We start from the raw sequence: 115343 nt of genomic DNA, 5'->3' as shown, positions 1-115343 counted from the left end.
CCGGCCAGCTCGGCGCGCGCCTCCCAGAGCAGCCCGTGCCAGTAGAGGGGGCGGTCACCGATCAGGGCCTGGGCCCGGTCGAGCCGATCGGAGGTCTTCCACTCAGGGTCGACGGACATCCGGCGCCGGGCGAGTTCGACCAGGAATGCGCCCCGGAGATCCGGGCCTCCGTTGATCTCCAGCGGCTCCTGTTCGTCGGAGGTCGCGGGGCCGAGCCGGTTCCGGGCGCGGATCCAGTCGAGCCACGCCACGCCTTCGGGGTTCGCGAGCCACGACACCGCGTCATCGAGCAGCCGCCCGGCCTCGTCGGCACGCCCGGCCAGCCGCGCCACCTCGGCCGCGATGACATCCAGGTGGGCCCGGTCCCCCGGCTTCATCTGGGCCCGGGCGGTCAGCCAGGATTCGAGGGCGATGTCGGACAGGTCGACGGGGATCGTGCACTTCCGCAGCCCGGCCAGTGATTCCAGGAGCAGCCCGAGCTCCTCGATATCCGTGACAAGGGAGATCAGGAGCCCTCGCTCGGGCAGATCGGCCTGGAGTCCGGCCACGGCCGCCTTCACCCGGGACACCGGGTCAGACGCCTCATATTTCAGGACATGTGCGATGGCATGCGCTGCTTCCAGCCGTCCCTGGGCGAGTGCCAGGTCCACCTGTAGCGGATCCGCCTCCGCATGTTCGCTGAGCGCTCGTTCGGCGGCGTTCAGGTCCCCGGCCACTTCAAGATGGATCCTCGCCGTCTCCCTGGCCAGGGTCGCCCTGACCGAGTCGAGGGTGGCGGTGCGGCGGGCGTGGGTGAGGGTATCGAGGGCGGCGTCGTACTCCATCAGGTCGCCGAGGGCTCGGGCCATCATGATCGCCGAAAGTGCGTGGTCGGTCGCGATGCGGCCGGTGAGCAGGCGGATGGCCGCCGCCGGGCGGCGCAGGGTGATCAGGGCCTCGGCCTCGACGAGCAGCCTGTCACGCTCGTCACCCTGGGCGATCTCCACAGGTCCCTGCGCCTGACCGGGCACGGACACCATGGTGAGGGCGCTTTCCGGCTGGCCGTACTGGAGCAGCAGGCGCCCCAGCCCGGCCACGTCTCCCGCCTCGGTCAGATAGCGGACCGCGTCGTCGAGGGGACCACCGTTGACGGTCAGGATCAGGCCGAGTCGCATGGCCACGAACTGGGCCACCTCGCGGTCGTCACGTTCGTCGGCGTTGCGGTAGGCCTCCTCCACGTACCGCAGGTCCCGCGATGCAGCGCGGACCATGTCGACGGCCACGGCGACGTCGCGGTCGGAGTCGTCGTCGATCGCGTCGAGTTCCTCTTGGGCCTCTTCGTCGAGGTCTCGTGCCTGGAGGACCGCGGCCGTCAGCGCGCGGTGCATGGCCGACGGCTCGCCCAGCAGCGCCGCAGCCGCGAGGGCGCTCTCCGCCCGGTTCCAGTGCGCACCCGCCGCGCCGGGCTCACGGTCGCGCCGGGCCGCCTCGATCGCGGCGCGGGACTGCTCGATGTAGGCCGCGTAGCGCACGTCGGAGTCGGTCGCGTAGATCAGCAGGTCGTCGGCCAACTCTCCGGCCCGGTCGACGTGGCCGGTGTTCCAGGCTTCGGTGATCAAGCTCCGCCACAGGCTCAGCGCCGCCCTCCCCCGGTGCTGGAACGCGTGGTAGACCGCCTCGGCCGACAGGCCCCGCCGCGTGTAGTGGGCCTCGGCCGCCTCGTGCAGCACGGTGAAGATCGGTTGGGCGCGCAGCAGGTCACGCACCGGATCGCGGAGGTTCTCGTGGAAGACCAGGCGCCCGTCCTCGGTCGCCTGGACCCAGGAGGTCGCCCCGGCGTAGGTGGTCAGCTCCTCCCAGAGGGCCGCCACGTCAGGTGGTGGCGGGCCGGGGAGGAAGATCTTGGTCTTGCGGTCGGGCCGGGCGTCTTCGGCCGGGTCGTCGTAGACCTTGTCGTCGCGTAACCCCGCCTCCAGGTGCGGCCACAGCACCTCGGCGACGAACTCCGCGTCCAGGTGGCGGGGCAGCACCGCGTAGCGCAGCAGCCAGCGGAGCCGGTCGTCCGGAATGCGTTCCAGGATGCGTTCGAGGCAGTAGAGGAGGGCCGGCTCGCGGGCCTCGTCGACCTCGGCGGCGGTCAGATCGGGGTTGGCCTCGGCGAGGTCGCCGTACATGGCGAGGGCGAAGGGCAGGCCGCCGGAGCGGCGGACCATGGCGGCGGTCAGGTCGGGGCGGGTGACGCCCCGGCGTTCCAGGTAACGGGCGGCGAGGTCGTCGTCGAACGGGGTGACCTCGGCGGTCGTCGCCTCGGGGAAGGTCTCGGCGAAGCCGGGGAGGCGGTCGCGGAGGTCGTACCGGCCCGCGAGGACGACCCGCCCGGACAGGCGCGCGAGCGTCTCGACGAACGGACGCGGGTCGGCGGCGGGTCTGAGCACGAGCTCTTCGAGGGTGTCGAAGACGATCACGTGGTCGGGCAGGGCGGTGGCGAAGAAGCGTTCGGTCACGTCGGCGCCGTCGGCGGTCGCGGCGGCGACCTCGGAGAGGAGCGCGGTGTCGGGCACGGCGGTCCGGCTGAGCACCCGCCGGTATCTGTCGTGGTCGCGCAGCAGGTCGGAGAAGGGTTCACCGCGGACCTGCGGCGAGAGCTGCGCGGCGATCTCCAGCAGCACCAGCCACGGGTGGCGGACCGCGTTGACCGGGTCGATCGCGTCGAGGTCGATGCGGGCGCACGGCAGGTGCGGCCACTGGGTCACGCCCCAGCGCGCGGTGAGCCACCGCAGGACCATCGTCTTGCCCATGCCGCCGGGTCCGTGCAGGTGGACGACCTTGGCGTCGCCGGTCAGCGCCCGCTCCAGGTCGTCGCGGCGCAGGTAGCGGCCGGTCTGGCGGTATTCGGTGGCGTGGGCGGTGCGGGCGGCGAGCCGGGCCTGGTAGGCGGCGCGCGTTCCCGCCACCTCGGGGCTGAGGCCGATGAGGTCGTCGGCGGTCAGGACGTCGAGCAGGTCCCGGCAGCCGACGAGATCGAACCGGGCGTCGGCGCGTTCGTACAGGATCCAGAAGGTGGCGACGGCCCGGCCGGGGTCGGCGAGCACGAGCAGGCGCAGCCGCTCCAGCTCGTCGTGGACCTCGGCACTGATCAGCCCGGCGGTCCGGCGCATGGCGTCGGGGACGCCGTAGACGGCGGTGTACGCCTCGTCGATCCACCATCGGGCCCACGCGGTCTCCCGCAGCGCGGGGTCGAGCCGGTAGCGCCGCGAACCGGGCAGCCGGGTGATGCGCCCGGTCGCGACCATCTCGGCCAGCGGGGGGCCGTCGCCGCGGAGGGCCGCGTCGTAGAGGTCCTCGTCGAAGCGGGTGGGGAGCGCGCAGCGCATCAGCACACCGCGCACGTCGAGCGGCAGCGCGCCGAACAGCAGGGTCGCGAGGTCGTTCTGGCGTTCGGCGATCGTGTTCCGCTGCTGGAGCAGCCGCACCGCGACGCCGGGCCGCGGAAGCGGCAGGGATCGCGCGGTCTGAACGAGGTAGCCGCGGCATTCGTCCCGGAGCGCGACGAAGAAAGGATCCGGCGGAGACCCGGCGTCCTGCGCCCGCAACGACTCCTCGACCCTCGCGATGACCGGTGAGTGGGCGAGGTCCTCGGGGAGGAAGGCCGCGATCCGCCGCGCCACCTGCTCCACCAGCCGCTCGGTGAAGGGGGCCGGGTCCTCGCCGCCGTCGTCCCGGACGAACGCCTCGAAGTCCCCACCGGCCCACAGCCGCAGGGCACCGTCGACGACGGCTTTCGCCAGATCCTCGATCATGGGCGGCCCGTCTCGATCATGCTGTGGAACGAGTGCAGCTGGGCGGGCAGGAACACGGGGGTGCTCTCCCGCACCCATTCGGAGGCGCCTCTCCAGGTGCCCTCGAACAGCCGGTTGGCGCGTGCGCCGAACTCGCGGAAGATCTCCTCGGTCCGATCCCGGTCCCACGGCTTCACGTCGAGCCGCTGCGCCCGCCCCGCGAACCCCCCGAGCACCTTCTCGTCGTCCGCCACCACGATCACCGAGACGTCGCTCAACCGCTGGTCGAGCACGGGAAGCAGCAGCCCAGGCACCAGAGTCTCGGTCAGTTCGGGTACGAGCCCCAGATGGTCGAGCGCGATCGTCACCCGCCCCGCCTCGGACAGCAACGCCCGTAACGCCTCGAACAGCGCCTCCCGCAACTGCGGCTCCGACTCGTTCGCGGCCTCCCACGGCCCGAGGTCATCGGGCTGGAACGACCCGGCAGGCGGCCGCACCCCCTGCCGGAGGTGGACCAGATGGTGCCGGAACCGCGCCGCCCCGGGTAACTCAGGCAGGGCGTCGGCCAGCGCCCGCACCACGTCCAGCCACGGCACATTGCGACCGTCGCGGAGGGCACCCGCGTCCACGTACACGGCGGTGCACCCCCGCAGCCGCCACGTGAACACGCACGACCGCACCAGCGACGACTTCCCCACCCCGGAACCGCCGCCGACCAGCATGGCCCGGTGCGGCGGCGCGTCGGAGTCGACGCCGCCCCACAGCCGCCACCGTTCGGCGGTCCGGTCGACCGCCATCGCCACGCCCGCATACAGTTCGGCCAGGTCGAGAGCGGTCGCGTCGTCCACCCCGAACCGCCAGGGCAGCACCTCTTCGGCCGCGTGCCGGACCACCAGCGACGGCGCCTCCCATTCGGGCAGGCCCTCCCGGTGCATCACCGAACGGGCGACCCGGACCGCCTCGCCGACCGTCGCCCCCGAGGCGAGCGCGTCGTAGAGGTGCTCGGCGAAGACGACCGCCGGGGCCGACGCGATCTCGTCGCGCATCGTGATCACCGCGCCGGCGCCGAAGGCGTCGCCCAGTTCCCCGATCGCCTCCGTCGCGCCGTAGCCGGTGCGGCAGGCGTTGAGGACGACCAGCCTCGGCGGTTCCTTGATCGAGTTGACGATCACGTCGGCGCTGACGCCCTTGGCCCCGGCGGGCCCGTTGAACTCCAGCATCGGCAGGCCCTCCAGCGGGTGGACCCCGCTGTGGCCGACGAAGTGCAGGACATGGGGCCTGACCGCGTCCATGCGGTCGAAGAACTCGCGGGGGGTGGGCTGGTCGAGCACCTCGACGTGCCAGGCGCCGTGGCGGCCGCGCAGCGATCTCCTGATCGCGTCGGCCTCCTCGCGGGCCAGCAGCGCCGGGTCGGCGGTGTTCCCGAGCACGACGAGCAGCCGGATCGGCACCATGATGTCGCCACGGGCGCAGGGCCGCGGCGCTCCGCGCACCCAGCCCTCCGCCAGGAAGGGCCGCTTCCCGTCGGGGCCGATCATCAGCTCCCAGGGCAGGGCCCGTAACTCGGGGTCCTGTACGTCCAGATAGACCGCCCCGCTCAGCGACGCGTCGTGGACGAGGTCGAACAGCGCCCGCCCCAGAGCGCGCCGCCCCTGCGGCGAGCCGTCGCCGGTGAGCGTGCGGAGGTGGGCCGGGTCGATGTGCCGCAGGAGCCGTTCGCCGTCAGCGTCGACGAGCACGACCGGGCAACCGGCCGCGCTCTTCGGGTCGACCCTGACGACGCTCATCACGCGTTAGGGAACAGCCTCCGCGCGAACGCCGCAAGGTCCGACTCGGAAGAGGCCGCCATCGACGGCTCCCGGCTCCCCCGCCGCACCGACCCCTCCTCCGAGGCCAGCACCGCCGAGGCGAGCGCCCGCCCGTTGGCCGCGTCGGTCTCGGCGGCGTTCGCGCGCTCGGTCGCCTGCGCCGCCTCCTGGACGGCCGCCGACGACCGCCCCACGGCGGTGCCGAACAGGACCCCGGCCGCCGCGAACACCAGCGCCTCCAGCCCCTGCAGCAGGAACACGAGCCGATCCCACTGCGGGTCGTCGCGCATGAGCACGAGCCCCACGAGCGCGGCGACGAACAGGACGATCAGGCCCACACCCAGCCATATCTGCAGCTTGGTCGGCCCCTGGTTCTCGGGCATGCCGTTTCGACGCCCACCACGTGAGGCGGGTTGTCACGAAGGGCGGCCCAATGTGATCTGATGCACCGACATCCGTCCCGACTCGAACGCCAGGCCGCCGCCGACCAGGTAGAGCCGCCACACCCGGGCGACCTCCTCGCCGACCAGGGCGACCGCCTCGTCCCAGTGGGACTCGAAGGTGTCGTACCAGGCCTGGACGGTCTTCGCGTAGTCCTCCCGCATGCCCTCCACATGCAGCACCTCGAACCCGGCCTCCTCGAACATCGCGACGGTCCGCCCGACCGGGCGCATGTGCATGTCGGGCGCGATGTACCGCTCGATGAACGGCCCCCCGCCGGGCGCGTTAGCCCCGCGCGACATCTGCTGGATGACCACGCGGCCACCGGGCCGGACCAGGTTGAACAGGGTCGAGGCGTAGACCGGGTAGTTCTCCTCGCCGACGTGCTCGCCCATCTCGATCGAGGAGATCGCGTCGTAGGGGCCGTCGGAGACGTCCCGGTAGTCCTGGAGCCGCACCTCGCCGCCGCGCTCGCGCACGAAGGCCTGCTGTTCGGCGGCGATCGTGACGCCGACCGACTTGGCGCCGAACTCGGCGGCGTGCAGCACCATCGATCCCCAGCCGCAGCCGACGTCGAGATGCCGGGTTCCGGGCCCGAGGTCGAGCTTGGTGCAGACCAGGTCGAGCTTGCGCCGCTGCGCCGCCGCGAGGTCGTCTCCGGGCGCCCACTTGGCGCACGAATAGGCCATCGAGGGGTCGAGGATCAGCGAGTAGAAGTCGTTCGAGAGGTCGTAGTGGTGCGCGATCGCGTCGCGGTCGCGCCCGCGCGTGTGCAGGCGCCCGCGCAGCCGCGCCTCGCTGTCCGGCACCGGCGGCCGGGGGCCGACCAGGCCGAGACCGAGGAGTGTACGTGCCCCGCGCGCCAGCTCGGCCATCCCCGGCCCGCCCGAGGTCGCGGCCCACACCCGCCGGAACCCGTCGGCCAGGTCGCCCTCGACGTCGAGATGCCCGCTGACATAGGCCCGCGCGAGCCCCAGTTCACCGGGCGCCCAGAGCAGATGCCGCAACGCGAGCGGCGATTTGAGAACGACCACGGGCGCGTCGGCGGGACCGGCGAATCCGCCGTCCCAGGTGCGCAGCCCGACGGGCAGTGAGCCCCCGAAAAGCCCGGCGACCGTATCGGCCAAGCGGGTGGCGACAACGGTCACGACCGGCCCCTCTCCAGAATGAACTGACGCACGTTCAGATATCCCGAGCGGAATCCCGCCTCGGAATAGGCGAGATAGAACACCCACATGCGATGGAAGACCTCGTCGAATCCGAGCCGCGAGACCTCGGCCCGCCGAGAGCAGTAACGTTCCCGCCACAGCCGGAGCGTCTCGGCGTAGTCGCCGCCCATCTCGTGGTGCCCGGCGATCCGCAGCGGACCGAGATTCTGCTCGATGGCCGTGACGCTCGGGAGCAGCCCGCCCGGGAAGATGTATTTCTGAATCCACGTGTACGTGTATCTCGACGCCACCATCCGATCGTGCGGCATCGTGATGGCCTGCAGGCCCACCCGCCCGCCGGGTGCCAGCAACCGATCGAGCGTCGCGAAGAAAACGGGCCAGTAACGCTCCCCGACCGCCTCGATCATCTCCACACTGAGCACCGCGTCATAGGAACCCTCGGCCTCCCGATAGTCACAGAGCTCCACGGACACCCGGTCGGACAGCCCCGCCGCCGCCACCCGTTCGAGGGCGAAGGCCCGCTGTTCTGCGGAAATGGTGATCGTCCGGACCGTGGCGCCCCGCATGGCGGCCCGAATGGCGAGCGCCCCCCAGCCGGTGCCGATCTCCATGACCTTCGACCCCGGCCCGACCCCGGTCTCGTCGAGCAGCCGGTCGATTTTGGCGTGCTGCGCCTCTTCCAGGTTCTCCCACGTGGCCTCGTGCCAGAAAAGCGCCGACGAATACGTCATCGACGGATCGAGGAACTCGGCGAACAGATCATTGGAGAGGTCGTAGTGGCGCTGGATGTTCCGCCGGGCGTTCTCGACCGTCCCTTCCTCGGTGCGCGGATGCCGCCGCACCCACACCCCGCGCAGGCGCTGCAAAGGCGCCGGAATGAGCGACGCCAATTGCGTCGCCATCACGGTGAGCACCCCGGCGAGGTCGTCGGCCTCCCAATCTCCCGCCATATAGGCCTCGCCGAATCCGATCAGTCCGTCGGCGCCCACCCGGGAGAAGAAATCCTCCGCGCGCACCACTCTCATCAGGGGGCCGGACGGATCTCCGAGCATCTCCCCGTCGGGCATCTGAACGCGCAATGGCAGTCGCGCCACCGCGTTACGGAAAAGCTGCCGCACGACCCGGACCTTGAGTGGAGAACGGGCGGGGGTGACGGCGACGGCGTGCGTCATGACGTTTCTCTCTTTCGGGGAATGACGGGCAGCCCACGCAGATAGAGCGCGATTCCCTGCCACCGGATGCGCGCCCCCACGAGCAGGGGCGCGATCCGCAGCCGGTTGCGCAGCGTCGGGGCCACCCGCAGGCCGCGCAGCGTCGCCACGAACGGCTTCCCCTCGGGACGGTGCAGCGTCACCGCGAGGTCGAGCCGGTCGGACGGCGGCGGCAGCCGGAGCGTGTAGTGGCCGTCGACGGGGTTGAAGGGCGACACGTAGAACTCCTTGCCCGTCTCGGCGCGGCCGTGCGCGTCGGGACGGAGCAGGTAGCGGTGGCGCCCTCCGTAGGTGTTGCGGACCTCGGCGACCACGACGCCGGTGTCGCACCAGTAGACGGTGAGGGGGTTGAAGACGTATCCGAGGGTGCGCTTCCCGGCCAGCATCGTCACCCTGCCCGCGCGCTCGCCGTGTTCGGCCAGGAAGGCGTCGAGCTCCGCGCGGGCGTCCGGATCGAAGCCGCGCGGCAGGTCGTCGAGGTCGACGAGCCACAGGTAGCCGTCGTAGGTGAAGCGGTGGCGCAGCGGGGTCGTGCGGACGTGCGTGATGGCGCAGCGGTAGAGGGCGGGTGTCACCATCGTGCCCCCAGCTTCTCGGCGGCCTGCAGCCCCGACCGGCAGCCGTCTTCGTGGAAGCCCCACCCGTGGTAGGCGCCGGCGTAGGCCACGCGGCCGTCGGACAGTCCCGGTAGCAGCGTCTGCAGGGCGACCGTCTCTGGGGTGTAGACGGGGTGCTCGTAGTCCATCCGGGCGATGACATGTTCCCGAGCCACGTCGTCGCCGAGGGTGACCAGATAGCGGGTCTCGGTGGGCAGCCGCTGGAGGCGGGTCATGTCGTACGAGACTCCTACAGAAGAAGGTTCTGCGCCACAGCCGGACATGCGGTAGTTCCACGACGCCCGCGCGCCCGCGGCGCGGGGCAGCGCGCCCGTGTCGGTGTGCAGGACCGCCGGGTTGGCGGAGTAGGCGAAGCCGCCCAGGACGCGCCTCTCGAGGTCTGTGGGGGCCGCCAGGAGGGCGAGGGCCTGCCGGGGGTGGGTGGCCACCACGGCGGCGTCGTAGGAGGCGGTCTCGTCGCCGTCGTCGCGGATCTCGACCGCGTCGGCGCGCCTCCTCAGCTCCCGTACGGGGGTCGCGGTGCGCACCGCCGTGAGCCCCTTGACGACCTTCTCCACATAGGTCCGGCTGCCCCCGGTGACGGTCCGCCACACGGGGCTGCCCTTGACGCTGAGCATCCCGTGGTTGGCCAGGAACGTGAACAGGTAGCGGGCGGGGTAGAGCAGGGCCGTCGAGGGCGAGCACGACCACACGGCCGCCACGAGCGGCGCCAGGAAGTGCCGCGTGAAATAGGGCGAGAAGTTCGCCGCGACCTCGCCGAGGGTCCGGTCGTCGTCGGTCTCCAGGAGCCGGTGGGCCATCCGGTGGAACCGGGGCACGTCGGCCAGCATCCTGACGTGTCTGTATGTGGGCCTCTGGGCGAAAAGACCGGTAAGGCCCTTGCCGCCGGCGTATTCGAGCCCGCAGCCGTCACACCGGACCGACATGCTCATGTCGGACTCCTGCGTGGCCACCCCCAGTTCACGGAACAGCCGGGTCAGATGGGGATAGGTGCGGTCGTTGTGGACGATGAACCCGGTGTCGACGGCCAGCCCGGCGACGTCGTGGGTGTGGGCGTGGCCACCGAGGCGGTCGTCGGCCTCGTAGAGCGTCACGTCGTGTGTGGAACGCAGCACATGCGCGGCGGTGAGCCCCGCCACGCCGCTGCCGATGACCGCCACCGTCGGGCGCACCTGACCTCCCATGACCTGTCTTTATGGGCTCCTTCGGAGCGGGAGGCCGTTCGGTTTGGCCGGGACGGAGGTTTTTCCCGGTCCCACGGCGGTCTTTCGATCGTGCCGATTCCCCTCCACCCCTGTGGCGGATGGGGCAGAGTTGGGGGCAGCGCACACGGTTGGAGCCCCCTTATGGACGTCAAGAAGTTACTCACCTACGTGGCGATCGCCTTCGTGATCTTCTATCTGTTCACGCAGCCTCAGGGGGCGGCCGGAGCGGTACGCGGGGTGTTCGAGGCCATCGGGAACGGCGCCGAGGCCCTGGCCCAGTTCTTCAACTCCGTCTTCGCCTGAGGGCGATCGCGCCGGAAGGTCCTCCTCTCTATCCGGCTAGTTATGATCATTGCTGTTGCCGGGTAGAAAAATCCGGGACACATACCGCAGGAGGCCCCCCAATGCAGGTCAAGAAGGTGCTTACGTACGCAGCGATTGCGTTCGTGGTCTTCTACCTCTGGACGCAGCCGCAAGCCGCTGCCGGCGCCGTCAGGGGAGTGTTTGACGGTGTCACCTCGGCCGGCAACTCCCTGGCCACCTTCTTCAACGGCGTGCTCGACCAGTAGCAGGCCCACCCGCGACGACGCGGGGCTTCTCTTTTCCGGCGCCCACGGATGATCATCAGAGGGCCTTCGGAGCGCGCTGACCGGGCGCCCGAACGCACTCATGCGAAACTGGTCTGATGAGTGACCTGATCGCGGTGACGGGGGCGACCGGCGGGCTCGGCGGCCGGATCGCGCGCCGCCTGGCCCAATCCGGAGCACGACAGCGACTGGTCGTCCGAGACTCCTCCCGGGCTCCCCGGATCGAGGGCGCGGAGACCGTCCAGGCGCCCTACGAAGATCCCGCCGCCTTCGCGGCGGCCCTCGACGGCGCCGGGGTCCTCATGTTGATCTCGGCGACCGAACACCCCGATCGGGTGGCGCTCCACACGGCGGCGGTCGACGCGGCCGTGGCGGCAGGGGTCCCCCGCATCGTCTACACCTCGTTCCTCGGAGCGGGGCCCGAGTGCACGTTCACCTTCGGCCGGGACCACTGGCACACCGAACGTCACATCGAAGAGACCGGAGTAGGTTTCACCTTCCTCCTAGACAGCCTCTACCTCGACTTCCTTTCGGGCATGGTCGGCGACGACGGCGTGATCCGAGGCCCGGCGGGCGACGGGCGTTTCGCTCCTGTGGCGCGAGACGACGTGGCGGCGGTGGCGGCGACGGTGTTGCAAGACCCGTCCGCCCACGACCGGGCGACCTACGACCTGACGGGCCCTGACCTTCTGACGATGACCGAGGTCGCCTCGGTCCTCTCCTCTGTACGAGGTTCAGAAGTCACCTTCGAGAACGAGACCCTCGATGAGGCTTATGCCTCGCGGGCGCGCTATGAGGCGCCTGAGTGGGCGGTGGCGGGGTGGGTGACGTCTTACGCCGCGATCGGCGCGGGCGAGCTCAATGTGATCACCGACGACGTGATGAAGGTGACCGGTCACCCACCACTGTCGCTGGCCCAGGTGCTCCGGGCCTAGCCTCGTGTGGCCGACGTATCGGTGGGTCGAGGGGATCGGATCGACGGCCTCCTGCGCCCGGTCTTCCTGTGGCGCGGTGACGGCTACCGCCTCGACCATCTCGCGATCTACGCCGACGGGGCGATCGACGCGGCGGGGCCGACCGACCTCGACGGCCTGCGGCGGCGCCTGGACTCTGGCCAGGTGGCGACGTCGCTGCGGCAAGGTGCGTGGGCGTCGATCCACAACTTCGCGGCCTGGCGGCTCGACGAGCCGGCGATGGCCATCACAGCGGAGGATCTTCTGGGTCAGGTAACCGCGTGATCGAGGTTCAAGGTCGTCCCGGATCCTCTGATCGATGCCGGTCGGCCTCGCTGGACTCATCCGAGCGGAACTCCACGCCGGGTACCTGAACCTCGGCCCCAACTTCGGCCCTGGACTGACTCGGGCGGCACGCCGCCCGACATTTCCGGCTATCAACCACCACGACGCCCAACCCAGGGGTCGCGCTGCCCGCGCCCAACCATCCGGCCCGGGCGGCACGCCACCCGAAATTTCACGACATTCACAGCCGCAACGGCAGCGGCGGGGAGAGCCAACGCGGCAAGCTCACCCCCGCTGCTCAACCACCCGCAGCCTGACACTGGGGCGCCCGAGATTTCGGCTATGAGACCACCACGACGAGCAGGCCCGACGGTCCTGCCGCCGCCGCCCCACCGCCAGAGACCGGCTGGCCAGCCGCCCGAAGCCAAGTGGCCAACCACCCGAGCCCGGGCGGCCAACCGCCGAAATTTCCGCCAATCAACCACCACAACGCCCAACCGGCGGTCACACAACTGCCGCCCAACCACGCGATCGCACCGCTGCCGCCCAACCACGCGGGCGGGCGGCAAGCCGCCCGAAATTTCGGGACATCGGCCGCGCCAGCACAAAGGGCCGAGGTCGCTCGTAGCGACGCCCGGCCCTTCGATAACGGTGCTATCTGACGGGGTGGCCCGCCTCGCGCAAGGTGTTCTTCACTTCGCCGATCTTCAGCTCGCCGAAGTGGAAGACACTCGCCGCCAGGACCGCGTCGGCCCCGGCGTCGATGGCCGGAGGAAAGTCCTCGAGCGTCCCTGCCCCGCCCGAGGCGATCACCGGTACCGTCACCGCAGCGCGCACGGCTTTGATCATCTCGATGTCGTAGCCGTCTTTGGTGCCGTCGCCGTCCATCGAATTCAGCAGGATCTCGCCCACGCCGAGTTCCTGGCCCCTGGCCGCCCACTCGACCGCGTCGATGCCGGTTCCGCGGCGGCCACCGTGGGTGGTCACCTCGAAGCCGGAAGGCGTCGGCGGGCCGTCGACCACGCGACGGGCGTCGACCGACAGGACGATGCACTGCGAGCCGAAGCGCCAGGCCGCCTCGCGGAGGAACTCCGGCCGGGCGATGGCGGCGGTGTTGATGCCGACCTTGTCGGCGCCGGCCCGCAGGAGGCGGTCGACGTCGTCGTTGGTGCGGACTCCCCCGCCGACGGTCAGCGGGATGAAGACCTGTTCCGCCGTGCGGCGGACCACGTCGTACATGGTCGAGCGGTCGGAGCTGGAGGCGGTGATGTCGAGGAAGGTCAGTTCGTCGGCGCCCTCGGCGTCGTAGCGTCTGGCCAGCTCGACCGGGTCTCCGGCGTCGCGCAGGTTCTCGAAGTTCACGCCCTTGACGACCCGGCCCGCGTCGACGTCGAGGCACGGGATCACGCGCACGGCCACGGTCATGACCGGTAGGCCTCCACTTCCACCTCGACCAGCATGCGCGGGTCGATCAAGCCGGCCACGCGCACGGACGTGCAGGCCGGGCGGACCTGGCCGAACAGGTGGCCGTGGGCCTCGCCGACGGCGTCGAAGTCATCCTGGCTGACGACGAACAGCCGGGTGCGGACCACATCGGTCACCGAGGCGCCGGCCTTGCCGAGGGCGTCGAGGGCGACGCCGAAGGCGGTCAGGGTCTGCTGGTAGGCGTCGCCGACGTGCTGGACCTCACCGCCGATGGTGGCGGTGCAGCCGGAGACCAAGACGTGGTTCCCGGCGACGACGGCACGCGAGTATCCGTAGCGTTCCTCCCACGGACCGCCCGAGGAGATGCGGGTAGGGGTCATGCCCTCACCGCCGCGAGCGCCTCTTCGAGGGTGAAGGCCTGGGCATAGAGGGCCTTGCCGACGATGGCGCCTTCCACGCCGATGCCGACCAGGCCGTTGAGGGCGCGCAGGTCGTCGAGGCTGGAGACGCCGCCGCTGGCGATGACCGGCTTGTCGGTACGGGCGCAGACCTCGCGCAGCAGGTCGAGGTTGGGGCCGCGGAGGGTTCCGTCCTTGGTCACGTCGGTGAGGACGTAACGGGGGCAGCCATCGGCCTCCAGGCGGTCGAGGACCTCCCAGAGGTCACCGCCCTCCTGGGTCCAGCCGCGGGCGGCCAGGGTGGTGCCCCGGACGTCGAGGCCGACGGCGATGCGGTCGCCGTACTCGGCGATGATCTTGGAGCACCATTCGGGGTTCTCCAGGGCGGCGGTGCCGATGTTGACGCGGCGGCAGCCGGTCGCGAGGGCGGCCTTCAGCGACTCGTCGTCGCGGATGCCGCCGGACAGCTCGACCTGGACGTCGAGTTTGGCGGTCACCTCGGCGAGCAGCGAGCGGTTGGAGCCACGGCCGAAGGCGGCGTCGAGGTCGACGAGGTGGATCCATTCGGCCCCGGCGTCCTGCCAGGCGAGGGCGGCGGCGAGCGGATCGCCGTACGAGGTCTCCGAGCCCGCCTCGCCTTGCACCAGGCGGACCGCCTGGCCGTCGGCCACGTCCACGGCGGGGAGCAACACGAGTGACATCTGTTCAGGACCTCCGGTCGAAGAGAACGGTGACGAGCACCGGGACGATCAGGATGGACACGCCCAGCACGGCGAGCCTGGCCATCACGGTGCCGAGCGTCAGCCAGGCGATGACCTGGACGAGCACGAACAGCATGGCCATGACCGCGTTCTGGGCGCGGCGGCGCCGGGCCAGCACTCCGCCCTGCCGGGCCACTCTGACCGGCTTGGGCAGCACGGCCAGAACCCGGCCGCGCAGTTCCCGCCGTCTGGCCGACTTGGCCTCGCGGCGGGCCCGTTCCTCCGCCAGGCGGGCCTTCTCGGCCTCCCTCTCGGCCCGGCGGATGGCCCGCTCCTTGCTCATGAGAGGGTGTTCAGCCAATTGGCGAGCAGGGTGGCCCCCGCGTCGCCCGACTTCTCGGGGTGGAACTGGGTGGCCATGAGCGGCCCGTTCTCGGCGGCGGCGACGAACGACGAGGTCCCGTGGGTGGCCCAGGTGACCAGCGGCGCCTTGAACCCCTCGTCGTGGGGCACGAGTTCCCACTCGCGCACGCCGTAGGAGTGGACGAAGTAGAACCGGGTCTCGGCGTCGAGCCCCGCGAACAGCACCGAGCCCTCGGGCGCGGACACCGTGTTCCACCCCATGTGGGGCAGCACGGGCGCCTCCAGCCGCTCGACCGTGCCGGGCCACTCGCCGCAGCCCTCGGTGTGGACGCCGTGCTCGACGCCCTTCTCGAACAGGATCTGCATCCCGACGCAGATGCCGAGCACCGGACGGCCTCCGGCCAGGCGGCGGGCCACGATCTGCTCGCCGCGCACCGCCCGCAGGCCGGTCATGCAGGCCGCGAAGGCGCCCACGCCGGGCACCACGAGGCCGTCACAGTTCAGCGCCTCGTCGAAGTCGGACGTCACCGTGACGTCGGCGCCCGTGCGCGCCAGAGCGCGCTCGGCCGACCGCAGGTTCCCCGAACCATAGTCGAGCACGACAACGTTGTTCACTGCCACCACATCACCCCCGCCGTCAGGGCCAGCGCGGACAGCGCGCCGGTCACCACCGCGGCCAGCTTCAGCTTCTGGCGGGCGAACGACCACACCCCGCCGATCAGGAAGAGGCCGATGAAGATCATGCCGCTGGCGGCGAAGTTCACAGCACGCCCTTGGTGCTGGGCACCCCGGTCGCCCGGGGGTCGAGCTCGGTGGCCGCGCGGAGCGCCCGTGCCAGGGCCTTGAACTGGGCCTCGACGATGTGGTGGGCGTTGCGGCCGTAGGGGACGCGGACGTGCAGGCAGATCGAGGCCGAGGCGACGATCGACTCCAGGATGTGGCGGGTCATCGTGGTGTCGTAGTCGGGCCCGATCATCGGGGCCATGTTCCCGGGCTCGCTGTGCACGAGGTAGGGACGGCCGGAGAGGTCGACGGTGACCTCGGCGAGCGCCTCGTCGAGCGGGCACGACGCGCTGCCGAACCGCCGGATGCCCGACTTGTCGCCCAGGGCCTGCTTGAGCGCGGCGCCCAGCGCGATCGCGGTGTCCTCGATCGTGTGGTGGGCGTCGATGTGCAGGTCGCCCTCGGTCTTGACGGTCAGGTCGAACAGGCCGTGCTTGCCGAGCTGGTTGAGCATGTGGTCGAAGAAGCCGACCCCGGTCGCGATCTCGACCTCGCCGGTGCCGTCGAGGTCGATCTCGACCAGGACGGACGTTTCCTTCGTCGTGCGTTCGATGCGTCCGACCCTCATGAGAGGACCCCTTCCAGGGCGGCGCGGAACGCCGCCATCTCTTCGCTGGTGCCGATCGAGACCCGCAGCCACTGGGCCGGACCGGTCTCCCGGATCAGGACGCCGCGGCTGAGGACGTCTTCCCACACTTGGTGGCGATCCGGAAACTTACCGAATAGCACGAAATTCGCGTCGGAGTCAGCCACGGACAGGCCACGTTGCCGTAGCCAGGTCACGGTCGCGTCGCGTTCGGCGCGCAGCGCGGCGACGGTGCCGAGCAGATCGTCGCGGTGCGCGAGGGCGACCCGGGCGGCCGCCTGCGTGAGCGTCGACAGGTGGTAGGGCAGCCGGACGAGCAGCAGCGCGTCGACCACCGCCGGGTCGGCGGCCAGGTAGCCCACCCGGGCCCCGGCCATCGCGAACGCCTTCGACATGGTCCGCGTGACGATCAGCCGGGGGTGGCTCGGCAGCAGCGACAGCGCCGAGGGGGTGCCGGTGCGAGCGAACTCGAAGTAGGCCTCGTCGACGACGACCATGCCCGGCGCGGCGGCGGCGATCCGCTCGATCACCGAGAGCGGCAGGGCGGTGCCGGTCGGGTTGTTGGGCGAGGTCAGGAAGACCACGTCGGGCCGGTGCTCCTCGATGAGGGCGATGGCCCGGTCGGGGTCGAGCGAGAAGTCCTCCTCCCGGCCGCCCTCGATCCAGCGGGTGCTGGTGCCGGAGGCGATGATCGGGTGCATCGAGTAGGACGGCTCGAAGCCGATCGCCGACCGGCCGGGGCCGCCGAACGCCTGGAGCACCTGCTGGAGGATCTCGTTGGACCCGTTGGCGGCCCAGAGCTGGCTCGCGGTCAGGCCGTGGCCGAGGTAGTCGGCGAGGTCCTTGCGCAGCTCGACCGCGTCGCGGTCGGGGTAGCGGTTCAGGGTGGCGGCGCCCTGGCGGACCGCCGCGGCCAGGTCGTCGAGGAGCGCCTCGGACGGCTGGTAGGGGTTCTCGTTGGTGTTGAGCTGCACCGCCACGTTGAGCTGGGGCGCACCGTAGGGGTGCTTGCCGCGCAGGTCGTCGCGGATGGGCAGGTCGTCGAGCGTGGTCATCAGCCGGGAATCTCCCAATCGAACCGGGCGCGGATCGCGGCGCCGTGGCCGGGCAGGTCTTCCGCGTCGGCCAGCGCGCACACCAGCGGCGCCGCCTCGGCGAGGGCCTCGCGGCTGTAGTCGACGACGTGGACGCCCTTGAGGAACGTCTGCACCGACAGGCCCGAGGAGTGACAGGCGCAGCCGCCCGTGGGCAGCACGTGGTTCGACCCGGCCATGTAGTCGCCGAGTGAGACGGGCGCGTGCGCCCCCACGAAGATCGCGCCGGCGTTCCTGATCTTAGATGCCACCACAGCGGCGTCGGCCGTCTGGATCTCCAGGTGCTCGGCCGCGTAGGCGTCGACGACCTTGACGCCGTCGTCGACCGAGGAGACCAGCACGATGGCCGACTGCTTCCCGGCCAGCGCCTCGGTGATCCGCTCGCTGTGCTTGGTGCGGGCGACCTGGACCTTGAGTTCGAGCTCGACCGCGTCGGCCAGCTCGACCGAGTCGGTGACCAGGACGGCGGCGGCCATCGTGTCGTGCTCGGCCTGCGAGATCAGGTCGGCGGCGACGTTGACCGGGTCGGCGCTCGCGTCGGCGAGCACCGCGATCTCGGTCGGGCCGGCCTCGGAGTCGATGCCGATGCGGCCCTTGAGCAGCCGTTTGGCCGCAGCGACCCAGATGTTGCCCGGCCCGGTGACCATCGAGGCCGGGGGGCAGTCTTCGGTGCCGTACGCGAACATGGCGACGGCCTGGGCCCCGCCCACGGCGTAGACCTCGTCGATCCCGAGCAGCGCGCAGGCCGCCAGGATCGTCGGGTGGGGCAGCCCGTCGGGCGCCTGGGGCGGTGAGGCCACCGCCATCGACGGCACCCCGGCCTCCTGGGCGGGCACCACGTTCATGATCACACTGGACGGGTAGACGGCCAGCCCGCCGGGCGCGTAGAGGCCGACCCGGTCGACCGGGATCCAGCGCTCGGTGACGGTGCCGCCCGGGACCACGGTCGTGGTGACGTCGGTGCGGCGCTGGTCGCGGTGGACCAGGCGGGTGCGGCGGATGGCCTCTTCGAGGGCCGCGCGCACCTTCGGGTCGAGGGTCTCGAGGGCCGCCGCGATGGCCGGGGCGGGGACGCGGGCGGTCGGGAGGTCGAAGCCGTCGAAACGATGGGTCAGCTCCCGTACGCCCGCCGCGCCTCTATGGCGCACCTCCTCGCAGATGGGCCGCACCTTCGTCAGGGCGGTCTCCACGTCGAGCTCGGCGCGGGGCAGCACGTCGCGCAGGTTCCCCGGAAGGGGCCCGCGCAGGTCGATACGGGAAATCACCCGAACAGTCTACGGACGCCCGGTCCGGAATCCCGCGATGTCCATCATGCGGACATTCGGGGCACCAACCACAAAAGCGATTCACTTCACAACGAGTGGAGCGATCCCGGCGTATGCCGTCAATAGTATGAGCCGCGTGACCGCCATCTCCCCACCCCTCCCGGCTCCGGCGCGCGATCGGCTCGTGCCGCCGCAGCCCGGCAGCGTGCTGTGGGGATGGCTCGCTCCGCTGATCGTGGCGCTGTTCGGCGGGGTGCTGCGGTTCTGGAACCTCGGCAAGCCCCACGAGGTGATGTTCGACGAGACCTACTACGCCAAGGAAGCGCTGTCGCTGCTGCGCTTCGGCGTGGAGACCAAGAGCATCGAGAAGCCCGACCCGGCCCTGCTCGCCGGGGGCGACGGCGTGTTCCGCACCTGCGCGAAGGCCGCCGAGTGCGCCGACTACGTGGTCCACCCGCCGCTCGGCAAGTGGATGATCGCGCTGGGCGAGTGGATGTGGGGCATCAACCCGTTCGGCTGGCGCTTCATGGCCGCCCTGGTCGGCACGCTGTCGATCCTGATCCTGGCCCGCACCGCCCGCCGGATGACCCGCTCGACGCTGCTGGGCTGCTTCGCCGGGCTGCTGCTGGCGGTCGACGGCATGCACATGGTCATGTCGCGGGCCGGGCTGCTCGACATCTTCCTGTCGTTCTGGCTGGTGGCGGCGTTCGCCTGCCTGGTCACCGACCGCGACCACACGCGGGCGAAGCTGGCCGAGTGGCACGCGCGGGTGATCCCCGAGGACATCGGGCCCTTCCTGGGGTGGCGGCCGTGGCGGCTGGCGGCCGGGCTCTGCCTGGGCGCGGCGACGGCGACCAAGTGGACGGGCGCGTTCTTCGTCGTCGCGTTCCTGGTGCTGACGCTCTTCTGGGACGCCGGGGCGCGGCGGTCGATCGGGCTGCACCGGCCCTACCAGGGGACGTTCAGGAAGGACCTGCCGCTCGGGGTCGCCTGGATGTGGGTGGTGCCGGTGGTGGTCTATGTGGTGTCGTACACGGGATGGTTCGTCAGTGACCGCGGCTGGTCGCGGAACTGGGCGCAGGCCACCGACCACGGCTGGGTGTTCTTCGTCTTCGACTCGATCAGGTCGCTGGTCGGCTACCAGGTGCAGGCGCTGTCGTTCCACACCGGGCTGGCCTCGGGGCACAGTTACGCCAGCGAGCCGTGGCAGTGGCCGCTGCAGTACCGGCCGGTGCTGCTGCACTACAGTTCGCCGACGGGGTGCGGAACCGGGTCGTGCTCGTCGGCGATCTACGCGGCGGGCACCCCGATCCTGTGGTTCGCCGGGCTGGCCGCGATGGTCGGGCTGCTGTCGTGGTACACCGCGACGCGCGACTGGCGGGCGGGCGCGGTGCTGCTGGGTTACGCCACCGGGTGGGTCCCCTGGTTCTACTACGCCATCGTCGACAACCGGACGATGTACCAGTTCTACGCGCTGCCGATGGTGCCGTTCATGATCCTGGCGCTGACCCTGGTCGCCGGGCTGGCCCTCGGGAAACGCGACGCGAGCCCCGTGCGCCGGTCGAGGGGCGCGGTCGCGGTCGGGGTGTTCACGCTGCTGGTGCTGGCCAACTTCGCCTGGCTCCAGCCGATCCTGACCGGCGACACGATCACCTACGACGGCTGGCGGGCGCGGCTGCTCTATTCGTCGTGGGTGCCCCCGGCGGCCGACTAGCCGATCGTGATCGGGCTGGTCACCACGTTGAGGTCGGCGCCCCGGAACTGGAGCCGGAACCGGCCGCGCGGGATCGGGCGGATGGTGAACCCGCCCACCTCGTCGACGGGAACGCCGGGACCGCGCCCGGCGCCGGTGACGACGTGGATCTCGCCTTCGACCGGCGGGTCGAACTGGCCCTGGAGCGCGTCGCCGGTCACGCCGAGCTCGATGAGCAGCCCCGAGCCGGTCTGGAACGCCAGATCGCGCAGCGCGGCCACCTCGTCGGCCCGCACCAGCGGTTCGGGCGCGGCGGCGGTGGCCGAGTCGTAGCTGAGCTCGGCCAGCTCGGCGTCGACCAGCCGCCAGGTGTAGATCGCCCTGCCCATCTCGGCCAGCCCGGGAGGCGCCTCGCCGGCGGCGCGCAGCACCGCTCCGAGCTCCTCCATGAGGGCGTCGTCACGCATGGCCGTCTCCTCCCTCGTGTGCCATGGCGGGCCGCAGGCGGACGGCCCGTCTGGACACTACAGGCTGAGTTCGGCGAGCACCTCGTCGGCGGCGTCGGCGACGATGAGGTCGGCCGCCGTCCGTGCCGGGAGGTTCTGCGCGGTGGCGCGGGCGGCGATCTCGCCGACCACGGCGGCGCAGGCGAAGGAGGTTCCGCTCCAGGTCGCGTACCCGGAGAAGGCCAGTTTGTCGTGGACGACCGACTGCCCGTTCAGGAGCCGCTCGATGAGCTCGACCTCGCCCGAAAGGTAGGTGCTGGTCACCGCGAGGCCGTCGGCCAGCACGTTGATCCACGGCACCTTCGGGCTGAACTCGGCCTCCCGGGCGCCCACCGCGATCACGTCGGCACAGGCGGCCGGCCAGACCGGGGTGACCTCGGTGATCCCGGCCTCCCTGCGCCGGCGTGACGGCCTGCCGTGGTTGCCCGCCGCCGCGACCAGCACGATCGTCGGTGAGAGCCGCTGCACGGCCCGCTCCAGCACGGTCGGCGGCCGGTTGTCGTGGGTGGTGCAGCCGAACGACATGTTGAGGACCTTCACGTCGGTCTTCAGGAAGCCCACCATCGCCTTGGCCACCGACCACGAGGAGACCTCGACGCCCCTGTCGTCGAGGATCGACCGCATGATCAGCACGGCGTCGGGCGCGTGCCGCAGGATGATCCCGGCCACGAAGGTGGCGTGCCCGACGGGCGAGGGGTGCGGCGCGGAGCCGGTGTAGATGTCCTGGGCCGAGGCGAGGAACCGCCCCTCCAGCTCGAGGTGCCGCACGACCTGGGAGTCGAGGATCCCGACGTGGACCCCGGTGCCCGGCGCGGTCGAGCGGGCCAGGTCGGCCTGCACGGCCGGAGACAGCTCGTCGGGCCGCCCGCCTCCCGTGTACGGCGACCCCTGCACCCCGTCGAGCAGCCGGTTCTTGGCCATCGGGGGCGCCCAGCCGTCGTATTTGTCCTCGAAGGAGGCGCGGAGGGCGTACAGGACCAGATCGAGAGCGGGAATCGGGTCATCGGGGTCGTAGCGCCCCTCCCGTGACTGGCGGACCGCCTCCAGATAGCCGGGGATCAGGACCGCCTCGATGGCGGCCAGGTCGGGGAGTTCGCACAGGACCAGGCCCAGTTCGGGGCTGGTGTCGAGTTCGCGCCAGGTGTGACCGGTGAGGTCGGTGAGGCTCTTCTGGACGAGTGTCCGATATCGCAGGTCGACCACGAGCTGGTCGACCTTCCAGGCCTCGGTGTCGCTGCGGAACACGCCGCCCGAGTCGGTGAAAGGCATGGGATCTCCCTCGCAGATGTGCGCTTCCGATTGATGAGCGGGCACTCACCGGTTTGATACATCCCTGACGGAAATCGAATGAGAAACTGCGACGGGTGACGACGACCCAGGATCCGGCGCGGGCGGCGCTCATGCTCGCGGAGGCCGATCCGGGCCGGGCGGTGATCGTCGCGGCGTCGGTGGCCGCCACCGCCCGCGACCACAACGACCTGGCGGCCCTGTCCCGGGCCGAACGCGCGCTGGGCATCGCCGCCGTCCACCTCGACGACCTGGCGACGGCGGCCCGCCACCTGCGCGCGGCCATCCGGACCGCCGGGCGCGCGGGCTCCCCCGAGCTGGCCGCCGAGGCGAAGATCCGCATGGCCTTCGTCACCAGCATGCGCGGCCGCCCCCGCCAGGCCCTCGCCGATCTGGAGGCGCTGCTCCCGAGCCTGCACGGCGAGCTCAGGGGCCGGGCCGAGGCCCAGCGCGCCGCCGTCTTCAACCACCTCGGCCGCCACGCCGACGCCCTGGCCTCCTACCGCCAGGCCATCCCGGTCCTGCGCCGCGCGCAGGACCATGTCTGGCTCCAGCGGGTGCTCTCCAACCGCGGGATCGTGTACGGCTACCGCCACGAGTTCGCCCTGGCCGAGGCCGACTTCCACGAGGCCGAAGACCTCTGCGCCGGCCTCGGGCTCGACCTGTCGCTCGCGGTGGTCCGGCTGAACCTGGGCTGGGTGCGCGGGGTCCGGGGCGACGTCCCGGGCGCCCTGCGCTACCTCGACCTGGCCGAGACCCGCTTCCGGGAACTCGGCACCCACCAGCTCGGCTGGCTGCTGAGCGACCGCTCGGAGCTGCTGCTGTCGGTCGGCCTCACCGCCGAGGCGCGGGCCGCCGCCGAGGAGGCGGTCGCCGAACTGCGCCGCCGCCGCCGGGCGATCGTCCTGCCGGAGGTACGCCTCCTCCTCGCCCGCACGGCCACCCTCGACGGCGACCACGAGCGGGCGGTCGAGGCGGCCCGCCGCGCGGCCAGGGAGTTCGGCGCTCAGCAACGCCCGGAGTGGCGGGCCCTGGCGTCGTTCGTGGTGCTGCGATCGAGACTGGAAGCCGGGCAGCCGGGGGTGACGACCGCCAGGCTCGCGGCGATCGCCGAGGAACTCTCGGAGGCGGGCTGGACGGCCGCGTCGGTGGAGGCCAGGCTGCTGGGAGCACGTGTCGCCCGGAAGTCGGGTGCGCTCGATCTGCTCGCCGTCGCCGCACGTTTCCGGCATCGGGGACCCGCCCTTTTACGGGTACGCGGCTGGCACGCCGAGGCTCTACGCCGCTTGGCCCTGGGCGACAGAGCGGGTGCGTCGGCGGCGGTGCGTCGGGGGCTGCGGCTGCTCGACGAGCACCGGGCCGCGCTCGGCGCGACCGACCTGCGGGCCCATTCGGCCGGATTCCGGGTCGAACTGGCCGAACTCGGGCTGCGGATGGCCCTGGAGGAGGGCGCCCCCGCGCGGGTGCTCGGCTGGGCCGAGCAGGGCCGGGCCAGCCACCTGCTGATGCGCCGGGTCCGGCCGCCCGACGACCCCCGGCTGGCCGAGCACCTGACCGAACTGCGCGCGGTCGCGACCGACGCGCGCACATCCCGGGACCCTTCGGTCACCGACCGCCAAGCGCTCCTGGAACGCAGGATCCGCGACTACATCCGGTCCCGGGCGGGCGCGCCACAGGGCCCCGAGGCGCGGCGCGCCCCCGGTGTGATCCGTTCGCTGGCACCGCTGCTGGAGGACCGGGCGCTGGTGGAGTTCGTCCTCCTCGATGGGCTGCTGTCGGCCGTCACAATCATCGGCGGCCGGGCCCGGCTGACCACTTTGGGCCCTGTGGGAGCGGTACGTGACCTGGTCGAGCGGGTCCCGTTCGCCCTGCGGCGCCTGGCCAGGTCGGGCGACACCCGGGGCGGCTCGTCGGCGGCGGCCCGCATGCTCCGCCACGCCGCCGCCCGGCTCGACGCGCTGCTGCTGGCCCCGCTGGGTCTCGGCGAGAGGCCGCTGGTGATCGTGCCGACCGGCCCGTTGCAGGGACTCCCCTGGCCGGTGCTGCCGTCGTGCTCGGGCCGCCCGGTGGCGGTGTCACCGTCGGCCGCGCTGTGGCGTCAGGCCGTGGTCCGCCCCGCCACCGGCACGGGTCCCGTCGTGGTGGCCGCCGGGCCGGGGCTCCCGGACGCGGCGGCGGAGGTGGCCGAGGTGGCCGCCATCTACGGAACCGTCCCCACCCGGGACTCGACGCTGGCCGCACTCGACGGCGCGAGGCTGGCCCACCTGGCCGCCCACGGCCGGGTGAACACGGCCAACCCCCTCTTCTCCTCCCTGCACCTGGCCGACGGCCCCCTGACGGTCTACGACCTGGAGCGCCTCCGCACCCCACCGGAACTGGTCGTCCTGGCCGCGTGCGAGAGCGGCCGGTCGGTGGTCAGGGCGGGCGACGAACTCCTCGGCCTCAGCACGACCTTCCTGTCCCTGGGCACCCGCTGCGTGGTCGCGTCGATGGTCCCGGTACCGGACGCCCGTACCCGGCCCCTGATGATCGCGCTCCACGAGAGGCTCGCGGCGGGAGTGTCCACGGCCACGGCGCTGGCCGAGACCCAGCGGGAGGCGGGCGACGACGTCACGGCGGCCGGGTTCGTCTGCATCGGCGCCGACATCGACGCCATGAGCGGAGGGCGCCGAGCGAACGCGTCCTCGAGTAGTCGTCCAGGTTGACCGCGTCAGCCGGGAGTGGACCATCGTCCCGTCGGACCGCAGGACTCGCGGTGAACGTTTCACCGGAAACGCCGCTCAAGCGATGGGATGGCGTGGTTGTGACCGGTACATCGCATCGCGTCACATGGCGCGTGACCGGCCCGTTGATTCGTCCGGCGAGGTCCGGGCCTTTTACGGGCCGCGCGAAAACCGCGAGTCACCCGGTTTGTTTCGGAGTGGGGGCGGACCGCACTCCGAAGGAGACTATTCGACCCGTGGCCATTATGTGATCCTCCCCGAGAAGGCGTTTCCCGCAGCATCTCGGGCGCGCCACCCACGCGCTCAGGAACACCATAGGCCGTAGGGAGAGATGGCTACTTGAAACCTCATCGTGGAATGCGCACCCTCGCATTATGCGCGGCGGCGACCCTGGCACTCGGCGCACCCTCCGCTCAGGCGGCGACCGCGGCCGGCACGAATGCCGCGGCTCTCAGCTGCGGCATCACCATCAGCAACCCGACCCAGCTCTACACGACCAACGTTTACGCTTACGTCGAGGTCAATTGCAACCAGAGCGTGGTGTATATCGGCGGATATCTCTCGTTGTATCGGGACGGGACCTTCCTAGGCTACGCCGAGACCTACCTGAACAACCGGGCCTACGCCTACAAGCTCAACATGGTGGCGTGCGTGCCCGGCGCCTACCACGTCATGGGTTACGGATTCGCCAACCTCGACGGCGGAGCGCCCGACTTCTCTCAGCGCGTCGCGACCACGCCGATCTCCATCACCTGCACCTGAGCTCCGTCCGACCCGGGCACCCGACCGGACCCGCCACCGCGGACGGGTCCTCGGTCCCGGACGACCGCCGCCGGGTCGGCTGGGGGCGCGCGGCCCCCCAGCCAGGCCGCGGACCCTGAAGGCCGGCAAGCGCCGGGCGTCCGAGCGCCGGGTTGCCGGGGTTCAACTTCTCTGATGTGGCCGCTCGGAACTTCTCGTTCCTCTGTTCGCGCTTGGCCACCCGGCGCCCAGGCTTACCACGCCGGTGGCGTCGATCGACGATCTGTTCGTACGCTCCTATTCACGTTCCGCAGTCTTCCAAAAGCGGAAGACATAGTGCTCCGGATGCATGCTTGACCGTGGCGAGTCCTCGTCGAAGTCATCGGTTCAGCAAGGCTCCACAGGTGGACGCGTATACACCATTGTGATTTTTCGGCCCCGAGGTCGAAAATTGGACGCGGAGATGGGGCCAAAAGCTCGGTCAGGTGAACGCGGCCCGAGCTGCAAAAAATTCTCCTTTTCTCCTACGCGGGGCGGGAGGTCGGGCTGAAGAACGGGACCCAACGGAACAACACGTTCGCCACGGCGACCAACCTCCGTGTGGGTGACGTGCTGATCCTTCAGAGAAGCAACAAGCCATTCACCAAGAAATGGGTGACGACGTCTGAGGTGAACGGCTCCTCGTACATCACATGCTCAGCGACCTTCACCCCACGCGGGGCGAATTACCTGCAGACTCCGAGCATCGACAACTGGCATGTTCCGGTCCGCGCGTGTATCTATCCCGTAGAGGGCGGTTACCGGTGTCACGACCGGTGGTACGTCGACATCAGCTGAGTGCTTCGAGCCTCCGCCAGTTGTCCGGCCACCCCGTTCGATCCTGGTGATCGGTTGGCCGAAGGTGGCTGGGCGGGCGAAGCGGGAACAAAGAAGATCGAGACGAGCGAAGCGAGATCCCCCCGAGCGGAGCGAGGCCCCTCCAGGGAGTGCGAGGGGCGGAGCCCTTCGCACGGAGCGCAGCGACCCCGGAGCGAAGGCGACGGCCGGGACCGCGAAAGCGGGCCGGGGGGAGCGTGAGGGGGCGCAGCCCCATCACAGCGGGGGGCTCGGGGGGTCGTCCCCCCGTAACCTAGACCGGTGAAGACGAAAGGCGGGCAGGGGACTCCCGCGACGGTGGCGCTGGCCAAGGCCGGGGCCGAGTTCACCCTCCACCCCTATGCGCACGACGCGAACGCGCAGGCCTACGGTGAAGAGGCGGCCGACGCGCTCGGTGTGCCCTATGAGCGGATCTTCAAGACGCTCGTGGCCGAGACCGAGGGCGGGCTCGCGGTCGCGGTGGTGCCGGTGGCCGGGAAACTCGACCTGAAGGCGTTCGCGGCGGCGCTGAAGGGCAAGAAGGCGGCGATGGCCGACGCGGCCAAGGTCGAGCGGGTGACGGGTTACGTGGTCGGCGGGATCAGCCCGCTGGGCCAGCGCAAACGGCTGCCGACCGTGGTCGACGCGTCGGCGCTGGCCTTCGAGACGATCTACTTCTCGGCAGGTCGGCGGGGTCTTCAGATCGAGACGGCCCCGGGCAACCTGGTGACGCTCACGGGCGCCATCACCGCGGAGATCGGGAAGGTCTAGCCGGTCTCCTCGACCATCGTGCCGCAGGAGAAGCCCTCTTCGCGTTCGGGGTCGAGCTGCACCTGGGTGAGGACGGCCGACTCCATCGGGCGCCGGATGGTCTCCATCTTGTCGCAGTCGTAGATCAGGTAGGTGCCCTCGCGCTCGCCGAGGATCATCATCCAGCGGCCGTCGTAGAGGGGCGTGTCCTTCTCCTTGTCGACCAGGATCGCCCATTGGTCCTGGAAGCCGACGGTGCTGAGCAGGAAGTTGGCCTGGCCGGTCTCGCGCATGGTGAGCGCGGCCGAGGCGAGGTTCAGGATGAGCAGGAAGCCCAGCCCGAGCCCGGTCAGGCCGCCGATGAGCACCTTCAGGCCGGCCCGGCCCACGGGACGGCGGCGCAGGAGCTGGAAGGGCACCAGGAAGGTCACCAGGCCCAGGCCGACCGCGATGACGATCATGACCGTCAGGTTGAGGTCGGCGAAGAAGTTGTAGAAGCCCCAGTACGTCGCCCCGCACCACAGCGCGGCGATCAGCCCGGCCACCCACGGCCGCGACCTGATCCAGGCCACCGCGCGCCCGGCGGCGCCGAAGGTGACCACGTTCACCAGCCAGGCGATCCCGACGAGCAGGCCGAGCAGCGGGATGCCGAGCAGCAGCACCAGCACCAGCGTGCTCATGAGGCGGCTGAACAGGATCGACTGGTCGATGCCGGCCTGCTGCGGGTTGATCCCGAAGGTGGCGTAGATCTCCTCGATGCCGAGGTAGAGGACGGCGTACAGGGCGACGCCGATCGGGAGGATGACCGAGGCGATCCGTTCGAGCAGGCTGATCACGCTGCCGCGGTCGTCGGGCTCCTCCGTTGGGGTAATTTCCTGATTTCTGACTTCATCTATGGGAAGTTCCTGATCTATCACGGCAAGGAGGGTAGTGATAACTGACTCTCCAGGTGACTAAATCTTCAATTATTTGTTTCCATGCGGATCTGTGGCGTTGAGCACACCCACGACGTGGTCGTAGTCGCCCCGGACCTCGGCCCCGCGCAGGAACTTCACCCGCTCGACCTGGATCTCCTTCGCGTCAGGTTGTGACTCCAGGAGCGCCATGGTCTCGGCGACGAACGCGTCGAGGGGCATGGCGTGCTCGTTGTCCTGCTGGCCGGGCATCAGCTCGGTCCGCACCGAGGGCGGCACCAGCTCGACGACCTTCACCGAGGTGCCGGCGTACTGCAGGCGGATCGACTCGCTGAGCATGTGGATCGCGGCCTTGGAGGCGTTGTAGGTCGGGGTGACGCGCAGCGGCACGAACGCCAGGCCCGAGGAGACGGTGACGATCGTGGCGTCGTCCTGGCCCAGAAGGTGGTCGACGAAGGCGGCGATCAACCGGATCGGCCCCAGGACGTTGGTCGTGACGACCGCCTCGGCCGTGGCGAGGAACCCCTCGGGGCGGGTCCAGTCTTCGGCCCGCATGATCCCGGCCATCGCGACCAGCACGTTGAGGCGCGGGTGGCTCTGGAGCACCTCCTTGGCGGCCTGCTCGATGCTCGCCGGGTCGGCGGTGTCGATCCGGACCGTGCCGAATCCTTCTGCGGCGAGCTCCTCGAAGCGCTCGGCCCGGCGCCCGCCGACGATCACGGTGTTGCCCCTGTCGCGCAGGGCCCTGGCCAGGGCGAGGCCGATGCCGCTCGTGGCGCCGGGGATGAAGACGGTGTTTCCGGTGATGTCCATGCCCCGACTCTTCCCCGCGGGCCGGGGATCGTGCAGAGAGCACTTGTCGGGGGATCGGCGGTCCCTGGTTACCGGTTTCGGGCGCGGCATAGGTTGGTGTACGTGGACCGCTCAGACCTGGCCGATTTCCTCCGCCGTCACCGGGAGGCCCTGCGTCCGGAAGACGTGGGCCTGCCCGAAGGCGCCCGCCGCCGCGCCCCCGGGCTGCGCCGCGAGGAGGTCGCCGCGCTGGCGCTGATGTCGACCGACTACTACACGAGGCTGGAGCAGCGCCGCGGCCCGCAGCCGAGCGAGCAGATGCTCTCGTCCCTGGCCAGGGCGCTGCGCCTGACCGGCGACGAGCGCCACTACCTGTTCCACCTGGCGGGGCGCACCGCCCCCGAGAGCGTCACCGGCGCCTCCCACGTGGCGCCCGCGCTGCTGCGGGTCCTCGACCGGCTCCACGACACCCCGGCCCTGATCCTGTCGAGCCTGGGCGAGACCCTGATCGCCAACCGGATGGCCCAGGCGCTGTTCGGCGACCGCTCGGCCTACACGGGCCTGGCCCGCAGCGACGTCTACCGCTGGTTCACCGACCCGGCCGAACGCCGCATCTACCCCGAAGACGACCACGACCGCCAGAGCCGGACCATGGTGGCGAACCTGCGGGCGGCGTACGGGACGATGGGCCCGAAGTCCCGCGCGGGCGAGCTGGTCAGGGCCCTGCAGAAGGCCAGCCCCGAGTTCGCCGCCCTGTGGGACCGCCACGAGGTGGCCCGCCGCTTCGAAGACCACAAGACGCTCGTGCATCCGCAGCTGGGCCCGATCGAACTCGACTGCCAGGTCCTCTTCACCGAAGACCAGTCACAAGCGCTCCTGGTCCTGACCGCTCCCCCGCGCAGCGAGGGCGACGAGAAGCTCAAATTGCTCGCCGTCGTGGGCCACGAACGATTTTCCGCGTAGCCCGGCCGACGAGCCTGGGCGCCGGATCACGGCGCGGAACTAAACCGGCGAGCCGCAGCATTTCTTGTACTTGCGCTCCGACCCGCACCAGCACGAGTCGTTGCGCCCCGGCGGCCAGGCGATGTCGTCTTCCGGGTCGGCCAGCGCGACCAGCCGCAAGCGCTCCTCCTCGGAGGCGGGCGCGTCATCCCCCAGACGGACGACGGCGACCCTGGTCTCCAGGTCGGCCTTCTTGAAACCGGCCTCCAAGGCCTGGAGGTCGTCGCCCGCCACATACGGCAGCCGGACGGTCGGCTTCTTCTCGATCACCGGCTGGGTCGTCTTGGGCGCCTTGGGTTCGGCCACGGCCAGCGCCTCGACCTGGTCGGACAGAGGGCCCGGCCCGCCGAAGCGACGGCGCAGCAGGTCGAGGTAGCGCAGGGCGGCGGGCGGGCGGCCGAGGGCCAGAGCCAGGCGCAGGCCCTCGTCGAGGAGGTCGGCGGCGAACTCGGCGTCGAACGGCCCGGCGATCATCGCGGCGGCCGGGTAGAACTCCTCGTCGCGCTCGTCGTCGGGCAGGCGGCCGAGCTCGGTGCGGCGGGTGCGCAGGAGGCGCAGGGCCGTGGCGGAGTCGCCGAGCTGGCCGTGGAGCTCGGCCATCGGGGCGCGCAGCGGGCCGCTCAGGGCGGGCTCGACGCCGATGAGGTCGTGGAGGAGGTCGAGGGTGTCCTGCTCCCAGCCGTCGAGGGTGTAGTCGTCGATGAGCTCGACGACGTAGGCGGGGATGCGGCGGTCACCCCGGGCCCTCGGGTCCATCAGGGCGTCGGCGAGCAGTTCCCACGCGGCGCGCTCCTCACCCCGGTCGTAGGCGCGTTCGAGCGCGGAGTCGAGGTCGAGAGGGTCGAAGAGATGGTCCGGAAGCACCAGGGAACCCTACCGAGGGTGGATGCCAAGTTCACCTTCACGGAGGACGAACCGGGCATACCTCCGGGCGTACTTTCAGAGCACGGCGCGGCGGCGCGGGGGCCCGCCGCCCGGATATCGTGACGCGGGTGACGGAACTGCACTATCTGACCGCGTCGGAGACCTCGGCCCTGCTGCGCGCACGGGAGATCAGCGCGGTCGAGGTCACCCAGGCACATCTCGACCGCATCGAGGCGGTCAATCCCCAGGTCAACGCCATCGTGACGGTCACCGCCGAGCAGGCCCTCGACCGGGCGGCGGAGCTCGACTCCGGGCCGTGGCAGGGGCCGCTGCACGGGCTGCCGGTCGCCCACAAGGACCTGGTGTCGACCAGGGGCGTCCGGACCACCTTCGGGTCGAAGATCTTCGCCGACCACGTGCCGACGACCGACGACCTGGTGGTGAAGCGGGTCCGGGCGGCCGGCGGGGTGATGATCGGCAAGACCAACACCCCCGAGTTCGGCACCGGCTCCCACACCGTGAACGAGGTGTTCGGCGCCACCCGCAACCCCTACGACCTGACGAAGTCGGCCGGGGGGTCGAGCGGCGGCGCGGCGGCGGCGCTGGCGTCCGGGATGACCCCGCTGGCCGACGGCAGCGACATGGGCGGCTCGCTGCGCAACCCGGCGTCGTTCTGCAACATCGTGGGCCTGCGCCCGACGCCCGGCCGGGTGCCGTCGAAGTCGACGACCGCCGCGTGGTTCACCCTCGGGGTGTCGGGGCCGATGGCGCGGACCGTCCACGACCTGGCTCTTTTCCTGACCGCCATCGCGGGCCCCGACCCGAGTTCGCCCCTGTCGATCCGGGAGGACCCCGCCGTGTTCGGCCAGGAACTCGACAGCGACGTGAGCGGGCTGCGGATCGCCTTCTCCCCCGAGCTCGGCGGGCTGCCCGTCGACCGCGAGACGGCCGGGGTGACCGCGACGGCGGCGACGGTCCTCGAAGGGCTGGGCGCGACCGTCGAGCACGCCGATCTGAATCTGGCGGGCGCCGACGAGGCGTTCCGTACCTATCGGGCCTGGTGGTATCTCGCCACCTACGGCGACCTGCAGGGGGTCGGCGAGAACGTGCGCTGGAACGTCGAGCGCGGGCGCGAGCTCACCGGCGCCGACCTGGCGACCGCAGAGAAGCGGCGCACCCGCCTCTGGCACCGCGTCGCCGCCTTCTTCGGCACCTGGGACTACCTGATCGCCCCGGTCAGCCAGGTCCCGCCGTTCCCGGTCGAAGATCCTTATGTACGGGAGATCGACGGCGTCCCCATGCCCGACTACCTGACCTGGATGCGCTCCTGCTACCTGATCAGCGTGCTGGGCGTCCCGGCCCTGTCGGTCCCCTGCGGCTTCACCTCTGACGGGCTGCCGGTCGGGGTGCAGATCATCGGCCGTCCCTGGGACGACCTCGGCGTGCTGAAGCTCGGATACGCCTTCGAGCAGGCTACGCGGGTGGGATGGACGCGTCCTCCGCTTTCCGCTCCCGGTAGGTGACCGCGAACTCGCGCGCCCAGTACATCCCGGCCGCGAGCGCGGCCCAGAACACCAGCACGCCCTTGGCCGTCACCCCGAGCAGATCCCGGGTCGCGAACTCGCCCGCCGACGTCGCGGCCTTGACGATCTCGCCCCCCATCGACGACCCGATCAGGTAGGCCACGAACGACCCGGCCAGCCCTCCGGCGGCGAGCCCGAGGACGATCGGCAGCCCGTCGTCGCCCGCCCGGCGGTAGGCGATCAGCCCCGCGACCACCCCGAGCGTCGCGGTGATCAGCGCGAAGTAGCCGTCGGCGGCGATGAGCGACTGGGTGTTGGGATCGGCCACCCGCCACGCGCCCTCGTAGAGGACGTAACGGGTGCGGGGCGCCAGCGCGGACCACAGGAATCCCGCCGGCACGCCCAGCACCGCCAGGATCAGGACCGTCCCACCGAAGTACTTCACAGGCCGCACCGTCACGATGGTACCTACCTAGACCAGGCGGGCCACGCCGTTAGCATTGGCGGGTGAACGAACAAGCCTGGCTCATCGAACCCTCCGGCCCGCTGCGGGGGGACGTCGAGGTCCGAGGGTCCAAGAACGCCGTGTCCAAGCACATGGTCGCGGCCATGCTCGGCGAGGGTCCGAGCACCCTCCACAACGCGCCCGAAGTCGGCGAGGTCCACCTGACCGCCGCCATGCTGGAGGCCCTGGGCATCCACGTCGAGATCGCCAACGGCGAGATCGTCCTCGAACGCGGCGCCGTGATCGAGCCGAGGGTCCCGGAGAAGTACACCGGCCTCAACCGCATCCCGATCCTGATGCTCGGCCCGCTGCTCCACCTGGCGGGCGAGGCGTTCGTGCCGATGGTCGGCGGCGACCCGATCGGCCGCCGCCCGGTCAACTTCCACCTCGAGGCGCTGCGCCAGATGGGCGCCGAGATCATCGAGGACGAAAGCGGCATCACCGCCAAGGCCTCCCGCCTCCACGGCACCCGCATCACGCTCCCCTACCCGAGCGTCGGCGCGACCGAGACCATCCTGATGACGGCCGTCCTGGCCGAGGGCAAGACGGTCATCAAGGGCGCCGCCATGGAGCCCGAGGTCGTCGAGCTGGCGCTGTTCCTCCAGCGCATGGGCGCGATGATCGAGCTGTCCCCCGACCGCCGCATCGTCATCGAGGGCGTCGAGAAGCTGCGCGGCGCGGCCACGTGGCTGGCCGGCGACCGCATCGAGGCGTTCTCCTACCTCGTGGCGGGCCTGGTCACCGGCGGCGAGGTCCGCGTCCACGGCTGCCCGCAGGACCGTCTGGTCACCGCGATCACGACGCTGGCCCGCATGGGCGCCCAGTTCGACATCACCGACGAGTGGCTGACCGCCTCGGCCCCCGACGGCCTGCGCGCGGCGGCCGTCCAGACCGACACCCACCCCGGGTTCATGACCGACTGGCAGACGCCGCTCATGGTCCTGTTCACCCGCGCCGAGGGCATGTCGGTGCTCCACGAGACGGTCTTCGAGAACCGTCTGGTGTACGTCCCCGCGCTCCAGAAGATGGGCTGCGAGATCGAGGTCTTCGCCCAGTGCCTGGGTGGCCCGGCCTGCCGCTACCACGACACCAACGCCAAGCACTCGGCGGTCGTCCGCGGCGTCTCCAAGCTCCGCGGCGCCGACGTGACCCTCCCCGACATCCGGGCGGGCTTCTCGGCGGTCCTGGCGGCGGCGGTGGCCGAGGGCACCTCGACCCTGCGCGGCGTCAATCACATCGAGCGGGGTTACCACCACCCGTTCGACCAGTTCACGTCCCTCGGCCTCAAGATCAGCCGAGTCGACGTCTGACCCGCGTGAACGGCCGTGGTCTCCGGTACGAGACCACGGCCGTTTCACGTCCCGCTCCCGAACCCGGACACGAGCCAGCGGTCCCTCACCCAGCGCACCTCGAAGACGGCCCAGAAGTCGCCGGTGGGATATCCGGTGTCGCCACAGAGGTCCATGGACACGCTCATACGCCGGCATTTCGCGCCCGGCGGGCAGTCCATCTCCGACGGGTACGAGTCGGCGATGTCGATGTTCGCGGCCGCGTCCCAGTGCCGGAACGGTGAGAACCGGCCGTTGAACTCCTCGCCGAAGTCCGTCTCGGGCACCATCACGGCCCTGATCGTCTCGCTGTCCTTCCCGAGCGCGGCGTCGATGTAGGCCGCGACGACCTCCTCGGGCGCGGCCCCGGCCGGGGGCACCTCGACCTCGTACCGGCCGGGCACACAGACCCAGCACCCGGTGAGCAGCGGAACGAGGAGCAGGATCGATAACGCGCCACGGCCGACGATCATGACCGAAGGCTAGCGGCGATCAGTCGCGGCGGCGGCGCCCCTCGCCCTCTCGGCGCGGGTCGCCCCGGTAGTAGTCGTCCTCCGGGTAGAGGTTGCCGTTCTCGTCCTCGTACCAGTACTCGTACTCGACGTCGCCACGGCGGCCGCGACGCTCCCCGGCCTCGCGGAGGCCCGGGGTCACACCGCCGCCGAAACGGCTCATGTCGGGCGGAGTGAAGTCGTCGGCCGGGGTGTCGCGCAGGGCGCTCTGCATCGAGTCGACCCAGATCGGGCCCGGGAGCGAGGCGCCCTGGACCGAGCCGTAGGTCTGATCGCCGATGCGAACACCGTTCAGGGGGTACTTGTACGACCCCCGGATGTCCCCCACGCTCACCGCCGCCGCCAGGTTCGGGGTGTATCCCGCGAACCACGCCGACGTGTAGTTGTTGTTGGTGCCCGTCTTCCCGGCGGCCGGGCGGCCGATCGACTGGCCCTTCATCGTCCCCTGCGTGAAGACGCCCGACAGGACCTCGTTGACCGCGTCGGCGACCTCGGGGTCGATCGTCGCCGAGCAGCTCGGCGGGATCTCCACCCTCCGGCCGTCACGTTCGACGATCTCGGTGATGGCCACCGGCTTGCAGTACTTGCCGCGCGCCCCGAAGGTCGCCACCGCCGACGCGACCGTCAGCGGGTCCATCTCGTTGACGCCCAGCGTGAAGGTCGGGACCTCCGACAGCTTCCCACCGTCGGCCCGCTTGATGCCGAGGGCCTTGGCGGTCCTGACGACCTCGCAGAGGCCCACCTCCTTCTCCAGCATCATGAAGAAGATGTTGACCGACTTCCACGTCCCCAATTCGAGGCTGTACGGCCCGCCCGACCCTTCCCCCGACGAGTTGTAGATCTTCGCGTTGGGGTCGTTGACGGCCTTCCCCGAGCAGTCGGTGAAGCCCGACGACGGGACGAACACGCCGGGCGTGTTGAACCCCTGCCCGAACCGCCAGCCCTTGGCCAGCGCGGTCGCCAACGTGAAGATCTTGAACGTCGATCCGGCCTGGAAGCCCATGCCGCCCCCGTGGGCGGTGTCGGCGGGGAGGTTGAAGGTCGTGTTGGGGCCGGTGACCTTGCCGCCGGGGTTGCTGCCGTAGCGCTTGCTGGCCGCCAGCGCCCTGATCCGGCCGGTGCCGGGTTCGACCATCGCCTCGGCGGCCACCTCGGTGTCCTCGGCCGCGACCCGCTGCTGGATGGCCTTGTCGGCCGCCTCCTGGGCGGTGGCGTCCAGCGTGGTCTTCAGGGTGAGGCCGCCCCGCTGGAGGCGCCGCTCGCGGTCGGCCCGCGAATGACCGAAGGCGGGGTTGGCGAGGATCTCGTGCTGGACGTACACGCAGAAGTAGGGATAGGCCGATTCGCCGCAGCCGCCGGGCTCCGAGCGCATGTTCAGGCCGAGACCCTGCGACTTGGCGGCGGCGGCCTCGGCAGGGGTGATCTTGCCCAGCTGGGCCATGCGGTCGAGCACCAGGTCGCGGCGCTGCTGGAGCTTCTCGCGCTGCTCCTCGCCGCGCGCGGGGTCGGTCGAATACGGGGTGCGGACGGCCCCGGCCAGCGCGGCGGCCTGGCCCAGCGTCAGGTCCTTGGCCGACACGCCGAAGAAGCGGCGGGCGGCGGCCTGGATGCCGAACGCGCCGCCGCCGAAGTAGGCGATGTTGAGGTAGCGCTCCAGGATCTGGTCTTTGGAGTACTTCTCCTCCAGGGCCAGCGCGTAGCGCATCTCGGTGAACTTGCGGCGCATGCTCCGCACCTGCGCCGAGTCGCGTTCCTTGTCCGACTCGGCCCGGTTGACCAGGATGTTCTTCACGAGCTGCTGGGTCAGCGACGAGCCGCCCTGCCGGATGCCGCCCGCCTGGGTGTTGGCGATCAGCGCCCGGATCGTGCCGCGCACGTCGAGGCCCGCGTGTTCGTAGAAACGGGCGTCCTCGATGGCGACGATCGCCTCGCGCATCGGCTGGGAGACCTCGTCGATGCGGACCGACTGCCGGTTCTGCGAGTAGAACTGGGCGAACTGGCGGCCGTCCTTGTCGACGAGCCGGGTCACCTCGGGGAGCGGGTCTTCGCGTGGCGGAGGCGGGAGTTTGGTGACCATCCCGGCCGCGGTGTTGCTCGCGACCCCGCCTCCGGCGACGATCGGCGCGACCAGTGCCGCCGCCAGGACTCCGCCGAGTGCCCCGCACACCGCCAGCCCGCCGGCAGTCGTGACCCGCGCCATGCCGTTCCCCCCAGCTCGTTGGACAGGGGGAATCCAGCGTCAACCTAACACAGCGTAACGCTACGCTCCCAGGCAGGCAGGCCCGAGGAGCTGTTTGAGGTCGCCCATCAGGGCCGGGCTCGGGGTCACGCGCAGGCGGTCGTCGAGGCGCATCACCGTCGTGCGCGGGCCGTTGTGGACCTGGAGGTGCACCTCGGTCGTGCCGGGGTGGGTGTTCAGGACCTCTTTGAGGCGGCCGACGACCGGCGGGGTGACCCGGGCCATCGGCAGGCTGACGACCAGCGGGCCGCCCGACTCGACCGTCAGGTCGGGCTGGGTGACCTCCATCGCGATGATCTTGGCGACGTCTTCCCGCTTGTCGATGCGGCCCTTGACGAAGACGATGGCGTCTTCGGCCAGGATCGTGGCGCAGAGCTGGTAGGCCGAGGGGAAGATCATCACCTCGATCGAGCCGCCGAGGTCTTCGAGCTGGGTGAGCACCCAGGTGTCGCCCTTCTTGGTGACCTTGCGCTGCACGCCGCTGAGGATGCCGCCCACTGTGACCATCTGGCCGTCGGGACGCGATTCGTCTTGCAGGGCGCTGATCGAGCAGTCGGCGCCGCTCGACAGGATGTGCTCGACGCCGAGGAGCGGGTGGTCGGAGACGTACAGGCCGAGCATCTCGCGCTCGAACTGCAGGACGGTGTTCTTGTCCCACTCGCCTTCGGGGATGTTCACGTCGAAGGTCTGGTCTTCGCCGCCGTCGACCGCCCCGAAGAGGGAGTCCTGGCCGATGGCCTCGTTCTTCTTGATGTCGATGATGGCGTCGACGGCCTGTTCGTGGACCATCACCAGGCCCTTGCGGACATGGCCCATCGAGTCGTACGCGCCCGCCTTGATCAGCGACTCGATGACCCGCTTGTTGCAGACCTGGGCCGGGACCTTCCGCAGGAAGTCCTTGAAGTCGGTGAAGCGGCCCTTCTCCTTGCGGGCGGCGATGATGCCGTCGACGACGTTGCCGCCCACGTTGCGAATTGCTGACAAACCAAATCGGATGTCGGCGCCGCGCGGGGTGAAGTCGAAGTCGGAGTCGCTGACGTCGGGCGGCAGGACCTTGATGCCCATGTGGCGGCACTCGTTGAGGTAGAGGGCCGACTTGTCCTTGTCGTCCTTCACGCTCGTCAGCAGGGCGGCCATGTATTCGGCGCGGTAGTTGGCCTTGAGGTAGGCCGTCCAGTAGGAGACCAGGCCGTATCCGGCGGTGTGGGCCTTGTTGAAGGCGTAGTCGGAGAACGGGAGCAGGATGTCCCACAGGGCCTTGATGGCCTCTTTGGAATATCCGTTGTCCTGCATGCCCTTCTCGAAGAACTCGTACTGCTTGTCGAGTTCCGACTTCTTCTTCTTGCCCATCGCGCGCCGCAGCAGGTCGGCGCCGCCGAGCGAGTAGCCGGCCACCTTCTGGGCGATGGCCATGACCTGCTCCTGGTAGACGATCAGGCCGTAGGTCGTGGAGAGGATCTCCGCCAGGGGCTCTTCGAGCTCCGGGTGGATCGGGATCATCTCCTGCTGCTTGTTCTTGCGCAGCGCGTAGTTGGTGTGGGAGTTGGCGCCCATCGGGCCGGGACGGTAGAGCGCGAGGGCGGCGGAGATGTCCTCGAAGTTGTCAGGGCGCATCAGCCGCAGGAGGGTGCGCATGCCGCCGCCGTCGAGCTGGAAGATGCCCAAGGTGTCGCCCCGGGCCAGCAGCTCGTAGGTCTTGGGGTCGTCGAGCGGCAGGTCGAGCAGCTCGATGTTGTTGCCGGTGTTGAGCTCGACCATCTTGAGGCAGTCGTCGATGATCGTCAGGTTGCGCAGGCCGAGGAAGTCCATCTTCAGCAGGCCGAGCGTCTCGCAGGTCGGATAGTCGAACTGCGTGATGATCGCGCCGTCGGAGTCGCGGCGCATGATCGGGATGTAGTCGGTGATCACCTCGGACGACATGATCACGCCCGCGGCGTGGACGCCCGTCTGCCGGATCAGGCCCTCGAGACCACGCCCCAGGTCGATGGTCGACTTGACGTCGACGTCTTCTTCGTAGAGTTTGCGCAGCTCACCGGCCTCGTTGTAGCGCGGGTGATCGTTGTCGAAGATGCCGGAGAGCGGGATGTCCTTGCCCATCACGGCGGGCGGGAACGCCTTGGAGACCTTGTCGCCGAGCGCGTAGGGGTAGCCCAGGACGCGACCGGCGTCCTTCACGGCCGCTTTCGCCTTGATCGTGCCGAAGGTGGCGATCATGGCGACCTTGTCGGAGCCCCACTTCTCCGTCACGTACCTGATCACGTCGGCGCGCCGACGCTCGTCGAAGTCGATGTCGACGTCGGGCATGGAGACGCGCTCGGGGTTGAGGAACCGCTCGAAGTAGAGGCCGAACGGGATCGGGTCGAGGTCAGTGATGCCCAGCGAGTAGGCGACCAGCGAGCCCGCCGCCGAACCACGGCCGGGGCCGACGCGGATGCCGTTGGTCTTGGCCCACATGATGAAGTCGGCGACCACGAGGAAGTAGCTCGGGAAGCCCATCTGGACGATGACCCGCAGCTCGTTTTCCACCCAGGCGCGGTGCTCTTCGTCGACGCCGTTGGGGAAGCGGCGGTGCATGCCCTTCCAGACCTCCTGGCGGAAGAACTCCTCCTCGGTCATCCCCTCGGGGATGGGGAAGGTCGGCATCAGGTTCTTGTGCTGGAAGAACCCGGTGGGGTCGACCTTCTCGGCGACCAGCAGGGTGTTCCTGCACCCTTCCTGCCACAGGTCGGAGGAGTCGACGGCGCGCATCTCGTCGGCGGTCTTGATGTAGTAGCCGCTGCCGTCGAACCGGAACCGGCCCGGGTCGGAGAGCTGCTTGCCGGTCTGGATGCACAGGAGCGCGTCGTGTGACTGGGCGTCGGACTCGTAGGTGTAGTGGGAGTCGTTGGTGACGACCGGCGGGATGTTCAGCTCTTTGGAGATGCGGGTCAGGCCGTCGCGGACGCGGCGCTCGATGTCGAGGCCGTGGTCCATGATCTCCAGGAAGTAGTTCTCCTTGCCGAAGAGATCCTGGAACTTCGCCGCCGCCTTGACCGCCTCGTCGTACTGCCCGAGCCGCAGGCGGGTCTGGACCTCGCCCGACGGGCAGCCGGTGGTGGCCATCAGGCCCTCGGAGTGTTCGGCGAGGATCTCGGCGTCCATGCGGGCCCACTTGCGGTGGAAACCCTCGGTGTAGGCGCGCGAGGAGAGCTTCATCAGGTTGTGCAGGCCGGTGCGGTTCTTCGCCCAGATCGTCATGTGAGTGTAGAAACCACCCGCCGAGACGTCGTCGCTCTTCTGGTGGGGCTCGCCCCACAGGACCGGCTTCTTGTTGAAGCGGGCGTCGGGCGCGATGTAGGCCTCGATGCCGATGATCGGCTTCACCCCGGCGCCGGTGGCCTGCCGGTAGAACTCGAAGGCGCCGTGCATGTTGCCGTGGTCGGTGATGGCGATGGCGGGCATCTCCTGCTCGCCCACCAGTTTGAACATCTGCTTCAACCGGGCCGCACCGTCGAGCATCGAATATTCGGTGTGGACGTGCAGATGCACAAACGAATCGCCCATGGGACCCCCATCTTCCGACCGACGGATGTAGAGCCTACGCCTGATCACCACCTCGCCGGACTACGGTCGCCGAAGAGATCTTTCCGGGGGGAAAAGGTGGAGAAGGCCAACCTTGACGAGGGGTATTCACACGCCCTCGGCAAACGCCAGGTCCAGATGATCGCGATCGGCGGCGCCATCGGCGTCGGGCTGTTCCTGGGCTCGGGGGGCCGCTTCGCCGCCGCCGGACCGGCCCTGGTGATCTCGTACGCGATCGCCGGAGTCGCCGCGTTCCTGGTGATGCGGGCGCTCGGTGAGCTGGTCAGCTACCGGCCGACGTCGGGGTCGTTCGTCTCGTACGCCAGCGAGTTCGTCGGCCCCTGGGCGGGGTTCGCCAGCGGGTGGATGTACTGGGTCAACTGGGCCGCCACGGGCGTCGCCGAGCTGACCGCCATCGCGATCTACGTGCACCTGTGGGCGCCCGACTTCCCGCGCTGGCTCACCGCACTGATCGCGCTGGGGGTCGTGCTGATCGTGAACCTGGCGTCGGTGAAGGCGTTCGGCGAGATGGAGTTCTGGTTCGCGCTGCTCAAGGTGCTCGCGATCGTGACGTTCCTGATCGTCGGGCTCTACCTGGTGATCTTCTCAGTCGAGGGCGCCTCGCCGGCGAACCTGGTGGACCACGGCGGGTTCTTCCCGACGGGGTTCGGGCCGGTGTTCATGAGCCTGCAGGCGGTGGTGTTCGCGTACGCCGCCATCGAGCTCGTCGGCATCGCGGCCGGGGAGACCAAGAACCCGCACGAGGTGCTGCCGAAGGCCGTCAACAGCGTCATCTGGCGCATCGCGATCTTCTACGTCGGGTCGGTGCTGCTGCTCGGGATGGTGCTGCCGTGGACGTCGTACAGCGCCGGGGAGTCGCCGTTCGTCACGGTGTTCACCCAGCTCGGGGCGCCGTGGGCGGGTGACGTGATGAACCTGATCGTGATCACGGCGGCGCTGTCGTCGTGCAACTCGGGGCTCTATTCGACCGGGCGGATCCTGCGGTCGATGGGCCAGCGCGGGGAGGCGCCCCGGTTCACCCGGAACCTGAGCTCACGGCACGTGCCGATCGGCGGGATCCTCATGACGGCCGCCGTGTACGTCGTGGGGGTGGCGGTCTATTCGTACATTCCCGAAAGGGCCTTTTCGATCGCCGTGGCGATCTCCTCGCTCGGGACGGTCACCACGTGGGGCACCCTGCTCTACTGCCAGATCAAGCTGCGCCAGGCCTGGATGCGCGGCGAGCTGCCGAAACCGGCGTTCCGGATGCCCGGCTCACCGTGGACGAACTGGATCGGCCTGGGCTTCCTGGCCCTCGTGGTGCTCCTGATGCCCTTCGCCGACGAAGACCAGCGGCTGGCGTTCTACCTGATCCCGATCCTGGCGGGCGGGATCTGGGGCGGCTGGCGGCTGGTCAGCGCGAAGCGCGTGCCGGCCGGTCACGTTCAGCAGCGTGTAGTCCCGCCTCAATGACGGCCGCCATGATCGGCCGCAGCCCCGGTTCGCCCAGGCGCGGCGCCCGCTGCGCCATCGCGGCGACCACCTTGCGCTCCCGCTCGGGGTCGCGCCCGGCGAACCCGCCGACCGGCTTGAGCCGCTGGATCGTCCCGGCCAGTTCGGCCCTGCGCTCCAGCAGCACGGCCAGGGCCGCGTCGGCCCTGTCGATGGCCGCACGGGCCTGAGGCAGGTCCTCCGGCGCCTCCGGGCGCACCACGGCCCCGATGAGCCGGGCGTCCTCCACGGCGGCGTCGACGACCTCGGGGGGCGCGTCGGCGTCGAGCAGCAGCCCGTCGGCGCCCGCCGCGACGGCGGGCCCGGCGAGCACGGACTCTTTCCCCAGGTGGACGATCACCGGCCGCCCCGACTCGGCCCGCGCGACCCTGATGAGCGCCAGGTCGGGCACCGCCTCGCAGAGCACCACGGCCCGGTTCCCCTCGGCCTCACAGCGGTCGGCGGCGGTCAGCCACTCCATCAGGGACGCCTCACGCGGCCTGCGCAGAATCACGGGCAGGGCCAGGCGGGCGGCGGCCCTCACGAGCGTCATGTCATCGACGACGACCGCGACGGCCGGGCCGGCGATGACGTCGAGTTCGACCGAGGGCGAAAGCTCTACAAGCAGCGGACCCCCGAGGACCGCGACCGGCCGCCCTTCTCCGATGGTCAGATCCGCGATCCGTACGGACATGTCGTGAGATTACCAGGGCAGTACTGCTCGCGTTTGATCCCTTTGCCATCCATGGGACGATTCATGGGTTCTGGAAGGGGTGGGGATGACGAACGCGGAAGGCCGACTCGTCGGGGGCCGGTACCACTTGATAGAACCCATCGGCCGGGGCGGCATGGGCATCGTGTGGCGGGCCCATGACGAGCTGCTCGACCGCGCCGTGGCGGTGAAGGAGGTCCGATACGACAGCGCGATGGGCGACGAGCTCCCCGAGCTGAACCGGCGGACCATGCGCGAGGCCCGTGCCGCCGGGCGGCTGACGCATCCCAATGTGGTGGTCGTCCACGACGTGATCGAAGAAGACGGGCGGCCATGGATCATCATGCAGCTCGTCGAATCGCGGTCGCTGGGCCAGGTGATCCGGCAGGACGGTCCGCTGACGCCCAAGCGGGCGACGGAGATCGGGCTGCAGATCCTCGACGCGCTGAGGGCCGCCCACGCGCAGGGAGTGTTACACCGGGACGTGAAGCCCGAGAACGTGCTGCTGGCCGACGACGGCCGGGTCGTGCTGACCGACTTCGGCATCGCGCGGGTCGAGACCGACTCGACGATGACCCGCACCGGCCTGGTGGGAACCCCCGCCTTCATCGCGCCCGAACGGCTGCGCGGCGGTCCGGCACAGCGGGAGTCCGACCTGTGGTCGCTGGGCGCGACGCTCTACGCCGCCGTCGAGGGCCGCCCGCCCCACGACAAGGGCATGGCGATGGCGACCATGCACGCCGTGCTGACCGAGCCGCCCGACCCGCCCAAGAACGCCGGGGCGATGCGCAACGTGCTCGAACGCCTCCTGGAGAAGGATCCGGCGACCCGTCCCGGCTACGACGAGACGGCCCGGCTGCTGCGCCGCGCGGCGGCCGACCAGGTCCCGCCCCGCCAGGTCGACGCCTCGGGCTGGCCGTCGCCGCCCTCCCCGCAGCGCTCGGGCCGGGTGGCCAACGGGGTGCCCAAGCCGCCGGTGGTCCCGCAGGAGGCCTTCGACGACACCGACCCGAACCTGCCGACCACGCCGACCAAGCACCCCAAGAAGTCCGGTGCGGCCGAGTCCTCCGAGGCTCCCGGACCGCAGACCGGCGACGCGATCCCGGCCCAGCGACCGGCGGAGCAGGCGAAACCCGAACCGAAGCCCGAGCCGAAGAAGCCCGAGCCGAAGCCCGAGCCGAAGGCCGCCGCCCAGAAGCCGGCCAAGCCCGCCGCGGCGGCGGCCGGTCTCGCCGCCGACGCGCCCGAAAGCGCGCCCGCACCGGAGGTCCCCCGCCAGGCCACCCCCGCCGAGCCCAAGCCCGAGAAGAAACCAGAGCCCGAGCCCAAGCCGGAACCGGTGCGCGAGTCGGCGAAGGAAGACGGCGCCGAGGCCCGCAAGGCGTCGGCGCCCGCGCCCAAGAGCCCGCCGAAGCCGCCCACCCGCCGCCCGCCGAGCGCCCCTTACGGCGGCGCCGGGGTGCGCCCGGGTGCGGGCCGTCCCACCGAGGCCCCCCGGCCGAGCGAGCCCGCTCCGGCCCGCCCGGCCGCGTTCCAGGCCGAGCCGGTCGGCTCTTCGCCGTTCTTCGACGACGAGCCCGGCCACACCCGCTACGGCGAGCAGGCGTCGGTGCCGCTCCCCGAGCCGAGCCGGCAGACCTGGCACACCGTCGACATCCCCGAACGCAGGAACGGCCTGCTCAAGGCCGCGCTCATCGCCATCCCGGCGATCCTGGTCGTGGGCGGCGTCGCGTTGTGGCTCGGCATGGAACAGGCCTCCGACACCTCCGGCACCGCCGCGACGGTCAAGCCCCCCGCGACCTCCGCCAACGCCGACCCGTCGGGCGACCCGTCCGACGAGGCCGCCGCCGACGAGTCGGACAAGCCGTCCGCGAGCCCGTCGGACGACGAGGAGAAGGACCCGTCGCCGAAGCCCTCCGAGTCGCCCTCCAAGGACGACGACGAGGAGGAGGACGAGGACGCGCTCCCCAAGGGCTGGAAGATGCACAAGAACGGGGCGGGCTTCGCGCTCGCCCTGCCGCCCGGCTGGAAGCAGGTCCGCTCCGACTCCGGCAACGTCTGGTTCGAGGGCCCGCTCGACGGCGCCTACCTGCAGATCGGGCACACCAGCACGCCGGGCAAGGACGCGCTCGCCGACTGGAAGTACCAGGAGGCCAATTCCGCCCGCTACAGCTTCTCGGCGTACAAGCGGATCAGCATGAAGAAGGTCGACTACTTCCGCAACGCGGCCGACTGGGAGTGGACGTTCGAGCCCGGAGGTTTCACCGGTCACATCCTGAACCGCGGATTCGTCGTCGACGACAAGCACGGCTACGCCATCCTGTGGAAGACCCGCGACAAGGACTGGGACAAGTACCGGCACTACTTCGACAACTTCGCGAAGTCCTTCGAACCCGACAAGTAGCCCCTGTTGTGGGACGATGCCAAACGGTTCGAAGGGGGAGGATGTGGAAGCGACGCGCCGCCTGGCGGGCAGGTACCAGCTCCTGGAGCGAATAGGCCGGGGCGGGATGGGCGTCGTCTGGCGTGCCCACGACGAGCTCCTCGACCGCCCCGTCGCGGTCAAGGAGATCCACTACACCGCCCTGAGCGATGAGGACCGCGCCGACTTCAACCGCCGCACGATCCGCGAGGCCCGTGCGGCGGGGCGGCTGTCCCACCCGAACGTGATCGTCGTCCACGACGTCATCGAGGAGGACGGCCGTCCGTGGATCGTGATGCAGCTCGTGCGGTCCACGAGCCTGGGTGACGCCCTGCGCGACCACGGCCCGATCGTGCCCGACAGGGTGGCGACCATCGGCGCCCAGGTCCTCGACGCCCTGATGACGGCCCATGCGGCCGGGGTGCTGCACCGCGACGTGAAGCCCGAGAACGTGCTGCTCAGCCCGGACAACCGGGTGGTCCTCACCGACTTCGGCATCGCCTCGATGACCGGCGACGCCTCGATGACGCTGACGGGCTCGGTCACCGGCACCCCCGCGTTCCTGCCCCCCGAACGCCTGGCCGGGCACCCCGCGACCCCCGAGTCCGACCTGTGGTCGCTGGGCGCGACACTGTGGGCCGCGGTCGAGGGGCGCTCCCCCTACGACCGGGGCACCCCGATCGCGAGCATGGCCGCGGTCCTCCACGAGGAGATCCCGGTCGCCCACCGGGCGGGTCCGCTGGCGCCGGTGCTCGAAGGCCTGATGTGCAAGGACCCGGTCTACCGCATGACGGCCGAACAGGCCATGGACCTGCTGCACCAGGCGGCCGCCAGCAAGTGGAACCCGCCGGTGAACCGGCCGACCCCGACCCCGGTGAACACACCGGTGAACCTGCCGGTGAGCACCCCGGTGAACACTCCGGTGTACACGAACGGCTCCTCCACCGAGCAGGCCGCCTTCACCCCGGCCGGCCCCTACGGCGCTCCCCCGGTCCAGGCCGGTTACGGGCAGCAGCCCGGGTGGCAGCTGCCGGGGCAGGCCACGGTCGTCCCGTCGGAGCGGAACCGCGACCGGGCGCTGATCATCACCCTGGTCACCCTGCTGGTCGCGCTGCTGGGCATCGGCGGCTTCTTCGCGTACACGAACCTCAGCGGCACCACCGACCCGGGCCCCATCGCCGCGGACCCGCCGCCGGTCACCGAGCCCGTCACCGACTACCCCACCCCCACGCCGACCCCCTCGGCGGCGCCGAGCCCGCGGCCCACCCCCGTGGTCACCGAGACCCCGGTCCTCCCCGAGGGCTGGACCGAATACCGCGACACCCGGCTCCGGTTCGCCGTCGCGCTGCCGCCCGGCTGGGAGCCCTACCAGCGGGAGGGCCAGCGGGTCTACTTCAAGGGCCCCGGCATGCCCGGCTACCTCCAGATCGACCTCACCCCGTGGGAGGTCGAAGATCCGCTCCGCGCGCTCGAGGTGGTCGAGCAGACCTCGACCTCGAAGGGCTTCCTGCCCGACTACCAGCGCATCGAGATGAAGCGCACCCGGCTCACGGTCGGCGGCTTCGACGCCCCCGGCGCCGACTGGGAGTTCACCTTCACCACGCTGGAGGGCGTCCAGCAGGTCTACGACCGGGCGTTCCGGATCGACAACCAGTGCTACGCGATCTACTGGCAGGTCCCCGCCAACATCTGGGACAAGGGCGCCCCCTGGTTCCGGACCTTCGCCCGAACCTTCCGACCGACCTGATGTCCGCCAGGCACGACGCGGTCCGCGCCGGTCTCGGCGTCGGGCTCGCGGTGGGGGTCTCCGGGCTCGCGTTCGGCGCGGCGGCGGTGACGGCCGGGCTGTCGGTGGCGCAGGCGTGCGCGCTGAGCCTGTTCGCGTTCACCGGCGCGTCGCAGTTCGCGCTCGCGGGGGTCGTCGCCGGTGGCGGGGCCCTCGTCCCCGGCGTCGCCGGCGCGCTCCTGCTGGGAGCCCGCAATGGCCTGTACGGACTGCGCCTCGCCGCCCTCCTCCCCACCCGCCTGCGCGCCTTCACCGCCCACGGCGTCATCGACGAGACCTCCGCCGTCGCCTTCGCCCACCCCGCCGAGGCCCGAGCGGGCTTCTACACCACCTTCGCGAGCCTCTACGTCACCTGGAACCTGACGACCCTCCTGGCCGCCGTCGGCGCCTCCCAGGTCGCCGACCCGGCGATGTTCGGCCTCGACGCCGTCGGCCCGGCCACCTTTCTGGCCCTGCTCTGGCCGCGCCTGAAGGAGTCGGCAGACGACCGGAAGGTGGCCGTGGCCGGGGCGGCGATCGCGCTGGCCGCCACCCCGTTCCTGCCCGCCGGGATCCCGGTCCTGCTCGCGGCGGCGGGCGCCCTGGTGGTGCTGGTCAGGTGAACCTGTGGTGGGCCGTCATCGCCACGTGCGTGGGCTGCTACCTGCTCAAATACGCGGGCCTGGCCGCGCCGCGCCGGGTGCTGGACCACCCGGCGGTGAAGCGGTTCGCCACGATCGTCCCGGTCGCGCTGCTGGCCGCGCTGATCGCCGTGCAGTCGTTCGGCCAGGGCTTCGACGTCCCCCGAACGGCGGGTCTGGCCGCCGCCGTCGTCGCGCTGCTGCTGCGCGCCCCGTTCCTCGTGGTTCTGGTCGTCGCGGCGATGGTTACCGGACTGCTGCGAATAACGGGCATGTGATTCGTTCGCCGGGGTAGCCGGGCGACATGCCCGAGTCTCAGACATCCGACCGCATCGTCGCCGGCCGTTATCGCCTGATCGAACCGCTCGGCCGGGGTGGGATGGGCACCGTGTGGCGTGCCCTGGACGAAACCCTGGAACGCGAAGTCGCCGTGAAGGAACTCAACGCCGACCTCTCGGGAGCCGAGCGTGAGATCTTCACGATCCGCACCCTCCGCGAGGCCCGCGCCGCCGGCCGGGTCAGCCACCCCGCGGTCGCCGCCGTGTACGACGTGTTCGAGGAACGCGGCCACCCGTGGATCGTCATGCAGTACGTCCCGTCCACCACCCTGGGCGCCCTCATCCGGGACGACGGCCCGATGCGCCCCCACAAGGTGGCGACCATCGGCCTCCAGATGCTGAGCGCCCTGAAGGCGGCCCACCAGGCGGGCGTCCTGCACCGTGACGTGAAACCCGACAACGTGCTGATCACCCCCGACGGCCGGGCGGTCCTGACCGACTTCGGCATCGCCGCCATGGAGGACGACTCCCCGGTCACCCGCACCGGCGCCCTGGTCGGCACCCCTGCCTTCATCAGCCCCGAGCGCGCGGCGGGGGGCCGTGCGGTCCGGGCCTCCGACATGTGGTCGCTGGGCGTGACCCTGTTCCTGGCCGCCGAGGGCCGCTCGCCCTTCCATCGGGGCCACGCGATGGCCTCGCTGGCGGCGGTCATGTACGAACCCTTCGGCCAGCTCTACCGCGCCGGCCCGCTGACCCCCGTCCTGCACGGCCTGCTGGAGAAGGACCCGGCCACCCGGATGACGGCCGTGGAGGCCGAACGCCACCTCCACAACATCGTCAACGGCACCGTCTCGGAGCCGACCGCCCCCTTCATCCCCGTTCCGCCGCCCACCGAGGAGCTGCCGAAACCGCGCAGGAGCTGGCCCTTCACCGCCGTGGTCTCGGCCGTCCTGGCCGTCGGCCTCAGCGCGGGCACCATCGCCTACGTGACGGCGAGCGACCCCCCGGTCACCCCCGCCGAGACGATCCCCGCCCAGGTCCCGGCGAAGAAGAAGGCCGCGACCCCGAAGCCCTCGTCCAAAGCGGTGGTCGACGACGAACCGGCGGTTCAGCAGAGCGAACCCCAGCAGGAACGGCCACAGGAGAGGTCACAGGCACCCTCCCCAAAAGCGAGCCCGTCCGGGCGGTCGAGCGAGGAGGCGAGCCCCCCAAGCGGGGAACCCGAGGAAGACCAGGCCACGCCCACGGAGGAGCCCACCATGGAGGAGAACACGGGCCAGGAGAACACCGAGGAGGAGGACCCGGCCGCGGCGGGCCAGGAAAGCTCAGGTCAGCTTGAAGGCGAGGTTTCTGGCCAATAATCCGGGCACGACTCGGACATGGACGACATCACCGGCGGAATCCTCAAGCTCACCGACGACCTCGCCCTCACCCGCATGGGCTACGGCGCGATGCGGCTGACCGGCCCCGGCATCTGGGGCCCGCCCACGGACCCCGAAGAGGCGATCCGCGTCCTGCGGACCGTCGTCGAGCTGGGCCTGCTCCACATCGACACCAGCGACTACTACGGCCCCTACGTGGTCAACGACCTGATCCGCGAGGCGCTCCACCCGTACCCCTCGGGCCTGCGCATCGTGACCAAGGTCGGCGCGAAACGCGGCGAGGACCGCTCCTGGTTCCCCGCGATGACCGAACCGGAACTGATCGAGGCCGTGTACGACAACCTCAAGCGCCTCGGCACCGAACAACTCGACGTGGTCAACCTCCGCATGCACGACGCGAGCGACCCCACGATCCCCTTCAGCGTCCTGACCGCCCTCCAGGACGAGGGCCTGATCACCCACCTGGGCGTCAGCAACGTGACCGAGGAACAGTTGCTCGTCTGCCGCGGCATCGCCCCGGTGGTCTGCGTCCAGAACGAGTACAACCTCGTCAATCGGAAAGATGACGCGCTGGTCGACGTCTGCGCCGAGAACGGCATCGCCTACGTGCCGTTCTTCCCGCTGGGCGGCTTCTCGCCCCTCCAGTCGTCGATCCTCGACGAGGTGGCCGGAGAGCTCGGCGCGAGCCGCCAGCAGACCGCCCTGGCCTGGCTCCTGCACCGCTCCCCGACGATCTGCGTCATCCCGGGCACCTCGTCGGTCGCCCACCTGCGCGAGAACGTCGAAGCGGCGGGCCTCCGCCTCTCGGAGGAAGCGCTCCGCCGCCTCGATTCACTCGCTACGAATCCGCGGAGATGACGTCCAGCGACCGGGCGAGGTCGGCCGGGTATTCGGCGTGGAACTCGATCCAGTCGCCCGTCGAGGGGTGTTCGAAAGCCAGCGACACCGCGTGCAGCCACTGCCGCCCCAGCCCCAGGCGGGCCGAGAGCGTCGGGTCGGCGCCGTATTGGAGGTCGCCGACGCAGGGGTGGCGCATCGTCGACATGTGCACGCGGATCTGGTGGGTGCGCCCGGTCTCCAGGCGGATGTCCAGCAGCGACGCCGCCCGGAACGCCTCAAGGGTGTCGTAGTGGGTCACCGAGTCCTTGCCGCCCGCCACGACGGCCCAGCGGCCGTCGCCCGAGGGGTGGCGGTCGATCGGGGCGTCGATCGTGCCGCGCAGCGGGTCCATGTGGCCCTGCACGAGCGCGTGGTAGCGCTTCTCGACGGTCCGTTCCTTGAAGGCGCGCTTCATCAGCGTGTAGGCGCGTTCGCTCTTGGCCACGACCATGCAGCCGGTCGTGTTGGCGTCGAGCCGGTGCACGATCCCCTGCCGCTCGGCCGCCCCGCTCGTGGAGACGCGGTGGCCGGTGCCGAGGAGGCCGCCGATGACGGTCGGGCCCGTCCAGCCGACGGACGGGTGGGCCGCCACGCCGATGGGCTTGTTGACCACGACGATGTCGTCGTCTTCGTACAGGATCGTCATCCCCGGAACGGGCTCGGCCACCGGCATGGGCGCCGACACCGGCGGGGGGATCGTCACATCGAGCCAGGAACCGGCCGCCACCCGGTCGGACTTCCCGGCCGGCGAGCCGTTGACGAGGACGTCGCCGCCGAGGATGAGCTCGGCGGCGCGGGTGCGCGAGAACCCGAAGAGACGGGCGAGGGCGGCGTCGAGCCGCTCCCCCTCCAGCCCGTCGGGGACGGGCAGCGATCGCTGGTCAGCCATCCTTGACCACGCCCTCGCGGGTGCCGTCGATCTGGTAGCCGCGCCAGGCGAGGAACACCGCGAGGATGCCGCCGCACACGATGGCCGAGTCGGCCACGTTGAAGATCGGGAACCCCGTCGCCGGGAACACCTGGACGAAGTCGACCACGTGTCCCTGGAACGGCGCCGGCGACCGGAAGATCCGGTCGGTCAGGTTGCCCAGGGCGCCACCGAGCAGCAGGCCCAGGTCGATCGCCCACGGCAGCGAACGCAGCTGCCGGGCGGTCCGGATGATCGCCCCGATCACGACCGCGGCGATGATCGTGAAGACGATCGTCATGCCGGTCCCGATGGAGAAGGCGGCACCCGGGTTGCGGATGACGTTGAACTCCAGCACCCCCGGGATCAGCACCGTCGGCAGCTGGTCTTCGAGGTGCTCGACCACCAGATATTTGGTGATCAGGTCGAAGATGTAGATGAGCACGGCCACGGCGGAGAGGAGCTTGATCCGCCGCGCCCGTGTCGCCTCATCCTGCGTCAGCGGCGTTCCTCCCGCTGCTTGCACGCCACGCACAGCGTCGCCCTCGGGAACGCCTGGAGACGTTCCTTCCCGATCGGCCGTTGGCACGATTCGCACACCCCATATGTTCCTGCGTCGATGCGGACGATCGCCCGCTCGTTCTGCGCGAGCAGGTCGCGCGCATTCAGGGTAAGGGCGATCTCACGTTCGCGCTCATAGGTCTTGGCGCCGGCGTCGGCCGGATCGTCGCCCGCGCCCTCGGATGAATTGCCGAGAGCGAGGGACGCCTCGGCCCGGCTGATGTCCTCCTGCAAGTCCCCGATCTCGGTCAGCAACCGGTCGCGGACGGCGGCGAGTTCGTCGGCGGACCAGACGTCCTCAGTGACGGCGGGCTTGGCCGCGCGCGTGGCCATAGGGCCTCCCAAGTGCAGTGTTCTTGCAAGTCCGGGCATCGTAGGTATGCGTTGACAAGATCGGCAATCGACGCGCCGACGCTTTTACGCCATCCGTACCGGACGGCTCGGTCCTCCCTGTTTGCCGCATACCTCCGCGCCGAGTTGTGGGTTCAACGCCACCGCCTCGCCGCGTGTTCCGCGCTCCCTACCCTTTATCGGGAAGCCCGCACCCCGCCGCTGCGTTATCTTGGGGAATCGCACGGCATTGATGGGGACGAGTACCCGCGCACCCCCTCACACGAGCGACCCGGGGACGGTGGAAGCCCGGGGTGAGGCGCGTGGAGAAGATCACCCCCGGAGCCGCGCGGCAACACAAGAGTGGGTTCCCCGCCACGGGGGCCAAGGAGGGTGGTACCGCGGGGCCGTCACGGTCTCGTCCCTCCACGCCATTGTCCGATGAGCGTGGAGGATCCGTGTCCAGCCACCAGTTCCAACCGCTGCCCGCGCAGGTCGACCTGCCGCGCCTCGAACACGAGGTGCTCGCGCGCTGGCGCGACGGCAAAGTTTTCGAACGCTCCCTCGAACAGAACGCCACGGGTCCGTCGTGGGTGTTCTACGAGGGTCCCCCGACGGCCAACGGCATGCCCGGCGTCCACCACGTCGAGGCGCGCGTGTTCAAGGACGTCTTCCCCCGCTACAAGTCGATGAACGGCTACCACGTGCCGCGCAAGGCGGGCTGGGACTGCCACGGCCTGCCCGTCGAGGTGGCGGTCGAGAAGGAGCTGGGCCTGTCGGGCAAGCCCCAGATCGAGGCCTACGGCATCGCCGAGTTCAACGCCCGCTGCCGCGAGTCGGTCCTGCGCCACGTCGACGCGTTCGAAGAGATGACCGAGCGCATGGGCTACTGGGTCGACATGTCGCAGGCCTACCGCACGATGGACCCGGCCTACGTCGAGGCCGTCTGGTGGTCGCTCAAGGTCGTCTTCGACAAGGGCCTGCTGTTCCGCGACTTCCGGATCACGCCCTACTGCCCGCGCTGCGGCACCGGCCTGTCCGACCACGAGCTCGGCCAGCCCGGCGGCTACGAGACGGTTTCCAGCCCTTCCGTGTACGTCCGGATGCCGGTCACCTCGGGCCGCTTCGAGGGCGTGGACCTCCTCATCTGGACGACCACCCCGTGGACCCTTGTGTCGAACACCGCGGTGGCGGTGCACCCCGAGGTCACCTACGTGGTCGCGGAGAAGGACGGCGAGAAGCCCGTCATCGTGGCCGAGCCGCTCGTCGGCCAGGCCCTCGGCGAGGGCTGGTCGGTCCGTGAGTCCTTCTCCGGCGCCGAACTGGAGCACACGGCGTACCAGCGCCCCTTCGACCTGGTCGACATCCCGGGCGCCCACTTCGTGGTGCTCGGCGACTACGTCACCGTCGAAGACGGCTCGGGCCTGGTCCACCAGGCGCCCGCGTTCGGCGCCGACGACATGCAGGTCTGCAAGAAGTACGGCCTGCCCGTGGTCAACCCGATCGGCCCCGACGGCCGGTTCCTGCCCGACGTCCCGCAGGTCGGCGGCCAGTTCTTCAAGGACGCCGACGAGGGCCTCACCCAGGACCTCCGCGAGCGCGGCCTGCTGTTCCGTGGTTCGCACTTCGAGCACAGCTACCCGCACTGCTGGCGCTGCCACACGCCGCTGCTCTACTACGCGCTCCCCTCCTGGTACATCCGGACCACCGAGATCAAGGAACGCCTGCTCGCCGAGAACGAGGGCACCAACTGGTTCCCCGAGACGATCAAGAACGGCCGCTACGGCGAGTGGCTCCGCAACAACGTCGACTGGGCGCTGTCCCGGTCGCGTTACTGGGGCACCCCGCTGCCGCTGTGGATCTGTGACGAAGACCACGTGACGTGTGTCGGCTCGCTGAAGGAACTGGGCGAGAAGGCCGGCCAGGAGCTGTCGGGTCTCGACCCGCACCGCCCCTACGTCGACGACGTGACCTTCCCGTGTGGCGACTGCGGCGGCGAGGCCCGGCGCGTGCCCGACGTCATCGACGTCTGGTACGACTCGGGCGCCATGCCCTTCGCGCAGTGGGGCGCCCCCCACGTCAACAAGGAGGTCTTCGAGGCGGCCTACCCGGGCCAGTTCATCTGCGAGGCCATCGACCAGACGCGCGGCTGGTTCTACTCGATGATGACCGTCGGGACCCTGGTCTTCGACAGGTCGTCCTACGAGAACGTGCTGTGCCTGGGCCTCATCCTGGCCGAAGACGGCCGCAAGATGAGCAAGCACCTCGGCAACGTCCTGCGCCCGATGCCCCTGATGGACCAGCACGGCGCCGACTCGCTGCGCTGGTACATGGCCACCAGCGGCTCCCCATGGTCGCCCCGCAGGATCGGTCACGCGGCGCTGGAGGAGATCGTCCGGAAGGTCCTGCTGACCTACTGGAACACCGCGAGCTTCTTCACCCTGTACGCCAACGCGTCGTCGTGGACCCCGGGCTCACCGGTTTCGGACCGCCCCCTGATCGACAGATGGGCCCTGGCGGAGCTCAACCGCACCGTGGCCGAGGTGACCGCCGCGCTCGACGTCTTCGACACCGCCCGCGCCGGACGCCGCATCACGGAGTTCCTCGACGACCTCTCCAACTGGTACGTCCGCCGCTCCCGCCGCCGCTTCTGGAAGGGCGAGGAGTCGGCGTTCGCGACCCTGTACGAATGCCTGGAGACCGTCACCCGCCTGATGGCCCCCCTGGTCCCGTTCACGACCGACTACGTCTGGGAGGCCCTGCGCACCCCCGACGCCCCGCCGTCGGTCCACCTGGCGACCTGGCCGAAGGTGAACGAGGCCCACGTCGACCCGGCGCTCTCGGAGCAGATGGGCCTGGTCCGCCGCCTGGTCGAGCTGGGCCGCTCGGCCCGCGCGTCGTCGTCGGTCAAGACCCGCCAGCCGCTGGGCCGCGCCTTGGTCGGCGCTCCCGGCTGGTCGGCGCTGTCGGGTGAGCTCCGCGACCTGATCGCCGACGAGCTCAACGTGCTGGCCCTGGAGGACATGTCGGGCTTCTCCGCCGACCTGGTCACCTTCACCGTCAAGCCCAACTTCCGGGCCCTCGGCAAGCGCTTCGGCTCCCAGACCAAACTGGTCGCCGCCGCGGTGGCCGCGGCCGACCCCGCGACCCTGGCCCGAGCGGTCAGGGAAGGCGGCTCGGCCACCCTGGAAGCGGGCGAACTGGGCGAGGTCACCGTCGGCGGCGACGACCTGATCATCACCGAACAGCCCAAGTCGGGCTGGGCGGTCGAGACGGGCGCCGTCGACACCGGCACGGGCGAGACCATCGCCCTCGACCTGGCCATGACCGACGAACTCCGCCGCGCGGGCCTGGTCCGCGAGGTCATCCGCCTGGTCCAGGACGCCCGCAAGTCCACCGGCCTGTCCATCACCGACCGCATCACCCTGCGCTGGTCGGCCGAAGGCGACCTCGCCACCGCCCTCCGAGAGGGCGGCTCGCTGGTAGCCGAGGAGGTCCTCGCGACCTCCTTCGAGGAGGGCACCTCCGACGGCCAGCACATCCACGAGGACACCGACCTGGGCCTGAAGTTCCAGCTCACCAAGGCCTGACCGGCCAAGAGAGGCCCGGCGGATCGCATCCGCCGGGCCTTTCCCCTGCCCAGGCCGACCCGCCCGTCCCGATGATCACCGCCTGACGACAACGTCCCGCCGACCAAACCCTCACCCACGAAGGCCGATCCCACCAAGCCTGCGCCTGCCGAACCCGCGCTTGCCGAGTCTGCGCCCGTGAGGGTCACCCCGCCGATCCCGCACAGTGCGAAAGCCGCGCCTGCCGGACCTACGCCCGCCCATTCGAGGCTGGCGAACCCGAGCCTCGTCGTACTCGATGCCGCTCGCCGTCGGCGGCTCAGGAGTCGATCGGGAAAACCTCAAGCCCGTTTTCCGTTACGGCTCCGCCCACCCTCACCCCGCCCGCCGCCCCCGGCGACCGCCGTATCCGAGCGCCAACCGGCCGCTCCCGCTTCGCACCGCCACGAGCGATCTCGGGCCATTTCCGCCCCCGAGGTATAACCCGGAAATCGCCGGGCAGACGCTTCAGCGGGGTGTTGCATGGGACAGAAGAAGGCCCGGTGGATGTGATCCACCGGGCCTCTTCGTTGCACGTTTCAGGATTTGTCGCAGACCGTGCAGGGCGTCAGGCCCGCCTCTTCGGCGGCCGGCTGGGACATGGTCTCGATGCCGTCTTCCTCACCCTTGATCAACGGGCACTCGGGCGAGTGGTAGCGCTTGGTGCCCTCCATGACCTTCACCATGGGCGGCGGCAGCTTCCGCTCGACGGTGTCGCCGTCACGGTCTTCGCCGTCCTCCGCGTCTTCCACGGCGGGTGGGTCTTCCACGACGACCGCAGGCTCCGCAGGAGCCTCCTCAGCGGCGGCTGAGCCCCGCGAGAAAGCGTTCCAGGAGGACGAGGCCTCGGGAATCGCGATGGGCGGCTTGGCCGAGGCGGGCTTCGCAGGTGCAGGCGTGGCGAGATCGGGCGCGGCCTCTTCGACGGGCTCGGCCTCGTCGGTCTCGGCCTTCTTGGGGGTCTCGGCCTTGAGGGTCTGGGCCTTGAGCGTCTGAGGAGCCTCGGGCTCGGGAGCGTCCTTCGCGGCGGGCTTCTCGTCCTTCGCGGGAGCGGGAGCGGGCTCCGGTGTGGCGTCTTCCGGATCGGTGGCCTTGGGCTTGGCCATCTCGGAAGCGGCTGCGAAGGAGGGCACCGCGCTCTTGGGCTCGGCCTTCGCGTAGGGGTTGGCCCTGGTCACGGGCTCGGCCTTGGCGGGCGGCGTGGGCTCGGGCCAGCCGCTCGACGGCGCGGGCCGCGCATCGGGGCGGGCGTCGGAGCGCGGGTCGGGCCGGTTCGAGGGCACCGGCTCCGGCCATCCGGTGGAGGCCGGTTCGGCGCGGAAGACCGCGGTGGACCCACCGGATTCCAGGGAGGGAGCGGGCGGGACCACGGGGGGAACGACAGGAGGGGTGGAGGCGGCCGGAGGCACCGGTCCGGCGCGCCCGGGGGTGTCGGCCGGCTCCACCCTCGCTTCCTGGACCGTGGTGGCCCAGGTGTCGTCGTTGGCTGCGTCGACGACGCAGGTCGTGCAGGGCGTGAAGCCCTCTTCCCTGGCTTCCTCGACCGTCAGTTCCTCGGTCTCGCGGCCGGCGAGCTGCCGGCAGCCGGAACGGTGGAACCTCTTACGGCCGGGGATGACCAGGACGAGCGAGTCGGGCCCCAGCCCGGGGACGGGCACCGGGGCGGACACGGTCGGGTTGGTCGGATAGGCGGGGGAAACGGTGGGCGGCGCCTGCGGCATGGGGGCCATGACCGGCGGGGCACCGTAGACCGGCATTCCGGCGTGGGCCATCTGCGGCATCAGCTGCGGAGCGACGGCGGCGTGATGGGCCTCGACAGCGGCCCGGCCTCCGGCGGGGAACAGCTCGTGACGCCTCAGCAGCGCCCCGATCAGCAGGCAGACCGCGCTCAGCACGCTGATCACGATCGACCACATCACGAGGAATGCCATCCCGAGCACGACACCGGCGATCAGGAGAACGATCGCGGCGAGGACAAGGGCGGCACTGACAAGGATCACGGGGGGCGGCCTTCCGAACTACCTGTACGCGTGCGAGAAGCGGAGAACCCTACCGGCGGTCGCCGTGAGAGCCGTCGGGGGCGGGGAAGCCTCCGGTGTGCTGCTCGGTGGCGAACGGGTTGGGAACGGCCTGGATCTGGGGGCCGGGGGCGACGGCGTGAGCCATCTGTGGCTGACCCTGCTGGCCCTGCTGCATGGCTGGGTTGCCGACGATCGGGAACCCGCCGCTGCCCTCGGCCTGGACGTTCAGCTCGGCGAGCTGGTTCTCCAGGTAGAGCTTCAGGCGGCTGCGGTATTCGCGCTCGAAGCTGCGGAGCTCGTCGACCTTGCGCTCGAGTTCGTCGCGCGTCTGCACGAGAGAGCCCATGGCCTGGCGGTGACGCTCCTGAGCGTCACGCTCCAAAGTCTCGGCGCGCGCACGCGCGTCACCGATGACCTGCTCGGCCTGGCGACGGGCCTTGCCCAGCACCTCGTCGGCCTCACGGCGGGCGCGGGTGACGGTCTCGTCGGCCTCGCGGCGGGCGTCGGCGATCGCCTGGTCGGCGGTCTGCTGGGCCAGCGCGAGCACGCGGGCCGCGGTGTCCATGTTGTCTTCGGCCGGGGGCAGCCCCATGCTGACGGGCACGGGCTCCTGGCGGACCGGCTCCTGGCGCATGGGCTCAGGCGCGATCATGTCAGGCTTCTGCTCGGCGATGGGGGCGGGAGCCATCTGCATGCCACCCATGGCCATGCCGCCGGGAACCTTGCCCCGGAGACACTCGGCCAGCTTGGCGCGCAGCTCCTCGTTCTCCTGAATGAGGCGGTCGAGCTCTGCCTCGACCTCGTCGAGGAAAGCGTCCACCTCCTCCTCGTCGTAGCCCGGTCGCAACCGGGTGGTACTGAACTGCTTGTTCCGCACGTCGGCGGGCGTCAGCGGCATTTGGGTCTCCTTGGCGCGCTTGGAGTCTGTCCGGAGGGACGGTACCCGATCAACGAAGCGCGGACACGACTTGGATCAAGACCAAGACCACAATGAACAGCACTGTGAAGCTTAGGTCAAAGGCCACCGTACCCAACCTGAGGGGAGGAATGAAACGGCGGAGAAACTTGAGAGGTGGGTCGGTGGCGGTGTATGTCGCCTCCGCCAGGACCAGCACCGGGCCCCTGGGCCGCCATTGCCTGGCGAACGCCTGGACCGTCTCGAAGATCATCCGTCCGATCAGCAGGACCAGGTAGAGGGCCAGGACAGCGACCAAGATCTCACTAACGATCCCCACGGTCGAGCCTCGCCTCCGTCCAGGTCCGCTTCCTCCGGGCGTTCAGGCCGCCGGGGAGCCGCTCACTGTTCATACACGGAACTCTAGCTCTGGTTGAAGAAACCGCGTTCCGCGATCCGTGCCTTGTCCTCAGCCGTCACCTCGACGTTGGCCGGGGACAACAGGAACACCTTGTTGGTAACACGTTCAATGCTGCCGTGTAGCCCAAAAATCAGACCTGCCGCAAAATCGACGAGTCGTTTCGCGTCACTGTCAACCATTTCGGTCAAATTCATGATCACCGGGGTGCCTTCACGGAAGTGCTCCCCGATCGTCCGCGCCTCGTTGTAAGTGCGGGGATGGAGCGTGGTAATTCGCGCCAGATCGGTCGTACGCCGCTCGATCACGGCCGCCGAGGGACGCGGCGCCGGGACGGGGGAGTCGTCGCTCCCGTCACGGCTCTGGGTGCCCTGCGGGTTGAAGTCGCCAGGGATGTCGTAGTCGTCGCCGAACTCGTCGGCGTACTCGCGGTATCGGTCGTAACGGTCGTCGTCCTCCACGAGACCGAGGTAGACCGCCATCTTGCGCATCGCGCCGGCCATCGCTCCGTCGTCCTCCGTCTACCGTGCCCAAGGCTGAAGGTCCGTGGCGGATCCCTTGCCCCCGCGCTGGCGAACCGCTGATCGTACCTACTTGTTACTCGGGGGACATTACCTGACGAAGGGCTTCCGGCGGCCGAGCAACGCCGTACCGACTCGCAGGTGTGTCGCGCCGTTCGCTATCGCCTGGGGCAGATCGCCACTCATGCCCGCCGAAATGATGTTCGCGTGGTGATGATCTTTTTGTACGGCTTGCGCCACCCCGTACAGCCGGGCGAATGCCGGAGACGGGTCCTCCCCCAAAGGCGCCACTCCCATGACGCCGCGCAGAGAAAGCCCGGGAAGGGCGGCCAGTGCGTCGGCGAGAGAGAGGACCTCGGAAGGAAGGGCGCCACCACGGCCCGCCAGGCCGTCGAGTGAGACCTGGATGAGGCAGCCGACCTCGCGACCGGCGCGGACGGCCTCGCGGGACAGCGCCTCGGCGAGGCGGAGCCGGTCGACGCCGTGGACCACATCGGCGTAGGCGACGACGGACCGGGCCTTGTTGGTCTGGACCTGGCCGATGAAGTGCCAGGTCAGCGCCAGATCGGCGCATTCGGCGGCCTTGACGGCGGCCTCTTGATCACGGTTCTCCCCCACGTCGGCGACGCCGAGCCCGGCCAGCAGGCGGACGTCGGAGGCGGGGTAGGTCTTGGTGACCGCGATGAGCGTGATCTCGGAGCGGGACCGGCCTGCGGCGGCGCACGCGTCGGTGATGCGGCGTTCGACCTCGGCCAGCCCCGCCGCGATCTCCTCACCCCGGGGGGAGGGTGCGGCGTGGGTCATGGATGAGCTGTTACTTCAGGAAGTCGGGCACGTCGAGTTCGTCTTCCTGCTCTTCGAAGACGACCGGGCGGCGCGGGACGGGCTGGGTGACCTTCGAGGTGATCGGGGTCGGCGGCTCGGTCGGGCGCGGGATCGCGAACGGGCCGGTGCCCGACGCGCTCTGCTGCTCGGGCCGGGACTCGGCCGTCTCACGGCCGAAGTGACCGGTCGACACGTTGGCCTCACGCTCCGGGTGTACCGGAGCGGGCGCCGGGGCGGCCTGCTGCGCGGGCTGGTGAGACGCGGCGGCCGGCGGCGCGACCGGGGCGGCGACCGGACGGATCGGCTGCGCCTGCTGGGCCGGGGCCGGACGCGGGGCCGGGGCCTCGACGCGCTGCTCGGGCTTCGGCTTGGGCGACGGCGCGACGAACGACGACAGCGCCGGACGCTCCCGCGTCGGCTGCGCGGCGGCCGAGGACGTGGCGGCCGGACGCGACGCGGCCGCCGGAGCGGCGGGCTGCGGGCGGGTCGACTGCTGCTGCGGCACCGGCTGGGCGCGCACCGGCTCGGGCTCGTCGAACCCGGCGGCGATGACCGTCACGCGGACCTCGTCGCCGAGGGCGTCGTCGATGACCGTACCGAAGATGATGTTGGCGTCGGGCGCGGCGGCGTTGGAGACGAGCTGCGCGGCCTCGTTGATCTCGAAGAGGCCCAGGTCGGAGCCGCCGGCGATCGACAGCAGCACACCGTGGGCGCCGTCGATGCTGGCCTCCAGCAGCGGGCTGGAGACGGCCATCTCGGCCGCGGCGACCGAGCGGTCGTCACCGCGGGCGTGGCCGATGCCCATGAGCGCCGAACCGGCCCCGGACATGACCGACTTCACGTCGGCGAAGTCGAGGTTGATCAGGCCCGGCGTGGTGATGAGGTCGGTGATGCCCTGGACACCCGACAGCAGGACCTGGTCGGCCGCCTTGAACGCGTCGAGCACGCTGACCTGGCGGTCGGAGATCGACAGCAGCCGGTCGTTCGGGATGACGATGAGGGTGTCGACCTCGGCGCGGAGATTCTCTATCCCGGCCTCTGCCTGCATCGCGCGCCGCTTTCCCTCAAAGGAGAACGGCCGCGTGACGACTCCTATGGTCAGAGCACCGAGCGATCGCGCGATGTTGGCCACGACGGGTGCGCCACCGGTTCCGGTGCCGCCGCCCTCACCCGCGGTCACGAACACCATGTCGGCGCCCTTGATGACCTCTTCGATCTCCTCGCGGTGGTCTTCGGCCGCCTTGCGGCCCACCTCGGGGTTCGCGCCGGCGCCAAGGCCGCGGGTGAGCTCCCGGCCGACGTCGAGCTTGACGTCGGCGTCACTCATGAGCAGCGCCTGGGCGTCGGTGTTGATGGCGATGAACTCGACGCCCTTGAGTCCCTCCTCGATCATCCGGTTGACGGCGTTGACTCCGCCGCCGCCGATGCCAACGACTTTGATGACCGCGAGGTAGTTCTGCGGTGCTGCCACGACGAGGGGCCTTTCCGCTCGCTTACATATGTCCGTCACGGGCGGGTGCCCGCACTAGCCAAGTCTCACCCTCAAGTTGAGATTTAGAGTTATGTCAACCTGAGGATTGATACGGACAGTAGGGTTGCGCCCCGCCAGGGTCAACTCACCGCGCCGCAACCGGCCCGGCGTGTCGTGAACGCGTCTCCTCAGCGTACGGTGACGACTTCCGGAGAGCTCACGTCGAAGGTGTCGGCCCGCTGGTTGAGCAGGCCGAGCAGGATACGGGTCTTGTCGGCCGCGCGCTCGGGACCGCCGAAGATCACCGTGCGGCCGTCGGACAGCAGCAGGGTCACCGAGTCGGCCGTCTTGGCCTGCACCTCGTGGACCTTCCGCAGCAGGTGGTCGGGCAGCACGCCGAGAACGGTCAGCGCGGCGCGCACAGCCGGATCCTGCGGGTTGAGCTGCGGCAACCGGACCACCGGCAGCCGGGGCGGGGCGACCGCGACGATGTCGAGCACCACCCCGAACCGGTCGACCACGGCCGACTTGCCGTTCATCGGCACCGAGGCCAGCGCGGTGCGCTCGCGGATCGTGATCGTGATCGTGCCGGGCCAGACGCGTTCGACCCTGGCCGACTCGACCTCGGTGACGGCGGCCACCCGGCGGCGGACCGCCTCGAGGTCGACCGTGGCCATCGGGGTGTCGAGGGACAGCGCGGCGGCCCGCTCGATCTGCTCGGACGGCAGCGCCAGCACGCCCTCGACCACGATCTCCTTCACGCCCAGCACCGGCGACAGGAACACCAGCCAGGACGACACCGCCAGCGTGCCGCCGGTGAGCAGGGCGGCGGAGGCGAACCGCCAGATGCCCGGCCGCTTGCGGGCCGCCCGCTCGGAGGCGGGCGACCTGTCGGCGATGGCGGGAACCTCGGCCGTGGTCACCGGGACCGCAGCTCCGCGACGATGCGGGGGCCGAGCTCGGTGACGTCGCCGGCGCCCATGGTCAGCACGATGTCGCCGGGACGGGCCCGCTCGGCCACCAGCGCGGGGACCGCCGCCCGGTCGGGCGCGTAGGCGACGTTCTCGACGGGGAGCGTGACCTTCCCCGCCACCAGGGCGCCGGAGACGCCGGGTTCGGGGTCTTCGCGGGCGCCGTACACATCGAGGACGATCGCCTCGTCGGCCAGGCCGAGCGCGGCGCCGAACTCGTCGGCGAAGAAGCGGGTGCGCGAGTAGAGGTGGGGCTGGAAGACCGCGATGACCCGGCCCGCCCCGGCCACCACGTCGCGGGCGGCGCGCAGGTCGGCGGCCAGCTCGGTCGGGTGGTGGGCGTAGCTGTCGAAGACGGTGACGCCGTCGGCCTCGCCCTTCGCCTCGAACCGGCGCTTGGCCCCGGTGAAGGCGGCCAGGCCGTCTCTGACCTCGTCGAACGCCAGGCCGAGGTCGAGGGCGACGGCGATGACGGCGGTGGCGTTGAGCGCGTTGTGGCGGCCGGGCACCGACAGGCGGACCGCACCGTGGCCCTTCAGGGTGAACTCGACCCCGAGGCCGCGCGGCACCACGTCGGAGATGCGCAGGTCGGCCTCTTCGCCCTCGCCGTAGGTGATGACCTTCAGGCCGCGGGCGCGCGCGATCGGGATCAGGACGGCGGCGCCGGGGTCGTCGGAGCAGAGCACGACCGTCTCGCCGATGCGGTCGACGAACCGGGCGAAGCTGTCGTAGACGGCCTGCGGCTCGCCGTAGTTGTCGAGGTGGTCGGCCTCGACGTTGGTGATCACGGCGATGCGCGGAGCGAGCATCAGGAACGAGCCGTCGCTCTCGTCGGCCTCGGCCACGAACGCGGCGCCGGTGCCCTCGTCGGCGCCCAGGCCCGTGGTGACGAGCTGGCCGCCCACGCAGTAGGACGGGTCGGCGCCGCACTTCTGCAGCGCCACGGTCAGCATCGAGGTCGTGGTCGTCTTGCCGTGGGTGCCCGCGACGGCCACCCCGGTCTTGCCCGTCATGACGGCCGCGAGCGCGGCGGCGCGCGGGATGATCCGCACGTTCTGCCGCAGCGCCTCCCCCAGCTCGGGGTTGGAGTCGCGGATCGCGGTGGAGACCACGACGGTGTTGACGTCGCGGATGTGCGAGGCGGCGTGGCCGACGTGGACGGTCGCGCCGAGCTGGCGCAGCTCGGTGAGCTGGTCGGAGCTGCGGGCGTCGCTGCCCGAGACGGCCACCCCGCGCTTGAGCAGGATGCGGGCGATGCCGGACATGCCGGACCCCCCGATGCCGATGAAGTGGACCCGGCCGAGTTCCTCGGCGGGGATGGGTTCAACCAGTTTGACCAGACTCATCGGGCTGCGATCTCCAGAACCTTGCGGGCGAGCGTCACGTCGGCGTCCTTGCGTCCCATCCGGGCGGCGGCCTCCGACATGGCCGCTATCCGGTTGGGGTCGTGCAGCAGGGGCGCGAGGGTACGCATGATCCATTCGGGGGAGAGCTCGGCGTCCTCCACCATCAGGCCACCGCCCGCGCGCACGATCGGCTCGGCGTTCAGGCGCTGCTCGCCGTTGCCGTGGGGCAGCGGCACATAGGCGGCCGGAAGGCCCACGGCCGACAGCTCGGCGCAGGTCATCGCGCCACTGCGGCACAGCACGAGGTCGGCGGCGGCGTAGGCCAGGTCCATGCGGTCGATGTAGGGGAGGATGACGTATTGCGGGTCGCCGGGCGGGGGCTCGACCTCGACGGTGTTCTTCGGGCCGATCACGTGGATCACCTGGATCCCGGCCCGGCGGAGATAGGGCTCGGCGTTGAGGGCCGAGTTGTTGATCGACCGGGCCCCCTGCGAACCGCCGAACACCAGCAGCGTCGGGCGGTCGCTCTCGAGCCCGAAGTAGGACCGCGCCTTGTCGCCCAGCGAGAACCGGTCGAGCGTGGAGACGTCCTTGCGCAGCGGGATGCCCACGTACTGCGCGCCGGGCAGCGGCGTGTCGGGGTGGCCGGTGAAGACGTGTTCGGTCAGCCGGGCGCCCAGGCGGTTGGCCAGGCCGGGCTTCGGGTTGGCCTCGTGGATCACGATCGGCACGCCCTTGCGGCGGGCGCCCAGGTAGCCGGGCGTGGCGACGTAGCCGCCGAAGCCGACCAGGATGTCGGCCCGCACCTGCTCCAGGATGTTCCCGGCGGCGCTGATCGCGCCCGCGAGCCGCCCCGGCACGGTGAGGAGCTGGGGGGTCAGCGCGCGGGGCAGGGGAACCGCGGGGACGAGCGCGAGCTCGTAGCCCCGGGCCGGGACCAGTCGCGTCTCCAGGCCGCGTTCGGTGCCGAGGCAGGTGATGCCGATCGACGGGTCGAACTGGCGGAGTGCGTCGGCCAGCGCCAGCGCCGGCTCGATGTGGCCGGCCGTCCCGCCGCCGGCGAGGACAACCCTCATGTCTCTCCCTTGTCGTGCTGTGGACCGTTTCGCCCCGGTTCACCCAAGGCGGTCAGGTCTTGAGGCCAAGCCAGCTTAGAGCCCGGGCGGCCGGGCCGGGGCCCCGTGCGGCCAAGGCCTCAGGGGCCCCCGGCTCGCGTTTGGCGAACGACAACAACATGCCAAGAGCGGCCAGCGTCGGCAACAGGGCGGACCCTCCGTAGGACACGAGAGGGAGCGGAATTCCGGTGATCGGCAGCGCCCCGATGACGGCGCCGATGTTCACGATCGCCTGCCCGCCGATCCAGGCCGTGCAGGCCGCCGAGGTGAGGCGCACGAACGGGTCCTTGGTCCGGACGGCCACCCGCAACCCGGCGTAACAGAGCAGGCCGAACAGGGAGATCACCGTCAGCGTGCCCATGAGGCCGAGCTCCTCGCCGACGATGGCGAAGATGAAGTCGCTCTCGGAGTGGGGCAGCCAGTCCCACTTCTGCCGCGACGACCCGAGCCCCAGCCCGAACCAGCCGCCCGACCCCATCGCGATCTGCCCCTGGACGGCCTGGAAGCCGGTCGTCTGGGCGTTGGCCCACGGGTCGAGCCAGCCGTCGATTCGGTCGGACCTATAACCCTCGGATGTGATCATGAACACGGTGGCCATGGCGAGCAGGCCCATGATCCCGGCGAAGAGGCGTACCGGAGCTCCGACCACCCACAGCAGCGCCAGGAAGATGATCATCAGCACGAGCGTGGTGCCGAGGTCGCGGCCGATCATGACCAGCAGGGCCAGGATCGCCACTCCGGGCATCAGCGGGAGCAGCAGGTGGCGCCACTCGATCTGGCCGTTGCGCGCCCGCCGGGCGAGCAGGTCGGCGCCCCAGATGACCAGCGCCAGCTTGGCGGGCTCGGACGGCTGGATGGTCAGGCTGCCGATGTAGATCCAGCGCTGCGCGCCGAGCTCGGACGAGCCGATGAAGATCGTCATGACCAGGCCGATGATCGCCAGCGCCATCAGCGGATATCCGGCCAGCCGGAAAAAACGCTGCGGCAGCTTCGAGCACACGTACATCAGCGGCAGGCCGAGCGCGACCGACAGCGACTGCTTGAGGAACCAGTAGAACGGGTCGCCCATCATCTGCAGCGCCTCGATCGACGAGGCCGACAGCACCATCATCAGGCCGAGCGCCAGCAGCAGGGCGCTGCACCCGAGGATCAGGTAGTAGGAGGTGAGGGGTCGGCTCAGCAGCTCGCGCACGGTGGCGAGCTGGTGGGCCGCCCACGACGGGCGGGCCTGGGCCTGCTGGGCCTGGGTCTGTTCCTCCGCCTCCGTGGCGGCGGTCACTGCGTTCCCAGGACGGCGCGCGCGAAGGCGTCTCCTCTCGCGCCGTAGTTGGCGAACATGTCAAGTGACGCCCCTGCGGGGGCCAGCAGCACGGTGTCACCCGGGGAGGCGAGCCGGGCGGCTTCGGTGACGACACGGTCCATGACCCCAGTGTCTTCCCCACCGACCTCCACAACGGGAACATCCGGCGCGTGTCGCGCGAGCGCCTCGGCGATCCTGGCCCGATCGGCGCCCAGCAGCACCGCGCCGCGCAGCCGCTTCGCGGACGTCGCGACCAGTTCGTCGATGTCGGCGCCCTTGAGCAGTCCGCCGGCGATCCAGACGATCGAGGTGTAGGCCGCCAGCGACGCCGCCGCGGCGTGCGGGTTGGTCGCCTTGGAGTCGTCGACGTAGTCGACCCCCCGCACCGTCGCCACGTGGGCGATGCGGTGGGGGTCGGGCGTGAACGCGGCCAGCCCCGCGCGCACCGCCTCGGCGGGCACGCCGTGGGCGCGGGCGAGCGCGGCGGCGGCCAGCGCGTTGGCGACGTTGTGCGGCGCGAACGGCTTCACGTCGCCCAGTTCGGCCAGCTCGACCGCCGAGGTGTGCGGGTCGTCGCAGAAGGCCCGGTCGACCAGCAGGTGCTCGACGACTCCGAGCTCCCCGGGACGGGGCACCTGGAGGGTGAAGCCGATGGCGTCGTAGGGCTCGGCGAGCCGGGTCGCCCACGGGTCGTCGGCGTTGTAGACGACCACGCCGGCGCCGGCGAAGATGCGGGACTTCGCGGCGGCGTACTCCTCGAAGGAGCCGTGCCAGTCGATGTGGTCGGGCGCGACGTTGAGGATCGCCGCCGCCTTCGGGGCGACGCTGGACGACCAGTGGAGCTGGAAGCTCGACAGCTCCACGGCCAGCACGGTCGTGTCGCCCGGGTCGAGGACGGCCTCGACGATCGGGATGCCGACGTTGCCGACCGCGAGAGGCCTCTCCCCCGCCGCTTCGAGGATGGACGCCAGCATCCGCACCGCCGTCGTCTTGCCGTTGGTGCCGGTGAGGGCCAGCCACGGCGCGGCGCCCTCGTGACGCAGCCGCCAGGCCAGCTCGACCTCGCCGATGACCTCGATGCCCTTGGAGGCGGCCTCGGTGAGCAGCGGATGATCGGGACGCCAGCCCGGCGAGGTGACGACCAGCTCCACCTTGTCGGGCAGTTCGGTGGCCTTCTCGACCCCGAGCCTGACGAGATCCTCCGGCAGCGGCCGGTCGGACTGCTCGATCACGACGACCCGCTCGCCGCCCAGGGCCAGGCCGCGCGCGGCGGCCGTGCCCGAGACGCCCAGCCCGGCGACGACGACACGACTCACGTCTTGGGCATCCATTCCACGTAGAAGAGACCGAGCCCGGCCGCCGCGCAGAGCATGGCGATCAGCCAGAACCGGACCACGATCGTGGTCTCGGCCCAGCCCTTGAGCTCGAAGTGGTGCTGGAGGGGAGCCATCCGGAAGATGCGTTTCCTGGTCATCTTGAAGAACCCGACCTGGATGATCACCGACGCGGTGATGACCACGGTCAGGCCCGCCAGGAGCAGGAGGAGGAGCTGGGTGCGGGTGGTGATGGCCAGGCCGGCGATCACGCCGCCGAGCGCCAGCGACCCGGTGTCACCCATGAAGATCTTGGCGGGCGGGGCGTTCCACCACAGGAAGCCGATCAGGCCGCCCAGCACCGCCGCCGCCACGACGGCCAGGTCGAGCGGGTCGCGCACGATGTAGCAGTTGGGCCCCAGGATCGCGGTCGTGCAGCTGTTGCGCAGCTGCCAGTTGCCGATGAGCACGTACGACGCCAGCACCACCCCCGTCGCTCCGGAGGCGAGGCCGTCGAGGCCGTCGGTCAGGTTCACCGCGTTGGAGAACCCGACGATCATGATGAGCACCCACACGATGAAGCCGATGAGCCCGATCGGGGGGCCGAAGTCGCGCAGGAACGACAGGCGGGTCTCGGCGGGGGTGACCGCGTAGGCGTTGGGGAAACGCACCACGAGGATCGCGAAGACGACGCCGACGATGAGCTGGCCGAGGGCCTTGGCGCCCGACCGCAGGCCCAGGCTGCGCTGCTTGTAGATCTTGATGAAGTCGTCGAGGAAGCCGACCACGCCCAGGCCCGTCATGAGGAACAGGACGAGCAGCGCGGAGGCGGTGGGGGGCGAGGGATTGGCCGACAGCATGGTGGCCAGGTGGGCGACGGCGTATCCGAGGAGGGCGGCGATCACGATGACCGTGCCGCCCATGGTGGGCGTGCCCTTCTTGTCGTAGTGGCCCTGGGGGCCCTCCTCGCGGATGTTCTGGCCGTAGCCACGCCGCCCGAACAGCCGGATCGCGAGGGGGGTGCCGAACATCGAGACGAGGAGCGCGACCGCTGCGGCGACGATGATGTCTCTCACCGGGCGTCACCCCCCAAGAGGGCTTCGGCGACCTTCTCCAGCCCGGCGGCCCGGGGTCCCTTGATCAGCACGACGTCTCCCGGTGCGAGGCGGCCATTCAGTTCGGTCACGGCCGCGGCGACGTCGGGGGCGTGGATCGCGCCCGGGGCGCCGGCGATGATCTGTTCGGCGTTCTCGCCCACGACCACCAGGGCCGCGAGGCCCGCTCCCTCGGCCAGGCGGCCGACCCCGGCGTTGAGCTCGGGCGCGTCGTCGCCGAGCTCGCGCAGCGCGGCCACGACCGCGAACTTCCGGCGGTGGACGGCCAGGGCGTGCATGGCCGCGAAGGCGGCGCGCATCGAGTCGGGGTTGGCGTTGTAGGCGTCGTTGATCACGGTCACGCCGTCGGCCCGGTCGGTGACCTCCATGCGCCAGCGGCTGCGCGGCTCGGCCAGCGACAGCTCCTCGGCGATGGCGGCCACCGGGAGCCCCAGCTCATGGGCCGCCGCGGCGGCGGCGAGGGCGTTCTCGACCGCGTGGGCGCCGTGCAGGCGCAGCGCGACGTCGGCCTCGCCCGCCGGGGTGACGAGCGTGAACCGGGCCCGCCCGCGGTCGTCGAGGGACTCGTCCACGGCGCGGACGTGGGCCCCGGCCTTGCGGCCGAAGTAGAGGACCCGCGCTTTCGTCCGCTCGCTCATCGCGGCGACCAGCGGGTCGTCGAGGTTCAGCACGGCCACGCCCGACGACGGCAGCGCCTCGGGCAGCTCGCCCTTGGCCCGCGCGATCGCCTCTTTCCCGCCGAACACACCGAGGTGGGCGGTGCCGACGTTGAGCACGACCCCGATGGACGGAGGGGCGATTCCCGCCAGATAAGCGATATGTCCGGCGTTACGCGCGGACAGCTCCAGCACCAGGAACCGGGTGTCCTCATCGGCCTTGAGCACCGTGAGGGGGTGTCCGATCTCGTTGTTGTACGACCCCACCGGCGCCACCGTTGGACCGATCCTGGCCGTCAGCCGGGCCAGCAGGTCTTTGGTCGACGTCTTCCCGGCCGAGCCGGTCACCCCGACGACGGTCGCCTTCGGCAGGTCGGTCACCACGGCGTGGGCCAGCTTCGCCAGCGCCGCCACGACGTCGTCGACCACGACGGCCGGACCGTCGACCGGGCGGGAGGCCAATATCGCGGCCGCGCCCGAGGCGAGGGCCTGGGCGGCGAAGTCGTGGCCGTCGGCCCGCTCCCCCTTGATCGCGACGAACAGCGACCCCGGCTCGGCGGCCCGCGAGTCGATCACGACCGGGCCTCTCACGACGGCGCCCGGGTCGGCCTGGCCCGTGAGGGCGCCCGATGTGATCTCTGCGACCCGGCCCAGCGGCAACGGGATCATGCGTTCCTCCTGCTGATGGCGGCGGCGACCACTTCGCGGTCATCGAACGGGATGACCTCGCCCGCGAAGTACTGCCCTTGCTCATGGCCCTTCCCGGCCACGACGACGACGTCGCCCCAGCCGGCCCTGGAGATCGCCAGGTCGATCGCGGCGGCCCGGTCGGGCTCGACGATCACTCGCGCGCGGTCTTCGCGCGGCACGGCCAGCGCGCCGTCGAGCATCGCGGCGATGATCGCGAGCGGGTCTTCGCTGCGGGGGTTGTCACTGGTGTAGACGGCCACGTCGGCCAGCCGCGCGGCGGCCTCGCCCATGAGGGGGCGCTTGCCGCTGTCGCGGTCGCCGCCACAGCCGATGACGATCGTCAGAGTACCGTCGGTCACCTCGCGCAGGGCGCGGAGCACCGACTCGACCGCGCCCGGTTTGTGGGCGTAGTCGACGATGGCCTGGAACCCGTCTCCGCCCGGCACCCGCTCCATGCGCCCCGGCACGCCCCGGAACCCGCTCACCCCGTGGACGGCGGTCTGCAGCGGCACCCCCGACTCCACGAGCGCCACGAGCGCGCCCAGCGTGTTGGCGACGTTGAACGGCCCCGGCAGCCCGACGGTCACCTCGGCCTCGACCCCGCCGGGGCCGACGATCCGGAAGGAGCTCCCGTCGGCGCCCAGCCGGACGTCGGCCGCCCGCCACTCGGCGTCGGCCGCACCCTCGGCGGAGAACGTGGTGACCGGGATCTTCACGAACCCGGCCAGCTCGCGCCCGTGGGCGTCGTCGATGTTGATCACGCCGAGCCGGGAGAACTCCGGGGTGAACAGCCGGGCCTTGGCGGCGAAGTAGTCGTCGAAGTCCTGGTGGAAGTCGAGGTGATCCTGCGACAGGTTCGTGAAGATCGCGACGTCGTAGAACAGGCCCTCGACCCGGCCCAATGCCAGCGCGTGGCTGGAGACCTCCATCGTCGCGGCGGTCACCTTCTGCTCGCGCATCAGCGCGAACAGGCCTTGCAGGTCGCTGGCCTCCGGGGTGGTCAGCTCGGGCGTCACGGTGACGTCGCCGGCGTGGATCTCGACGCCGCCGATCAGGCCGGTGCGGTGCCCGGCCGCGCGCAGCCCCGCCTCGAGCAGGAACGTGGAGGTCGACTTGCCGCTCGTGCCGGTGACCCCGATGACCGGGATGTCGGCGGCCGGCTGGCCGTAGATCCAGGCCGCGACCTGGCCGAGCATCGCGCGCGGGTCGGCCAGCACGAACACCGGCAGGCCGGTCTCGGCGGCCATCTCGGCGCCCTCGTGGTCGGTCAGGATCGCGCTCGCGCCCGCGCCCATGGCGGCCGAACTGAAGGTGGCGCCGTGGGCGGTCTTGCCCTGGATCGCCACGTAGAGGTCGCCCCGGCGGACCCGGCGGGAGTCGATCGTGACCCCGGTGACCACGCCACGACCGGCCCCGGCGACCGACTGCACGCCGAGCAGGGCCGTCAGCCCCGAGAGCGGGCGCGGCGAGGTGGAGGACGGGCGCATCTGCTGGTCCGGATGAGGACGGGCGGTGCGATCGGGCTCGTTCACGGCGAGAGCGTATCGTTCCCGGTCACCGAAGAAGGCTCGTCGACCCGGTCGGCGGGATTTTCTTGGTCTTCAACGCAAAAGTCATGACTTCCTGGAAAACGGGCGCGGCGATCGTACCGCCGTAATGGTCTTTCTTCGGATCTTGAATGACGGCCAGAGCCATCAGCTTCGGCGCGTCGGCGGGGGTGAACCCGACGAACGTCGCGGAATAACCGCAGTACCCCGCACATTTCGTGTCATAACGCATGGCGGTTCCGGTTTTACCCGCCACCCGATATCCGTCGATGGCGGCGGCGGCGCCGGTTCCGTCGGCTCCGGTGACGGCCTTCTCGAGCATCCCGGCGAGCTGGCGGGCGGTCAGCTCGCTGATCACCCGGGTCTGCTTCGGCGCGGCGGCCGGGACCAGGTGGCCCTTGTCGTCGGTGGTGCCCGCCACGATCGTGGGGGTCAGCCGCACGCCGCCGTTGGCGATGGTCTGGTAGACGCTGGCCATCTGGAGCGCGGTGACGGAGATGCCCTGGCCGTACATGATCGTGCAGCGCTGGGAGCCGCTCCACTTCTGCCAGTCGGGCAGCAGGCCCGCCTCTTCGGCCGGGATGGACCCGCCGCTCTTGGAGCCGAACCCGAACGCCGTGAACATGTTGTGCAGGCGCTGGTCGGTGATCTTGGTGCCCGCCATGATCGTGCCGACGTTGCTCGACTCTTCGAGGATCTGGGCGAAGGTCATCTGCTCGGTCTTGTGCGGATGGGCGTCGCGCAGGACCTTGTCGGCGCACTGGATGTTGTCGGGGACCGTGAACAGCGTCGACGGCGCGACCACGCCCGCCTCCAGCGCGGCGGCGGCGGTGATGACCTTGTTGGTGGACCCCGGCTCGAACACCTCTGCGGCGGCCTTGTTGCCCCGGTCTTCGGCCGAGGTGGCCTGCCAGTCGCGCAGGTCGACCTCGGGCGCGTTGGCCATGGCGAGGATCTGCCCGGTGGTGACGTCCATGACGATGACGCTGCCGCTGCGCGCGCCGACCGCCTTCACCTGCTTGGCGATCGCCTCGGAGGCGGCCCACTGGATGTAGCGGTCGATCGTCAGCCGCAGGTCACGCCCCGGCACCGGGGCGACGCGGGTGCTGCGGGTCATCGGGATGCGCTCGCCGGCCCGGCCCATCTCGATGCTCTGCTGGCCGTCCTTGCCTGCCAGCGTCTTGTTGTACGCCTGCTCCAGGCCCTCCAGCCCGAACCCGTCGTCGCCGACGAACCCGACCAGCCCGCCCGCCAGGGTCCCGCCGGGATAGAGCCGCCGGTACGTGGGCTTGGAGCCCACCCCCCGGAAGCCCATGGCCATGATCTTGCGGGCGACCAGCGGGTCGACGTCCTTGGCCACGACCAGGTAGCGCCGCTCGACCTGGGCGAGCTTGGCGGTGATGCCGTCTTTGGGCTTGCCCAGCTCGGCGGAGAGCTTGGTGGCGATCAGGTCGCGCTGCTCGGGCTTGACCACCCACGGGTCGAGGTAGATCTCGCGCGCGTCGGTGGTGATGGCGAGTTCGTCGCCGTTGACGTCGGTGATCGAGCCGCGCTTGGCCGGCAGCACCTCGGGCCTGACCCGCTGCTCGGCGGCCTTGGCCTGGAACGTCTTGGAGTTCAGCCCCTGGAGCTGCACCAGCCGCCCGGCGAACAGCGACAGCACCACGGCCATCGCCATGAGCGCGATGTTGATCCGCCGGCGCGGATTCCCCAGCCGCAGCACGGCCGGACGCGGCGGCGGAACCGGCCGCCGAGGCCCACCGGGACCTCCAGGACCGCCGGGAGCACGACGCGGCGGAGCGCCGTCGCGCGCCCCCGGCCCGCCGGGCCTCTCCCCCGGCCGCACGGGCTTCCCCACGGGACGGACGGATCGTTCACCGGGCCGGAACGGCCGCCCGGCGGCATCACGGCCACGGGCGCCGTCACGAAGCGGCCCTTCCCCGGGCCGGGCGCCGTCACGAGACGGCCCCTCGCCAGGCCGGGCACCATCACGAAGGGGGCCCACGCCGGACCGGGAGCCCTCGCGAAGCACCCCATCGCCCGGCCGGCCGCTGGAACGGGTGCGTCCTTCGGCCGGACGCGCGTCGTCGCGACCCCCTCCCGGGCGCGCGTCCTTCTGGCGCCCGCCATCGCGGGAACGACCATCGCCTTCGCGGCCACGGCCACCGTCGCGGAGGCCACCGTCGCGGGAGCCGCCGTCGCCGGGACGCGCGCCACCACGAGAACGCGGTGCGTCGTCATCCGACCGCCCGACCCCACGAGAACGCGGCGCCTCGTCACCCGAACGCCCGGCCCCGCGAGAACGCGGTGCGTCGTCACCGGACCGGCCTGCTCCACGGGAGCGCGGCGCGTCGTCGCGGGACTGGCCGGGGCGGCCGTCGTCGGGGCGGGGCTTTCTGGGCGTGCCGGGTTCGGTGTCGGCCTCGCGTGGGCGTCCGGGGTCGTCGGCGCCGGGGCGCCGGGGACGGCCCGGGCCGTCGGCGCGGCCGGGATGGGAACCGGAACCCGAGGCGCGGCGGCCGTCACGAGGGCCCCTTTCGCCGGGGCCGCCCGGCCGTCCGGGGGACGGTGGGCGGCCGCCGCCACTGCTCACTGCTCGGTGCTCCCCGTCTCAGCGCCGGAGCCGGTCTCCTCGTTGGGCTCGGTGCGGCCCGACGTGGTGGGCTCCGGGTCGGTGACCGCCGGAGTCTGGCCGCCGCCGACCCATTTGGGGGCCGTCTCGTCGGGCGAGACGCCGTGCTGGACGCCGTTCTTCGAGAGCGCGTCGGGCTGGTTCTTGGCCCGGATGTCGCCCTTCACGTTGTCGGCCTGCTGACGCAGCTGCTCGTTCACGCGACGCAGTTCGTTGTGCTTGAACGAGTCCTGTGCGAGCACCGTGTTGAGCAGGAGCAGGCTGACGAGGCCGCCACCGAGCAGACCGACGACGAGCATGACGAACGGCGCCCTCGGCGGACGCCGCCGTTCGGACGGCGGCAGGGGCGCGCGCCTGGCGACCGGCGTCTCGGGCCGGGCCACCGGGCGGGCGTGGGTGACCGGCCCACGGGAACGACGCCGGACGTCGGGCTTCGCGTCGGGCTTGACGTCGGTCTTCAGGTCTTTCAGAGGGCTCATCGTCGGCCTCATCCCTGGCGGATCCTCTCTGCCGCCCGCATGCGGGCCGAGGCGGCCCGCGGGTTGCGGGCCAGCTCGTCGTCGTCGGGGAGCTCTGCTCCCCTCGTCAGGAGGCGGAACCGAGGCTGGTGAGCCTCCATCGGGACCGGCAGCCCGGGGGGGCCGGTCTCCTTGGTTCGCGCCGCGAGGACCTGCTTGGTCAGCCGGTCCTCCAAGGAGTGGTAGGAGAGCACGACGACGCGCCCGCCCACCGTCAGCGCGTCGAGCGAGGCGGGCAGGGCCACGTCGAGGGCGGCCAGCTCGGCGTTCACTTCGATACGCAGCGCCTGGAAGGTTCGTTTGGCCGGATTGCCGCCGGTGCGGCGGGTCGCGGCGGGGATCGCCTCGCGGACGAGGTCGGCGAGACGCTTGGTCGAGGTGATCGGCTCGACGGCCCGCTCCTTGGCGACGCGGTCGGCGATGCGCATGGCGAAGCGTTCCTCGCCGAAGTCGCGCAGCACCCGGGCCAGGTCGCGGGGGTCGTAGGTGTTCACCACGTCGGCGGCGGTCAGCTCCTGCTCGCGGTCCATGCGCATGTCGAGCGGCGCGTCGTAGGAGTAGGCGAACCCGCGGTCGGCCTCGTCGAGCTGCGGCGAGGAGACGCCCAGGTCGAACAGGGCGCCGTCGATGACGGGTCTGCCCGCCGCACGCAGCACGCCGGACAGCTCACTGGAGACCGCGCGGACGATGGTGGTGCGGCCCGAGTAGGGCGCGAGGCGCTCGGTCGACATCGCGATGGCGTAGGGATCGCGGTCGATGCCGATGAGGTGGACGTTCGGATGGGCCGCGAGGATCGCCTCGGCGTGGCCCCCGAGTCCCAGGTTGGCGTCGACGACCACCGGGGACGGCCCGGTGAGTGCGGGAGCCAGCAGCTCCAGCACGCGACCCAGCAGCACCGGAACGTGCCCACCGGTGTTCTGGTCGATCATTCGTCGTACACCCCCATATGTAAATGCCGCTTCTGGGCTCGCGGTCGCGCGGCTTCCGTCGGTGAGACAGTCCCCACCCTCGACCGGCTGTGCCGCCGAGAACTATGGCGGAGAGCCGACCCGTCCGGCCAGGTCCCCATCCGCAAACCGCGTCTCGTGGTTCCTGACACCGGGGAAGGTGCATCAGGTACCCGGCGGGCGGGTGGAGACCTCGCCGAACGTCACCGACGGGTCATTTCGAAAGGTCACAGGATCCCTGGCAGCACCTCCTCGGAAAGGTCGGCGAATGCCTGTTCCTGGTCGGCGAGATAGGCCTCCCACGCCGGGGCGGCCCAGATCTCCAGCCGGGTGTTGGCCCCGATGACCACGCAGTCGCGATCGAGCCCGGCGTAGTGCCGCAGGCCGGACGGAATCGTGACGCGCCCCTGTTTGTCGGGGGTCTCATCGAAGGCACTGGCGAAGAAGACGCGGCTGTAATCGCGGACGGCCTTGGCGGTCACCGGCGCGGTGCGCAAAGCCTCAGTGATGCGCTGGAACTCCTCTACGGGGAAGACGTAGAGGCAGCGCTCCTGGCCTTTGGTGATCACAAGACCCTCCGCCAGCTCCTCGCGATACTTCGCCGGCAGGAACAGCCGTCCTTTGTCATCGAGGCGCGGGTGGTGAGTGCCGAGGAACACCGGCGCCACCTCCCGTGCCATAGAGAACACGAAGCCCTACAGCCACGGCCCTCCACTGGGCTCCACCATACTCCACTTCTCTCCACCGTCAACTGATTCAAACGGTATGACGATCTCGTTTATCGGACGTTTCCGCAGGTCAAACGTGGTGGTGCGAAGTGGGGCGGCGGAGCGGCGCGGGCGTGTCGCGTCTCCTGCGTATCAACAGGTGCGGGTCAAGGCGGATGCCCGGCGTGTCACGGAATCAGGACTGGCGTACCACACGACCAAGACCGCGTAGCACGACACTGTGGGCAGTTCACCCTTGTTTCTGCACAAAGTCGCCGGAGAACCACGTGCGGCATAGTCTCGGTACACACAATGGATAAGAAATGGCAAACCCCCAGCAATACGGCACGCCCTTGGAGGCCCGGTGGCAGTAACTCACGGCGTCGGTGATGAGGCCGGCTCGGAGAGCCTGAACGAGCTGGTCGAGACCGCGCACCGGATCCGGGACGCGATCGAATCCGTCATCGAAGGCAAAAGCGATGTGGTGCGGCTGACGCTGACCGTGTTGCTCGCCGAAGGTCACCTTCTCATCGAAGACGTACCGGGTGTGGGAAAGACGATGCTCGCCAAGGCGTTGGCGAAGTCGATCGACTGCCCGATGCGCCGGGTGCAGTTCACCCCCGACCTCCTGCCCTCCGACATCACCGGAGTGAGCGCCTACAACCAGCAGACCCGCGAGTTCGAGTTCAAGCCCGGCCCGGTGTTCGCCAACATCGTGGTCGGCGACGAGATCAACCGCGCCTCGCCGAAGACCCAGTCGGCCCTCCTCGAGTGCATGGAGGAGAAGCAGGTGACGGTCGACGGCATCACCCACCACCTCGACGCGCCGTTCATGGTCATCGCGACCCAGAACCCCATCGAGATGGAGGGCACCTATCCCCTCCCCGAGGCGCAGCGCGACCGGTTCACCGCGAAGATCGCGATGGGCTACCCCGAGCCGATCGCCGAGCTCGAGATGCTCGACGTCCACGGGGCCTCGCAGCCGCTCGACAAGCTGGAGCCGGTCGCCACCACCGCAGAGGTGAAGGCGCTGATCCAGGCGGTCCGCGCGGTCTACGTCTCGCAGCCCGTGAAGAAATACGCCATCGACCTGGTGCACGCCACCCGCCAGAGCCCCGACCTGCGGCTGGGCGCCTCCCCGCGCGCCACCCTGCAGCTCGTGCGGGCGGCCCGCGCGCACGCCGCGCTCTCCGGGCGCGACTACGTCATCCCCGACGACCTCCAGGACCTCGCGGTTCCGGTCCTGGCCCACCGCCTGCTGCCCAGCATGGAGGCGCAGGGCCAGCGGCGGCTGCCCGAGCAGGCCCTCGCCGAGCTGGTGCGCCGCGTCCCGGTGCCCGACACGAAGTAGGACTCCCTTACATGACCGGACTCAGGGCGCTCACCGCCCGGGGCAGGTCGTTCCTCGCGTCCGGGATCGCCGCCCTGGTGTGCGCGTTCCTGCTCGGGGAGCACGACCTCATCCGCGTGGCGATCCTGATCGTCGCGCTGCCGCTGCTGGCCGTCATGGTGGTGGCGCGGACCCGTTACCGGCTGAGCTGCGCGCGCCGCCTCGACCCCTCCCGGGTCGAGGCCGGCAACGACAGCACGGTCACGCTGCGGCTGGAGAACGTGACCCGGCTGCCGACCGGCCTGCTCCTCGTCGAGGACACGCTGCAGTACGCCCTCGGCACCCGCCCCCGGTTCGTGCTCGACCGGGTGGAGGCCAAGGGGATCCGCGAGATCGACTACAAGGTGCGGTCGGACCTGCGCGGGCGCTACTCCATCGGGCCTCTCTCCGTGCGCATCACCGACCCGTTCGGGCTGGTCGAGCTGGCCCGTACGTTCACCGCGACCGACACGCTCGTGGTGACCCCGCAGGTCATCCCGCTGCCCTACGTGCGCCTGTCCGGGGAGTTCGCGGGCGGGGGCGACTCTCGTACCCGATCGGTGGCGGCGGCGGGCGACGACGACGTCGCGCCGCGCGACTACCGGCAGGGCGACGACCTGCGCCGGGTGCACTGGCGCTCGACCGCCCGCTACGGCGAGCTGATGGTGCGGCGCGAGGAGCAGCAGTGGCAGAGCCGGGGCGCGCTCCTGCTCGACACGCGGCGGCCCGCCCACCGGGGCGAAGGGCCGCGTTCGTCGTTCGAGGTCGCGGTCTCGGCGGCGGCCTCCATCGGCGTGCACCTCGCCCATGAGGGGCTGGGGCTGCGGCTGGTCACCGACCAGGGCCCGCAGCAGCTCCTGGAGGGCGGCGTGCAGGCCTCGCTGCTCGACACGCTCGCGGTGGTGCGCAACAGCCAGTCGCGGTCGCTGTCCAACGGCATCGCCGGGCTGCGGCAGGGCGGTGGCGAAGGACTGATCGTGGCGGTGCTCGGGTCGCTCGACCTCGACGACGCGCAGTCGCTGGCGCGGGTGCGGCACGGCCACATGACCGGCGTCGCGGTGCTGCTCGACGTCGCGACCTGGGAGGGCGGGGCCGTCGACGAGGTCTCCACCGAACACGAGCAGGCGCAGGCGGTCCTCGCCGCGAGCGGCTGGCGGGTGCTGCGGCTGCCCGCCGGGGTGTCGCTGGCGACGGTGTGGCCGGACGCCGCGTACAAGAGGAGTGCCGCGTAATGCGACTGCCCATCGCGTCGGGAGCGGCCACCGGGGCCGTCGCGCTCACCCTTTATCCGTTGTTCTCCGAGGGCTCGTGGTTCTGGGCGACGCTGGGCGTGCTGCTCTGCACGACCGCGGCGGCGGCGCTGGTGACGCGGTTCACCCAGCCCGCGTTCGCGGCGCCCATCGCGATGGCGCTGGCCGCCATCCTCTTCATGACCGTGAGCTTCGCCCGCGACGAGGCGTGGTGGGGGTTCATCCCCAACTTCGACTCCATCGCCAAGATCGCCGAACTGATGACCGAGGGCTGGGACGAGATCCAGCGGTTCGCCGCGCCGGTCCCGTCGACCACGGGCATCACCCTGCTGACCGCCGGCGGGGTCGCGTTCATCGCGATCCTGGTCGACGCCTTCGCGGTGCGGGTGCGCCGGGCGGCCCTGGCGGGCCTGCCGCTGCTCGGGCTGTTCACCGTCCCGGCCGCGGTGCTCAACGAGCCGATCGCCTGGCCCGCGTTCATCATCGGCGCGCTCGGGTTCGTCGGCCTGCTGGTGTCCGACGGGCGCGAACGGGTGTCCCACTGGGGCCGGGCCGTTCTGGTACGGCGGTCCCGTACGACCACCACCGCGCCCGACGCGGGCAAGCTCGTCCTGTCGGGCAAGCGCATCGGGGTCACCGCCGTGGCGCTGGCCATCGGCATCCCGGCGCTGATCCCCACACTGACGCCCAACCCGCCGTTCGGGTTCGGGGTCGGCAACGGACTGGGGCCCGGGGGCCGCAACGTCGGCATCCCCGACGCCATCGCCAAGCTCAGCGGGCAGCTCTCGCATCCGGTGAACGCGCCGGTGCTGACGTACACCTCGAACGACGACGTGCCGCGCTACCTGCGCATCTACTCGCTCGACGAGTTCGACGGGCAGCAGTTCAAGTCGAGCTCGCTGCGCGGCCGTCCCGAAGACCGGGTGAGCGAGAGCGTCATGCCGCCGCCGCCCGGACTGTCGGCCTCGACGCCGGGGGTGTCCACCGACCAGACCATCACGGTCAGCGAGGACATCGAGGAGCTGCGGTTCCTGCCGCTGCCCTACCCGGCCACCCAGGTCATCGCCGACGGCGACTGGCGGGCCGACCGCAACACCCTCATGGTGTTCTCCACCGAGGACGACGCGGCCGGGCTGGAGTACAAGGTCATCGGCAAGGACGTGCGGCCCGAGCCGGAGATGCTCGACAACGCGCCGGAGGCGCCGATCGAGGTGCAGGGCCGGTTCCTGACGCTGCCCGCCGACATCGACCCCGCGGTGATCAACCTGGCCCACGACGTGACCCAGGGCGCCACCAGCAAATACCAGATGGCGGTGAAGCTCCAGGAGTGGTTCACCCGGACCGGCGGCTTCTCCTACAGCCTGGAGACCCGGGGGTCGGGGCTGAACGCGCTGACCGACTTCGTGCTGGTCGGCAAGACCGGCTACTGCGAGCAGTTCGCCAGCGCCTTCGCGGTGATGGCGCGGGCGCTGAACATCCCGTCGCGGGTGTCGATCGGCTACACCGGCGGCACCAAGTCGGAGGGCCGGTGGATCGTCCGGACCCACGACGCGCACGCCTGGCCGGAGCTCTACTTCGAGGGCGCCGGATGGCTGACCTTCGAGCCGACCCCGGCGGGCGGGTTCGGGCAGGCGACGGCGCGGGTGCCGTCGTACACGCTGCCGCAGACCGACGCCGCCACCCCCTCACCGGGGGCCTCGGCCGCGCCGTCGAGCGACCCGGCGTCCTCGCCGGGGGCCAACAGCCCGGCCGGGGGCATCAACGCCGCCGAGCGCGAGCTCGGGCCGACCGGCCTGCCGACCGTCGAGGAGACGCCCATCTGGGTGAACATCGGCATCGGGGTGGCCGTCGCGCTGCTGCTGTCGCTGATCCCCGCGTTCATGCGGATGATCCTGTGGCTGTGGCGGCGGCGGGTGCTCAACCGGGCGGCGGCCGTACCGGACGACGAGGTGCCCGTCGTGGCGCCGAAGAAGAAGGACGCCGACGACGGCTGGGGCGGCGGCGAGGTGATCGGCGGGGAGCCAGCCGCCAGACCCGCGTCGGTCTGGGCGGCCCCCGTGGAACCGGTGGCGCCCGAGCCGAAGGAGAACACCTTCGCGGCCCCGGCCGTGGAGGCCGCGTGGGCCGAGCTCTGCGACACGCTGATCGACCTGGGCATGCCCAAGGCCGGCAGCGAGACGCCCCGGGCGCTGGGCAGGCGGCTGACGGCGGCCTACCCGCTCGACACCGAGGCGGCCAAGGCGCTCAACAAGATCGCCACCAGCGAGGAGAAGCTGCGGTACGCCCGCACTCCCGGTGAGATCACGCCTCTGGTCGACGACCTGAAGGCGGTCAGGCGCGGCCTGTCGGCGTCGGTGTCACGGGGCCGCCGGATCGCGGCGGTGCTGGCACCGATGTCGGCGCTGCTGCGGGTGCGCGGCCTCGGGGAGCGGATCCTCGACGGGTTCGACCGGCTGGAGAACATCCGTTTCCGGCCGACGCGAAAGGAACGCGAGACCGCCGCTCCCGCCGAGGACGTGCTGGAGTCCCAGGTGGGGTCGCGGCGGTAACAACGGAACAAACGAGCGGGCTCGGGGTGTGTCAGCCCCGGGCCCGCCGTGTTTCCACGATTACTGTGGACGAGTAGTGCGGCGGCTAACGCTCGTCGTTACGACGGCGCCAGCGCTCCTCCATGCGCTCCATGAAGCCGGGACGGCGCGCCGCGCGGCGGCCGGCCGGCCCTTGCTGCTGCGTGGACGCCTGGGGGCGGTCGCCGTGGAAACCGTTCATACGTTTCCAGCTGGACAGACCCCATAGGCAGGTCGCGAGCATGACCACAAAGCCGGCGACCCCGAGCCAGATGACGGTGGACACGACGCCGACCATCAGCAGGACGACACCGAGTGCGAAGCCAATGGAGGCCTTCACCAGGCGGCGCTTGTAATGGCTGCGTGGATCACTGATCCGGACGGTATTGGCCCACTTCGGGTCCTCGGCATAGAGGGCCTGCTCGATCTGGTCGAGCAAGCGCTGCTCGTGCTCAGACAGCGGCACGGCGCCTCCCAAGGACGGCCCCAAGACGGGGAAGACGGCAACGAACGACACGGGATGTCCGAACCCTGCGGTCGGTTATCCCCAGAATACGAGTCTGTAGACGTCGGCGAAAGAAAACGGTCAGAACGTCCACAAGCGCGGTCCAATGTGGAGGTGACGTCATAGATCCATTGGACCAAACCGTTTTCGGACGAGCGAGGCGGGGCGGACCGCATCCGGGCCGAATCTCCGGATCGCCTTGTCCATCGCCTGTTCCGCCTCCCGCCAGCCGATCTCGCGGTCTCCCAGGCCGATTTGCCTGGTCGCCGTGCCCGCCGGGCGGAGGTTCTCCATCCGGACGCCTACGAGTCGCAGCCGCACTCTATCGAGACCGGCGGCCTTGTAGAGGTCGCAAGCGGTGGTATGTATCTCTTTCGCCACATCTGTGGCCTCTCGGAGCGTACGCGATCGCGTGATGGTCGTGAAATCCGACCGGCGCAGCTTCACGCTGACGGTCCGGCCGACGTAGCCGGCGGCGCGCAGCCGGGCGGCGACCCGCTCGGACAGCCGGAGCAGCTCCCGCATGATCGTCTCGGGGTCGTCGACGTCGTGGGCGAAGGTCTCCTCGTTGCCGATGCTCTTGTCGGGGACGTGAGTGGTCACCCGGCGTTCATCCCGCCCCCACGCCAGCGCCGCCAGATGGCTCCCCGCGGCCCCGAATTCGCGCTGGAGCGTGGCAACGGGCACCCGGGCCAGGTCTCCCACCGTTTTGATGCCGAGGCGCGTGAGGGCCTGCTCAGTGCGTTCGCCCACTCCCCACAGGGCGGCCACCGGGAGCGGATGGAGGAACTCGACGGCGCCGTCGGCCGGGACGACCAGGAGGCCGTCGGGTTTGCACTGGCGGGAGGCGAGCTTGGCGACGAACTTGGTGGAGGCCACCCCGACCGAGCAGGTGACCCCGAAGCGGTCTTCCACCTGGGCCCTGATCGCCTTCGCGATCTGAACCGGGGACCCCAGCCTGCGGCGGGCGCCGCCGACGTCGAGGAAGGCCTCGTCGACCGAGAGCGGCTCGACCAGAGGGGTGATCGCGTGGAAGATCTCGAAGACGCCCTTGGAGACCGCGCCGTATTTGCCGTGGGAGGGCGGGATGACCGTCGCCTGCGGGCACAGGCGCATCGCGCGGGTCATCGGCATCGCGGAGTGGACCCCGAACCTCCGCGCCTCGTAGGTGGCGCTCAGGACCACGCCACGGGCGCCCGCGGCGCCGACGATCACGGGGGTGCCCTTGAGCTCGGGGCGGTCGATCAGCTCGACCCCCGCGAAGAACGCGTCCATGTCGACGTGGAGGATCGGGCAGCCGCTGTCGTCGGCGCCTTGAGCCGGGCCGGTGACCTGCGGCAACACCTGTTTCCTCGACATGCCGCGAGTCTAACCGAACAGGGGTTCGACCGGAACGGCGGACCTGAGAGGTCGTTGGACGGCGCGCATCCACGCGGCCGAACATGCCCCTTGGCCGAACGCCGGGCCGGAACGGCGGACCTGGCCCTCCTGACCGGAACGGCGGACCCTGGCCTCCTGATTGGCCACAGCTACTCGTTGGGCGCGAAGCGGGAGCGGGTGGTCGCCGCCGGATGCGGCGAGATCCGGGAGCGGCGGGCGGTGCCGGGGTGGGCGGAGCCGTAACGGAAGAAGAGGCTTTTCTACCGGTGCGCGAGGAGGTGGATCCTGGTCGCGATGTCCTTCAGGACGGGGTGGGCCGTGGCGGCGCGTTCGAGCTCGATCAACCCATCCGGGTCGTCTTCGGCGAAGCGGCTGGGGACGAGGTCGGTGAAGACGCGGACGCCCTGGATCTCGCCGACGGTGAAGCCCGCCTTGCTCAGCAGGGCGGCGAGGGTGTCGCCGGTGAAGCGGCGGGGGGTCGGGTCCTTCTCGCCCCAGGTGCCGGTGGAGAGGACCTCGCGGGCCTCGGCGAAGTTGCCGGCCAGGGCGCGGTGGATGGCGGTGGCGACAGGGTTGGCGGCCAGGACGCTGACCACTCCCCCGGGGCGGACGACCGTGTGGACCGACGCGAGGGCGGCGGCCGGGTCGTCGACGTATTCGAGGACGCTGTGGCACAGGACCAGGTCGGCGCTGGCGGCCGGGAGGAGGTCGGCGAGATCGCTCGCGTCGCCCTGGAGGCCGGTGACGGTCACGCCCGCCTCGGCGGCGCGGCGGACCAGGGCGGCGAGCGAGTCGGGCGTGGGGTCGACCACGGTCACCGAGTGGCCCAGCCGGGCCAGCGGCACCGCGAACCCGCCGGTGCCGCCGCCGGCGTCGAGGATGTCGAGCGCGGATCTGCCGGCGATGGCCGCCTGAAGGGACTCCCAGACGAGGGCCTGCCGCGTGGCGTCACGCACGGTGATCCTCCGAAATAGACGACGGCGTAGGCACGTCAGCCTACGCCGCCGCCGGAGCTCAGAGCGTCAGCGACGGCTTGAGCTGCTTGAAACGGGCCAGCAGCCCGTTGACGAACTGGGGCGACTCGTCGGTCGACAGTTCGCCGGCCAGCGCCACCCACTCACTGATCACGACGCCCTCGGGCACCTCGTCGACCCAGAGCATCTCGTAGGTGCCCACGCGGAGGATGTTGCGGTCGACGGCGGGCATGCGCTCCATCGTCCACCCCTCCGAGTAGGTCGAGATGAGGTCGTCGATGCGGCCCAGCCGACCGGCCACGCCCTCGACCAGGGAGACCGTGTATTCGTTGACCGGAGGCTCGGCCCGCTCGACCCGCTCGGCGAGGACGTCGAGCGGGTTGAGGTCGCGGGCCTCGGACTCGAAGAGGATGTCGAGCGCGCGCCTGCGCGCCTTCCCTCTGGCAGACATCAAGCGCGACCGAGGTAGTCGCCGGTGCGGGTGTCGACCTTGACCTTCTCGCCGGTCGTGATGAACAGCGGCACCTTGATCTCGGCGCCGGTCTCCAGCTTCGCGGGCTTGGTGCCACCGGTCGAGCGGTCGCCCTGGAGGCCCGGCTCGGTCTCTTCGATGATCAGCTCGACGGCGGCGGGGAGCTCGACGTAGAGGACGTTGCCCTCGTTGATGGCCACCGTGGCGGTCATGTTCTCGAGCAGGTAGTTGGCGGCGTCGCCGACGGCCACGCGCGTGACGTTGATCATGTCGTAGGTCTCGGTGTCCATGAAGACGAACTCGTCGCCGTCCATGTAGGAGAACTGCATCTCGCGCCGGTCGACGGTCGCCACCTCGACCTTGACGCCGGCGTTGAAGGTCTTGTCGACGACCTTGCCGGACTTGATGCTCTTCAGCTTCGTGCGGACGAACGCGCCGCCCTTGCCGGGCTTGACGTGCTGGAACTCGACAACGGACCAGAGGTCGCCGCCGTCGAGCTTGAGCACGAGTCCGTTCTTCAGGTCGTTCGTGGTCGCCACGTTGAGATCTCTTCTCCTGCGTGCGGGCCGCTCACAGGACGAGCAGCTCCCGGGTGGTGAGTGTGAGTAGCTCCGGCAATGGGTCACGCGTCACGAGCGTGTCCTCGATGCGTACGCCGCCGAGCCCCGGCAGGTAGACCCCGGGCTCGACAGTGATCGGAACTCGATCCTCTAGTCTACCGGTCCTGCCGGGGCCGAGGAACGGCTCCTCATGGATCTCCAGGCCGACGCCGTGCCCCAGCCCGTGGCCGAACCGGTCGCCGTGGCCCGCCCCGGCGATCAGGTCGCGCGCGGCGGAGTCGATCTCGCCGACGTCGGCGCCCGGACGCACGGCGGCGCGTCCGGCGGCCTGGGCGTCGTGGACGAGCGCGTAGATCTCGCGCTGCCAGTCGGACGGCTCCCCCAGGGCCACGGTCCTGGTCATGTCGGCGTGGTAGCCCTCGTACAGGGCGCCGAAGTCCATCGTGATGAGGTCGCCCTTCTGGACCGGGCGGTTCCCGGGCGAGTGGTGCGGGACGGCGCCGTTCGGGCCACTCGCCACGATCGTGTCGAAGGCGGGGCGGTCGGCGCCGAGCTCCATCATCCGGAAGTCGAGCATCCGGGCGATCTCACGTTCCGTCATCCCGGCCGCGATCCGGCCGACGACCAGGGAGAACGCCTCGTCGGTGAGGGCGCAGGCGCGGGCCAGGGCGGCGAGTTCGGTGTCGTCCTTGACCCGGCGCAGGTCTTCGACCAGGCCCTCGGTGAGCGGGGCCGTGCCGCCGAGGCGGCGGTATTCGCTGACGGTCAGGTGGTGGGCCTCGACTGCGGCGCCGGGTTCGAGGAGGTCGCCCGTGACGTCGCGGGTCTGCCGCAGCTCGACGCCCTCGCAGGACCTCGCGGTCTCGATGTAGCGGGAGTCGGTGGCGAGGGTGGCGGTCGCGTCGGCCCGGACGATCACGGCGGCGTTGGAGCTGGCCAGGCCGGTCAGGTAGCGCACGTTGACGGGCAGGGTGACCAGGAGGCCGGCGTGGCCGCCCTCGGTGAGGAGGGCGGCCAGGCGGGCACGGCGTTCCGCGAAACTCATGGTCAGAATCTAGGACACATCGCCAGGTTGGAGTCGGGGTCGCGGGCGAGGCCGCGGAGCGGCGCCGCCGAGAAGGGCCCGGGTGAGCGATTCGCCGTCTCCGGCCATCTGGGCCAGCACCGCCGAGAAGTGGTCGTCGGTCAGGGCGTGCTCGTCTCTTCTCAGGGACGTCAGGACGACCCTCCGGAGCAGTTCCTTGATGTAGGAGGCGGTGACCCCCTCGGTGGCCGCGACGACGGCCGCCACGTCGGCCTCGATGGGGCGGTTCCTGGCGTAGAGGCGGACCAGGCGCTCGCGGGCGGGGCCGTCGGGGGGCGGGATCTCGACGGCCAGGTCGATCCGGCCCGGCCGCTGGACCAGGGCCTTCTCCAGCGCCTCCACCCGGTTGGTGGTGAGCAGGAAGGTCACGTCGGCGTCGCCGCCGACGCCGTCCATGGCGTCGAGGAGGGAGAACAGCAGGGGGCTGGTCTGGAAGTGGGAGCGGTCCTCGGCGATGAGGTCGACGTCCTCGACGACCACGATGGACGGCTGGAGCCGCCGGGCCAGCGCCACCGCGAAGTCGATCTTCGCCATGCCCTCGGCGGTCATCAGGATCGCGGTGCTCTCCTTCCGCCGTCCGAGCAGGTAGCGCACGGTGTGGGTCTTGCCGGTGCCGGGCGGGCCGTAGAGCAGCAGGCCCCTTCGCAGGTGCTGACCGGCCTCGCGGAGCAGGTCGCCCTGCTCGCCGATGCCGACGACGTGCTCCTCCAGGGCTTCGAGACGGCCGTCGGGCAGCACCACCTCTTCGGGGGAGAGCTCCGCCCGGGGCACGAAGGTGAGCAGTTCGTTGCGGCGGTGCTCGCCGAAGCCGAACTTGACCACCTGGCCGCGCAGCGGGTCGAGCACGTGCTTGAGGCGTTCGATCTCCTCGCGGACGGCCGTCGCGGTCTCCCGGTTCATCGCGAGGACCGTCAGGAGGGCGTATTCGCTGATGTCCTCCCGGGTGCCGATCGCCAGGATCACCGGGCTGCCGTCGGGTGCGTGGGCGCACACCAGGCCGAGCTGGATCACGTCGACGGTGTCGTCGGGGCCGACGGCGGCGGCCCGGTAGTCGGGGCGGCCGAGGAGCACGCTGCCCATCGTGATGGCCATGGTGATCATGTTGGTCACGCTCATGAAGCGCCGTTCGGAGCCGACGATGCCGAACCACTCGGCGTCCGGGCTGTGCTCGGCCAGGTAGCGGTCGGTGGCGAGCTGGAGGGCGGCGTGCTCGAAGAGGCGGTACTTCTCCTCGACCACGACCACCTCTCCGATGGTCCTGCCCAGGTGCCCGGTGACCTTGGCGGCCAGGGGCGAGGCGGCGTTCTCCTCGTTCACCTGTCGTGCGACTGCGTCGTAGACCCGGCGGAGGCTCTGGGCCAGGGCGCGGGCGTCGTGCGAGTCGATGGAATTCACCCGGACATCATGCTTCGCCGGGTCGCGCGGCGCGTCAGACGCGTTCGTGCCTGCCGCGCCTGCCGGACACCTCGGTGGCCGCCGGGGCCGCGCCCGTGCGGAGCGGCACCTCCTTGAGGAACAGGACCGCGACCACCCCGAGGACCGCCGCGGGCACTCCCACCAGGAAGACCGTCTGCATCGCTTCCGTGTACGACTCCAGCACCGCCCGCAGGACCTGCGGGGGCAGCGAGTGGATGGCGTCGGGTGTACCCAGCGACGGCGATCCGCCGACGCCGCCGAGTCGGGCGGCCAGTTCGTCCTTGACCCGGTTGGTGAGGATCGCCCCGAAGGCCGCGACGCCGACCGCGCCGCCGAGGCTGCGGAAGAAGGTGACGCCGGAGGTGCTCACGGCCATGTCCTGGCGGGTGGCCGCGTTCTGGGCGGCCAGCACCAGCATCTGCATGGTCATGCCGAGGCCGGCGCCCATGATCGTGATGTAGACGCCGATCTCCAGCGCGCTGGACTCGACGTGGAGCCGCGACAGCAGGAACAGCCCGACCGCGACCAGCACCAGCCCGACGGCCGGGAACGCCTTCCACCGCCCGGTCGTCGACGCGACCTTGCCGGAGATGATCGAGCTGAGGAACAGCCCGACGACCATCGGGAGGGTCATCAGCCCCGACTCGGTGGGCGACATGCCCTTGACGATCTGGAGGAACTGCGGCAGGTAGATCATCGCGCCGAACAGGGCAACGCCGACCAGGAGCGAGGCCACGCTCGTCAGCACGAACGTGCGGTCGCGGAACAGCCGGGGCGGCAGGATCGGCGACGACGCCGCCCGCTCGGCCACCACGGCCCCGGCGACCAGCACGACCGTGATCGCGCCCAGGGCGTACGTCCACACCGAGTTCCACTCGAACTCGTGGCCGCCGAACGAGAGCAGCAGCATGAGGGCGGTCGCGCCGCCGGTCAGCGTGGTGGCGCCCCACCAGTCGATGCGGGCGTCCCGGCTCTCGTGGTCGAACCGGAGCACCCGCTGGACCACCGCGAACGCCACGACCGCCAGCGGCACGCAGACGTAGAAGCACCAGCGCCAGCCGAGCCAGTCGGTGTCGACGATGAACCCGCCCAGCAGCGGCCCGGCCACGGTCGAGATGCCGAACACCGCGCCGACGTAGCCGGAGTAACGCCCCCGCTCCCTCGGCGGCACGATGTCGCCGAGGATCACCTGGGTGAGGGCGGACAGCCCGCCCGTGCCGAGCCCCTGGACCGCTCGGGCGGCGATGAGCATGCCGATGTTCTGCGACAGGCCCGCCACCACCGAGGCGGCCACGAACAGGCCGAGGGCGATCTGGAAGAGGCGCTTGCGGCCGAAGATGTCGGACAGCTTGCCCCAGAGCGGGGTGGAGACGGTCATGGTCAGGAGGGTCGCGCTGGCCACCCAGGAGAGCTGCTCCTGGCCGCCCAGGTCGCCGACGATGGTGGGCAGGGCGGTGCCGACGACCGATGTGGAGAGCATCGAGGTCATCAGGGCGAGGAGGAGTCCGGAGAGGATCTCCAGGACTTGCCGATGGGTGTAGGTCCGTTGTGGTGCGTCCAAGAGAGTCAAAGCCGGCGTCCCCCCGTGTAAAGAAAGCTCCACAACAGAGTTAGTAGACGCTTGTTTACTTGTCAAACGCAGCTAATATTCCCCCGTGACGAGAGACCGGAAGGCGACCAGCCGACGGATCCTGGAAGCCGCGCGCGACCTGTTCGCCGAACACGGCTACGACCAGGTGACCATGCGCATGATCGCCGCCTCGGCGGAGGCCAACGTGGCCCTCGTGAACCGCTATTTCGGCACGAAGGCGGCCCTCTTCGCCGAGGCCCTGGCGACGGGGTCGACCATCGAGGCGGTGATCGCCGGCGACCCCGCGGGGCTGGCGTCGCGGCTGGCCCACCGGCTGGCGGTGCGCCTCCAGAGCGGCGTGACCGAACCGGTCACCCGCATGGTCGACCGCGCGGGCACCAGCCCGGAGATCCGCGCCATCCTCCACGCCCACGTGGAGGCGACCGTGGTCAAGCGGATCGCGGCCCAGCTGGAGGGTCCCCGGCCCGAGCAGCGCGCCTTACTGGCCACCACGATGATCCTCGGAACGGGTTCTGTACGCCGCCTCTTCGGCCCCGGAGTGATCGAAGAGGTCGACGTGGAGGACGTCGAGGAACGCCTCCGGGCGATGCTGGCCATCTGCCTGCGCCCTTGAGCCGGGTGGGGCGATCACCTCTCGTTCACCAGTCGCTCACCAGGTCCCAGAAGGATCGGCAGCGAACGGCCCCCGGCAGCCACGGCGCCAGATACCAGGCCTCCCACTCGCCGTCGGCGGTGACCACCTCCGGGTTGAGCAGGTACACCCCGTCGTCCCGGCTGCCGACGAGGAGCGTGTGGGGCAGGTACTCCCCCCGCATGAAATGGGAGTGCTGCTCCGGCCCGTAGACGAAGTAGTCGGCGTCGGCCACGCTCGGGACCGGGTCGTCGCTCCGGGGCCCGAAGTGGGTGATCCAGTCTGGCTCCAGGTCTCTGAGCCAGCCGACCCGGGACGCCCGGAGCAGGCCGTCCTCCTCCTCCGGGTCGCCCATGCCGTCGGCGTACAGCAGGAAGTCGCGGTAGCTGGGCGGTAACGCGCGGCCCAGTCTCTCTTCGAGCAGGCGGATCTCCGACTCGTCGGCCGGGGCGTGCAGGCCTGACTCGGCCGTGAACGGATATTCGGGATGGAGCTCGGCCAGCGGCACCTCTTCCGGCGGGAAGAGAGTGGACCACGCGTACAGGGAACCCATGAACGGCGACCCTAGACGGCGCCGCCGACATTTCCGGCCGCCAGGTCCGGGGGATTCTCGACCAGGCGCCCGGCAGGTTCTCAGCCGGCCAGTTCCTTGACCTTCTCGATCAGGCGCAGGCGTTCCTCGTGGGTCGCGCCGACCGGGGTCACGTTGATGGTCGTGACGCCGCTCTCCCTCATCGCGGCCAGGCGGTCGCGGACGAAGCCCTCGCTGCCGATCAGGGACATCTTCTCCAGGAGGTCGTAGGGCACGAGGGCGGCGGCCTCCTCCTTCTTCCCGGCCAGGTAGAGGTCCTGGATGTCGGCGGCCTCCTTCTCGTAGCCGTAGCGGACCGCGAGGTCGTTGTAGAAGTTCTTGCCCTTGGCGCCCATGCCGCCGATGTAGAGCGCGGCCATCGGGCGGCCGAACTCCAGCAGGCCGCTCACGTCGTCGCCGATGGCGAGGGTGGCGGTGGCGATGACGTCCAGGGAACCGAGTTCTTCCGAGCGCTTGGCCGCGCCGGCCGCGAGGGAGGCGCCCCACACGTCGGCGGCCTTCTCGGGCATGTAGAAGATGGGCAGCCAGCCCTCGGCCAGTTCGGCCGCCAGTTCCACGTTCTTGGGGCCGATCGCCGCCACCACGATCGGGATGCGGTCGCGGACGGGTGCGTTGATCAGCTTCAGGGGCTTGCCGAGGCCGGTGCCGCCCTGGAGGGGCATCGTGTAGTGCTTGCCCTGGTATTCGAGGCGTTCGCGCTTCCACACCTTGCGGCAGATCTCGATGACCTCGCGGGTGCGGCCGAGCGGGGCCGAGTAGGGCACGCCGTGGAAGCCCTCGATCACCTGCGGGCCCGACGCGCCGAGGCCCAGCGTGAAGCGGCCGTCGGAGACGTAGTCGAGGCCCGCGGCCGTCATGGCCAGCAGGGCGGGGGTGCGGGAGTAGACCGGCAGGATGCCGGAGGCGATCTCCAGGCGCTCGGTCTTCGCGGCGATGTACCCCATCTGGCTGACGGCGTCGAAGCTGTAGGCCTCGGCCACGAACACGATGTCGAGGCCCGCCTTCTCGTAGTCGGCCAGTTCGGCGACGGTCTCCTTGAAACCGCCCGAATAGCTCAGGGCCATCCCGATCCGCATGGATCCTCCTCGACCGAATGTTGTTCGGGTAGTACGGATCTCCGAGGGTACAGGTCGGCTCACGTCCTCCGTATAAGGGGAGCCGTACACTTTCCCGGCAGGGGAGGGATCTTGCTGGCTCGTGTGGTGTCGGTGTTCGCGGTGCTGCTCGCGGCGATTCTCGCGGGGCACCGGCTGTTGCCCGAGCTGGGCGGGGTGACGCCGGTTCTGGAGAGCGGCCTGCCGTGGCTCGGGGTGGCGATCGTCCCGCTGGTCGCGCTGGCGGCGGTGGCCCGGTCGCGCGGGGCCGTCGTGGCGGCGCTGGCCCCGGCCCTCGTGTGGGGCGTGATGTTCGGGCCGAGCGTGCTGCGCCGCCCGCCCGGCGGGCCCAGCGACTTCACGGTGGCGACGCTCAACGTCGGGGTGGCCAACGAGCTGTCCGGCGAGGCCGTGCGGGCCGCCGCCGCGGGCCGCGACGTGGTCGCGGTGCAGGAGCTCACCCCCGGCGGTCCGGCCGCCGACGAGCTCAGCAGCATCTACCCCTACCGCTTCCAGGTCGGGACGGTCGGGCTGTGGAGTAAATACCGGCTCGACGGTGCGAAACGGGTCGATGTGGGGCTCGGCTGGGCCAGGGCGCTGCGCGCCGTCGTCGAGACCAAAAAGGGCGACGTGACCGTGTACGTCATGCACCTCGCCTCCGCCCGCCCCGGTGAGACCTCGTTCCGGGACAAGACCCTGAAGGAGGCCGGTGAGGTGATCGCCAAGGACAAGAGCCGCCGGCTCGTCCTGCTCGGCGACCTCAACACCGCCACGACCGACCGCAACCGGGGCAACCTGGTGCCGCCGCTGCGCGACGCCCAGGAGGAGGCGGGCGCGGGCTTCGGCTTCACCTGGCCCTCGGGCTTCCCGATCACGCGGCCCGACCACATCCTCTACCGGGGCATGGACGCGACCCTGGCCGAGGTCCGCGAGGCCACCGGCAGCGACCACCGCGCCGCCATCGCCGACCTCAAGTTCTAGCCGACCGGCAGGTCGCCGGGCTCGTCGATGTCCGCCGGGTCGCCGACGTCGTCGCACGGCACCTCGGTGACCAGTTCCTTGTTCTTCTTCAGGTAGGGCCTCGCCCCCACGTCGCCTTCCAGTGAGGCGGCCACCGCTTCGACGTGGCCCCGCCCGATCAACACCGGGTTGCGCTGCCTGCCGGAGTAGGTGGCGACGGCCAGTTCGGCCCCGCCGTGGAAGGCGGCGATGAGGCGTTCGATCGCCTCGGGGCGGATGAAGGGCTGGTCGACCAGGGCGACCACCACGGCGAGCGACTCGGCCGGGACCGCCGCCAGGCCCACGCGCAGCGAGGAGCCCATCCCGGTCGGCCATTCGGGGTTGAGGACGGTGACCGCACCTCGTACGGGAGTGCAGGCGGCGCCCAGCACGACGACGACCGGATGGCACCCGCCCCGCTCCAGCAACCGCACGCCCCGGTCGACCAGGCGTTCGCCCTCGAACTCGACCAGTGCCTTCGGGCGGCCGAAGCGGCGGCCCGCGCCTGCGGCCAGCAGGATGCCGGTGATCATGCGAGTTCCCCGTGGATGCGGCCCTCGGTGGTGGTCAGCGGGCGGCCCGAGCCGCCCCAGCGGAGCTGGATGAGCTCGGCGGCGATCGAGACGGCGGTCTCCTCGGGGGTGCGGGCGCCCAGGTCGAGGCCGATCGGGGAGCGCAGGCGGGACAGTTCGGCCTCGGTCAGGCCGATCTCGCGCAGCCGCGCCATGCGGTCGTCGTGGGTGCGCCGGGAGCCCATCGCACCCACGTAGGCGGCGGGGGTGCGCAGCGCCACCTCCAGCAGCGGCACGTCGAACTTCGGGTCGTGGGTCAGCACGCAGATCACGGTCCGTTCGTCGACCGCCGCGTGGGACAGGTAGTCGTGCGGCCACTTCACCACGACCTCGTCGGCGTCGGGGAAGCGCTTGGAGGTCGCGAACACCGGCCGGGCGTCGCAGACCACCACGTGGTAGCCGAGGAACTTGCCGACCCTGGCCACCGCCGCCGCGAAGTCGATCGCCCCGAACACCAGCATCTTCGGCGGTGGCGCGAACGACTGGACGAACACCTGGAGGTCGTCGAGGCGGCGCTCACCCGAACGGCCGTAGCGGCGGACGCCGGTCGCGCCCTGGGCCAGCATGCCCCGGGCGTCGTCGTCGACGGCGGCGTCGAGCCGGGCCGAGCCCAGCGAGCCGGAGACGTGGTCATTCCACACGACGCGGCGCGCGCCCGCCCTCCCGGGGCCGGACAGTATGGTCGCCACCGCCACCGGGACCCGCTTCTCGATCGAGGCGGCGATCTCGCCCAGCTCGGGATAGTCGTCTCTGGAGACCGGTTCGACGAAGATGTCGATGATCCCCCCGCAGGTCAGGCCCACGGCGAAGGCGTCGTCGTCGCTGACGCCGTAGCGCTGGAGGACGGGTCGGCCCGAGGCGACGACCTCTTGGGCGAGTTCGTACACGGCGCCTTCGACGCAGCCGCCCGAGACGCTACCGACCGCCTCGTCGCCCAGGACGGCCATCGCGGCGCCGGGCTGGCGGGGCGCGCTGCGGAAGGTCCCCACGACCGTGGCCAGGCCGAACGTGCCCTGGTCGGCCGCCCACCAGCGGTTGACCTGCGACAGGATGTCACGCATGTCCGGCTCTCCTTCCCGCGAGGAGCCCGGCCAGCTCCTCGTAGGCGGCCAGGCTGTGCCCGGCCACCAAGTCGTCGACGTACGGCAGAGCCGCTCGCATCCCCCCGGTCAGCGGCCGATAGGCAGGGTCCCCTTTATGGGGGTTAACCCAGATGACCCGGTGGGCCATCCGGCTCAGCCGCTCCATCTGGGCGCCGAGCAGGGATGGATCACCACGTTCCCACCCATCGGAGGCGATCACCACGATCGCGCCCCGCGCGTCGGGCCGTTTCAGGAACTCCCGCAGTTCCTCCCCCAGACGGGTGCCGCCACTCCAGTCGGGGATGGCCCGGGAGACCTGGTCCATGGCGAGCGCCGGGTCTCTGACCTTGAGTTCCGCGGTCAGCCGGGTGAGCCGGGTCCCGGCGGAGAAGACCTCGGTGGCCCGGGGCGCCGACCTGGTGAGGGCGTGGGCGAGCCGGAGCAGGGTGTCGGCGTAGGAGGCCATCGAGCCGGAGACGTCGACCAGCAGCACGACCCGGCGTGGCTTCCTCCTGCGGTCGCGGAACCTGAGCCTGGCCGGTTCGCCGCCGCGCTTCATGGCCTCCCTGACGATCCGCCGAGGGTCGAGGTGGCCGCGCTTGGCGGCGGTCAGGCGGCGGGAGGCGCGCTGCTCTCGGGCGGTCCGCATGAGGGCGAGCAGCCGGTTGATCTCGGCGCGCTCCTCGGGCGTGAGGGTCGCGACATCACGGCCCCGGAGGATTTCGAGGGTGCTGGCGGTGGCGGCGGTGGTCTTCTCCCCCGGCTCTTCGGGCGCGCCGTCGGGATAGGCGGTGTAGCGGGAGACCGTGACAGTCGGATCCGATGATCGAGGCGATGAGCGGCCATCGAAATAGGCGGCGAAACAGCGGTCATATCTCGGGAGATCATCGGGCCCGGAACAGAGGGTGAGACGCCCGGCCCAATAGACGTCTCCCCGTTTCCCGATATTCAGATTCTCCAGGGCGGTGAGAAGGCCGCGGGTCCGCTCGTGGTCGGCCGCCACTCCGGCGGCCCGGAGTGTCCGAACAAAACCCATCAGGTTCGGTACGACTTCAGACATCCAGAAGTCCGTTTCGCATGGCCGATTGCTGGTCTTCGCGGTATTTCAGCGCGGCCCCCAATGTGGCCGCCGCCATGGCCGGGTCGAGCCGGTCGGCGCCCAGGGTCAGCAGGGCCTCGGCCCAGTCGACGGTCTCGGCGATGCCGGGCGGTTTCAGCAGGTCGGCGGCGCGGAGCCGGGCCGCCGCGCGGGCCACCTGCTCGGCCAGGGCCGACGTGCACGACGGCAGGCGGCGCAGCAGGATCGCCACCTCGCGGTCGAAATCGGGGTGGTCGAGCCAGTGGTAGAGGCAGCGCCTTTTCAGCGCGTCGTGGACTTCGCGGGTGCGGTTCGAGGTGAGGATCACCAAAGGCGGAGAGGAGGCGCGAATGGTGCCGAGTTCGGGAATGGAGATGGTGAAATCCGAGAGCACCTCCAGAAGGAAAGCCTCGAATTCGTCGTCGGCGCGGTCGATCTCGTCGACGAGAAGGACCGCCGGTTGTGATTCGATCGCCTGGAGCAAGGGCCGCGCGATGAGGAATCGCCGGTCGTAGATCTCGCCTTCGAGGGCTTTCACGTCGGTGATCCCGGCCGCCTCGGCCGCTTTCAGGTGGAGGAGCTGGCGGGCGAAATCCCAGTCGTAGAGGGCCTGGGCGGCGTCGAGTCCCTCGTAGCACTGGAGGCGGATCAGCGGGGCGTCGAGGACCCCCGCGAGGGTCTTGGCGAGTTCGGTCTTGCCGACGCCGGCCTCCCCTTCGAGGAACAGCGGCCGGCCCATGCGCAGGGCCAGGAAGGCGGCCGTCGCCAGGCCCGTGTCGGCGAGGTAGTCGCGCTGTTCGAGGAGGCCACGCAGGGTCTCCGGGGAGTCGATATCCACCCGTCCAAGGCTACTTCGGAGAGTGATGGGGATCTCGGCATCGATGGACGAAACGCCACGCCCCGTCTTGGTAGGTTCCCTCGGATGACGCAGGATTTCCCCGACACCCCGGCGGGGCGCGCCCTGCACGCGGAGCTGTCCGCCCGCTGGGCCGAGCCCCACCGCCGCTACCACACGACCACCCACCTGACCGCGGTCCTGTCGGCGATCGACGAGTTGAAAGACCACGCCGACGATCTGCGGGCGGTCCGGCTGGCCGCCTGGTTCCACGACGCCGTCTACGACGGCCGACCTGGCATCGACGAGGAGCGCAGCGCCCAACTCGCGCAGTCACGCCTGACCGCCCTGACCCTGGCGCCCACCCCCGGAACGGCCGTGACGCACTCGCCGGTCACCCCCGCAACGGCGCCTCACCCAGCGGCCGGCAACGACGACGCGCCTTTTCCGCCGGCCGCCGAGACGCCACCGACGCGGGCGACGGTCCTGGAGGTGGCGCGGCTGGTGCGGGTGACGGCGAGGCACTCGTACACGGAAGGGGATGTGAACGCGGCGGTGCTCTGCGACGCCGATCTGGCCGTGCTCGGGCAGGACCCCGCGACCTACGACGTGTACGCGGCCGCGATCCGGCAGGAGTACCGCCACGTTCCCGAGCCGCTGTTCCGGATGGGGCGGGGTGAGGTGCTGAGCAGGCTTCTCACGGGGCCGCTCTACGGCACAGAAACGGGTCGTGAGCTGTGGGAACGGCAGGCGCGGGAGAACCTGGCCAGGGAGCTTCGCCACATTACCGATTGACTTGGTAGGAAATATGGGTAACTCTGATGGCGGTCCACTCCTCCCCGCCCTCTGCGAGGTTCCCGTATGTCCGTCGTCGAGCTGGCGCGGCCGGTCGAGAAACCGGCCGTCCCGCCGAAAGGGCCACGGCGCCGCGTCACCGCGTGGCATCGCTGGCTGAGCCCGCTCGCCCTGCTCGCGATCTGGCAGCTGGCCAGCGTGACGGGGCTGCTGCCCGAACGCCTGCTGGCCGCACCGGCCACCATCGCGGCCACCGCCGTCGACCTGACCCAAGCGGGCACCCTCCCCACCGCGATCGGGGTCTCGCTCCAGCGCGTGCTGATCGGGTTCGCGATCGGCGGGCTGGCGGGGATCCTGCTGGCCACGATCGCGGGGCTGAGCCGGGCGGGTGAGAACGCGGTCGACCCGATCATGCAGGCGCTGCGCGCGCTGCCGTTCTTCGGGCTGATCCCGCTGTTCATCCTCTGGTTCGGCATCGGCGAGGAGCCGAAGATCCTGCTGGTCGCCCTCGCGGTGTCGTTCCCCCTCTACCTCAACACCTTCTCCGGCATCCGGGGCGTCGACGGCAAGCTCGCCGAGGTCGCCAAGACGCTGCGGCTGTCGCGCGGCCAGCTGATCAGGCACATCGTGCTGCCGGGCGCGCTCCCCCAGACGCTCGTCGGGCTGCGGCAGGCGCTCGGGGTCGCGTGGCTGGCGCTGATCGTGGCCGAGCAGGTCAATGCGACCACCGGCCTCGGCTACATGATCAACGACGCCCGCGAGTTCCTGCGCACCGACGTGATCGTGGTGGGCCTGCTCGTCTACAGCGCCCTGGGGCTGCTGACCGACTCTCTCGTACGACTCCTGGAGCGGAGGGCGCTGGCATGGCGACGCGGCTTTCTGGCGTAGCGCGCGCGTTCGGCGACCGGGTCGTGCTCGACTCGGTCGACCTGGAACTGCGCGACGGCGAGTTCACCGCCCTGCTGGGCCGCAGCGGCTCCGGCAAGTCGACCCTGCTCCGGGCGCTGGCCGGGCTCGACGACGAGGTCACCGGCACGATCGACGTGACGAGTTCGGTCGCGGTCGCCTTTCAAGAACCCCGTCTGGTGCCGTGGAAGAAGCTGCTGGCCAACATCACCCTCGGCCTCGACGCCCCCGTCTCCAAGGCGAAGGAGGCGCTGGCCGAGGTCGGGCTCACCGAACGGTCCGACGCCTGGCCGCTGACCCTGTCGGGCGGTGAGGCCCAGCGCGCCAGCCTGGCCCGCGCCCTGGTCAGGGAGCCCGAGCTGCTGCTGCTCGACGAGCCGTTCTCCGCCCTCGACGCCCTCACCCGGATCACCATCCACCAGCTCGTGCTGGAGCTGTGGGCCCGGCACCGCCCCGCCGTCCTGCTCGTCACCCACGACGTCGACGAGGCGCTGCTGCTGGCCGACCGGGTGCTCGTCCTCGACGAGGGACGCATCGCCCACGACATCCCCATCACGACCGCCCGCCCCCGCCACCGCGAGGATCCCGACCTGGTCGCGCTGCGCACCACCCTGCTCGCCGCACTCGGCGTCTCTCCCGAAGGAAGATCATGAAACGCATACTGGTGGCCGCCGTCCTGCTCCTGGCCGCGTGTGGCGCGCCGTCGACCGACACCCCCGCCGCCACCGGCGGGCAGGTCGAACTGCGGGTGGGTGACCAGAAGGCGGGTTCCCAGGCACTGCTGAAGGCGGCCGGGCTGCTCGACGGGACCCCGTACAAGATCACGTTCGCGCAGTTCACCTCGGGGCCGCCGATGCTGGAGGCGATCAACGCCGGGGCCGTGGACATCGGCGGCGTGGGCAACTCGCCGCCCATCTTCGCTGCGGCGGCCAACTCGAAGATCAAGATCGTCGCGGCCTACAAGCAGAACGTGGCGGGGGCGGCGATCGTCGTACCCGAGGGATCCTCCATCGCGGGCCCGGCCGACCTGAAGGGCAAGAAGATCGCGGTGGCCAAGGGCAGCTCCGCCCACTACCACCTGCTGGCGGTGCTGAAGAAGGAGGGCCTGGGCTTCTCCGACATCCAGCCGCAGTACCTCCAGCCCGCCGACGCGCTGGCCGCCTTCTCCGGCGGCACCATCGACGCCTGGACGATCTGGGAGCCCTTCACCTCCCAGGCCAACCTCGACTACAAGGCCAAGGTCCTGGTCGACGGCACCGGCTACGTCAACGGCCTCAACTTCCAGGTCGCCGCGCCCGCGGCGGTCGACACCAAGACCGACGCGATCCGCGACTTCCTGACCCGCATGGCCAAGGCCCGCGCGTGGGCGCTCGACCACAAGGCCGAATGGGCCAAGGTCTGGTCGGCCGAGACCGGCCTGTCGCAGGCGGTGGCCGACGCGGCCGTCGACAACGCGGTCATGTCGCCGATCGTCATCGACGACGCCGTGATCACCTCGGAGCAGGAGATGGCCGACGCCTTCCAGTCGGAGGGCCTGATCCCCGGCGCGCTGAAGTTCGCCGACTTCGTCGACCAGCGGTTCAACGACATCGTGGGGGCGGCACAGTGAGGTTCCACTGGTTCCTGCCGACGACCGGCGACGGACGCTCCATCGTCGCCGGCGGCCACGGCCTCGGACGGACCTACGGCGACGCCGAATACCGCGCGCCAACGGTCGAATACCTGGGCCAGATCGCGAAGGCGGCCGAGCAGGTCGGCTTCGAGGCGGTGCTGACCCCGACCGGCACCTGGTGTGAGGACGCCTGGCTCATCACGGCGGCCCTGACCCAGCTGACGACCCGGCTGAAGTTCCTGGTCGCCTTCCGGCCGGGCCTGCTGTCGCCGACCCTGGCCGCGCAGATGGCCGCGACCTACCAGCGCGTCTCGAACGGCCGCCTGCTGCTCAACGTGGTCACCGGCGGCGAGGCCGCCGAACAGGCCCGCTTCGGCGACCACCTGAGCAAGGACGAACGGTACGCCCGCACCGACGAGTTCCTGAGCGTCGTGCGCGGCGCCTGGCAGGGCGGCTTCGACTTCGCCGGAAACTACTACGACGTGACCGACGCCCGCGTCGCCGCGCCGCCCGAGCCGACGCCGGAGATCTATTTCGGCGGATCCTCCGGCGCGGCCGGTCCGGTGGCGGCCCGGCACGCCGACGTCTACCTGACCTGGGGCGAACCCCCGGCCCAGGTCGGCGAGAAGCTCAAGTGGGTCCGCGACCTGGCCGCCCAGGAGGGCCGCACGCTGCGGTACGGCGTCCGCCTCCACGTCATCACCCGCGACACCAGCGCCGAGGCGTGGGCGGAGGCCGGTCGCCTGCTGGAGCGCATCCCGAGCGGGGACATCGAGAAGGCCCGCAAGCTGCTGTCGTCGAGCGAGTCGGTCGGCCAGAAGCGGATGCTCGCCCTGCACGAGGGCTTCAAGAGCGGCAAGGCCCGCGACCTGGAGATCCACCCGGGCCTGTGGGCGGGGGTGGGCCTGGTGCGCGGCGGCGCCGGAACCGCGCTGGTGGGCAGCCACTCGGAGGTGGCCGACCTGCTGGAGGAGTACGCCGCCCACGGGGCGTCGGAGTTCATCCTGTCGGGCTACCCGCACCTGGAGGAGGCCTACTGGTTCGGCGAGGGCGTGCTGCCGGAGCTGCGGCGCAGAGGGCTCGTCCAGAAGGCCGCGTAGTCCGTTCGAAGAAGGCGGGGCCGTCGGCCCCGCCTTTTCAGTGGTCGGGCGCCTCGCTCTTGATCTTTATCAACGCGTTCAGTTCGGCCACCGCTCGCGCCGCGCGCGCCTTCTCCGAGCCCTGGATGCCCATCGCGCCCACCACGTTGCCGTCGGCGAGGTCGAGGCGGGGCCAGGGCTCGGCGTCGGGCATCGAGACGCCGAGGATCTCGGCCCACTCGTAGTGGTGGACCCGCACCGCGTTGACCACCGTCACGCCGTCGTCGTCGGCCTCCACCCGCAGGCGGCCCAGCAGGTGGAGGATGAAGGCGACGGCGCCGCCGAAGACGAACACCCCGATGCGGTCGGGCAGGTGGAACTGCTCGGGCAGCACGACCGCCAGGATCAGCGCGCCCCCCACCATGATCGCCGCGAGCGTGTAGGCCACGACGCGGGCCCTTTTCGGGCGCCAGACGACGGGGAGGGAGGGCGCGGGGACACTCGGGAACATGAGACCGAACGTTAGCGTGATCCGGCGGTGAGCCCGCGCAGCAGGACCGCCACCTCCAGCGCCGCGATCGTCGACTCGTAGCCCTTGTCCTCCTTCGAGCCGGGCAGGCCCGACCGCTCGACGGCCTGGTGGACGCTGTCACACGTCAGCACGCCGTTGCCAACCGGGGTCGACTCGTCGAGGGCCACGCGGGTGAGGCCGCTGGTCACCGACTCGCAGACGTACTCGAAGTGGGCCGTCTTGCCGCGGATGACCGCGCCCAGCGCGACCACGGCGTCGTGGGTGCGGGCGAGCGCCTGCGCCACGACGGGGATCTCCAGCGATCCGGCGACCCGGACCACGGTCGCCGTGGCGCCGCACTCCTTGGCCGCCGCGAGCGCCCGCTCGACGAGCTGGTCGGTGATCTTCTCGTGCCACTTGGCCGCGACGATGCCCACCGTCAGGCCCTCCGCCTCGACCGGCCAGATCTCCGGACGTCCGGCACCGCTCATCTTCACTCCTCAGGGATCTCGTGACCGAGACGGTCACGCTTGGCGTACAGGTACTTCTCGTTGAACGGGTTGACTGCCACGGGCATCGGTTCCCGGCCGAGCACCTTGATGCCGTAACCGTCCATCCCCCGCATTTTGGCGGGATTGTTGGTGAGCAGGCGAACCGACTTCACGCCCAGGTCGCCGAGCATCTGCCCGGCGTTGGAGAACTCGCGGGCGTCGACCGGCAGGCCGAGCTCCAGATTGGCGTCGACGGTGTCGCTGCCGGCGTCCTGGAGGGCGTAGGCGCGCAGCTTGGCGAGCAGGCCGATGCCCCGGCCCTCGTGGCCGCGCAGGTAGACCACCACACCGCGTCCTTCCGCGGCGATGGCCTCCATGGCGTGGTCGAGCTGCACGCCGCAGTCGCAGCGCAGCGAGCCGAGCACGTCGCCGGTCATGCACTCGGAGTGGGCGCGGACCAGCACGTTCTCGCCGTCGTCGAGGTCGCCGTAGACGAGCGCGATGTGCTCGCCGCCGTCGAGGGAGCTGCTGTAGCCGAAGGCCTTCCACACGCCGTAGCGGTTGGGCACCACGGTCTCGGCGACCCGGGTCACGACGCGCTCGGTGCGGCGGCGGAACTCGATGAGCTGCTCGATGGAGACCAGCGCGAGGTCGTGCTCGTCGGCGAACACCCGCAGCTCGGGCAGGCGGGCCATGGTGCCGTCGTCGTTGACGACCTCGGCCAGCGCGCCCGCCGGGGTGAGCCCGGCCAGGCGGGCCAGGTCGACCGCCGCCTCGGTGTGCCCCGGCCGCACCAGCACGCCGCCGTCGCGGGCCCGCAGCGGGAAGATGTGGCCGGGCCTGACCAGCTCGAACGGCTCGGTGGCCGAGTCGGCGAGCGTGCGGATCGTGCGCGCCCGGTCGGCGGCGCTGATGCCGGTGGTGACCCCGTCGCGGGCGTCGACACTGATCGTGTACGCCGTCCGCATGCGCTCCCGGTTGTCGTGCACCATCAACGGCAGCCCCAGCCGGTCGAGATCCTCGCCGCGCATGCCGACGCAGATGACACCGGAAGTGTGCCGGATCGTGAAGGCCAGCGTCTGAAGCGTGGCTTTCGACGCGGCGAAGATGAGGTCACCCTCGTTCTCACGGTTCTCGTTGTCGACCACCACGACCGGCTTGCCGTCGCGGATGTCGGCGATGGCCCGTTCGATCGGATCGAGCCTGATGTCACTCATACCGCCACGACCTCCTGCTTGCGCCAATTCATGAATCCGGTGATGACCAGGACGAAGAACACCGCGTACACCGCACCGGAGACGACGAGCCCCGACCGGAAGGCCAGCGGCACCCCGACGAGGTCGACGGCGATCCAGACGAGCCAGAAGTCGGTCAGCGCCCTGCCCTGGGCCCAGGTCGCGACCGCGCTGCCGACGAAGATGTAGGCGTCGGCCGCCACCAGGAAGTAGCCCTCGGGCAGCGGCGCGTGCGCGCCCCACGAGAGCCCGGTGACGAAGAAGAACCAGCCGACCAGGGCCGTGCCGACGACGACCGTCCCGGCCAGGAACAGCCGCTCGGCCAAGGTGGCGGGCCGTACGTCGAGCTGCTCGCCCTGGCTCCTCCAGCGCACCCAGCCGTAGATCGCCAGGACGCCGAAGAGGACCTGCTTCAGCGCGTTGCCGGTCAGCCCGGCGTTGACCGAGGCGGCCAGCAGCAGGATCGACGCCGTGAGCTGGACCGGCCAGGTCCAGAGCGACCGTCGGATGGCGAACACGACCGTGGCCAGGGCCAGGATGTTGCCGATGAGGTCGGTCCACAGGACGGTCGTCCCGAGGACCTCGAAGCTCGCGTTCATCGCACGACCAGCTTCTCCACGTACTTGGCTATGACGTCGGCCTCCAGGTTCACCGGGTCACCGGCGACCTTCCGGCCGAGAGTGGTCAGCGCGAGCGTGGTGGGGATCAGGCTGACGGTGAACTCCTCGTCGGACACCGACGCGACGGTCAGCGACACCCCGTCGACGGTGATCGAGCCCTTGTGCACCACGTAGCGGGCCAGGTCGGCGGGCAGGGAGATCGTCACGACCTCCCAGTGCTCATCGGGCTCGCGCTTGACGATCAAGCCGGTGCCGTCGACGTGACCCTGCACGATGTGGCCGCCGAGCCGCTGGTCGGCGCGGACCGCGCGCTCCAGGTTCACCGGGGAGCCGGCGGTCAACGCGCCGAGGCTGCTGCGGTCGAGGGTCTCCTTCATGACGTCCACGGTGAAGACGTCGCCCGTGACCTCGACGACGGTCAGGCAGACCCCGTTCACGGCGATCGAGTCGCCGTGCTTGGCGTCCTCGGTCACGAGGGCGCCCCGGAAGGCCAGCCGGGCGGCCTGCGGGAGCGGGTCGACGGTGACGACCTCGCCGAGTTCCTCGACGATTCCGGTGAACATGATCAGTTCTCCTTCGGGGGTGCCGGCCGCGCGGTGATCCGCAGGTCCGGGCCAATGGGGACGACGTCTTCGAACTCCCACCGGTGGATGCCATCGATGGTCGCCACCCCGGCGTCGGCCAGGGCGGTGGACCCCGAGCCGAGGAACGCGGGCGCCAGGTAGGCGACGACCCGGTCAACCAGACCGGTGCGCAGGAAAGTCCCGGCGAGGGTGGGGCCGCCTTCGAGGAAGACGCTGACAATCCGGCGGGAGTGGAGCTCGGCCAGCAGCGCGGGCAGGTCGAGGCCGTGGGGACCGCGCGGGATGCGTACAGAATTCTGGAAAGGGACCTCGACCCCGACGGCGAGCAGCGTCGGCGCGGCACCGTCGAGCACCTTCGCATTCGGTGGTGTACGACCTTCGCTGTCGACCACCACCCGCAGAGGCCTGGCCGTCTGAGGCCGGACCGTGAGGTGGGGATCGTCGGCCAGCACGGTCCCGATGCCCGCCATGATCGCGTCGTGCTGCCCGCGCAGCCGGTGCACGTCGGCACGGGCCTCCGGCGAGGTGATCCACTGACTGGTGCCGTCTTGGGCGGCCGACCGGCCGTCGAGGGTCGCGGCGAACTTCCACGTGACGAACGGCCGCCTCTTCCGCGTGGACGTCAGCCAGTGGGCGTTCCCCCGCTCCGCCTCCGCCCGCAGGAGCCCGGTCTCGACCACGACCCCCGCACGGCGGAGCCGGTTCGCGCCACCGGCCGCGACGGGATTGGGGTCGGGCACCGCGACGACGACGCGCTCGACGCCCGCCTTGAGCAGCGCCTCGGAGCAGGGGCCGGTGCGGCCGTGGTGGTCGCAGGGTTCGAGCGTCACGTAGGCGGTCGCGCCCTCGGCCAGCTCACCGGCCTCCTGGAGCGCCCAGACCTCGGCGTGCGGCCCGCCGGCCGAGGCGTGGAAGCCCTCACCGACGACGGAGCCGTTCTTCACGATCACGCAGCCGACCACGGGATTCGGGCTCGTCGTGCCCAGGCCGCGCGCGGCCAGGTCGATCGCCCGGCGCATGAAGTGGTCGTCCACCCCGGTCCCTTCCCATGTCAGGGCTCCGGGGCATGGGCATGGAAGCGCCCAAAAACGGACGAACCCATGAAGGGTCGCCCGCGCGTGCTGCCTCCCATCCGGACTTTCACCGTCGGTCCTGGAATTCCACCAGGTCAACCGGCCGATGGATTCGGCCGGGTCGCGGACTGTCACCGCCGGTTCGGACTTTCACCGACCCCGGAGCACGCAATGCTTTCTTTGCTCAGCGTAAAGGCTGTTGCCTACGCAAGTTATTCCCAGTCTGCCACGAGGGTTCCGGGCGGCGTCAATGTGGCGCCGGTCGCAGTGCCCTCGGGACGGCGTTCAGCCCGGTGCGGACGGTGCGCAGCGTCATCGTCGCCCAGAGGTCCTCGACGGGGGTGGCGGGCAGGCCGTAGAGGCGGCGGGCCCATCGGGGCAGGCTGGCGAAGGCGACGGCGGTGATCCACGGGAAGATCGGCTTGATCAGGGTCAGCCGGGCCGGGAGCGGCGGGTTGAGCGACATCAGCAGCGGGTTGGGCGCCTCGGGGACGAACCGGAGTTTCGGCCGCTCCCCTTCGATGTAGTCGCGCATCTCGCCCACCGAGTGCGGCACGTCGTCGGGTGAGAGGCCGACGACCTCTGCGGCGCGGCGCCATTCGTACACGAAGAGATCGGCCTCCTCGTCGGTCAGGGGGATCCCGGACCGGCGGGCCGTGGACAGGTAGGAGTCGACCTCCCCGACGTGGACCCAGCGCAGGGCGTCGGGCTCGTCGAGGTGGTAGCGGTCGCCGACGTCGGGGTCGTAGGCGGTCAGGGTCGCGTGGATCTTGCGGACCCGGGCGGCGGCCTTGTCGACCTCCTCGGCGGTGCCGTAGGTGCGGACCCGGACGAACTCGGTCGTGCGCAGGAACCGCCCCCACGCCTCGGAGGGGTCGAGTAGCGCCGAGTTCTGGATCACCCCGCGCATCGCCCGGGGATGGAGGCCCTGCAGCAGCAGGGCCCGGAAGCCGCCCACGAAGAGGACCGGCTCCGCCATCACCCGCCAGGTGACCGAACCGGGCCCGAACAGGCCAGTTGGGTCCATGGGCTCACGCTACGCCCCCTCGGCCAGGGCACGAAGAGCCTGGACCGCCGCCGCGGGGTCGTCGCGGCCGTAGACGGCGTTCCCGGCCACGAAGACGTCGGCGCCCGCCTCGGCGCAGCGCTCGATGGTGTCGTCGGCCACACCGCCGTCGACCTGGATCCAGATCTCCATGCCGTGCTTGGAGATGAGCTGGCGGGCCCGGCGGATCTTGGGCAGCACGCCGTCGATGAACCGCTGACCACCGAAGCCGGGCTCCACGGTCATCAGCAGCAGCATGTCGATCTCGGGCAGCAGGTCGTCGTAGGAGTCGACGGCCGTCGCCGGGTTGAGCGCGAACCCGGCCCGCGCGCCCTTCTGGCGGATCGCGCGCAGAGTGCGCACCGGCGCCTTGGCCGCCTCGGCGTGGATGGTCACGCTCCCCGCGCCCGCCTCGGCGTAGCCGAGCGCCCAGCGGTCGGGGTCTTCGATCATGAGGTGGCAGTCGACGGGGGTCGTGACCGCCTTCAGCAGCGACTCCACCACGGGCAGCCCGAGGGTCAGGTTGGGCACGAAGTGGTTGTCCATCACGTCGACGTGGAGCCAGTCGGCGGTGCCGGCGACGCGGGCGGCCTCATCGGCCAGGCGGGAGAAGTCGGCGGACAAAATGCTGGGCGAGATCTGTACGGCCATGACGCCGCAGTCTACGCGGCAAGGTTTTGTCCCCTCATGAACCTGCGGATGATCTGCGCAAACTACCCTCGAACCATGATCAGCGCAGCCGGCCTGACCAAGGTCTACGGCGGGAAGACCGCCCTCGACCACGCCGACTTCACGGTCCGGCCGGGTGTGGTGACGGGCTTCCTCGGCCCCAACGGAGCCGGGAAGTCGACCGCGATGCGGCTGGTCCTCGGCCTCGACCGGGCCACCTCCGGCACGGTCACCGTCAACGGCCGCCCCTACCGCGCCCTGCCCGCGCCGCTGCGCGAGGTCGGCGCGCTGCTGGAGGCCAAGGCCTGGCACGGCGGGCGGTCGGCGTACCACCACCTGCGGTTCCTGGCCCGCACCAACGGCATCCCGAAACGGCGGGTCGGCGAGGTGCTGGACATCGTCGGCCTGACCGACGTCGCGGGCAAACGCGCGAAGGGCTACTCGCTCGGCATGGGCCAGCGGCTCGGCATCGCCGCCGCCCTGCTCGGCGACCCCGGCACGCTCATGTTCGACGAGCCGGTCAACGGGCTCGACCCCGAGGGCATCCTGTGGATCCGGCGGCTGATGCAGTCACTCGCCGCCGAGGGCCGGACCGTCTTCGTCTCCAGCCACCTCATGTCGGAGATGGCCGTCACGGCCGGGCACCTGATCGTCATCGGCCGCGGCCGGATCCTGGCCGACACCTCGATGGACGACTTCATCTCCGCCAACACCACCAGCCACGTGCGGGTCCGCTCCCCCGAACGGGCGGCCCTCGGCCGGCTCATCGCCGCACAGGAGTGGCGCGCCGCCGCCACCGACGACGGCACCGTCCTCGTGTACGGCGTGACCCTCGCCGACGTCGGCGACCTGCTCTACCAGGCCGGTCTCAGAGTGCACGAACTCGCCCAGGTCCAGCCGTCGCTGGAGGACGCGTTCCTGCGCCTGACGGCCGAGAGCACCGAGTTCCACGGAGGCGTCTGATGCGCTTCGCGCGGGCGGTGGGCGGAGAGTGGATCAAGTTCTGGACGGTCCGGTCGACCCTGTGGAGCGTGTTCGCGACCGTCGTGGTGACCGTGGGGCTGTCGTCGCTGCTGGCGCTGGCGTACACGCTCTCCTACGACCGGCTCGGCATCAGGGCGCGACTGGCCTTCGACCCGGTCGCCTACGGGCTGGCCGGGCTGAACTTCGGGGTGATCACCCTGGGCGTGCTCGGGGTGCTGGCCGTGTCGACGGAGTTCTCGTCGGGGCTGATGCGGACCTCGCTGTCGGCGGTCCCCCGGCGCTCCCGGCTGCTGGCGGCCAAGGCCGTCGTTCTCGCGGTGATCGCGCTGGTCGTGGGGCTGATCTCGTCGTTCCTGGCGTTCTTCGCCTCGCAGGCGATCTTCTCCATGCGGCGGCTCGGCGTCGGGATCGGCGACCCGGAGGTGCTGCGCGCGGTGACCGGCGGCGGGCTCTACCTGACGCTCATCGCGCTGATCTCGCTCGGCGCGGGGGCGATCGTGCGGCACACCGCCGGGGCGATCACGTCGGTGCTCGGGGTGCTGTTCGTGGCGCCGATCTTCGGGGTGTTCCTGCCGGAGGACTGGGGGCGGACCGTCCAGAAGTTCCTGCCCCCGGCCGCCGGGAGCGCGATCCTGACCACCCGCGAGACGCCGATCACCCTGCCTCCGTGGCAGGGCTTCGGCGTCTTCGCGGGCTACACGGTCCTGGTGCTGCTGGTGGCCTTCGCGCTGTTCAGGCGCCGCGACGTTTGAGCAGGGCCAGGAACATGGCGTCGGTGCCGTGGCGGTGCGGCCAGAACTGGGCATAGGGGCCGTCGCCCAGGCCCGGGACCTCGGGCAGGAACGAGCGGGCGTCGAGCGTCTCGGCCAGCTCGCCCATGTCGCCCACGACCGCCCGCGTCTCGGCGATGTGCGGCGAGCAGGTCACATAGGCGACCACGCCACCCGGCCGGACGGCCCGCAGCGCCGACCGCAGCAGCGTGCGCTGGAGCGCGGTCAGCTCGGGGATGCCCCGCTGGTCACGCCGCCAGCGGGCCTCGGGACGGCGCCGCAGCGCCCCCAGCCCGGTGCACGGGGCGTCGAGCAGGACCCGGTCGAACACGCCCTCCCGCCAGGGCGGGTTGGTGCCGTCGGCCACCACGACGGTGGCCTCCTTGGTCGCCTGCCAGGCCAGCCGGGCCCGGTGTTCCTGCGCGTCGCCCGCGAGCAGGCGGGCGCCGGTCTGGGTGGCGATGGCGTCGAGCAGGCCCGCCTTGCCGCCGGGGCCCGCGCACATGTCGAGCCAGGTGCCGTCGCGGTCGTCGAGCGGCACCCGGGTGAGCGCCAGGGCGACGAGCTGGCTCGCCTCGTCTTGCACCGCCGCGCGCTGCTCGCCGATGGCCTTGAGCTGGCCGGGGTCGCCCTCGGTCAGGTAGGCGCCGTAGGGCGAGTAGGGGGCGGGCTCGGCGCCGGCGTCGACGAGTTCGTCGATGGTCGCCCGGCCGGGACGCGCCACCAGGGCGACACGGGGCCGCTCGTTGTCGGCCTCCAGCACCTTGGCGGTCTCGTCGACCGACCCGCCGATGGCGTCGCGCAGCGCGGTGACGATCCACTTCGGGTGGCTGTAGGTGATGGCCAGATGGCCGATCGGGTCGTCTTCGACCGGCGGCGCGACGGCCTTCAGCCACTCGTCGAGCGACCGCTGGCTGACCTTGCGCAGGATCGCGTTGGCGAACCGCGAAGGACCCTGGCCGACGCGCAGCCGGACCAGGTCGATCGTGGCGCTGACGGCCGCGTGGGCCGGGATGCGGGTGCGCAGCAGCTGGTGGACGCCCAGGCGCATGGCGTCGAGGAGCGGCGGGTCGATCTCCTCCGGTGGGCGGTCGCTGCACGCGGCGATCACCTCGTCGTAGGTGCCGAGCCCGCGCAGCGTGCCGTAGGCCAGCTCGGTCGCGAGGGCGGCGTCGCGGCCGGAGATGTCACGCTGCCGCAACATCTGCGGCAGCAGGAGATTGGCGTAGGCGTCGCGCTCGTCGACGGCCCTCATCAGGTCGTAGGCCGCGTTTCTTGCCTCGTCACGGACGGGCTTGGGGGGCCTCGGGGGGCCACCGCGCCGACCGGTGGAGCGGGGCCGTCCTGAGGGGTTGTTGCCCCGGTTCGTCATCTGGCGGTTGCCTTTGGTTGGTGGTGGCGAGCGATCATTCAGCCTAGCTCAGCTGAGGTGGTCGCCTTCCCCGATTCGGGCACCGCGGGCCCAATCGCCCGCCGTCATCGGCTTCTTCCCCTCGGCTTTGACCTCGCCGAGAAGCACCGGATGGCTCGCCGTGCCGGCCCATACCCGATTCTTCTGGACGCGCAGCTCTCCCGGCGCCAGCTTCTCGGCGTCGGGGGCCGGGTTGACGGCACCCAGCTTGAGCCGGTGACCTCTGAACTCGGTCCAGGCGCCGGGATTGGGCGTACAGGCCCGGATGAGGCGGTCGACCCGCAGCGCGGGGGCGGTCCAGTCGACCCGGGCGTCGTCGACCGCGATCTTCGGCGCCAGGCTGACGCCCTGCGCGGGCTGCTGCCGGGCTTCGAGGGAGCCGTCGGCGATGCCGTCGATCGTGGCGGCCAGCAGCCCGGCGCCCGAGATGGACAGCCGCTCCAGCAGTTCGCCGCTGGTGTCGGTCGGCCGGATCTCCTCGGTGACCACGCCGAAGACGGGCCCGGCGTCGAGCTCCTTGACGATCCGGAAGGTGGCCGCGCCGGTGATCTCGTCGCCGTGCAGGACGGCGTGCTGGACCGGGGCCGCGCCGCGCCACGCGGGCAGCAGCGAGAAGTGCAGGTTGACCCAGCCGTGGGCCGGGATGTCGAGCGCCGCCTGCGGCAGCAGCGCCCCGTAGGCGACCACCGGGCAGCAGTCGGGGGCGATCTCCCGCAGCCGGTCGAGGAACGCGGGGTCACCGGCCTTCGCGGGCTTCAGCACCTCGACGCCCGCCTCTTCGGCGAGCTCGGCGACCGGGCTGGGGTGCAGCTTCCGGCCGCGCCCCGCCTGGGCGTCGGGCCGGGTCACCACGGCCACCACCTCGTGGCTCGAAGCCAGCAGTGCCCGCAACGACGGCAGCGCGGTCTCGGGGGTGCCCGCGAAGACGAGACGCACTAGATGGCCCTCCCGCCGGTGGCGTGCGGCGAGAACCGCACGACGGGCGCCAGCCCGCTCCACTCGGCCTCCCGGACGGCCTTCATGGCGAGCTTGCGCTGCGCGGCGTCCATGCGGTCGATGAACAGGATGCCGTCGAGGTGGTCGGTCTCGTGCTGGAGGCAGCGGGCCATCAGGTCGGTGCCCTCGATGGTGACCGGCTCGCCGTGCATGTCGAAGCCCTTGGCGACCGCGCGGATCGCGCGCGGCGTCGGGAACGCGAGACCGGGGAAGGACAGGCAGCCCTCGTCGCCGTCTTCGTCGCATTCCTCACCGAGATCGAGGACGGGGTTCACCAGGTGGCCGACGACGTCGTCGATGTTGTAGGTGAAGACCCGGAGCCCGACGCCGATCTGGGGGGCGGCGAGGCCGGCGCCCGGGGCGTCCATCATCGTGTCGGTGAGATCCTTGACCAGCTTGCGCAGTTCCTTGTCGAAGGTCGTGACCGGCTCCGCCGGAGTGCGCAACACGGGGTCGCCGAACAGGCGGATCGGCTGAACTGCCACCAAAGGCTCCTTGGACTAGGGATCGCTCCAGTTTAGGGGCGACCGCTATCCACGCGACCGCGTCTTCATCGCGGTCTTGCGGGCCGCCTTGGCGACCACCACGTCGGGGTGGTGCTGGCCCAGGAGCTCCAGCACGGCCAGGGCGTCGGGGTGGTCGGCGCCGCCCATGGCGGGCACCAGGTTGAGCAGGTCGTCGCCCAGCACGTCGAGGTCGCCGCCCTTGGCCGGGGCGCCCAGGTAGAGCAGGGCGGCGAGGGTGTCGACGGCCACCCAGGCGCCGTCGGTCTCGCCGAGGGCCGGGGCGTCGAAGTCGCGCACGCCCAGCCAGGCGGCGGCGTAACGCCACATCAGCGGTTCGTCGAGCGCCTCGCGCACGGCGGGAGAGGCCTCGGGGCCGAGCTCCTCCAGGATGGTCCCGGCGGTGCCGCGCTGGGCGGCGTTGCCGGTCGCGGCGATCTTGATGAGGTCGCGGGCCGCCTCCTCGGGCGCCCGCCGCTCCAGCCACAGACTGGCCGCGCTCGCCGACGCCTTCCCGGCGATCAGGGCGTCGATCAGCTCACCGGCGGTCAGCAGGGCCAGGCCCTCGATCTCGCTCAGCGACGGGGCGTCGTGCCCCTCACGCAGCAGGTCGCGGCGCACCGCCCACACCCCGATCGGGGTCAGCCGCACAGAGTCGGCCCCGGCGCGCTCGATCAGCCCGCAGTAGGCCAGCAGCTCCATCGCGGCGGCCAGTTCGGCCGGCAGCACCAGGCGCAGCCGCCGCAGCTCGTGGAGCCCGGCCTCGCAGCCGACCTCATGGGCCTGGAGGATCCCGGTGGTGAGCAGCGGCACCGACATGCCCTCACGCACGGAGTACATCGTGGCCAGGATCTCGGTCAGGTGCTCGTCGACCACCTTCGACCCGGTCAGGCCGTGTTCGTCGGTGCGGTCGAGGACGTCCATCACGACGCCGTCCCAGAACTCCATCGTGTCGCGGAACCCGGGCCCCGGCCGCGCCCCCTCGGAGGTGATCTCGATCAGCCGCCCGTTGACCGCCACGATCCACAGCAACCTCAGCCGGTCGGCCTTCAGGCCCAGTTCCCGGACGACCTGGGCGACATCCCCCGGGAGCAGGGTGTGGTCGTCGCCGACGGGCCGGGTGCCGGTCCAGGCGGCGAGGCGGGTGGCGTCGCGAACCAGGGGGACCGACCGGACCTGAGCGGCGAGCTCGTCGCCCGGCGCCAGCTCGACCGGCGGGAAGGTGAGCACGTCGCTGTCGAGGATCGCTGAACCTGGCATTCCTGCAACTTACTCCACAGGAGTTATCTGATGCCCCGCGAACGAGCCTTGAAGGCGGCCTTCCTGGCGGCCTTGGCGGCGTTGCGGTCGGGCAACGTGTGCCCGAGCAATTCAAGCACCTGCACGACGTCGGGATGCTCCACTTTCCACATGTCCTCGATCACTTCGGGCGAGGGACCCGAGGCCGCCATGTTCTCGGCGAACGACTCGGGATCGGCCTCGGCCGCCGGAATCGCCAGGGCGAGCATGTCGACGCTGACCCAGAGCATCTCGTCGTCGGTCATCGGCGGCGCCCCCAGGCGCCGGGCCGTCAGCCAGTGGATGACGTGGGGCCGCAGCTCCTGGTCGTCGAGGAAGCGCCGCACGGCGGGCTCGGCCTCGAACCCCAGCCGGTCGACGATGGTGACCGCCACCCCGCGCACCTCGGCGGGCGCCCCGACCACGGCCGCCAGCAGCTCTCCGGCCGCCTCTGCGGGCGAGCGCGCCCCGAGCCAGCCGACGATGTCGGGCTCGGCCCCCTCGGGGGTGAACCCGTCGGACAGCAGCCCCGCGATGAGCCCGCTCGCGTCGCCCTCGGCCAGATCGGGCGCGATGGGGGCGTCGAGCCCGAGCTCGGCGTACATCTCCCGGATTCCCCACATCCCGTGAGGGGTCAGCACCAGGCCTTCGAGCGTGATCGCCACGGTGCCCGCGGCGGCGAGCCCTTCGAGCGCCTCGGTCAGGTCGCCCACCGGCCCGTCGTCGGCCACCTCGCTGAGGTAGTCGCCGACCGCTTCGACCGGCACGGGAACCTGGAGCCGGTAGAGGAGGTCGTGGATGGCGTAGACCTCCTTGTCGACCACCGCCGACCCGGTGACCTCGCCGCGGTCTTCGCCGAGGAACTCGACGAGCCCCACCCAGAGGTCGAGCACGTCTTCGTCGGCCCGGTCTTCAAGCGCTTTGAACCCCGCCTCGGCGCTGACCTGAACCCCGTCGAGCTCGGCCAGCCCGAGCGCCAGCGCGAGCCCCCAGGCCACCGAGGGCCGCGCGACCCGGCGGGCCGCCAGCTCCTTGGCGTCCTTGACCCTGAGAGCCTTACGAGTGGTCGCCGTGGCCCTGGTGTCGACCATCCAGGCGACGACGGTGTGGGCGTCGCGCAGCAGCGGCACCTCGCGCACCATCTTGGCGACCTCGGCGGGCGCCGCCAGCCGCACCGAGGGCAGCGGCGCGCACCCCGGGCAGTCACAGTCTTCGTCGAGCGTGAGGCTCCGCCCCTGCCCCAGCCGGGGCGCGGCGTCGTCGACGCCGGGCTCGATGAGCTCGAACGTGTCGGCCCCTATGACACTGAAAATGCTCTTGGCCATGCCGAACTTCGACGAGTCGGCCAGCGCCGCCGGCATCAGCGGCCCGACCCGGTCGAGCGCGGCCCGCATCTCGGCGGCCGTCGTGTCGTCGATCTCCGCGGTGGCGACGAGGTAGTCGACGAGCGTGCGCGCCGCCGCGACGGTCCCCGGCGCGCTGTCGGGCGGGGTGATCACCTTGCGTGGATAGATCTCCAGCAGCAGTTCCTCGAAGGTGGCCGGACGGAAGTCCCCCGGCGCCCCGACCTCCAGATAGTCGCTGGCGTAGTCGCACAGCAGCCTGATCTCGTCGGCGTCGGGCGTGACACCGTTCTCGTGCCCCCACACACGCAGGCCGACGATGGCCCGGTTCACCCATTCGATCGACACAGGGAGACGCTAACGGGTTACTGACCGCATCGCGAATCGACGCCCTCGCCCCTAGATCAGGTCACAGCAGTTCAACCCCCCCGATGCCCTTCCACGAAGAGATCAACCAGCCCGAACACCGGCCACAGGCACCGCTTCAACGGGCCCGGGATTCCCAGCCACCGCGTCGAACGGTCCCCGGGATTCCGAACCACAGCAGACCATCTCCAGCCCCTTCCACCGAAAAGGCCGGTCCGAGATCTATCTGGTCGGGCGCTCAGCGAAATCGCCACGCTGGGCCCGGTCCGTGCACAGGGGTGCACCCTGCTCGGATCGCCTTCCTGGTTGCCTCCGACCCGACATCGCTTCGAAAGGGGCGAGAGTTCTCGGCTCACGGTGATGCGCCTCCCCACGAAGAGGTCGGCCGACCACCGAGATCGCTGGATCACAGAAGGTCGAGCGGTCGATGTCCGCCCTGACCATGCACGGTGACGCGCCTCCCATGAAGAGGCTGGCCGACCAGCCGGGTAGCCGGATCACAGAAGGTCGAGCGGATCGATGCCCACCCTGACCATGCACAGTGACGCGCATCCCACGAAAAGGCCCGCCGACCACCGGGGCCGCCAGGTCAC

The 115343-nt window shown here is 70.8% G+C and carries 106 protein-coding genes and 1 riboswitch (1 of these 107 cut by a window edge); of the genes, 31 read left to right on the top strand and 75 right to left on the bottom strand.

All coding sequences use genetic code 11. The features are described from left to right. The 7 genes in view from ACYQ78_RS03245 to ACYQ78_RS03215 are tightly spaced (at most 33 nt apart) and all read right to left on the bottom strand, a layout consistent with a single transcriptional unit that may run on beyond the window. Positions 1-3779: the 5' portion of a hypothetical protein gene (locus ACYQ78_RS03245; RefSeq protein WP_459799137.1), read on the bottom strand. 1009 nt of this gene lie to the left of the window's left edge; only the first 3779 of its 4788 coding nucleotides appear in the window; it begins with the start codon at positions 3777-3779; its stop codon lies off the left edge, out of view. After that, entirely contained in the window at positions 3776-5545 is a 1770-nt protein-coding gene (locus ACYQ78_RS03240) for a CHAT domain-containing protein (RefSeq protein WP_459799136.1), read from the bottom strand. The genes ACYQ78_RS03245 and ACYQ78_RS03240 overlap by 4 nt, the downstream gene beginning before the upstream one ends. Continuing rightward, entirely contained in the window at positions 5545-5949 is a 405-nt protein-coding gene (locus tag ACYQ78_RS03235) for a hypothetical protein (protein WP_459799135.1), read from the bottom strand. Before ACYQ78_RS03235 ends, ACYQ78_RS03240 begins: the two co-directional genes overlap by 1 nt. A gap of 33 nt (positions 5950-5982) precedes the next feature. Further along, positions 5983-7155, bottom strand: a complete 1173-nt coding sequence (locus ACYQ78_RS03230; RefSeq protein WP_459799134.1) for a class I SAM-dependent methyltransferase — start codon at positions 7153-7155, stop codon at positions 5983-5985. After that, the gene (locus ACYQ78_RS03225) at positions 7152-8348 is read right to left on the bottom strand and encodes a class I SAM-dependent methyltransferase (RefSeq protein WP_459799133.1); all 1197 of its coding nucleotides are present in this window, start codon (positions 8346-8348) and stop codon (positions 7152-7154) included. Before ACYQ78_RS03225 ends, ACYQ78_RS03230 begins: the two co-directional genes overlap by 4 nt. Then, complete coding sequence (locus ACYQ78_RS03220) at positions 8345-8965, bottom strand: DUF1365 domain-containing protein (protein ID WP_459799132.1); 621 nt, start codon at positions 8963-8965, stop codon at positions 8345-8347. The genes ACYQ78_RS03225 and ACYQ78_RS03220 overlap by 4 nt, the downstream gene beginning before the upstream one ends. Beyond that, positions 8959-10176 carry an NAD(P)/FAD-dependent oxidoreductase gene (locus ACYQ78_RS03215; protein WP_459799131.1) on the bottom strand — a complete coding sequence of 406 codons (1218 nt, stop codon included), beginning with the start codon at positions 10174-10176 and terminating at the stop codon, positions 8959-8961. Before ACYQ78_RS03215 ends, ACYQ78_RS03220 begins: the two co-directional genes overlap by 7 nt. A gap of 174 nt (positions 10177-10350) precedes the next feature. On the opposite strand from ACYQ78_RS03215, the gene ACYQ78_RS03210 reads away from it, so the two are divergent. The 4 genes from ACYQ78_RS03210 (at position 10351) to ACYQ78_RS03195 (ending at position 12034) form a co-directional block, all read left to right on the top strand. Further along, positions 10351-10512 (top strand): hypothetical protein, encoded by a 162-nt coding sequence (locus ACYQ78_RS03210; protein ID WP_459799130.1) that lies wholly within the window; start codon positions 10351-10353, stop codon positions 10510-10512. Between the two features lie 101 nt (positions 10513-10613). Further along, the gene (locus ACYQ78_RS03205; protein ID WP_459799129.1) at positions 10614-10778 is read left to right on the top strand and encodes a hypothetical protein; all 165 of its coding nucleotides are present in this window, start codon (positions 10614-10616) and stop codon (positions 10776-10778) included. Positions 10779-10894: 116 nt separating this feature from the next. Beyond that, on the top strand, positions 10895-11731 hold the full coding sequence (locus tag ACYQ78_RS03200) for an NmrA family NAD(P)-binding protein (protein ID WP_459799128.1): 837 nt from the start codon (positions 10895-10897) through the stop codon (positions 11729-11731). Between the two features lie 21 nt (positions 11732-11752). After that, a complete protein-coding gene (locus tag ACYQ78_RS03195) occupies positions 11753-12034 on the top strand; it encodes a DUF7638 domain-containing protein (RefSeq protein WP_459799127.1) in 282 nt (93 codons plus the stop codon). 654 nt (positions 12035-12688) lie between these two features. Here the strand turns inward: ACYQ78_RS03195 and hisF are convergent. Genes hisF through hisD form a run of 9 tightly spaced genes read right to left on the bottom strand, consistent with a single transcriptional unit; the run spans position 12689 to position 18649 of the window. Then, entirely contained in the window at positions 12689-13459 is a 771-nt protein-coding gene (hisF, locus tag ACYQ78_RS03190) for an imidazole glycerol phosphate synthase subunit HisF (protein WP_459799126.1), read from the bottom strand. Beyond that, positions 13456-13839, bottom strand: a complete 384-nt coding sequence (locus ACYQ78_RS03185; protein WP_459799125.1) for a RidA family protein — start codon at positions 13837-13839, stop codon at positions 13456-13458. Before ACYQ78_RS03185 ends, hisF begins: the two co-directional genes overlap by 4 nt. Next, a complete protein-coding gene (gene priA, locus ACYQ78_RS03180; protein WP_459799124.1) occupies positions 13836-14558 on the bottom strand; it encodes a bifunctional 1-(5-phosphoribosyl)-5-((5-phosphoribosylamino)methylideneamino)imidazole-4-carboxamide isomerase/phosphoribosylanthranilate isomerase PriA in 723 nt (240 codons plus the stop codon). The genes ACYQ78_RS03185 and priA overlap by 4 nt, the downstream gene beginning before the upstream one ends. 4 nt (positions 14559-14562) lie before the next feature. Next, complete coding sequence (locus tag ACYQ78_RS03175) at positions 14563-14901, bottom strand: hypothetical protein (protein WP_459799123.1); 339 nt, start codon at positions 14899-14901, stop codon at positions 14563-14565. Then, complete coding sequence (gene hisH, locus ACYQ78_RS03170) at positions 14898-15536, bottom strand: imidazole glycerol phosphate synthase subunit HisH (RefSeq protein ID WP_459799122.1); 639 nt, start codon at positions 15534-15536, stop codon at positions 14898-14900. The genes ACYQ78_RS03175 and hisH overlap by 4 nt, the downstream gene beginning before the upstream one ends. Continuing rightward, positions 15533-15685, bottom strand: a complete 153-nt coding sequence (locus ACYQ78_RS03165; RefSeq protein ID WP_459799121.1) for a hypothetical protein — start codon at positions 15683-15685, stop codon at positions 15533-15535. The genes hisH and ACYQ78_RS03165 overlap by 4 nt, the downstream gene beginning before the upstream one ends. Continuing rightward, positions 15682-16272, bottom strand: coding sequence for an imidazoleglycerol-phosphate dehydratase HisB (hisB, locus tag ACYQ78_RS03160; RefSeq protein WP_459799120.1), 591 nt, complete (start codon positions 16270-16272; stop codon positions 15682-15684). The genes ACYQ78_RS03165 and hisB overlap by 4 nt, the downstream gene beginning before the upstream one ends. After that, positions 16269-17348 carry a histidinol-phosphate transaminase gene (locus ACYQ78_RS03155; protein WP_459799739.1) on the bottom strand — a complete coding sequence of 360 codons (1080 nt, stop codon included), beginning with the start codon at positions 17346-17348 and terminating at the stop codon, positions 16269-16271. Before ACYQ78_RS03155 ends, hisB begins: the two co-directional genes overlap by 4 nt. Beyond that, on the bottom strand, positions 17345-18649 hold the full coding sequence (hisD, locus tag ACYQ78_RS03150; protein WP_459799119.1) for a histidinol dehydrogenase: 1305 nt from the start codon (positions 18647-18649) through the stop codon (positions 17345-17347). Before hisD ends, ACYQ78_RS03155 begins: the two co-directional genes overlap by 4 nt. A gap of 136 nt (positions 18650-18785) precedes the next feature. Here hisD and ACYQ78_RS03145 point away from each other — a divergent pair, with 136 nt between their 5' ends. Next, a complete protein-coding gene (locus ACYQ78_RS03145; protein WP_459799118.1) occupies positions 18786-20363 on the top strand; it encodes a dolichyl-phosphate-mannose--protein mannosyltransferase in 1578 nt (525 codons plus the stop codon). On the opposite strand, the gene ACYQ78_RS03140 is transcribed toward ACYQ78_RS03145, so the two are convergent. Together ACYQ78_RS03140 and ACYQ78_RS03135 are read right to left on the bottom strand one after the other, a co-directional pair. After that, positions 20360-20809: a hypothetical protein gene (locus ACYQ78_RS03140; protein WP_459799117.1), complete on the bottom strand. Its 450-nt coding sequence runs from the start codon at positions 20807-20809 to the stop codon at positions 20360-20362. The two genes, ACYQ78_RS03145 and ACYQ78_RS03140, sit on opposite strands and share 4 nt — an antisense overlap. A gap of 57 nt (positions 20810-20866) precedes the next feature. Further along, positions 20867-22117: a S8 family peptidase gene (locus ACYQ78_RS03135; protein WP_459799116.1), complete on the bottom strand. Its 1251-nt coding sequence runs from the start codon at positions 22115-22117 to the stop codon at positions 20867-20869. Between the two features lie 95 nt (positions 22118-22212). Between ACYQ78_RS03135 and ACYQ78_RS03130 the strand changes: the two genes are divergently transcribed. The 3 genes from ACYQ78_RS03130 (at position 22213) to ybaK (ending at position 27225) form a co-directional block, all read left to right on the top strand. Further along, entirely contained in the window at positions 22213-24840 is a 2628-nt protein-coding gene (locus tag ACYQ78_RS03130) for a CHAT domain-containing protein (protein ID WP_459799115.1), read from the top strand. Between the two features lie 375 nt (positions 24841-25215). After that, positions 25216-25620, top strand: coding sequence for a hypothetical protein (locus ACYQ78_RS03125; RefSeq protein WP_459799114.1), 405 nt, complete (start codon positions 25216-25218; stop codon positions 25618-25620). Between the two features lie 1116 nt (positions 25621-26736). Beyond that, complete coding sequence (gene ybaK, locus ACYQ78_RS03120; RefSeq protein WP_459799113.1) at positions 26737-27225, top strand: Cys-tRNA(Pro) deacylase; 489 nt, start codon at positions 26737-26739, stop codon at positions 27223-27225. On the opposite strand, the gene ACYQ78_RS03115 is transcribed toward ybaK, so the two are convergent. Beyond that, complete coding sequence (locus ACYQ78_RS03115; RefSeq protein ID WP_459799112.1) at positions 27222-28040, bottom strand: hypothetical protein; 819 nt, start codon at positions 28038-28040, stop codon at positions 27222-27224. The two genes, ybaK and ACYQ78_RS03115, sit on opposite strands and share 4 nt — an antisense overlap. A 129-nt stretch (positions 28041-28169) precedes the next feature. Continuing rightward, complete coding sequence (locus tag ACYQ78_RS03110) at positions 28170-28931, bottom strand: SDR family oxidoreductase (RefSeq protein WP_459799111.1); 762 nt, start codon at positions 28929-28931, stop codon at positions 28170-28172. 102 nt (positions 28932-29033) lie between these two features. Between ACYQ78_RS03110 and ACYQ78_RS03105 the strand changes: the two genes are divergently transcribed. Next, entirely contained in the window at positions 29034-29873 is an 840-nt protein-coding gene (locus ACYQ78_RS03105) for a helix-turn-helix transcriptional regulator (RefSeq protein WP_459799110.1), read from the top strand. A 39-nt stretch (positions 29874-29912) separates the two neighbouring features. Here ACYQ78_RS03105 and ACYQ78_RS03100 read toward each other — a convergent pair whose 3' ends face one another. Next, entirely contained in the window at positions 29913-30776 is an 864-nt protein-coding gene (locus ACYQ78_RS03100) for an SEC-C domain-containing protein (protein WP_459799109.1), read from the bottom strand. Positions 30777-30904: 128 nt separating this feature from the next. On the opposite strand from ACYQ78_RS03100, the gene ACYQ78_RS03095 reads away from it, so the two are divergent. Further along, positions 30905-32299 carry an amidase gene (locus tag ACYQ78_RS03095; protein WP_459799108.1) on the top strand — a complete coding sequence of 465 codons (1395 nt, stop codon included), beginning with the start codon at positions 30905-30907 and terminating at the stop codon, positions 32297-32299. Here the strand turns inward: ACYQ78_RS03095 and ACYQ78_RS03090 are convergent. Further along, a complete protein-coding gene (locus tag ACYQ78_RS03090) occupies positions 32250-32753 on the bottom strand; it encodes a hypothetical protein (RefSeq protein ID WP_459799107.1) in 504 nt (167 codons plus the stop codon). The two genes, ACYQ78_RS03095 and ACYQ78_RS03090, sit on opposite strands and share 50 nt — an antisense overlap. A 53-nt stretch (positions 32754-32806) precedes the next feature. On the opposite strand from ACYQ78_RS03090, the gene murA reads away from it, so the two are divergent. Beyond that, positions 32807-34114, top strand: coding sequence for a UDP-N-acetylglucosamine 1-carboxyvinyltransferase (murA, locus tag ACYQ78_RS03085; protein WP_459799106.1), 1308 nt, complete (start codon positions 32807-32809; stop codon positions 34112-34114). A 44-nt stretch (positions 34115-34158) separates the two neighbouring features. Here the strand turns inward: murA and ACYQ78_RS03080 are convergent, their stop codons facing one another. The 3 genes from ACYQ78_RS03080 to dnaE are packed head-to-tail and all read right to left on the bottom strand — an operon-like array spanning position 34159 to position 40426. Then, positions 34159-34605 carry a hypothetical protein gene (locus ACYQ78_RS03080; protein WP_459799105.1) on the bottom strand — a complete coding sequence of 149 codons (447 nt, stop codon included), beginning with the start codon at positions 34603-34605 and terminating at the stop codon, positions 34159-34161. Positions 34606-34624: 19 nt separating this feature from the next. Next, the gene (locus tag ACYQ78_RS03075; protein ID WP_459799104.1) at positions 34625-36844 is read right to left on the bottom strand and encodes a transglycosylase domain-containing protein; all 2220 of its coding nucleotides are present in this window, start codon (positions 36842-36844) and stop codon (positions 34625-34627) included. A gap of 60 nt (positions 36845-36904) precedes the next feature. Further along, complete coding sequence (gene dnaE / locus ACYQ78_RS03070; protein WP_459799103.1) at positions 36905-40426, bottom strand: DNA polymerase III subunit alpha; 3522 nt, start codon at positions 40424-40426, stop codon at positions 36905-36907. Between the two features lie 96 nt (positions 40427-40522). Here dnaE and ACYQ78_RS03065 point away from each other — a divergent pair, with 96 nt between their 5' ends. Continuing rightward, positions 40523-41917 (top strand): amino acid permease, encoded by a 1395-nt coding sequence (locus ACYQ78_RS03065; protein WP_459799102.1) that lies wholly within the window; start codon positions 40523-40525, stop codon positions 41915-41917. Here the strand turns inward: ACYQ78_RS03065 and ACYQ78_RS03060 are convergent. Further along, positions 41859-42629: a chorismate mutase gene (locus tag ACYQ78_RS03060; protein WP_459799101.1), complete on the bottom strand. Its 771-nt coding sequence runs from the start codon at positions 42627-42629 to the stop codon at positions 41859-41861. The genes ACYQ78_RS03065 and ACYQ78_RS03060 overlap by 59 nt on opposite strands. Before the next feature lie 85 nt (positions 42630-42714). Here ACYQ78_RS03060 and ACYQ78_RS03055 point away from each other — a divergent pair, with 85 nt between their 5' ends. The 6 genes from ACYQ78_RS03055 to ACYQ78_RS03030 are packed head-to-tail and all read left to right on the top strand — an operon-like array spanning position 42715 to position 49993. Then, a complete protein-coding gene (locus tag ACYQ78_RS03055) occupies positions 42715-45051 on the top strand; it encodes a serine/threonine-protein kinase (protein WP_459799100.1) in 2337 nt (778 codons plus the stop codon). Positions 45052-45094: 43 nt separating this feature from the next. Next, on the top strand, positions 45095-46816 hold the full coding sequence (locus tag ACYQ78_RS03050) for a serine/threonine-protein kinase (RefSeq protein ID WP_459799099.1): 1722 nt from the start codon (positions 45095-45097) through the stop codon (positions 46814-46816). Next, positions 46816-47457 carry an AzlC family ABC transporter permease gene (locus tag ACYQ78_RS03045; protein ID WP_459799098.1) on the top strand — a complete coding sequence of 214 codons (642 nt, stop codon included), beginning with the start codon at positions 46816-46818 and terminating at the stop codon, positions 47455-47457. Before ACYQ78_RS03050 ends, ACYQ78_RS03045 begins: the two co-directional genes overlap by 1 nt. Continuing rightward, the gene (locus ACYQ78_RS03040) at positions 47454-47753 is read left to right on the top strand and encodes an AzlD domain-containing protein (RefSeq protein ID WP_459799097.1); all 300 of its coding nucleotides are present in this window, start codon (positions 47454-47456) and stop codon (positions 47751-47753) included. Before ACYQ78_RS03045 ends, ACYQ78_RS03040 begins: the two co-directional genes overlap by 4 nt. A 26-nt stretch (positions 47754-47779) precedes the next feature. Further along, complete coding sequence (locus ACYQ78_RS03035) at positions 47780-49114, top strand: serine/threonine-protein kinase (RefSeq protein WP_459799096.1); 1335 nt, start codon at positions 47780-47782, stop codon at positions 49112-49114. 18 nt (positions 49115-49132) lie between these two features. After that, positions 49133-49993, top strand: a complete 861-nt coding sequence (locus ACYQ78_RS03030) for an oxidoreductase (protein WP_459799095.1) — start codon at positions 49133-49135, stop codon at positions 49991-49993. Here ACYQ78_RS03030 and ACYQ78_RS03025 read toward each other — a convergent pair. From ACYQ78_RS03025 to ACYQ78_RS03015, 3 genes are read right to left on the bottom strand one after another with little or no spacing between them, the layout of a single operon-like run. After that, positions 49974-50903, bottom strand: a complete 930-nt coding sequence (locus tag ACYQ78_RS03025) for an RluA family pseudouridine synthase (RefSeq protein ID WP_459799094.1) — start codon at positions 50901-50903, stop codon at positions 49974-49976. The two genes, ACYQ78_RS03030 and ACYQ78_RS03025, sit on opposite strands and share 20 nt — an antisense overlap. Further along, a complete protein-coding gene (gene lspA / locus ACYQ78_RS03020; RefSeq protein ID WP_459799093.1) occupies positions 50896-51447 on the bottom strand; it encodes a signal peptidase II in 552 nt (183 codons plus the stop codon). The genes ACYQ78_RS03025 and lspA overlap by 8 nt, the downstream gene beginning before the upstream one ends. Continuing rightward, positions 51420-51815, bottom strand: a complete 396-nt coding sequence (locus ACYQ78_RS03015) for a TraR/DksA family transcriptional regulator (RefSeq protein WP_459799092.1) — start codon at positions 51813-51815, stop codon at positions 51420-51422. The genes lspA and ACYQ78_RS03015 overlap by 28 nt, the downstream gene beginning before the upstream one ends. A 455-nt stretch (positions 51816-52270) precedes the next feature. Between ACYQ78_RS03015 and ileS the strand changes: the two genes are divergently transcribed. Next, positions 52271-55402: an isoleucine--tRNA ligase gene (gene ileS, locus ACYQ78_RS03010; protein ID WP_459799091.1), complete on the top strand. Its 3132-nt coding sequence runs from the start codon at positions 52271-52273 to the stop codon at positions 55400-55402. Between the two features lie 557 nt (positions 55403-55959). On the opposite strand, the gene ACYQ78_RS03005 is transcribed toward ileS, so the two are convergent. The 19 genes from ACYQ78_RS03005 to mraZ form a co-directional block, all read right to left on the bottom strand. Further along, positions 55960-57420: a hypothetical protein gene (locus ACYQ78_RS03005; RefSeq protein ID WP_459799090.1), complete on the bottom strand. Its 1461-nt coding sequence runs from the start codon at positions 57418-57420 to the stop codon at positions 55960-55962. Positions 57421-57469: 49 nt separating this feature from the next. Further along, positions 57470-58339, bottom strand: a complete 870-nt coding sequence (locus tag ACYQ78_RS03000) for a DivIVA domain-containing protein (RefSeq protein WP_459799089.1) — start codon at positions 58337-58339, stop codon at positions 57470-57472. 49 nt (positions 58340-58388) lie between these two features. Next, positions 58389-58676, bottom strand: a complete 288-nt coding sequence (locus ACYQ78_RS02995; protein ID WP_459799088.1) for a YggT family protein — start codon at positions 58674-58676, stop codon at positions 58389-58391. Positions 58677-58759: 83 nt separating this feature from the next. After that, complete coding sequence (locus ACYQ78_RS02990; RefSeq protein WP_459799087.1) at positions 58760-59257, bottom strand: cell division protein SepF; 498 nt, start codon at positions 59255-59257, stop codon at positions 58760-58762. Positions 59258-59365: 108 nt separating this feature from the next. After that, positions 59366-60079, bottom strand: a complete 714-nt coding sequence (locus tag ACYQ78_RS02985; protein ID WP_459799086.1) for a YggS family pyridoxal phosphate-dependent enzyme — start codon at positions 60077-60079, stop codon at positions 59366-59368. A 10-nt stretch (positions 60080-60089) separates the two neighbouring features. Further along, the gene (ftsZ, locus tag ACYQ78_RS02980; RefSeq protein ID WP_459799085.1) at positions 60090-61571 is read right to left on the bottom strand and encodes a cell division protein FtsZ; all 1482 of its coding nucleotides are present in this window, start codon (positions 61569-61571) and stop codon (positions 60090-60092) included. 188 nt (positions 61572-61759) lie between these two features. Next, positions 61760-62494 (bottom strand): cell division protein FtsQ/DivIB, encoded by a 735-nt coding sequence (locus ACYQ78_RS02975; protein WP_459799084.1) that lies wholly within the window; start codon positions 62492-62494, stop codon positions 61760-61762. Then, positions 62491-63888, bottom strand: a complete 1398-nt coding sequence (murC, locus tag ACYQ78_RS02970) for a UDP-N-acetylmuramate--L-alanine ligase (protein ID WP_459799083.1) — start codon at positions 63886-63888, stop codon at positions 62491-62493. The genes ACYQ78_RS02975 and murC overlap by 4 nt, the downstream gene beginning before the upstream one ends. Then, entirely contained in the window at positions 63885-64964 is a 1080-nt protein-coding gene (gene murG, locus ACYQ78_RS02965; protein WP_459799082.1) for an undecaprenyldiphospho-muramoylpentapeptide beta-N-acetylglucosaminyltransferase, read from the bottom strand. Before murG ends, murC begins: the two co-directional genes overlap by 4 nt. Before the next feature lie 52 nt (positions 64965-65016). After that, complete coding sequence (ftsW, locus tag ACYQ78_RS02960) at positions 65017-66282, bottom strand: putative lipid II flippase FtsW (protein WP_459799081.1); 1266 nt, start codon at positions 66280-66282, stop codon at positions 65017-65019. Then, the gene (murD, locus tag ACYQ78_RS02955) at positions 66279-67634 is read right to left on the bottom strand and encodes a UDP-N-acetylmuramoyl-L-alanine--D-glutamate ligase (protein WP_459799080.1); all 1356 of its coding nucleotides are present in this window, start codon (positions 67632-67634) and stop codon (positions 66279-66281) included. Before murD ends, ftsW begins: the two co-directional genes overlap by 4 nt. Beyond that, complete coding sequence (gene mraY, locus ACYQ78_RS02950; protein WP_061299158.1) at positions 67616-68692, bottom strand: phospho-N-acetylmuramoyl-pentapeptide-transferase; 1077 nt, start codon at positions 68690-68692, stop codon at positions 67616-67618. Before mraY ends, murD begins: the two co-directional genes overlap by 19 nt. Then, entirely contained in the window at positions 68689-70056 is a 1368-nt protein-coding gene (locus ACYQ78_RS02945; protein ID WP_459799079.1) for a UDP-N-acetylmuramoyl-tripeptide--D-alanyl-D-alanine ligase, read from the bottom strand. The genes mraY and ACYQ78_RS02945 overlap by 4 nt, the downstream gene beginning before the upstream one ends. Continuing rightward, complete coding sequence (locus ACYQ78_RS02940; RefSeq protein WP_459799738.1) at positions 70053-71564, bottom strand: UDP-N-acetylmuramoyl-L-alanyl-D-glutamate--2,6-diaminopimelate ligase; 1512 nt, start codon at positions 71562-71564, stop codon at positions 70053-70055. The genes ACYQ78_RS02945 and ACYQ78_RS02940 overlap by 4 nt, the downstream gene beginning before the upstream one ends. A gap of 67 nt (positions 71565-71631) precedes the next feature. Further along, on the bottom strand, positions 71632-73347 hold the full coding sequence (locus ACYQ78_RS02935; RefSeq protein ID WP_459799078.1) for a peptidoglycan D,D-transpeptidase FtsI family protein: 1716 nt from the start codon (positions 73345-73347) through the stop codon (positions 71632-71634). After that, on the bottom strand, positions 73242-74150 hold the full coding sequence (locus tag ACYQ78_RS02930) for a hypothetical protein (RefSeq protein WP_459799077.1): 909 nt from the start codon (positions 74148-74150) through the stop codon (positions 73242-73244). Before ACYQ78_RS02930 ends, ACYQ78_RS02935 begins: the two co-directional genes overlap by 106 nt. 63 nt (positions 74151-74213) lie before the next feature. After that, positions 74214-74735: a hypothetical protein gene (locus tag ACYQ78_RS02925; RefSeq protein WP_459799076.1), complete on the bottom strand. Its 522-nt coding sequence runs from the start codon at positions 74733-74735 to the stop codon at positions 74214-74216. An 8-nt stretch (positions 74736-74743) separates the two neighbouring features. Beyond that, on the bottom strand, positions 74744-75703 hold the full coding sequence (gene rsmH, locus ACYQ78_RS02920) for a 16S rRNA (cytosine(1402)-N(4))-methyltransferase RsmH (protein WP_459799075.1): 960 nt from the start codon (positions 75701-75703) through the stop codon (positions 74744-74746). A 245-nt stretch (positions 75704-75948) separates the two neighbouring features. Next, entirely contained in the window at positions 75949-76380 is a 432-nt protein-coding gene (gene mraZ / locus ACYQ78_RS02915) for a division/cell wall cluster transcriptional repressor MraZ (protein ID WP_459799074.1), read from the bottom strand. Between the two features lie 412 nt (positions 76381-76792). Here mraZ and ACYQ78_RS02910 point away from each other — a divergent pair, with 412 nt between their 5' ends. Genes ACYQ78_RS02910 through ACYQ78_RS02900 form a run of 3 tightly spaced genes read left to right on the top strand, consistent with a single transcriptional unit; the run spans position 76793 to position 81596 of the window. Then, positions 76793-77779: an AAA family ATPase gene (locus tag ACYQ78_RS02910; protein ID WP_459799073.1), complete on the top strand. Its 987-nt coding sequence runs from the start codon at positions 76793-76795 to the stop codon at positions 77777-77779. 11 nt (positions 77780-77790) lie between these two features. Beyond that, positions 77791-79029 (top strand): DUF58 domain-containing protein, encoded by a 1239-nt coding sequence (locus ACYQ78_RS02905; protein WP_459799072.1) that lies wholly within the window; start codon positions 77791-77793, stop codon positions 79027-79029. Continuing rightward, positions 79029-81596, top strand: a complete 2568-nt coding sequence (locus ACYQ78_RS02900; protein WP_459799071.1) for a transglutaminase family protein — start codon at positions 79029-79031, stop codon at positions 81594-81596. Before ACYQ78_RS02905 ends, ACYQ78_RS02900 begins: the two co-directional genes overlap by 1 nt. An 85-nt stretch (positions 81597-81681) precedes the next feature. Here ACYQ78_RS02900 and ACYQ78_RS02895 read toward each other — a convergent pair whose 3' ends face one another. The 8 genes from ACYQ78_RS02895 to ACYQ78_RS02860 form a co-directional block, all read right to left on the bottom strand. Further along, positions 81682-82080 (bottom strand): DUF3040 domain-containing protein, encoded by a 399-nt coding sequence (locus ACYQ78_RS02895; protein ID WP_459799070.1) that lies wholly within the window; start codon positions 82078-82080, stop codon positions 81682-81684. 159 nt (positions 82081-82239) lie between these two features. Further along, a complete protein-coding gene (locus tag ACYQ78_RS02890) occupies positions 82240-83478 on the bottom strand; it encodes a DNA polymerase IV (RefSeq protein ID WP_459799069.1) in 1239 nt (412 codons plus the stop codon). 281 nt (positions 83479-83759) lie between these two features. Next, positions 83760-84455 (bottom strand): methyltransferase domain-containing protein, encoded by a 696-nt coding sequence (locus ACYQ78_RS02885; RefSeq protein WP_459799068.1) that lies wholly within the window; start codon positions 84453-84455, stop codon positions 83760-83762. A 58-nt stretch (positions 84456-84513) separates the two neighbouring features. After that, positions 84514-84924: a transcription antitermination factor NusB gene (nusB, locus tag ACYQ78_RS02880; protein WP_459799067.1), complete on the bottom strand. Its 411-nt coding sequence runs from the start codon at positions 84922-84924 to the stop codon at positions 84514-84516. Continuing rightward, positions 84924-85484, bottom strand: coding sequence for an elongation factor P (gene efp / locus ACYQ78_RS02875; RefSeq protein WP_459799066.1), 561 nt, complete (start codon positions 85482-85484; stop codon positions 84924-84926). The genes nusB and efp overlap by 1 nt, the downstream gene beginning before the upstream one ends. Before the next feature lie 31 nt (positions 85485-85515). Beyond that, positions 85516-86550: an aminopeptidase P family protein gene (locus ACYQ78_RS02870; protein ID WP_459799065.1), complete on the bottom strand. Its 1035-nt coding sequence runs from the start codon at positions 86548-86550 to the stop codon at positions 85516-85518. 9 nt (positions 86551-86559) lie between these two features. Beyond that, positions 86560-87984 (bottom strand): AAA family ATPase, encoded by a 1425-nt coding sequence (locus tag ACYQ78_RS02865; protein ID WP_459799064.1) that lies wholly within the window; start codon positions 87982-87984, stop codon positions 86560-86562. A 34-nt stretch (positions 87985-88018) separates the two neighbouring features. Further along, positions 88019-89575 carry an MDR family MFS transporter gene (locus ACYQ78_RS02860; RefSeq protein WP_459799063.1) on the bottom strand — a complete coding sequence of 519 codons (1557 nt, stop codon included), beginning with the start codon at positions 89573-89575 and terminating at the stop codon, positions 88019-88021. An 85-nt stretch (positions 89576-89660) separates the two neighbouring features. Between ACYQ78_RS02860 and ACYQ78_RS02855 the strand changes: the two genes are divergently transcribed. Then, on the top strand, positions 89661-90209 hold the full coding sequence (locus ACYQ78_RS02855; RefSeq protein WP_459799062.1) for a TetR/AcrR family transcriptional regulator: 549 nt from the start codon (positions 89661-89663) through the stop codon (positions 90207-90209). 25 nt (positions 90210-90234) lie between these two features. Here ACYQ78_RS02855 and ACYQ78_RS02850 read toward each other — a convergent pair whose 3' ends face one another. Continuing rightward, positions 90235-90780 carry an SMI1/KNR4 family protein gene (locus ACYQ78_RS02850; RefSeq protein ID WP_459799061.1) on the bottom strand — a complete coding sequence of 182 codons (546 nt, stop codon included), beginning with the start codon at positions 90778-90780 and terminating at the stop codon, positions 90235-90237. Between the two features lie 80 nt (positions 90781-90860). Beyond that, complete coding sequence (locus ACYQ78_RS02845; protein ID WP_459799060.1) at positions 90861-91895, bottom strand: LLM class F420-dependent oxidoreductase; 1035 nt, start codon at positions 91893-91895, stop codon at positions 90861-90863. Positions 91896-92006: 111 nt separating this feature from the next. Between ACYQ78_RS02845 and ACYQ78_RS02840 the strand changes: the two genes are divergently transcribed. Then, positions 92007-92894 (top strand): endonuclease/exonuclease/phosphatase family protein, encoded by an 888-nt coding sequence (locus ACYQ78_RS02840; RefSeq protein WP_459799059.1) that lies wholly within the window; start codon positions 92007-92009, stop codon positions 92892-92894. Here ACYQ78_RS02840 and ACYQ78_RS02835 read toward each other — a convergent pair. The 4 genes from ACYQ78_RS02835 to ACYQ78_RS02820 are packed head-to-tail and all read right to left on the bottom strand — an operon-like array spanning position 92891 to position 96482. Further along, entirely contained in the window at positions 92891-93445 is a 555-nt protein-coding gene (locus tag ACYQ78_RS02835) for a nucleotidyltransferase family protein (RefSeq protein WP_459799058.1), read from the bottom strand. The two genes, ACYQ78_RS02840 and ACYQ78_RS02835, sit on opposite strands and share 4 nt — an antisense overlap. Beyond that, the gene (locus ACYQ78_RS02830; protein ID WP_459799057.1) at positions 93442-94545 is read right to left on the bottom strand and encodes an XdhC family protein; all 1104 of its coding nucleotides are present in this window, start codon (positions 94543-94545) and stop codon (positions 93442-93444) included. The genes ACYQ78_RS02835 and ACYQ78_RS02830 overlap by 4 nt, the downstream gene beginning before the upstream one ends. Further along, positions 94538-95626, bottom strand: coding sequence for a vWA domain-containing protein (locus tag ACYQ78_RS02825; RefSeq protein WP_459799056.1), 1089 nt, complete (start codon positions 95624-95626; stop codon positions 94538-94540). Before ACYQ78_RS02825 ends, ACYQ78_RS02830 begins: the two co-directional genes overlap by 8 nt. Beyond that, the gene (locus ACYQ78_RS02820) at positions 95619-96482 is read right to left on the bottom strand and encodes an AAA family ATPase (protein WP_459799055.1); all 864 of its coding nucleotides are present in this window, start codon (positions 96480-96482) and stop codon (positions 95619-95621) included. The genes ACYQ78_RS02825 and ACYQ78_RS02820 overlap by 8 nt, the downstream gene beginning before the upstream one ends. Positions 96483-96566: 84 nt before the next feature. Between ACYQ78_RS02820 and ACYQ78_RS02815 the strand changes: the two genes are divergently transcribed. The 5 genes from ACYQ78_RS02815 (at position 96567) to ACYQ78_RS02795 (ending at position 100892) form a co-directional block, all read left to right on the top strand. Then, the gene (locus tag ACYQ78_RS02815) at positions 96567-97274 is read left to right on the top strand and encodes an HD domain-containing protein (RefSeq protein ID WP_459799054.1); all 708 of its coding nucleotides are present in this window, start codon (positions 96567-96569) and stop codon (positions 97272-97274) included. A 66-nt stretch (positions 97275-97340) separates the two neighbouring features. Continuing rightward, a complete protein-coding gene (locus ACYQ78_RS02810) occupies positions 97341-98162 on the top strand; it encodes an ABC transporter permease (RefSeq protein ID WP_459799053.1) in 822 nt (273 codons plus the stop codon). Further along, on the top strand, positions 98138-98833 hold the full coding sequence (locus ACYQ78_RS02805; RefSeq protein ID WP_459799052.1) for an ABC transporter ATP-binding protein: 696 nt from the start codon (positions 98138-98140) through the stop codon (positions 98831-98833). Before ACYQ78_RS02810 ends, ACYQ78_RS02805 begins: the two co-directional genes overlap by 25 nt. Next, positions 98830-99789, top strand: a complete 960-nt coding sequence (locus tag ACYQ78_RS02800; RefSeq protein WP_459799051.1) for an ABC transporter substrate-binding protein — start codon at positions 98830-98832, stop codon at positions 99787-99789. The genes ACYQ78_RS02805 and ACYQ78_RS02800 overlap by 4 nt, the downstream gene beginning before the upstream one ends. After that, positions 99786-100892 carry an LLM class flavin-dependent oxidoreductase gene (locus tag ACYQ78_RS02795; protein WP_459799050.1) on the top strand — a complete coding sequence of 369 codons (1107 nt, stop codon included), beginning with the start codon at positions 99786-99788 and terminating at the stop codon, positions 100890-100892. The genes ACYQ78_RS02800 and ACYQ78_RS02795 overlap by 4 nt, the downstream gene beginning before the upstream one ends. 37 nt (positions 100893-100929) lie before the next feature. On the opposite strand, the gene ACYQ78_RS02790 is transcribed toward ACYQ78_RS02795, so the two are convergent. From ACYQ78_RS02790 to rpe, 8 genes are all read right to left on the bottom strand, one after another. Beyond that, positions 100930-101382 (bottom strand): PH domain-containing protein, encoded by a 453-nt coding sequence (locus ACYQ78_RS02790; RefSeq protein WP_459799049.1) that lies wholly within the window; start codon positions 101380-101382, stop codon positions 100930-100932. An 11-nt stretch (positions 101383-101393) separates the two neighbouring features. Continuing rightward, positions 101394-101873: a 6,7-dimethyl-8-ribityllumazine synthase gene (ribH, locus tag ACYQ78_RS02785; protein WP_459799048.1), complete on the bottom strand. Its 480-nt coding sequence runs from the start codon at positions 101871-101873 to the stop codon at positions 101394-101396. A 2-nt stretch (positions 101874-101875) separates the two neighbouring features. Then, positions 101876-103090: a bifunctional 3,4-dihydroxy-2-butanone-4-phosphate synthase/GTP cyclohydrolase II gene (locus ACYQ78_RS02780; RefSeq protein ID WP_459799047.1), complete on the bottom strand. Its 1215-nt coding sequence runs from the start codon at positions 103088-103090 to the stop codon at positions 101876-101878. Continuing rightward, positions 103087-103707: a nicotinamide mononucleotide transporter family protein gene (locus ACYQ78_RS02775; protein ID WP_459799046.1), complete on the bottom strand. Its 621-nt coding sequence runs from the start codon at positions 103705-103707 to the stop codon at positions 103087-103089. Before ACYQ78_RS02775 ends, ACYQ78_RS02780 begins: the two co-directional genes overlap by 4 nt. Next, positions 103704-104291 carry a riboflavin synthase gene (locus tag ACYQ78_RS02770; RefSeq protein WP_459799045.1) on the bottom strand — a complete coding sequence of 196 codons (588 nt, stop codon included), beginning with the start codon at positions 104289-104291 and terminating at the stop codon, positions 103704-103706. Before ACYQ78_RS02770 ends, ACYQ78_RS02775 begins: the two co-directional genes overlap by 4 nt. 2 nt (positions 104292-104293) lie before the next feature. After that, a complete protein-coding gene (gene ribD / locus ACYQ78_RS02765; RefSeq protein ID WP_459799044.1) occupies positions 104294-105346 on the bottom strand; it encodes a bifunctional diaminohydroxyphosphoribosylaminopyrimidine deaminase/5-amino-6-(5-phosphoribosylamino)uracil reductase RibD in 1053 nt (350 codons plus the stop codon). A gap of 80 nt (positions 105347-105426) precedes the next feature. After that, a riboswitch (FMN riboswitch) is annotated at positions 105427-105557 on the bottom strand. A 75-nt stretch (positions 105558-105632) separates the two neighbouring features. Further along, positions 105633-106412: an oxygenase MpaB family protein gene (locus ACYQ78_RS02760; protein WP_459799043.1), complete on the bottom strand. Its 780-nt coding sequence runs from the start codon at positions 106410-106412 to the stop codon at positions 105633-105635. A 9-nt stretch (positions 106413-106421) separates the two neighbouring features. Beyond that, a complete protein-coding gene (rpe, locus tag ACYQ78_RS02755; RefSeq protein WP_459799042.1) occupies positions 106422-107081 on the bottom strand; it encodes a ribulose-phosphate 3-epimerase in 660 nt (219 codons plus the stop codon). Between the two features lie 75 nt (positions 107082-107156). Between rpe and ACYQ78_RS02750 the strand changes: the two genes are divergently transcribed. After that, positions 107157-108062, top strand: coding sequence for an ATP-binding cassette domain-containing protein (locus ACYQ78_RS02750; RefSeq protein ID WP_459799041.1), 906 nt, complete (start codon positions 107157-107159; stop codon positions 108060-108062). Next, positions 108062-108835: an ABC transporter permease subunit gene (locus tag ACYQ78_RS02745; RefSeq protein ID WP_459799040.1), complete on the top strand. Its 774-nt coding sequence runs from the start codon at positions 108062-108064 to the stop codon at positions 108833-108835. Before ACYQ78_RS02750 ends, ACYQ78_RS02745 begins: the two co-directional genes overlap by 1 nt. Here ACYQ78_RS02745 and ACYQ78_RS02740 read toward each other — a convergent pair. From ACYQ78_RS02740 to ACYQ78_RS02720, 5 genes are read right to left on the bottom strand one after another with little or no spacing between them, the layout of a single operon-like run. Beyond that, positions 108816-110225 (bottom strand): RsmB/NOP family class I SAM-dependent RNA methyltransferase, encoded by a 1410-nt coding sequence (locus ACYQ78_RS02740; RefSeq protein ID WP_459799039.1) that lies wholly within the window; start codon positions 110223-110225, stop codon positions 108816-108818. The genes ACYQ78_RS02745 and ACYQ78_RS02740 overlap by 20 nt on opposite strands. Before the next feature lie 48 nt (positions 110226-110273). Beyond that, entirely contained in the window at positions 110274-111200 is a 927-nt protein-coding gene (gene fmt, locus ACYQ78_RS02735) for a methionyl-tRNA formyltransferase (RefSeq protein ID WP_459799038.1), read from the bottom strand. Next, a complete protein-coding gene (gene def / locus ACYQ78_RS02730; RefSeq protein WP_459799037.1) occupies positions 111200-111745 on the bottom strand; it encodes a peptide deformylase in 546 nt (181 codons plus the stop codon). Before def ends, fmt begins: the two co-directional genes overlap by 1 nt. Before the next feature lie 45 nt (positions 111746-111790). After that, the gene (locus tag ACYQ78_RS02725) at positions 111791-113023 is read right to left on the bottom strand and encodes a hypothetical protein (RefSeq protein ID WP_459799036.1); all 1233 of its coding nucleotides are present in this window, start codon (positions 113021-113023) and stop codon (positions 111791-111793) included. Between the two features lie 23 nt (positions 113024-113046). Beyond that, a complete protein-coding gene (locus tag ACYQ78_RS02720; protein ID WP_459799035.1) occupies positions 113047-114732 on the bottom strand; it encodes a hypothetical protein in 1686 nt (561 codons plus the stop codon). Between the last annotated feature and the right edge of the window lie 611 nt (positions 114733-115343).

Source organism: Herbidospora sp. RD11066, assembly GCF_054661255.1.
Note: the sequence above shows the minus strand (reverse complement) of the source record. Positions and strands in the feature narration are given on the sequence as shown.

Coding starts and splice junctions, on each gene's coding strand:
- ACYQ78_RS03240 (WP_459799136.1), bottom strand. CDS start 5,545: ATGAGCGTCGTCAGGGTCGACCCGAAGAGCGCGGCCGGTTGCCCGGTC.
- ACYQ78_RS03235 (WP_459799135.1), bottom strand. CDS start 5,949: ATGCCCGAGAACCAGGGGCCGACCAAGCTGCAGATATGGCTGGGTGTG.
- ACYQ78_RS03225 (WP_459799133.1), bottom strand. CDS start 8,348: ATGACGCACGCCGTCGCCGTCACCCCCGCCCGTTCTCCACTCAAGGTC.
- ACYQ78_RS03220 (WP_459799132.1), bottom strand. CDS start 8,965: ATGGTGACACCCGCCCTCTACCGCTGCGCCATCACGCACGTCCGCACG.
- ACYQ78_RS03210 (WP_459799130.1), top strand. CDS start 10,351: ATGGACGTCAAGAAGTTACTCACCTACGTGGCGATCGCCTTCGTGATC.
- ACYQ78_RS03205 (WP_459799129.1), top strand. CDS start 10,614: ATGCAGGTCAAGAAGGTGCTTACGTACGCAGCGATTGCGTTCGTGGTC.
- ACYQ78_RS03200 (WP_459799128.1), top strand. CDS start 10,895: ATGAGTGACCTGATCGCGGTGACGGGGGCGACCGGCGGGCTCGGCGGC.
- hisF (WP_459799126.1), bottom strand. CDS start 13,459: ATGACCGTGGCCGTGCGCGTGATCCCGTGCCTCGACGTCGACGCGGGC.
- ACYQ78_RS03185 (WP_459799125.1), bottom strand. CDS start 13,839: ATGACCCCTACCCGCATCTCCTCGGGCGGTCCGTGGGAGGAACGCTAC.
- priA (WP_459799124.1), bottom strand. CDS start 14,558: ATGTCACTCGTGTTGCTCCCCGCCGTGGACGTGGCCGACGGCCAGGCG.
- ACYQ78_RS03175 (WP_459799123.1), bottom strand. CDS start 14,901: ATGAGCAAGGAGCGGGCCATCCGCCGGGCCGAGAGGGAGGCCGAGAAG.
- hisB (WP_459799120.1), bottom strand. CDS start 16,272: ATGAGGGTCGGACGCATCGAACGCACGACGAAGGAAACGTCCGTCCTG.
- ACYQ78_RS03140 (WP_459799117.1), bottom strand. CDS start 20,809: ATGCGTGACGACGCCCTCATGGAGGAGCTCGGAGCGGTGCTGCGCGCC.
- ACYQ78_RS03135 (WP_459799116.1), bottom strand. CDS start 22,117: ATGCCTTTCACCGACTCGGGCGGCGTGTTCCGCAGCGACACCGAGGCC.
- ACYQ78_RS03125 (WP_459799114.1), top strand. CDS start 25,216: ATGCGCACCCTCGCATTATGCGCGGCGGCGACCCTGGCACTCGGCGCA.
- ACYQ78_RS03110 (WP_459799111.1), bottom strand. CDS start 28,931: ATGGACATCACCGGAAACACCGTCTTCATCCCCGGCGCCACGAGCGGC.
- ACYQ78_RS03080 (WP_459799105.1), bottom strand. CDS start 34,605: ATGATCGTCGGCCGTGGCGCGTTATCGATCCTGCTCCTCGTTCCGCTG.
- ACYQ78_RS03075 (WP_459799104.1), bottom strand. CDS start 36,844: ATGGCGCGGGTCACGACTGCCGGCGGGCTGGCGGTGTGCGGGGCACTC.
- dnaE (WP_459799103.1), bottom strand. CDS start 40,426: ATGGGCGATTCGTTTGTGCATCTGCACGTCCACACCGAATATTCGATG.
- ACYQ78_RS03060 (WP_459799101.1), bottom strand. CDS start 42,629: ATGTCCGTACGGATCGCGGATCTGACCATCGGAGAAGGGCGGCCGGTC.
- ACYQ78_RS03055 (WP_459799100.1), top strand. CDS start 42,715: ATGACGAACGCGGAAGGCCGACTCGTCGGGGGCCGGTACCACTTGATA.
- ACYQ78_RS03045 (WP_459799098.1), top strand. CDS start 46,816: ATGTCCGCCAGGCACGACGCGGTCCGCGCCGGTCTCGGCGTCGGGCTC.
- ACYQ78_RS03035 (WP_459799096.1), top strand. CDS start 47,780: ATGCCCGAGTCTCAGACATCCGACCGCATCGTCGCCGGCCGTTATCGC.
- ACYQ78_RS03030 (WP_459799095.1), top strand. CDS start 49,133: ATGGACGACATCACCGGCGGAATCCTCAAGCTCACCGACGACCTCGCC.
- ACYQ78_RS03025 (WP_459799094.1), bottom strand. CDS start 50,903: ATGGCTGACCAGCGATCGCTGCCCGTCCCCGACGGGCTGGAGGGGGAG.
- ACYQ78_RS03015 (WP_459799092.1), bottom strand. CDS start 51,815: ATGGCCACGCGCGCGGCCAAGCCCGCCGTCACTGAGGACGTCTGGTCC.
- ACYQ78_RS03000 (WP_459799089.1), bottom strand. CDS start 58,339: ATGCCGCTGACGCCCGCCGACGTGCGGAACAAGCAGTTCAGTACCACC.
- ACYQ78_RS02990 (WP_459799087.1), bottom strand. CDS start 59,257: ATGGCCGGCGCGATGCGCAAGATGGCGGTCTACCTCGGTCTCGTGGAG.
- ACYQ78_RS02985 (WP_459799086.1), bottom strand. CDS start 60,079: ATGACCCACGCCGCACCCTCCCCCCGGGGTGAGGAGATCGCGGCGGGG.
- murC (WP_459799083.1), bottom strand. CDS start 63,888: ATGAGTCTGGTCAAACTGGTTGAACCCATCCCCGCCGAGGAACTCGGC.
- murG (WP_459799082.1), bottom strand. CDS start 64,964: ATGAGGGTTGTCCTCGCCGGCGGCGGGACGGCCGGCCACATCGAGCCG.
- murD (WP_459799080.1), bottom strand. CDS start 67,634: ATGGATGCCCAAGACGTGAGTCGTGTCGTCGTCGCCGGGCTGGGCGTC.
- ACYQ78_RS02945 (WP_459799079.1), bottom strand. CDS start 70,056: ATGATCCCGTTGCCGCTGGGCCGGGTCGCAGAGATCACATCGGGCGCC.
- ACYQ78_RS02940 (WP_459799738.1), bottom strand. CDS start 71,564: ATGCGCCCGTCCTCCACCTCGCCGCGCCCGCTCTCGGGGCTGACGGCC.
- ACYQ78_RS02925 (WP_459799076.1), bottom strand. CDS start 74,735: ATGAGCCCTCTGAAAGACCTGAAGACCGACGTCAAGCCCGACGCGAAG.
- rsmH (WP_459799075.1), bottom strand. CDS start 75,703: ATGATCGACCAGAACACCGGTGGGCACGTTCCGGTGCTGCTGGGTCGC.
- ACYQ78_RS02905 (WP_459799072.1), top strand. CDS start 77,791: ATGACCGGACTCAGGGCGCTCACCGCCCGGGGCAGGTCGTTCCTCGCG.
- ACYQ78_RS02900 (WP_459799071.1), top strand. CDS start 79,029: ATGCGACTGCCCATCGCGTCGGGAGCGGCCACCGGGGCCGTCGCGCTC.
- ACYQ78_RS02890 (WP_459799069.1), bottom strand. CDS start 83,478: ATGTCGAGGAAACAGGTGTTGCCGCAGGTCACCGGCCCGGCTCAAGGC.
- nusB (WP_459799067.1), bottom strand. CDS start 84,924: ATGTCTGCCAGAGGGAAGGCGCGCAGGCGCGCGCTCGACATCCTCTTC.
- ACYQ78_RS02870 (WP_459799065.1), bottom strand. CDS start 86,550: ATGAGTTTCGCGGAACGCCGTGCCCGCCTGGCCGCCCTCCTCACCGAG.
- ACYQ78_RS02850 (WP_459799061.1), bottom strand. CDS start 90,780: ATGGGTTCCCTGTACGCGTGGTCCACTCTCTTCCCGCCGGAAGAGGTG.
- ACYQ78_RS02845 (WP_459799060.1), bottom strand. CDS start 91,895: ATGCGGATCGGGATGGCCCTGAGCTATTCGGGCGGTTTCAAGGAGACC.
- ACYQ78_RS02835 (WP_459799058.1), bottom strand. CDS start 93,445: ATGATCACCGGCATCCTGCTGGCCGCAGGCGCGGGCCGCCGCTTCGGC.
- ACYQ78_RS02830 (WP_459799057.1), bottom strand. CDS start 94,545: ATGCGTGACATCCTGTCGCAGGTCAACCGCTGGTGGGCGGCCGACCAG.
- ACYQ78_RS02825 (WP_459799056.1), bottom strand. CDS start 95,626: ATGTCTGAAGTCGTACCGAACCTGATGGGTTTTGTTCGGACACTCCGG.
- ACYQ78_RS02815 (WP_459799054.1), top strand. CDS start 96,567: ATGACGCAGGATTTCCCCGACACCCCGGCGGGGCGCGCCCTGCACGCG.
- ACYQ78_RS02810 (WP_459799053.1), top strand. CDS start 97,341: ATGTCCGTCGTCGAGCTGGCGCGGCCGGTCGAGAAACCGGCCGTCCCG.
- ACYQ78_RS02805 (WP_459799052.1), top strand. CDS start 98,138: ATGGCGACGCGGCTTTCTGGCGTAGCGCGCGCGTTCGGCGACCGGGTC.
- ACYQ78_RS02800 (WP_459799051.1), top strand. CDS start 98,830: ATGAAACGCATACTGGTGGCCGCCGTCCTGCTCCTGGCCGCGTGTGGC.
- ACYQ78_RS02790 (WP_459799049.1), bottom strand. CDS start 101,382: ATGTTCCCGAGTGTCCCCGCGCCCTCCCTCCCCGTCGTCTGGCGCCCG.
- ribH (WP_459799048.1), bottom strand. CDS start 101,873: ATGAGCGGTGCCGGACGTCCGGAGATCTGGCCGGTCGAGGCGGAGGGC.
- ACYQ78_RS02780 (WP_459799047.1), bottom strand. CDS start 103,090: ATGAGTGACATCAGGCTCGATCCGATCGAACGGGCCATCGCCGACATC.
- ACYQ78_RS02775 (WP_459799046.1), bottom strand. CDS start 103,707: ATGAACGCGAGCTTCGAGGTCCTCGGGACGACCGTCCTGTGGACCGAC.
- ACYQ78_RS02770 (WP_459799045.1), bottom strand. CDS start 104,291: ATGTTCACCGGAATCGTCGAGGAACTCGGCGAGGTCGTCACCGTCGAC.
- ACYQ78_RS02760 (WP_459799043.1), bottom strand. CDS start 106,412: ATGGACCCAACTGGCCTGTTCGGGCCCGGTTCGGTCACCTGGCGGGTG.
- rpe (WP_459799042.1), bottom strand. CDS start 107,081: ATGGCCGTACAGATCTCGCCCAGCATTTTGTCCGCCGACTTCTCCCGC.
- ACYQ78_RS02750 (WP_459799041.1), top strand. CDS start 107,157: ATGATCAGCGCAGCCGGCCTGACCAAGGTCTACGGCGGGAAGACCGCC.
- ACYQ78_RS02745 (WP_459799040.1), top strand. CDS start 108,062: ATGCGCTTCGCGCGGGCGGTGGGCGGAGAGTGGATCAAGTTCTGGACG.
- ACYQ78_RS02740 (WP_459799039.1), bottom strand. CDS start 110,225: ATGACGAACCGGGGCAACAACCCCTCAGGACGGCCCCGCTCCACCGGT.
- ACYQ78_RS02725 (WP_459799036.1), bottom strand. CDS start 113,023: ATGCCAGGTTCAGCGATCCTCGACAGCGACGTGCTCACCTTCCCGCCG.